This window comes from Microvirga lenta (assembly GCF_020532555.1).
Lineage (GTDB): Bacteria > Pseudomonadota > Alphaproteobacteria > Rhizobiales > Beijerinckiaceae > Microvirga > Microvirga lenta.
This window is the reverse complement of the sequence record NZ_JAJBBR010000015.1, coordinates 1-115343: the sequence shown is the minus strand read 5'-3', so window position 1 is coordinate 115343 and position 115343 is coordinate 1. Positions and strand designations below refer to the sequence as shown.

General features: G+C 65.2%; 89 protein-coding genes and 1 tRNA gene (1 of these 90 running past the window's edge). 57 read left to right on the top strand and 33 right to left on the bottom strand.

From position 1 onward, the window contains the following. The 3 genes from LGR44_RS19860 to LGR44_RS19850 form a co-directional block, all read right to left on the bottom strand. Positions 1-765: the 5' portion of an FAD binding domain-containing protein gene (locus LGR44_RS19860; RefSeq protein WP_226742454.1), read on the bottom strand. It extends 459 nt beyond the left edge of the window; the window shows 765 of its 1224 coding nt (coding positions 1-765); it begins with the start codon at positions 763-765; the stop codon falls past the left edge of the window. A gap of 57 nt (positions 766-822) precedes the next feature. Beyond that, positions 823-1515, bottom strand: coding sequence for a TetR/AcrR family transcriptional regulator (locus tag LGR44_RS19855; RefSeq protein WP_226742453.1), 693 nt, complete (start codon positions 1513-1515; stop codon positions 823-825). Between the two features lie 109 nt (positions 1516-1624). Next, on the bottom strand, positions 1625-2614 hold the full coding sequence (locus LGR44_RS19850) for a Gfo/Idh/MocA family protein (RefSeq protein WP_226742452.1): 990 nt from the start codon (positions 2612-2614) through the stop codon (positions 1625-1627). 254 nt (positions 2615-2868) lie between these two features. On the opposite strand from LGR44_RS19850, the gene LGR44_RS19845 reads away from it, so the two are divergent. Together LGR44_RS19845 and LGR44_RS19840 are read left to right on the top strand one after the other, a co-directional pair. Then, the gene (locus LGR44_RS19845) at positions 2869-3333 is read left to right on the top strand and encodes a DMT family transporter (protein WP_226742451.1); all 465 of its coding nucleotides are present in this window, start codon (positions 2869-2871) and stop codon (positions 3331-3333) included. A gap of 99 nt (positions 3334-3432) precedes the next feature. Continuing rightward, positions 3433-4065, top strand: coding sequence for a LysE family translocator (locus LGR44_RS19840; RefSeq protein WP_226742450.1), 633 nt, complete (start codon positions 3433-3435; stop codon positions 4063-4065). A gap of 36 nt (positions 4066-4101) precedes the next feature. On the opposite strand, the gene LGR44_RS19835 is transcribed toward LGR44_RS19840, so the two are convergent. Further along, on the bottom strand, positions 4102-5058 hold the full coding sequence (locus LGR44_RS19835; protein WP_226742449.1) for a cyclase family protein: 957 nt from the start codon (positions 5056-5058) through the stop codon (positions 4102-4104). A 205-nt stretch (positions 5059-5263) separates the two neighbouring features. Here LGR44_RS19835 and LGR44_RS19830 point away from each other — a divergent pair, with 205 nt between their 5' ends. Further along, the gene (locus LGR44_RS19830) at positions 5264-5950 is read left to right on the top strand and encodes a FadR/GntR family transcriptional regulator (RefSeq protein WP_226742448.1); all 687 of its coding nucleotides are present in this window, start codon (positions 5264-5266) and stop codon (positions 5948-5950) included. A 9-nt stretch (positions 5951-5959) separates the two neighbouring features. On the opposite strand, the gene LGR44_RS19825 is transcribed toward LGR44_RS19830, so the two are convergent. Beyond that, positions 5960-6889: a TRAP transporter substrate-binding protein gene (locus LGR44_RS19825; RefSeq protein WP_226742447.1), complete on the bottom strand. Its 930-nt coding sequence runs from the start codon at positions 6887-6889 to the stop codon at positions 5960-5962. A gap of 652 nt (positions 6890-7541) precedes the next feature. Here LGR44_RS19825 and LGR44_RS19820 point away from each other — a divergent pair. The 6 genes from LGR44_RS19820 to LGR44_RS19795 are packed head-to-tail and all read left to right on the top strand — an operon-like array spanning position 7542 to position 13527. After that, complete coding sequence (locus LGR44_RS19820; RefSeq protein ID WP_226742446.1) at positions 7542-8504, top strand: Bug family tripartite tricarboxylate transporter substrate binding protein; 963 nt, start codon at positions 7542-7544, stop codon at positions 8502-8504. A gap of 9 nt (positions 8505-8513) precedes the next feature. Beyond that, positions 8514-8990 carry a tripartite tricarboxylate transporter TctB family protein gene (locus tag LGR44_RS19815; RefSeq protein WP_226742445.1) on the top strand — a complete coding sequence of 159 codons (477 nt, stop codon included), beginning with the start codon at positions 8514-8516 and terminating at the stop codon, positions 8988-8990. Between the two features lie 12 nt (positions 8991-9002). Continuing rightward, on the top strand, positions 9003-10490 hold the full coding sequence (locus LGR44_RS19810; RefSeq protein ID WP_226742444.1) for a tripartite tricarboxylate transporter permease: 1488 nt from the start codon (positions 9003-9005) through the stop codon (positions 10488-10490). Positions 10491-10539: 49 nt separating this feature from the next. Then, a complete protein-coding gene (locus LGR44_RS19805; RefSeq protein WP_226742443.1) occupies positions 10540-11451 on the top strand; it encodes an NAD(P)-dependent oxidoreductase in 912 nt (303 codons plus the stop codon). Positions 11452-11506: 55 nt separating this feature from the next. After that, positions 11507-12382: an NAD(P)-dependent oxidoreductase gene (locus tag LGR44_RS19800; RefSeq protein ID WP_226742442.1), complete on the top strand. Its 876-nt coding sequence runs from the start codon at positions 11507-11509 to the stop codon at positions 12380-12382. Next, positions 12379-13527 (top strand): MFS transporter, encoded by a 1149-nt coding sequence (locus tag LGR44_RS19795; protein WP_226742441.1) that lies wholly within the window; start codon positions 12379-12381, stop codon positions 13525-13527. The genes LGR44_RS19800 and LGR44_RS19795 overlap by 4 nt, the downstream gene beginning before the upstream one ends. A gap of 27 nt (positions 13528-13554) precedes the next feature. Here LGR44_RS19795 and LGR44_RS19790 read toward each other — a convergent pair whose 3' ends face one another. From LGR44_RS19790 to LGR44_RS19775, 4 genes are all read right to left on the bottom strand, one after another. Further along, a complete protein-coding gene (locus LGR44_RS19790; RefSeq protein ID WP_226742440.1) occupies positions 13555-14232 on the bottom strand; it encodes a FadR/GntR family transcriptional regulator in 678 nt (225 codons plus the stop codon). 76 nt (positions 14233-14308) lie between these two features. Then, positions 14309-15049, bottom strand: a complete 741-nt coding sequence (locus tag LGR44_RS19785) for an SDR family NAD(P)-dependent oxidoreductase (protein ID WP_226742439.1) — start codon at positions 15047-15049, stop codon at positions 14309-14311. 26 nt (positions 15050-15075) lie between these two features. Continuing rightward, on the bottom strand, positions 15076-15846 hold the full coding sequence (locus tag LGR44_RS19780; protein ID WP_226742438.1) for an SDR family oxidoreductase: 771 nt from the start codon (positions 15844-15846) through the stop codon (positions 15076-15078). Beyond that, positions 15843-16844 (bottom strand): NAD(P)H-quinone oxidoreductase, encoded by a 1002-nt coding sequence (locus LGR44_RS19775; protein ID WP_226742437.1) that lies wholly within the window; start codon positions 16842-16844, stop codon positions 15843-15845. Before LGR44_RS19775 ends, LGR44_RS19780 begins: the two co-directional genes overlap by 4 nt. 208 nt (positions 16845-17052) lie before the next feature. Between LGR44_RS19775 and LGR44_RS19770 the strand changes: the two genes are divergently transcribed. From LGR44_RS19770 to LGR44_RS19715, 12 genes are all read left to right on the top strand, one after another. Continuing rightward, entirely contained in the window at positions 17053-18267 is a 1215-nt protein-coding gene (locus LGR44_RS19770; protein WP_226742436.1) for an ABC transporter substrate-binding protein, read from the top strand. A gap of 97 nt (positions 18268-18364) precedes the next feature. Further along, a complete protein-coding gene (locus tag LGR44_RS19765) occupies positions 18365-19237 on the top strand; it encodes a branched-chain amino acid ABC transporter permease (protein ID WP_226742435.1) in 873 nt (290 codons plus the stop codon). Between the two features lie 4 nt (positions 19238-19241). Beyond that, positions 19242-21077: a branched-chain amino acid ABC transporter ATP-binding protein/permease gene (locus LGR44_RS19760; RefSeq protein WP_226742434.1), complete on the top strand. Its 1836-nt coding sequence runs from the start codon at positions 19242-19244 to the stop codon at positions 21075-21077. Then, a complete protein-coding gene (locus tag LGR44_RS19755) occupies positions 21061-21765 on the top strand; it encodes an ABC transporter ATP-binding protein (protein WP_226742433.1) in 705 nt (234 codons plus the stop codon). Before LGR44_RS19760 ends, LGR44_RS19755 begins: the two co-directional genes overlap by 17 nt. Positions 21766-21780: 15 nt before the next feature. After that, positions 21781-23214, top strand: coding sequence for an aldehyde dehydrogenase family protein (locus tag LGR44_RS19750; RefSeq protein ID WP_226742432.1), 1434 nt, complete (start codon positions 21781-21783; stop codon positions 23212-23214). A gap of 4 nt (positions 23215-23218) precedes the next feature. Further along, entirely contained in the window at positions 23219-24016 is a 798-nt protein-coding gene (locus tag LGR44_RS19745; protein WP_226742431.1) for a shikimate dehydrogenase family protein, read from the top strand. Continuing rightward, the gene (locus LGR44_RS19740; protein ID WP_226742430.1) at positions 24013-24771 is read left to right on the top strand and encodes an SDR family NAD(P)-dependent oxidoreductase; all 759 of its coding nucleotides are present in this window, start codon (positions 24013-24015) and stop codon (positions 24769-24771) included. The genes LGR44_RS19745 and LGR44_RS19740 overlap by 4 nt, the downstream gene beginning before the upstream one ends. Positions 24772-24781: 10 nt before the next feature. Continuing rightward, positions 24782-26989, top strand: coding sequence for an alpha-ketoacid dehydrogenase subunit alpha/beta (locus LGR44_RS19735; protein ID WP_226742429.1), 2208 nt, complete (start codon positions 24782-24784; stop codon positions 26987-26989). Further along, positions 26986-28419 (top strand): FAD-binding oxidoreductase, encoded by a 1434-nt coding sequence (locus tag LGR44_RS19730; protein ID WP_226742428.1) that lies wholly within the window; start codon positions 26986-26988, stop codon positions 28417-28419. The genes LGR44_RS19735 and LGR44_RS19730 overlap by 4 nt, the downstream gene beginning before the upstream one ends. Before the next feature lie 4 nt (positions 28420-28423). Next, entirely contained in the window at positions 28424-30028 is a 1605-nt protein-coding gene (locus LGR44_RS19725) for a GMC family oxidoreductase (RefSeq protein WP_226742427.1), read from the top strand. Between the two features lie 116 nt (positions 30029-30144). After that, positions 30145-30780 (top strand): MarC family protein, encoded by a 636-nt coding sequence (locus tag LGR44_RS19720; protein WP_226742426.1) that lies wholly within the window; start codon positions 30145-30147, stop codon positions 30778-30780. Positions 30781-30952: 172 nt separating this feature from the next. After that, entirely contained in the window at positions 30953-32596 is a 1644-nt protein-coding gene (locus LGR44_RS19715) for a Na/Pi cotransporter family protein (protein WP_226742425.1), read from the top strand. A gap of 6 nt (positions 32597-32602) precedes the next feature. Here the strand turns inward: LGR44_RS19715 and LGR44_RS19710 are convergent, their stop codons facing one another. Beyond that, the gene (locus tag LGR44_RS19710) at positions 32603-32809 is read right to left on the bottom strand and encodes a hypothetical protein (protein WP_226742424.1); all 207 of its coding nucleotides are present in this window, start codon (positions 32807-32809) and stop codon (positions 32603-32605) included. Between the two features lie 131 nt (positions 32810-32940). On the opposite strand from LGR44_RS19710, the gene gcvA reads away from it, so the two are divergent. Continuing rightward, on the top strand, positions 32941-33870 hold the full coding sequence (gene gcvA / locus LGR44_RS19705) for a transcriptional regulator GcvA (RefSeq protein WP_226742423.1): 930 nt from the start codon (positions 32941-32943) through the stop codon (positions 33868-33870). Positions 33871-33875: 5 nt separating this feature from the next. Here gcvA and mdoH read toward each other — a convergent pair whose 3' ends face one another. After that, positions 33876-36068, bottom strand: a complete 2193-nt coding sequence (gene mdoH / locus LGR44_RS19700) for a glucans biosynthesis glucosyltransferase MdoH (protein WP_226742422.1) — start codon at positions 36066-36068, stop codon at positions 33876-33878. Beyond that, on the bottom strand, positions 36044-37615 hold the full coding sequence (locus tag LGR44_RS19695; RefSeq protein ID WP_226742421.1) for a glucan biosynthesis protein: 1572 nt from the start codon (positions 37613-37615) through the stop codon (positions 36044-36046). The genes mdoH and LGR44_RS19695 overlap by 25 nt, the downstream gene beginning before the upstream one ends. Before the next feature lie 182 nt (positions 37616-37797). Between LGR44_RS19695 and glmU the strand changes: the two genes are divergently transcribed. Then, positions 37798-39174 carry a bifunctional UDP-N-acetylglucosamine diphosphorylase/glucosamine-1-phosphate N-acetyltransferase GlmU gene (gene glmU, locus LGR44_RS19690; protein ID WP_226742420.1) on the top strand — a complete coding sequence of 459 codons (1377 nt, stop codon included), beginning with the start codon at positions 37798-37800 and terminating at the stop codon, positions 39172-39174. A gap of 109 nt (positions 39175-39283) precedes the next feature. Continuing rightward, a complete protein-coding gene (gene glmS, locus LGR44_RS19685; RefSeq protein ID WP_226742419.1) occupies positions 39284-41110 on the top strand; it encodes a glutamine--fructose-6-phosphate transaminase (isomerizing) in 1827 nt (608 codons plus the stop codon). Between the two features lie 3 nt (positions 41111-41113). Here glmS and recG read toward each other — a convergent pair whose 3' ends face one another. Continuing rightward, positions 41114-43231 carry an ATP-dependent DNA helicase RecG gene (gene recG / locus LGR44_RS19680; protein WP_226742418.1) on the bottom strand — a complete coding sequence of 706 codons (2118 nt, stop codon included), beginning with the start codon at positions 43229-43231 and terminating at the stop codon, positions 41114-41116. Positions 43232-43320: 89 nt separating this feature from the next. Between recG and LGR44_RS19675 the strand changes: the two genes are divergently transcribed. From LGR44_RS19675 to LGR44_RS19665, 3 genes are all read left to right on the top strand, one after another. Next, the gene (locus tag LGR44_RS19675; protein ID WP_226742417.1) at positions 43321-43617 is read left to right on the top strand and encodes an FAD assembly factor SdhE; all 297 of its coding nucleotides are present in this window, start codon (positions 43321-43323) and stop codon (positions 43615-43617) included. A 76-nt stretch (positions 43618-43693) separates the two neighbouring features. Further along, positions 43694-47215: a transcription-repair coupling factor gene (gene mfd, locus LGR44_RS19670; RefSeq protein WP_226742416.1), complete on the top strand. Its 3522-nt coding sequence runs from the start codon at positions 43694-43696 to the stop codon at positions 47213-47215. A gap of 2 nt (positions 47216-47217) precedes the next feature. Beyond that, complete coding sequence (locus tag LGR44_RS19665) at positions 47218-48090, top strand: serine hydrolase domain-containing protein (RefSeq protein WP_226742415.1); 873 nt, start codon at positions 47218-47220, stop codon at positions 48088-48090. Between the two features lie 3 nt (positions 48091-48093). Here LGR44_RS19665 and LGR44_RS19660 read toward each other — a convergent pair whose 3' ends face one another. Further along, the gene (locus LGR44_RS19660) at positions 48094-48438 is read right to left on the bottom strand and encodes a hypothetical protein (RefSeq protein WP_226742414.1); all 345 of its coding nucleotides are present in this window, start codon (positions 48436-48438) and stop codon (positions 48094-48096) included. 132 nt (positions 48439-48570) lie between these two features. After that, entirely contained in the window at positions 48571-50382 is a 1812-nt protein-coding gene (locus tag LGR44_RS19655) for an extracellular solute-binding protein (RefSeq protein ID WP_226742413.1), read from the bottom strand. Positions 50383-50601: 219 nt separating this feature from the next. Between LGR44_RS19655 and LGR44_RS19650 the strand changes: the two genes are divergently transcribed. Next, positions 50602-51369, top strand: coding sequence for an invasion associated locus B family protein (locus tag LGR44_RS19650; protein ID WP_226742412.1), 768 nt, complete (start codon positions 50602-50604; stop codon positions 51367-51369). Positions 51370-51438: 69 nt separating this feature from the next. Here LGR44_RS19650 and hspQ read toward each other — a convergent pair whose 3' ends face one another. Further along, positions 51439-51771: a heat shock protein HspQ gene (gene hspQ / locus LGR44_RS19645; RefSeq protein WP_226742472.1), complete on the bottom strand. Its 333-nt coding sequence runs from the start codon at positions 51769-51771 to the stop codon at positions 51439-51441. Positions 51772-51953: 182 nt separating this feature from the next. Here hspQ and LGR44_RS19640 point away from each other — a divergent pair, with 182 nt between their 5' ends. Continuing rightward, complete coding sequence (locus LGR44_RS19640; RefSeq protein ID WP_226742411.1) at positions 51954-52922, top strand: AEC family transporter; 969 nt, start codon at positions 51954-51956, stop codon at positions 52920-52922. On the opposite strand, the gene LGR44_RS19635 is transcribed toward LGR44_RS19640, so the two are convergent. Beyond that, on the bottom strand, positions 52919-54127 hold the full coding sequence (locus LGR44_RS19635; RefSeq protein WP_226742410.1) for a UbiH/UbiF family hydroxylase: 1209 nt from the start codon (positions 54125-54127) through the stop codon (positions 52919-52921). The genes LGR44_RS19640 and LGR44_RS19635 overlap by 4 nt on opposite strands. Before the next feature lie 162 nt (positions 54128-54289). Here LGR44_RS19635 and LGR44_RS19630 point away from each other — a divergent pair, with 162 nt between their 5' ends. From LGR44_RS19630 to LGR44_RS19610, 5 genes are all read left to right on the top strand, one after another. Continuing rightward, positions 54290-55837 (top strand): ABC transporter ATP-binding protein, encoded by a 1548-nt coding sequence (locus LGR44_RS19630; protein WP_226742409.1) that lies wholly within the window; start codon positions 54290-54292, stop codon positions 55835-55837. Then, entirely contained in the window at positions 55827-56903 is a 1077-nt protein-coding gene (locus LGR44_RS19625; protein ID WP_226742408.1) for an ABC transporter permease, read from the top strand. Before LGR44_RS19630 ends, LGR44_RS19625 begins: the two co-directional genes overlap by 11 nt. Further along, on the top strand, positions 56900-57817 hold the full coding sequence (locus tag LGR44_RS19620) for an ABC transporter permease (RefSeq protein ID WP_226742407.1): 918 nt from the start codon (positions 56900-56902) through the stop codon (positions 57815-57817). Before LGR44_RS19625 ends, LGR44_RS19620 begins: the two co-directional genes overlap by 4 nt. A 91-nt stretch (positions 57818-57908) precedes the next feature. Further along, positions 57909-58991 (top strand): BMP family ABC transporter substrate-binding protein, encoded by a 1083-nt coding sequence (locus LGR44_RS19615; RefSeq protein WP_226742406.1) that lies wholly within the window; start codon positions 57909-57911, stop codon positions 58989-58991. Positions 58992-59097: 106 nt separating this feature from the next. Further along, complete coding sequence (locus tag LGR44_RS19610) at positions 59098-59748, top strand: nicotinamidase (protein WP_226742405.1); 651 nt, start codon at positions 59098-59100, stop codon at positions 59746-59748. Positions 59749-59760: 12 nt separating this feature from the next. Here LGR44_RS19610 and rimO read toward each other — a convergent pair whose 3' ends face one another. Beyond that, on the bottom strand, positions 59761-61077 hold the full coding sequence (gene rimO / locus LGR44_RS19605; RefSeq protein WP_226742404.1) for a 30S ribosomal protein S12 methylthiotransferase RimO: 1317 nt from the start codon (positions 61075-61077) through the stop codon (positions 59761-59763). A gap of 75 nt (positions 61078-61152) precedes the next feature. Beyond that, positions 61153-61242 (bottom strand) — tRNA-Ser (locus LGR44_RS19600). A gap of 552 nt (positions 61243-61794) precedes the next feature. On the opposite strand from LGR44_RS19600, the gene LGR44_RS19595 reads away from it, so the two are divergent. The 11 genes from LGR44_RS19595 (at position 61795) to arsB (ending at position 72922) form a co-directional block, all read left to right on the top strand. Further along, entirely contained in the window at positions 61795-62826 is a 1032-nt protein-coding gene (locus tag LGR44_RS19595) for a septal ring lytic transglycosylase RlpA family protein (RefSeq protein WP_319004871.1), read from the top strand. Positions 62827-62990: 164 nt separating this feature from the next. After that, positions 62991-64145: a D-alanyl-D-alanine carboxypeptidase family protein gene (locus tag LGR44_RS19590; protein WP_404809962.1), complete on the top strand. Its 1155-nt coding sequence runs from the start codon at positions 62991-62993 to the stop codon at positions 64143-64145. Further along, on the top strand, positions 64145-64819 hold the full coding sequence (gene tmk, locus LGR44_RS19585; protein ID WP_226742402.1) for a dTMP kinase: 675 nt from the start codon (positions 64145-64147) through the stop codon (positions 64817-64819). Before LGR44_RS19590 ends, tmk begins: the two co-directional genes overlap by 1 nt. Then, positions 64809-65873 (top strand): DNA polymerase III subunit delta', encoded by a 1065-nt coding sequence (locus tag LGR44_RS19580; RefSeq protein WP_226742401.1) that lies wholly within the window; start codon positions 64809-64811, stop codon positions 65871-65873. Before tmk ends, LGR44_RS19580 begins: the two co-directional genes overlap by 11 nt. Positions 65874-65931: 58 nt before the next feature. Then, on the top strand, positions 65932-67482 hold the full coding sequence (gene metG, locus LGR44_RS19575) for a methionine--tRNA ligase (protein ID WP_226742400.1): 1551 nt from the start codon (positions 65932-65934) through the stop codon (positions 67480-67482). Between the two features lie 46 nt (positions 67483-67528). Continuing rightward, positions 67529-68848, top strand: a complete 1320-nt coding sequence (locus tag LGR44_RS19570) for a family 1 glycosylhydrolase (RefSeq protein WP_226742399.1) — start codon at positions 67529-67531, stop codon at positions 68846-68848. Between the two features lie 84 nt (positions 68849-68932). After that, complete coding sequence (locus tag LGR44_RS19565; protein ID WP_226742398.1) at positions 68933-69730, top strand: TatD family hydrolase; 798 nt, start codon at positions 68933-68935, stop codon at positions 69728-69730. Beyond that, on the top strand, positions 69727-70533 hold the full coding sequence (locus tag LGR44_RS19560; protein WP_226742397.1) for an MBL fold metallo-hydrolase: 807 nt from the start codon (positions 69727-69729) through the stop codon (positions 70531-70533). The genes LGR44_RS19565 and LGR44_RS19560 overlap by 4 nt, the downstream gene beginning before the upstream one ends. Before the next feature lie 414 nt (positions 70534-70947). Then, positions 70948-71304, top strand: a complete 357-nt coding sequence (locus tag LGR44_RS19555; protein WP_226742396.1) for an ArsR/SmtB family transcription factor — start codon at positions 70948-70950, stop codon at positions 71302-71304. Continuing rightward, positions 71297-71839, top strand: coding sequence for an arsenate reductase ArsC (locus tag LGR44_RS19550; protein ID WP_226742395.1), 543 nt, complete (start codon positions 71297-71299; stop codon positions 71837-71839). The genes LGR44_RS19555 and LGR44_RS19550 overlap by 8 nt, the downstream gene beginning before the upstream one ends. 9 nt (positions 71840-71848) lie before the next feature. After that, the gene (gene arsB, locus LGR44_RS19545; RefSeq protein ID WP_226742394.1) at positions 71849-72922 is read left to right on the top strand and encodes an ACR3 family arsenite efflux transporter; all 1074 of its coding nucleotides are present in this window, start codon (positions 71849-71851) and stop codon (positions 72920-72922) included. Positions 72923-73028: 106 nt separating this feature from the next. Here arsB and LGR44_RS19540 read toward each other — a convergent pair whose 3' ends face one another. Then, positions 73029-73298, bottom strand: coding sequence for a DUF2934 domain-containing protein (locus LGR44_RS19540; RefSeq protein WP_226742393.1), 270 nt, complete (start codon positions 73296-73298; stop codon positions 73029-73031). A gap of 351 nt (positions 73299-73649) precedes the next feature. Between LGR44_RS19540 and otsA the strand changes: the two genes are divergently transcribed. From otsA to glgB, 7 genes are read left to right on the top strand one after another with little or no spacing between them, the layout of a single operon-like run. Beyond that, on the top strand, positions 73650-75170 hold the full coding sequence (gene otsA / locus LGR44_RS19535) for an alpha,alpha-trehalose-phosphate synthase (UDP-forming) (RefSeq protein WP_226742392.1): 1521 nt from the start codon (positions 73650-73652) through the stop codon (positions 75168-75170). Beyond that, the gene (glgX, locus tag LGR44_RS19530) at positions 75157-77244 is read left to right on the top strand and encodes a glycogen debranching protein GlgX (RefSeq protein ID WP_226742391.1); all 2088 of its coding nucleotides are present in this window, start codon (positions 75157-75159) and stop codon (positions 77242-77244) included. Before otsA ends, glgX (LGR44_RS19530) begins: the two co-directional genes overlap by 14 nt. 17 nt (positions 77245-77261) lie before the next feature. After that, positions 77262-79076: a malto-oligosyltrehalose trehalohydrolase gene (gene treZ / locus LGR44_RS19525; RefSeq protein WP_226742390.1), complete on the top strand. Its 1815-nt coding sequence runs from the start codon at positions 77262-77264 to the stop codon at positions 79074-79076. Further along, a complete protein-coding gene (locus LGR44_RS19520) occupies positions 79073-83974 on the top strand; it encodes a malto-oligosyltrehalose synthase (RefSeq protein ID WP_226742389.1) in 4902 nt (1633 codons plus the stop codon). The genes treZ and LGR44_RS19520 overlap by 4 nt, the downstream gene beginning before the upstream one ends. Then, positions 83971-87327: a maltotransferase domain-containing protein gene (locus LGR44_RS19515; protein ID WP_449871042.1), complete on the top strand. Its 3357-nt coding sequence runs from the start codon at positions 83971-83973 to the stop codon at positions 87325-87327. The genes LGR44_RS19520 and LGR44_RS19515 overlap by 4 nt, the downstream gene beginning before the upstream one ends. Before the next feature lie 54 nt (positions 87328-87381). Continuing rightward, positions 87382-90654, top strand: coding sequence for a maltose alpha-D-glucosyltransferase (gene treS / locus LGR44_RS19510; RefSeq protein ID WP_226742387.1), 3273 nt, complete (start codon positions 87382-87384; stop codon positions 90652-90654). Then, on the top strand, positions 90651-92936 hold the full coding sequence (gene glgB / locus LGR44_RS19505) for a 1,4-alpha-glucan branching protein GlgB (protein ID WP_404809960.1): 2286 nt from the start codon (positions 90651-90653) through the stop codon (positions 92934-92936). The genes treS and glgB overlap by 4 nt, the downstream gene beginning before the upstream one ends. Positions 92937-93012: 76 nt before the next feature. Here the strand turns inward: glgB and glgA are convergent, their stop codons facing one another. From glgA to glgX (LGR44_RS19490), 3 genes are all read right to left on the bottom strand, one after another. Beyond that, the gene (glgA, locus tag LGR44_RS19500) at positions 93013-94554 is read right to left on the bottom strand and encodes a glycogen synthase GlgA (RefSeq protein WP_404809959.1); all 1542 of its coding nucleotides are present in this window, start codon (positions 94552-94554) and stop codon (positions 93013-93015) included. A 139-nt stretch (positions 94555-94693) separates the two neighbouring features. Next, positions 94694-97213 carry a glycogen/starch/alpha-glucan phosphorylase gene (locus LGR44_RS19495; RefSeq protein ID WP_226742386.1) on the bottom strand — a complete coding sequence of 840 codons (2520 nt, stop codon included), beginning with the start codon at positions 97211-97213 and terminating at the stop codon, positions 94694-94696. A 190-nt stretch (positions 97214-97403) separates the two neighbouring features. Then, positions 97404-99734: a glycogen debranching protein GlgX gene (gene glgX, locus LGR44_RS19490; protein WP_226742385.1), complete on the bottom strand. Its 2331-nt coding sequence runs from the start codon at positions 99732-99734 to the stop codon at positions 97404-97406. 178 nt (positions 99735-99912) lie between these two features. On the opposite strand from glgX (LGR44_RS19490), the gene LGR44_RS19485 reads away from it, so the two are divergent. Further along, entirely contained in the window at positions 99913-100611 is a 699-nt protein-coding gene (locus tag LGR44_RS19485; protein ID WP_226742384.1) for an NAD-dependent deacylase, read from the top strand. Between the two features lie 78 nt (positions 100612-100689). Next, the gene (mazG, locus tag LGR44_RS19480; protein ID WP_226742383.1) at positions 100690-101535 is read left to right on the top strand and encodes a nucleoside triphosphate pyrophosphohydrolase; all 846 of its coding nucleotides are present in this window, start codon (positions 100690-100692) and stop codon (positions 101533-101535) included. On the opposite strand, the gene hflX is transcribed toward mazG, so the two are convergent. The 7 genes from hflX to dusB all read right to left on the bottom strand — a co-directional run bounded on the left by hflX (position 101530) and on the right by dusB (position 110660). Next, on the bottom strand, positions 101530-102933 hold the full coding sequence (gene hflX / locus LGR44_RS19475; RefSeq protein ID WP_226742382.1) for a GTPase HflX: 1404 nt from the start codon (positions 102931-102933) through the stop codon (positions 101530-101532). The genes mazG and hflX overlap by 6 nt on opposite strands. A 1-nt stretch (position 102934) precedes the next feature. Then, positions 102935-103189 carry an RNA chaperone Hfq gene (gene hfq / locus LGR44_RS19470; RefSeq protein WP_114188605.1) on the bottom strand — a complete coding sequence of 85 codons (255 nt, stop codon included), beginning with the start codon at positions 103187-103189 and terminating at the stop codon, positions 102935-102937. A 174-nt stretch (positions 103190-103363) separates the two neighbouring features. Continuing rightward, positions 103364-104734 carry a nitrogen assimilation response regulator NtrX gene (ntrX, locus tag LGR44_RS19465; RefSeq protein ID WP_226742381.1) on the bottom strand — a complete coding sequence of 457 codons (1371 nt, stop codon included), beginning with the start codon at positions 104732-104734 and terminating at the stop codon, positions 103364-103366. Then, positions 104731-106980, bottom strand: a complete 2250-nt coding sequence (locus LGR44_RS19460) for a sensor histidine kinase NtrY-like (protein WP_226742380.1) — start codon at positions 106978-106980, stop codon at positions 104731-104733. The genes ntrX and LGR44_RS19460 overlap by 4 nt, the downstream gene beginning before the upstream one ends. Positions 106981-107074: 94 nt before the next feature. After that, the gene (gene ntrC / locus LGR44_RS19455; RefSeq protein WP_226742379.1) at positions 107075-108532 is read right to left on the bottom strand and encodes a nitrogen regulation protein NR(I); all 1458 of its coding nucleotides are present in this window, start codon (positions 108530-108532) and stop codon (positions 107075-107077) included. Positions 108533-108543: 11 nt separating this feature from the next. Further along, positions 108544-109644 carry a two-component system sensor histidine kinase NtrB gene (locus tag LGR44_RS19450; RefSeq protein WP_226742378.1) on the bottom strand — a complete coding sequence of 367 codons (1101 nt, stop codon included), beginning with the start codon at positions 109642-109644 and terminating at the stop codon, positions 108544-108546. Continuing rightward, entirely contained in the window at positions 109641-110660 is a 1020-nt protein-coding gene (gene dusB, locus LGR44_RS19445; protein ID WP_226742377.1) for a tRNA dihydrouridine synthase DusB, read from the bottom strand. Before dusB ends, LGR44_RS19450 begins: the two co-directional genes overlap by 4 nt. Before the next feature lie 150 nt (positions 110661-110810). Between dusB and LGR44_RS19440 the strand changes: the two genes are divergently transcribed. Then, positions 110811-112004 (top strand): bifunctional 2-C-methyl-D-erythritol 4-phosphate cytidylyltransferase/2-C-methyl-D-erythritol 2,4-cyclodiphosphate synthase, encoded by a 1194-nt coding sequence (locus LGR44_RS19440; protein ID WP_226742376.1) that lies wholly within the window; start codon positions 110811-110813, stop codon positions 112002-112004. Continuing rightward, entirely contained in the window at positions 112001-112489 is a 489-nt protein-coding gene (locus LGR44_RS19435; protein WP_226742375.1) for a CinA family protein, read from the top strand. Before LGR44_RS19440 ends, LGR44_RS19435 begins: the two co-directional genes overlap by 4 nt. Here LGR44_RS19435 and LGR44_RS19430 read toward each other — a convergent pair whose 3' ends face one another. From LGR44_RS19430 to lipA, 3 genes are read right to left on the bottom strand one after another with little or no spacing between them, the layout of a single operon-like run. Further along, positions 112490-112957 carry a type II toxin-antitoxin system RatA family toxin gene (locus LGR44_RS19430; protein WP_226742374.1) on the bottom strand — a complete coding sequence of 156 codons (468 nt, stop codon included), beginning with the start codon at positions 112955-112957 and terminating at the stop codon, positions 112490-112492. It abuts the gene before it with no gap. Next, entirely contained in the window at positions 112958-113482 is a 525-nt protein-coding gene (locus tag LGR44_RS19425; RefSeq protein ID WP_226742373.1) for an AAA family ATPase, read from the bottom strand. A 13-nt stretch (positions 113483-113495) separates the two neighbouring features. Further along, complete coding sequence (gene lipA, locus LGR44_RS19420) at positions 113496-114455, bottom strand: lipoyl synthase (protein ID WP_226742372.1); 960 nt, start codon at positions 114453-114455, stop codon at positions 113496-113498. 653 nt (positions 114456-115108) lie between these two features. On the opposite strand from lipA, the gene LGR44_RS19415 reads away from it, so the two are divergent. Beyond that, the coding region (locus LGR44_RS19415; RefSeq protein ID WP_226742371.1) for a hypothetical protein at positions 115109-115343 on the top strand (235 nt) is incomplete at its 3' end.

Sequence of the window (115343 nt, the reverse complement as noted above, 5' to 3'; positions counted from 1 at the left end):
AGGTGGAATCGAGCCGGTATGCGTATGCCCGGACTCATCCGTCAGGAGACGTTTGAGTTCGGTTTCCTCGTCCGCCGGGCGATACCAGACGAAGTTGTAGCGCCGGTGCCCGGGCCGCAGGTCGTCGTTCGGACCGGCGACCGGATAGCCCAGCATCTGCTCTCCCGGTGGGAGGCAGAAGGCGAAATAGGGAAAGAGGTCGCGATGGGCGGCAGGCGTCAGCGCGCCCTCGTCCACGAGACCGCGCCATGCGACATAGCCGGCATAGACGGATTTCACGTCCGGCAGGAACTGCTGCCGCACCGTGGAGCGGATGCCGTCCGCTCCGACGATGAGTTCGGCCTCCACCGTGCTGCCATCGCTGAAACGGGCGAGGGCGCTGTCCCTGCGGATCTCACAGCCGACAAGTTCCTTGCCCAGATGGTAGCGTCCGGCCGGGAAGGCGTCCCGCAGCATCTGAAAGAGGCGGTTCCATGAGGTCGCTGTCTGAGGGCAATGGTACCGGCCGATGAGGTTGCCGCTCCTGTCGAGCGTCCGCCGCTCATCCATGAAGACCCCGAGATCCTCTCCAGGATGCAGTCCCACCAAGGCCAGAGCCGATACAAGCTCGGGATGCGTGACGATTCCCGCACCTCTCCCCGAGAGCTCCACAGACACGCGCTCGTAGACATGCACGTCCCATCCGGCCCGCAGCAGCGAGAGGGCAGCGAACAACCCTCCCATGGAGCCGCCGACGACGATGGCACGGGGCGCTTGGGTCGGCATCGTGAAACTCCGCTCTGCTGCATTTTATCATATGATAAATAAAATACGGCCGGGAGGTCAAGGAGAAGCAGGAGATGGTTCACCGACGATTGCGCCGATGGTGGCCGGAAGTCCCTTGAGAAGGCTGTCGACGCTCAGCTCCAGAAAGGCCTGGAGCGGGAGGTGAGGCGCCGCCTGGTACACGTGCCGGCGCATGCCGTAGTAGAAGATTCCGCCGTGGAACATCCAATAGAGGTCGATTTCCGCTTCCTGGATCGGCAGGACGTCGAAGCCTGGTAAGCCATAGCCGAAGCGGATCTCCTCACAGATCCGACGGAGGATCCGCTCTTCGACGAACGTGATCCACCATTGATTGATCTCCAGCCCCCGAAGGCCGGAGAACAGATAGATGCGCATCCATTCGGAGGCGAAAACGACCTCCGTGTAACGGAGATAGAAGGTCACGAGACGCTCGCGCAGGGGCAGACGGCGGTCGGATATCAATCCCTCCCACTCGGCCTGCCAGCGGCCCAGGTAGACCTCGTTGTAGACCTCGCGGATCAGATCTTCCTTGGAGGGGAAGTAGCGATAGATGAGGGGTTGGGTGACTCCGAGCTTCTTCGCCAGGGCCCGGGTGCCGCCGTCGAAGCCCACCTCCGAAAAATAGGCGATGGCGGCATCGAGAATCTGCTGCCTGCGGTCGACAGGGGAGAGCCGTCGCCTTGGGGCCTTGGCATCAGGTTCGGAAGCGTTTGAACGGGCAGGTTTCACGATCGGTCTGTCGTCCCAGGCGCTGCCGCCGTGCAGCAATATCACTAGAAGCCACGGATTGCCCCGGCAGAAAAGAGATTTCTGCCGCCAGCGACGACTGCGACTGGGCTTAAACCGGCTCTATTCGCCCGCTTGCGGCCGAGCGCGTGATCGCCTCGAAGGTTCGCACGTTCGCCTCCATCTCCTCCAGCCGGACCGGGTAGGGTGCCTTCCCCATGACGGCCTGAGCGAAGCTCTCGAGATTGTCGCGAACCGCCGGATGGGGCGGGGCGAAGACCGTCACCGGCTCCTCCCCGCGATGGATCGTGGTCACGTCCCAGCCGGTGGGGTTCTCCGGATGCGTCCGGTCCCGGATCTCCATCCAGCCCTTCGACCCGTAAACGGCGAAACGGCCGACGAAAGGCGTCGCGAGAATGGCGGACAGCAAGGCGGTCGCGCCGTTCTCGAATCCGATCGTAATCGCGAGCGTATCACCGTTCGCAAAGGAGCTGCCCCTGGTCGCGAGGCGAGCCCAGACTTCCTTCGGGCGTCCGAAGACGGCAATCGACAGGTCTACCAGATGGATGCCGGTGGCCGACAGGGGGCCGACCGGCGACTCGGTGGGGGAAAGGCGCCAGTTGTCCGGCGGCAGCGCCAGGAATTTGTCCTGGCTGAAATTGGCCTCCATCAACAGGGCCGTACCGAACTCACCCTCCTCGAACCGCTTGCGCAGATCGATCACGGAGGGTTCGAAGCGCCTTTCGTGCCCGATTCCGAGCTGAACTCCTGCCGCCTTCACGGCGGCAATCGCGCGCTCCACTTCGGCGCCGGTTGTGCAGAGCGGCTTCTCACAGAAAATGTGCTTGCCGGCTTTTGCCGCCGCCACAATCTGGTCGGCATGGAAGCGGTGAGGCGAGCAGAGAATGACCGCATCGACGCTCGGATCCTCCAGGGCGTCCTCGAACCTCGCCGAGGTCCGCAGACCGAATTCCGACGCCACCTGCCGGCCGCCCTCGAGCGGGTCGATGCCGAGAACCGGCCGGATCAGGTCGCTTTGCCTGAGGTCGCGTGCAATCGTGCGCCCCCACCAGCCCAAGCCGACGATTGCAGCATTGATCATGTCATATCCCCACAAGGTAAGCGTTTCCGATCCGGCCGGCTTCCGTCCTGGCTGTCGGCGGCGCGGCTGCATCTGCCACATTCGCAGAGATCGCCAGGAGAACATCGCATGGTGCAGATCGTCTTCACCAATCCGACCAATTCTTAAGATGGTTGACGAAGCCATCATTGACCGGAATACCAAAAACAGTGCATTTATCAATTGAAAAATAAAGCCGAACGACTTGGCTTCCTTGTTTGGCCGGGACCTGTGCGATGGTTGACGGATTGCTTGCAAAGATTCCCCTGATCCTCGTTTGCGTGGTGCTTGGAGTCTTTCTCACCTGGCAAGGTCCGGTGAACGCAGAGGCGGCGCGCCGTCTCGGCTCTCCGGCTCTCGCAGCGCTCCTGTCGATCTCGATGAGTGTCGTGCTCGTTCTTGCCTTCGCGATCTTCACCGTCCGCGAAAGGCCCGACTGGAGCCAAGTGGGCGCCGCTCCCTGGTGGACATGGATCGGAGGGATCACCGGCGCAGTCTTCGTGGTCGGCAGCCTGCTCGTCGTTCCAAAGACAGGAAGCGTTCTATTCCTTCTCTCCGTCATCCTCGGCCAGATGATCGGCGCCATCACCGCGGACGGCTTCGGGCTGTGGGGGCTGCGGGAAACCACCATCAGTCCGATGAAGATCCTGGCGATGGGGCTGGTCCTCGCAGGCGCGGTCACCTTTCATCTTGGAGAGTAGGGCGCGGGACTGCATCCCGGCCTTGCGCCTCCGTGAGAGAGGCATAAGATTTCCCACCATCTGAGGCCGCACATTGCGGTTCACCGGGGAAGTGGGTCCATGCCTGAAAGCTCCAGCCTTGTCGCATTCGCCCTGGTGGCGCTCGGCATGGTGCTGACGCCCGGCCCTAACATGATCTATCTGGTTTCTCGCTCGATCTGCCAGGGGCCCGCAGCGGGGCTGATCTCTCTCTGCGGCGTCGCCTTGGGATTCGTGTTCTACATGCTGTGTGCCGCATTCGGCATCACGGCCGTAGTCATCGCGGTTCCCTATGCCTACGACGCGCTTCGGTTGGGCGGGGCCCTCTATCTGCTGTATCTTGCCTGGCAGGCTATCCGGCCCGGCGGGCGCTCGCCCTTCGAAGTTCGGGACCTGCCGAAGGATCCCCCGGGCCGACTGCTCGCGATGGGATTCGTCACGAATCTCCTCAATCCGAAGATTGCGGTCATGTATCTGTCGCTGCTGCCGCAGTTCATCCAACCGGAGAACGGCAGCATCCTGTCTCAGTCTCTCGTGCTCGGGGGCGTACAGATCGGCATCAGCGTGTCCGTGAACGCTCTCATTGCCATCACTGCGGGCTCGCTGGCGGCGTTCCTCGCCGGCCATCCCACATGGCTCGGCATCCAACGGTGGCTCATGGCGACCGTTTTGGCCGGTTTGGCGCTCCGGATGGCGACGGAGGCGAGGCGCTGACGCCCCACCTCCAAAGACGTCTCTACCTGCCGTGGCTCACTTGATGGCCTGAGGATTGATCGGCGATCCGGCCCCTCCGGGAAGGTGGAGAGGCGGCGCCGCAAAGAAGAACTCGTAGACGCCGTCGGCCGCGCAATCCTCGGCCAGTTCCTTCACATAGAAGATCTCGCCCATCGAAATGCCGATGGCCGGAATGACGACCCAGTGCCAGGGCTGGTTCGCCTCGTTGGTTTCGTTGGGGCGAACTTCGCAGCCCCAGGTATCGGAGCAGATCGCCGCGATGTCCTTCTCGCGGATCCAGTAGCAGGTCTCGAAGGCAAGGCCGGGCGCATCGCCGCCCGCATAGCCCGACCAGTCGCCCTTGGCGAGGCAGCGTTCCTGATGGCCCGTGCGGACGATGACGAAATCTCCCTTGCGGATTTCAACGCCTTGAGCCTTGGCACACCCGTCGAGATCCGCATTCGTGATGCCGTATCCGTCATCGAGCGAGTCGACGCCCTTCCATCGGGCGACATCGAGCAGCACACCGCGCCCGACCATCTTGTCCCGCACCTGCTCGATTCCGAGCTTGCGGGCTCCGCGCGCATCGACGAGCTTTGCGTCGTAGCCGTTGTACATCTTGTCATCGAGGAAGATGTGGCACAGGGCATCCCACTGGGTCGATGCCTGGCAGGGCATGCTGATCGCATCGTCGGCGTAGCGCAGATAGGGGAATGGCTCGTCCTGGTTTCCGGCCTCCGCATCCGTGCCCGTGGCAAGCATGGTGTGGATCGGGTTCCAGCGCCCTCCGAAGAGGCCGGACTGGATGGGCTCCTTGAGCGACAGGCCCAGGGCAAAGGTCTTGCCCTTGCGGATCAGCTTCGCGGCGGCCACCACGTCCTCCGGCGAGACGTTGTTCAAGGTCCCGATCTGGTCGTCCTCGCCCCAGCGCCCCCAGTTCGAGAGTTTTTCGGTAGCCTCGTAAATGGCAGCCCTGTTCACAGGCTTCGTCATATGCATCCTCCCGCAGACTTCTAATTATCGATTGAAAAACTAAAGCGGAGAGCTGTCAACGAGACAGTACGGTCAGGATTGCTCCGTTCACGGAGATCTCCACACCGGCCTTTTTGAAAGGGTCCCATTCGATCGAGCAGCAAACTGGTATCTCTGCCTCGGAATTGGTTGACCAATTTGACCGCTATCCCTAGTCTCGTCCGGAATGGAGTGTTTGAGACAGATGCGAGCGGACGAAACGACCCTTGGGCAACTCCGAGCCTGGCTCTCGGATGCGCAGTTGCCCGAAGACGGCAGGCTGCCGCCCGAGCGGGAACTCGCCGACCGGTTCGGCGTGAAGCGTGCGGAACTGCGCAAGGCTCTCGCTGTGATGGAGGGGGAGGGGCGCTTGCGGCGGCATGTCGGCAAGGGAACCTTCCTCGCGAAAGAAGATCCGGCCGATGTTCCCACGGACGCAGCCATCATCGCTCACCGCACGAGTCCGCCCGAGGCGATGCAGGCGAGAATCATCGTGGAGCCGGAAATCGCGCGCCTCGCCGCGCTGAAGGCGACATCTGCGCAGATCGGAGAGATGAAGGAACTCTGTCTCCAGATGCGCCATGCAAAAACCTGGGGCGAGTATGAGCACCTCGACTGGCGCTTTCACAACCTGCTGGCGGAGGCCAGCGGCAACAATCTGCTTCTCGAGATTCAGCGTCTCGTCAACGGAGTGCGCAGAGCCGTCGTCTGGGGGCACTTGGCCAAGCGACCGATAGGCCCCTCACCGGACTATCATTCCTTCGATGAGCATGATGCCATCGTCGAGGCGATCGCCAGCCGCGACCGCAGAGGGGCCGCCGACGCGATGCGACGCCATCTCAACAGTACGGCATCGACCATGCTGGACGATTAACGGCACCCGTCACTCCGGAACCGAAAGGACCCGGCTCTCGCCCAGATAGGCAAGAGCAAGATGTTCGTCGATGGTTGCCAGAACGTTGGATATGAGCGGCGCAGCCGCTGCCTCGAAGCTCCGCATGTCGAGGTCCTGTCGCTCGACCACCTGCACGCCCTGGGCCCGCAGGCGGCTGAGCGCCGTCTGGTCTTCCTCGATGGCAAACCCCCGTTGTGCCAGAGTGGCGGCCCGGGCTGCGGAGGTCAGAGCGCTCGCCTCCTGATCGGGCAGGCTCCGAAACCAACTGGCGCGGCAAATGAGAAGCGCGACCCCGAAGATGTGCCCGGTCATGCTGAGGAAACGATGGTGTTCATGCAGCCCGAAATTGAGCGTGTTCGTCAGAGGATTTTCCTGAGCATCCACAGCACCGCTCGCGACGGCCTTTACGAGGTCGCGGACATCAGTGACGACAGGTTTGAACCCGAAAGCAGCCAGCGTATTCTGGTACAGTTGATTGTCGAGAGTACGGATGACAAGGCCTGAGCAATCCTCTACCGACCGTATCGGCCGCGATCTGTTCGAGATATGGCGCATGCCGTTGTCCCAGAACCCGAGAACGTGGAGGCCGGTCATTCGCTCCACGTCTTCGGCAAGGAGGCGCCCGGCCTCTTCATCGAGCGCCCGATGAGCCCTCAACCTGTCGCTCACCGTCAGAGGCAGATCGAGAACCGCGAGCGACGGAACGCGCGTGGTCAGGTAACCCGAAGCCATGTAGCAGATATGGGCCTCTTCCTGCTCCACATGCTCGAACAAGGCCTTCGCCGTGGCCCCTGATGCAGTGACATCCTCGACGATCTCGACCTCCGATCCGGCCGCCGAGAGGCGTCTCGCGAGATGATGAAGGCCTCTCGTGTGAACCGACGAGGCGCCTTGGTAGCCTGAAAGACGAAGATGCATGGCTCTTTCCCTGGCTTTGGCAAGAGGAATAGGACCAATTTTCAACCAGTTTAAGCTCTTGGTCCTGCGCGGCGAGAATCTCGGCCCCTCATTATAGGCCGAGCGATCCCCCGAACCTGGCCGCATGGATTTAGCAGCCATTATTATTGCGATTGACGGCCATACGAAATTTTAATTGCGACACTCGACGCTTTCGACAGAGGCCGCACAGATCTTCCTCACAAGTCTTTGTTTATAAGCAAATAATCCGGAGCCGCGGTTCGCGCGGCTGGTTGTCACCCTCATGCATTCTCGGATTGAGGGTGAGTGTCGTGCCAAGACATCAAGGTCGCCCCTCAGGCCGAACTCTTTCAACCAATTGACAACCGGTAAAAGCGCGGCGCAATCTTTCCTTAGGTCAGTTGCAGCCGCAGGCAACGACAGGAGCCCGCCTTGCGAGCCCTGAAAGCGCCTCCGGCCGCGGCTGAGCGGCCTGGACGGCTTCGCGAGAAGTGGAGGACGGTCACAAAAAGAGCGAGGATCGAAAGCAGAGGGTCGATCACTCCGCCGCAAAAACTTTCCTCCCACCAAGACGCCAATTGGCAATCGAGCCTCCATGCAGACCACGGAGAAGGGGTTCCCCCTAACGAAGAACGACAGAGGAGGAAGTACGATGACCATGCGAAGCGCGCGAACCGTCGCCCTTACCTGTGCCCTTGCGGGCATCCTCGGCTTTGGGGCAGCACAGGCCCAGGAATTCCCCACGAAACCCATAACCCTGATCATCCCGGCCGGCGCCGGCGGGTCCCATGACATGACCGCGCGAGCCGTGACCAGCGTCGCGAGCGAGTATCTCGGGCAGCCGATCATCATCCAGCTCAAGCCGGGCGGAGGCGGGGCGATCGGATCGGATCAGGTCGCCAGGGCTCCGGCGGATGGCTACACCCTCCTGTTCGGCGGCCCCAACTGGAGCACGACGCTCCCAGCAGTCGAAGGCCGTTCCAAGGGACCGGACGATCTCGACCCCATCTGCCGCATCAACTACAGCCCGGTCATGGTGGCGACGAAACCTGATGCCCCCTACAAGACCTTCAAGGAAATGATCGCCTGGGCCAAGGAGAATCCGGGCAAGCTCGTCTTCGGCAATGCAGGTCCGTGGAGCCAGGCGGATCTGACCTGGAAGCAGATTTCCCAGATTACCGGCATCGAGAGCCGAAACGTTCCCCATGACGGCGGCGGTCCGTCGACCCTGGCGCTCCTGGGCGGACACGTGGACGTGGCGATCAATCCCACGACCACTTTCATGAGCTACATCCAGTCCGGCAAGCTCCGTCCCCTCGCGGTTCTGGACGACGAGCGCGACCCGAACCTCCCGGACGTTCCCACGGCCAAGGAGGAGGGGGTCGATGTCGTCTACTACCTGTGGCGCGGGATGCTCGCTCCGAAGGGAACGCCGCGTCCGATCATCGAGAAGCTTGCGGATGCCTGCAAGAAGATGACGGAGGACAAGACGGTCCAGGCCATGATCAAGTCCTTCGGCGACCGCATCCAGTATCTGGGTCCGGACGAATTCGGGAAGGTGTGGCGGACCGAGTTCAATCTTCACAAGGAGCTCGGCTCCTCGCTGAAGAAGTAAGGGATGGCCATGGCTGAGGCTCGTCGCGGTCTGAAGTCCGGCGACTTGGTGGCGGGAGGATTCTTCCTCCTGCTGGGCGTGGGGGCAATCGCCGGCGCAATCAGGCTTGAGATCGGCACACCGAGCGAGCCGCAGCCCGGGTTCTTTCCCTTCCTGGGCGGACTGGGTCTCACGATCCTGTCCGCCCTGCTCATTCTTCAGGATTTCCGGGGACGCAGCTCGGGCGGGGAGCCTTTCGTCGAGACGAGGCGTCCTGTTCTGGCCATCCTGGGCTTCGTTGCGTTCGTGGCTCTCCTCGACCCGTTGGGCTACGTGCTTGCCACGGCATTGCTCGCCGCCGTCCTGCTCCTGATCCTTGGGGTGAGGCTCGGATGGGGATCTATCCTGACGGTCGTCGTCCTGGCGGCGGGCAGCTATCTCCTGTTCGACCGGGTCCTGGACGTTCCTCTGCCCGAGGGAATCCTGGGCGCTGTTTTCGGCCCATAGGAACCTCGGACAATGTTGGAAAACCTCGCCAGCGGATTTGCCGTCGCCCTTTCTCCCTGGAACCTGGCTTATGCCGGTTTCGGTGCCGTTCTCGGAACGGCAATCGGCGTATTGCCGGGGCTCGGGCCGCCTGCCACCATCGCCATGCTGCTGCCGCTGACCTATGGAATGGAGCCCGTATCGGCGGTCATCATGTTGGCCGGCATCTTCTATGGAGCCATGTACGGCGGCTCCACCACGTCGATTCTCCTGAACATCCCGGGTGAGGCGGGATCGGTCGTCACGTGCCTCGACGGATACCGGATGACCCGCAGCGGACGGGCCGGCGCTGCACTCGGGATCGCGGCGATCGGATCCTTCATCGCCGGTACGCTTGGCGTCATTGGCCTGTCCCTGATCAGCCCCATCCTGGCCGAGTTCGCCCTTCGGTTCGGACCTGCTGAATACTTCTCCCTGGTGCTCCTGGGCCTTACCATGGCGGTCTATCTGTCAGGTGGGTCGGCGCTCAAAGGCCTGATGATGGGAGTTCTGGGCCTGCTCCTCGGGACCGTCGGCCTCGATCCGGTCCTGGGAGCCGAGCGCTTCACGTTCGGTCTGCCGAACCTCACGGATGGACTGGATTTCGTCGTCGTCGCGATGGGTCTGTTCGGCATCGCCGAGGTACTGAGCAATCTGGAGGCGCCCGAGCAGCCCGCCGCCCTCAAGACCGGCATCAAGAACATCCTGCCGACGCGCGAGGATTGGAAGCGGAGCTGGGCGCCGATTGCCCGGGGATCGCTCTTCGGTTTCTTCATCGGCGTCCTTCCAGGCGGGGGAGCGATCATCAGCTCCTTCGTGTCCTATGCGGTGGAGAAGAAGATCTCTAAACACCCCGAGCAGTTCGGCCATGGCGCCATCGAGGGCGTGGCCGCTCCCGAGTCGGCGAACAACGCTGCTTCCGTATCGTCCTTCATCCCGCTCCTGACACTGGGGATTCCCGGCAACGCCTCCATTGCGATGATCCTGGTCGCGCTCATGATCCACGGCATCAGGCCGGGACCGCAGCTCATTCAGGAACATCCGGACATTTTCTGGGGGGCGATTGCGTCCATGTATCTGGGCAACTTCATGCTTCTGGCCCTCAACCTTCCGTTGGTCGGCCTGTGGGTGAAGCTGCTTCGGGTACCCTACAGCATTCTCTCGCTGGTCGTGGTGGTGATCTGCATCGTGGGCGCATACAGCGTCAACAATTCCACGTTCGATGTCGGCGTCATGATCGTCTTCGGGGTCTTCGGCTATCTCCTGCGCAAGGGCGGCTTCCCGGCAGCTCCGTTGATCCTGGCGATGATCCTGGGTCCCATCCTCGAACGTTCGCTCCAACAGGCGATGATCAGTTCGGCGGGCGACCCGCTGATCTTCATCGAGAAGCCTCTCTCGGCCGGTCTCCTTGCCGTCGCGGCTCTCGTCGCCCTGACGCCGCTGCTCGGCCTTGTGCGCGGCGGAACGACGAAACCCGCATGAACACAGCCAAAGAGCCATCCATCGTGCCCCTGAATCGCAAGGACCGCTCATGACCTCGGAACGGAACGTCGGCGTCATCGGTCTGGGACGAATGGGCACCGGAATCGCAAAGCGCCTCGACGAGGCAGGGCGGCTCGGCGGCGCCTGGGATGTAAGCGAGACTGCGCGGGGAAGAGCGGGGCTCTCCGACGATGTCGCGATTGCTCCTCCCGCCCAGATTGCACAAAGGTGCACGTTCATATTGTTCGTGCTTCCAGGCAGTGCCGAGATCGAGGAGTGCCTGAGCGGCTCCGAGGGCATTCTCGCCGTCGACGGACCCGGTCAGGTGCTCGTCGACCTCACCACCTCGCGCCCGGGAGAGACCAAGAAGCTGGCGGGTCTCGTGGCCGGTCGCGGCAGGGCCTATCTCGATGCAGGCATGACGGGCGGCGCTCAGGCGGCGGATGCAGGTCGCCTGACATTGATGGTCGGCGGGCCGGATGAGCCGCTTGCCCATGTGCGTCCGGTGCTGGACCGCATCGCCACGCGGATCTTTCATCTCGGCCCTACCGGCGCCGGCCATACGATGAAGCTCGTTCACAACATGATCTGCCACACCATCTTCCTGGCAACGAGTGAAGGCTGTCGCGTGGCCGAAGCCGCAGGGATCGAACTGGCGGACGCCGTGGCCGTCATCAACGCCGGAAACGCCCGGAGCTTCATCAGCGAGGCGCGGTTCCCCAACCATATCCTCTCGGGCACCTTCGACGGCCGCTCGGCCGTTACGAATCTCGCCAAGGATCTGGCGATGGCGGTGGAGTTGGAGCGGGAAGTCGGTCTGCCGGCGGCCTATGGCCCGCTCACCGCGCGTCTCCTGGCGCGAGCCCTGGAGCACGGTATGGGAGATCAGGATTTCACCACGCTCTACAGGGCTCTCGACAGCCTCCTCGTGGAGGAGAGCGGCACGGAACCCGTGGCGTGATGGCTCGTCTCCGGCGGGCCCCATGGCCACTGCTTTTTGACGGAAGGGGTGTGCGATGGCGCGAAAGGTTGGCCTGATCGGTCTCGGCCTCATGGGCAGCGCTCTTGCCCAGCGCCTGATCGGTGCAGGTCTCGACGTTCTGGGTTTCGATCTCGACCGGTCGAAATGCGATGAATTGGAAAAGAAGGGCGGACGCACCGCGGCATCCGTCGCCGATGTGGGGCACTCATGCGATGTCGTGCTCATCGCCGTACTGACGGTCGATCAGGTCGAGCAGGTCGTGGAGGGCGAGAATGGTCTCGCCGGAGCAGAACGGCCGCCGACCGTCCTTTGCACCGCAACCTGCGACCCTGAACGGATTGCTTCGCTCGCCTCCCGCTGCGCCTCGCGGGGAATGGTTTTTCTCGACACTCCCGTGTCGGGAAGCAGCGGACAGGTTGCCAAGGGCGAGGGCCTCGGATTGGTCGCCGGAGACCGGGACGAGGCTGCAAGATGCGCGGACGTCATCGAGGCGATCTATCCCCGCCACGTCTATGTCGGGCCTGCGGGCGATGCGAGCCGGGCCAAGCTCGCGATCAACCTCGCCCTGGGGCTGAATCGGGCCGCGCTCGCGGAGTCGCTGGTCTTCGCGGAGCGGATCGGACTCGATCCCGCCGCCTTCCTCGCCATTGCGAAGCAATCCGCCGCCTACTCCCAGATCATGGACGTCAAGGGCGCGAAGATGATCGAGGGCGATTTCGCGCCGCAGGGGCGGATCGTCCAGAGCCGCAAGGATTTCGGCCTGATCCTCTCCGAAGCCGGGCGCGTGGGCCAGCGTCTACCCATGGCCGAGATTCTCATGGGCCTTCTGGAGGGCTGCATCGAGAACGGGGAGGGGGATTGGGACAATTCCGCCGTCATCCAGGAAGTGCGCAGGCGTCACGCACGATGAAAGGGCTCGCGCCGGTTCTGGGAGCATGTGCCTTCGCCAGCGGCTTCGGCATCAGGATCGTGGACCCGATGGTCCCGCTCCTGTCCGCAGAGTTCGCGGTCTCCCTCGGTGCGACCTCCCTGCTCGTGACGGCCTTTGCCTTCTCCTACGCTCTCGGCCAGCCGATCCTCGGCCCTCTCGCCGATGCCATCGGCAAGACACGGCTGATCGTCCTGTGCGGAGCGATCGTATCGGTTCTCTTTCTCGCCTGCGCCCTGGCTCCGGCATTCCCGTTCCTTGCCGTCGTGCGAGGCATCTCGGGTCTTGCCGCGGGCGGCATCATTCCCGTCGCCATCGCCGCCCTGAGCGACAGCGTCAGCGTCGCGGAACGCCAGGTGGCGCTCGGCCGCTTCCTCGTTGCTTCGATTCTCGGTCAGATGCTCGGGGCTGCCGTATCCGGCGTGGTGTCGGAACTCTTCGGCTGGCGAGCCGTGTTTCTGCTGACGAGCGCGCTCATGGCGGCGGCAATCACGGTCGCCTTCCTGGTCCTCCCGCAGAGCCCGCGGGTCGGGGAGGGCCTCTCGCGAGGCTCCATCTTCCGTCAGCACGGAAAGATCCTTTCGAGCCGGAGAGCCGTCTTCCTGTTCTGCCTGGTGATCCTCGGCGCCGTCGCGGCTTACGGGCTCTTCCCGTTCGTTGCCGCCATCCTCCTCGAACGCTTCGGCACGGGCACCTATGAGGCAGGACTTGTGCTGGGAGGGTTCGGGTTGGGCGGAGTGCTCTATGCGCTCACGGTGCGGAGGGTCATCGGCCTGCTCGGGCCTCGGTGGATGAGCTGGGCCGGGGGACTCGGCAGCGGTGCGGCGCTCATCGCCTTCGCGTTTCCGCTACCCTGGACCTGGAACATCGCGTCGTTCACGCTGCTGGGGTTCGCCTATTTCATGCTCCACAACAAGTTCCAGACCCATGCGGCCGAGCTGGCGCCGGGAGCGAGCGGCTCGGCGATCTCCCTGTTCGCCTTCTGCATATTCGCGGCCCAGGGAATCGGGCCTCTCGTGGTCGGCGGGGCTCTTTCGGTTCTCCCGATTCCCGTCGTCCTGACGCTCATGGGCGCTCTGGTCACCGGCGTCGGCGTTCTCGCCCCCTGGATCCTCTCCAAGGAATGAGTGGCCTGCCGGGAGGCGGCGAACCCCCTAGGGCTTCAGATAAAGCGCAAGCCGGCCCGCCGCGTTCTTCAGGTGTGTCTCGGCGGCCAGCCGGGCGCCAGATGCATCCTGACGCGCAATGGCGTCGGAGATCGCCTGATGCTCGGCCTGCACGGCTTGGGTCAGCCCTTCGAGCCGGGCTGTGTTGGCACGCGCGGTGCGAATGAAGGTGCGGACGCGGCGGTCGAGAAAATCGGACAGATCGCGGAAGAAGGGATTTCCGGTGGCCTCGATGATCGACCGGTGGAAGGCGAGATCTTCCTCGACCCCCGGCTCTCCCCGGTCGATTGCGGCCTGCATTGCGTCGAGCTGCGCCTGGATGTTGCGCAGATCCTTGTCGGATCTGCGGGCGGCGGCGTGCTCCGTGGCGCTGGCTTCGATGGCCATCAGGAGTTCGACGATGTTCCGGATCTCCTCCTTGTCGGTGAAATCCGCAACGTCGAGCCGGAACACGGAAACCGCCCCCGGATCGGCCACGAAGGCTCCCGCCCCCTGGCGCGTCACGACGAGCCCGTCATGCTTGAGGCGCCCGATCGCCTCACGGACGGTCGGGCGGCTGACGCCGTAGGTCTCGGAAATCTGCTGCTCGGTGGCGAGCCGTTCGCCGGGACGCAATCGCCCCGATACGATCTCGTCCCTCAGGCGCAGGGCAAGGGTATCTGCCAAGGAGGGGGCTCGGCCAAGGATGTCGCGTGAATGTTGTGCCATGGGAGATTGTCCTTGGTTGGCTGTCCTGGCGGCGTCAGCTGGCTATGTAGAGGCCGCCATTGACGTGCACCGTTTCACCCGTGATGAAGCTGGCCCAGTCGGAGCAGAGGAACGTGACGAGGCGCGCCACCTCCTCCGGGGTGCCGAGGCGCTTGAGCGGCGTCTGTGCCATCAGCTCGGGCCCGCGCGCGTCGAGCAGCGGCTGCACCATCGGACCTTCGATGAGACCGGGCGAGACCGCATTGACCCGGATGCGAGGGGCGAGCTCGAGGGCGAGCGACCGGGAGAAGGTGAGCACTCCGCCCTTCGCTGCCGCGTAATGCGCGTGCTTGTAGCTGCCCCTGTGGCCGGCCATGGAGGCAATGTTCACGATGGCTCCGCCGTCCGCGAGAACCGGGATGGCGGCGCGACACGTATAGAAGACGCCGCTCAGATTGATGTCGATCGACTGGCGCCACTGCTCGTCCGTCATGTCCGCGATCATCTGATCGCGGTAGAGGCCTGCTCCGGTCACGACGAAGTCGACCTTGCCGAAACGGTCCCTGGCGAGAGCCACGGCGTTTTCAGCATCTGCCGAGCTGGCTGCATCCTGCCGCAGACCGAGGGCGCGCTCGCCCGAAGGGTCGAGCTCGTTCGCGAAGGTCTGGATTCCGGCCTCGTCCAGATCGGTCAGGACGCAATTGGCGCCCAGGCCGAAAAAGATCCTCGCAATGGCACGGCTGATGCTGCCATTGGCTCCGGTGAGGAACAGGGTCTTTTGCGAGAAGTCGAACATCGTTCCGCTTCGGTCCAATCCGCTTGTCACGTCAACAGCCAGCCGCCTGCCACGTCGCAGACCTGGCCCGTCACGAAGGCGGCGCCGTCCGACGTCAGGAAGAGGCACATGCTTGCCACGTCCTCCGGGCTTCCGAGCCGCCGCAGAGGGGTCGCAAGACGCGCCGCCTCATTGGCCTCCGGAGCGGAGCCGCGCATCAGCGGCGTGTCGATCCGGCCTGGAGCGATGGCGTTGATGGTGATCCCGTCGGGACCGAGTTCTCCGGCCAGATGCTTGGTGAAGCCGATCAGGGCTGCCTTGGACGCGGCATAGTGAACCCCGACGATGTCGCAATAGGTCCGGCCTGCAACCGACGAGATGTTGACGATGCGTCCACGACCGAGTTCCCGCATCCCGGGCACCACAGCCCGCACGCAGTTGAAGCCGCCGGTCAGATTGACGTCGATGACCCGGCGCCACTCGTCGGGCTGCATGTCCCAGACCGGGGAGCGTTTTCCGTCGCCCCCCGACTTGGGTGAGATGCCGGCATTGTTGACGAGGATCTCGATGGGGCCGAGGGTCTCGGAAACCCGGCGGCACGCCTCTGCCACCGCCTGATCGTCCGCCACGTCGGCCGACAGCGCCATGGCCTCGCAGCCGCGCTGCTTGGCGGCCGCCGCCGCCTCTTCCGCGAGAGCGGGATCGTGGTCGAGATAGGCCACCTTGGCCCCGGCGGCAGAATGGGCGTCCGCCATGGCCCGCCCGATGCCGCGTCCGGCTCCGGTCACCAGAGCGACGCGGCCAGCATGGGAACTCATCGGCGGATCTCCAGCATGATCTTACCCTGATGGGCGCTCGATTCCATCAACTCGTGCGCGGCGCGCGCCTCCTCGAGGGGGAAGGTAGCATGCAGGACCGGCCTGACAGCTCCCTTTTCAAGGAGTGGCCAGACGTTCCGGCGCAGCGCCTCGGCAATCGCGGCCTTCAACTCGACCGAACGCGGACGCAGGGTCGAGCCGGTAATGGTGAGGCGGCGGATCATGACGGGTGTGAAGTCGATCTCGGCCTTGCTCGACTGCAGGAAGGCGATCTGAACCAACCTGCCTTCGAGAGCCAGAATAGAGAAATTACGGGCGATGTAAGGGGCGCCGACCATGTCGAGAACCACGTCCACGCCCCGCTTGTCGGTGAGATTGCGAACCTCCTCGACGAAATCCTGATTGCGGTAGTTGATGGCCGCATCCGCACCGAGCGACCGGCAGAAATCGCACTTTTCCTGCGAGCCTGCCGTGGCATAGACGGTCGCTCCGGCCTGCTTGGCGAGCTGGATGGCCGTCGAGCCGATTCCGCTGGACCCGCCATGGACCAGGAGCGTCTCGCCCGCCTTGAGCCGGCCACGGGTGAACACGTTGTCGTAAACCGTGAAATACGTCTCCGGGATTCCGCCCGCTTCGAGCAAGGAGAGGGGACCGGGAATCGGGAGACAGAGCGGTTCGTCAGCGACGCAGTACTCCGCATAGCCGCCGCTGGCGACGAGCGCGCAGACCTCCTCGCCGACCTGCAGCCTCTCGACGCCGTCGCCGAGGGCGACGATTCGACCCGAGACTTCGAGGCCGGGAATGTCGGTTGCGCCAGGCGGGGGAGGGTAGCCGCCCGCCCGCTGGAGACAATCGGGCCGGTTCACCCCGGCTGCAGCCACTTCGATCAGGACCTGGCCCTTGCCGGGACGGGGAACCGGGGCATTCTCCAGCCGGATGACCTCAGGGCCGCCAGCCCCTTCGAAGCGGACCTGCCGCATTGTCTCGGGAATTGCCATCGTGAGTCGTTCCTCCTGCACCAGTTGCCTTCGCGGCGGTCGGTTGTGCCCGACCATCTTCCTACTTTCAAACGGGTAGCAATTTTCCACTTGTCAGGCAACTTGGTTATCTGCAGTATCGCGGGTGCCGGGAACGTGCCGGCCGGTGCGCCGTGCCGCGCCCGTTCGACAGAAGCCCTGCCCGACAGAGGCTTCAGGGAGGAAACCGATGAAACTCTTTGCAAAGGTGGCGCTCGCCACCACCCTGGCGCTGTCCGCCGCGCCGGCCCTCGCGCAGGAAACCGTCAAGATCGGTGCGCTCTATCCCTTCTCCGGCGGCCTGGCGCTGCTCGGCGACGAGAGCTTCCGCGGCCTCGAGCTCGCGGTCGAGGAGCGCAACGCCAAGGGCGGCCTCAACGGCAAGCCGATCCAGATGATCCGCGGCGACGCGGTCGATCCGAACCAGGCCGTGGGCGAGGCGCGACGCCTCACCTCGGTCGACAAAGTCAACGCCATTTTCGGCACCTATTCGTCCTCTTTGGCCATTGCGGCGACGCAGGTGGCGGAGCTGGCGGGGGTGCCGTATTTCGAGCTCGGCGCGATCTCGGACCCGATCACCGAACGCGGCTTCCAGTACACCTTCCGCACCAACCCCACCTCCAAGGACTTCGCCAACCGCATGGTCGATGCGATCTCGGACGCGGTGGCGCCGGCGCTGGGGGTGGACCCGAAGAGCCTGAAGGTCGGCATCATCCATGAGGACTCGCTCTACGGCCAGACCGTGGCCGGGTTCCAGCAGAAGCGGGCACAGGAGAAGGGGCTCAACCTGGTCGAGACGCTGCCGTACTCGGCCAAGTCGGTGGACTTGACGCCGGTGATCCTGCGGCTGAAGTCGGCCGGTGTCGACGTGGTGCTGCAGACCTCGTACCAGAACGACACGGTGCTGTTCTTCCGCCAGATGAAGGACCAGGGCTTCAAGCCCAAGGCGGTTATCGGTGCCGGTGGCGGTTATTCCCTCCGCGACACGGTCCAGGCGGTGGGCCCCGAGAACATGGAAGGGGCGCTGAACGTGGACTTCACCCAGTACCGCACCAATCCGGCGGCGGCCCCGGGGATCGACGCGTTCGAGAAGAAGTACCAGGCCAAGTACGGCACGCCGCCGCGCTCCGGCCACAGCCTGGCGAACTACATGGGCGCGAACGTGTTCCTGGACGCCATGGCTTCGGCCAAGGACCTGTCGGCGGATGCGATCCGCGAGGCGGTGATGAAGGTGGACGTGCCGGAAGGGACAACGCCGACCGGCTGGGGCGCCAAGTTCAACGAGCAGGGCCAGAACACGCGGGTGAGCCCGTTCCTGATGCAGTGGCAGGGGGGCGAGCTTGTGACGGTGTTCCCGGAGAAGGCGGCCGTGGCCAAGCTGAAGACGGGCGTGGGCGCGAACTGATCCCGTCCTGACCTCTGCCGGCCTCCGCCGCGCATCGCCGCGGAGGCCGCTCTCAATCACAAAAAGTGTTTCACGCCAGCGTCCCGGAGGCCTGACGATGGACGTCTTCGTACAGCTTATCCTCAACGGCATTCTGCTCGGCAGCATGTATGCCATCATCAGCGTCGGGTTGACGCTCATTTTCGGTATCGTCCGCGTCGTCAACTTCGCGCATGGCGAATTCCTGATGGTCGGCATGTATGCCGTGTATCTTCTCGCCGCGAATCTCGGGTTTCACCCCTATGTGTCCGCGGTTCCCATCGTCATCCTGCTCTTTGCCATGGGTGCCCTGGTGCAGCGGTTCATCATCCAGCCGCTCCTGGGAGCCGACGAGCATATCCAGATCTTCGCGATGGTCGGTCTGTCGACCGCTCTCGTGAACCTCGCCCTGCTGATCTTCGGCGCCGACCTCTACTCGGTGAACACCCCGAGCGTGCGTCAGTCCATCGCCTTCGGCGGCTATACGCTCCTGATCGGCCAGCTGGTGATGTTCTTCTGCGCCCTCGCACTGGTCGCCGGGCTTCACTTCTTCATGCAGACGACCCCGCTCGGCCGCGCCATCCGCGCCACGGCGCAGAACCGGAACGCGGCGCTCCTCATGGGCGTCAGGGTCAATCGCATCTACATCTTCTCCTTCGGCCTCGGCGCCGCCTGCGTGGGCCTGGCCAGTGCCCTTCTGATGCCGCTCTACCCGGTGACCCCGACCATCGGCACGTACTTCGTTCTCACTGCCTTCGTGGTCGTGGTGCTTGGAGGCATGCGGAGCATGTACGGCGCGTTCGCCGGTGCGATGATCATCGGCATCGTGGACAGTCTTTCCGGCTACTACATCGCGCCGGACCTCAAGGAAGTGGTCTATTTCGCGATCTTCATCCTCATCCTGATCTTCAAGCCGACGGGCCTGTTCGGGCTCGGCCGCGGGACGGAGTGAACCCATGACCGCCAAAGCTCTTGCGACCCCGGCCGCAGCCCGTCGAAAGTCGGGCCTGCTGAGCCGCCTGACGGATCCGCGAGTCTACTGCTCGCTCCTGGCACTCTCGCTGCTCCTCATCATTCCGGTCGCCATCGACTCCCCGTTCATCGTGCACGTCTTCGTCACGATCTGCGTCTTCGCGGCCCTGTCCACGGCCTGGAACATCGTGGGCGGCTATGCCGGGCAGCTCTCGCTCGGCCACATGGTGTTCTACGGTATCGGCGGCTATACGACGGCGCTGTTGATCCAGCACTTCAGTCTGTCTCCCTGGATCGGTATGTGGGCCGGCGCGGCGCTCTCGGTGCTGGTCGGCATCGGGATCGGATACCCATGTTTCCGCCTGCGCGGACCGTTCTTCTCCCTCGCCACCATCGCGTTCCTGGAAGTGGTGCGTCTGCTCGCGATCCACTTCCATGGGGTCACGGGCGGCGCAGCCGGCTTGATCGTTCCCCTCAAGCTCGGATGGCAGTGGATGATCTTCCGGGAGAAGATCAACTATCTCTACATCGCGTTCGGACTGCTCCTCTTCGCGATGGCCGTGTCGTGGGCGATCCGCAATTCCAAGCTCGGCTTCTATCTGACCGCCGTGCGCGAGCGCGAGGACGCGGCCCTCGCGGCGGGCGTTTCCAATACGCGGGTCAAGTTGAAGGCCGTGATGATCTCCGCGGGTCTGACCTCCCTGGTCGGCTCCTTCCACGCCATGTACATCACCTTCCTCGAGCCGGCGACGATGTTCTCTCTCGCCACATCGATCGAGATCGCCATGTTCTCGCTGATCGGGGGCCTCGGCACGGTGGCGGGACCGCTCCTCGGGACGGTGCTGGTGGTGCCGCTCGCGGAGCTTGCCCGCGGCTGGCTGGGGGCTTCGGCCAACGGCCTGCACGGCTTCGTCTACGGAACGGTCCTCGTCCTCATCACGCTCACGCTGCCCGGCGGTCTCGCCGGAACGTTCGGACCATGGGTCGTGCGCTGGATCGACCGTCTGCCGGGCGGCGGCACGCGCCGGGAGGAGTACGAAGCCCCCGAAGCGCGCCCGATCACCGGCACGCCGGGAGAGCCGATCCTGACGGCGGAGAACCTCGTCATGAAGTTCGGCGGCCTGACGGCGACGGACAACGTCTCCATCACCCTCCACCGCGGCGAGATTCTCGGCATCATCGGCCCCAATGGCGCAGGCAAGACGACGATCTTCAATCAGATCTCGGGCTTCCTGAAGCCGACCTCCGGTAGCATCTCGGTCGTCGGACCCGATGGAGCCACGAGGACGCCGGTTTCCGCCGACGAGTTCGCTCGCCTGGGCGTGGGCCGCACGTTCCAGATCGTGCAGCCCTTCGGGAAGCTGACCGTGCTCGAGAACATCATGGTGGGGGCGTTCATGCGCCATGCGAAGGTGGACGACGCCCGCGCCGCCGCCCTGCGGGTCGCACGCCTGGTCGGTCTCGAGGACATCAAGGACGTGGAGGCGCGCAATCTGCCGATCGGCGGCCTGAAGCGCCTGGAAGTCGCCCGCACCCTCGCAACGGAGCCCTCGATCCTGCTCCTGGACGAGGTCATGGCGGGCCAGAGCCAGTCCGACACGCAGCGCATGGTCCAGCTGATCCGGACCATTCGCGACAGCGGCGTCACGGTCATCGCCATCGAGCACAACATGCAGGCGATCATGAGCCTGTCCGATCGGATCGTCGTGGTGGATTCCGGGCGCGTGATCGCCCAGGGCGACCCACAGGAGGTCGTGAAGGACCGGCGCGTGATCGAGGCCTATCTCGGAGAGGATTTCGTCCATGCTCAAGGTATCTAACGTCACGGCGGGCTATGGTCGGACCGTCATTCTCCAGGATCTCTCCATCGAGGTCGGTCGGGGCGAGGTGGTCACGATCATCGGCTCCAACGGCGCCGGCAAGACGACGCTGCTGCGGACGATTTCCGGTCTCGTGAAACCCACCCGCGGCGAGATCGTCTTCGACGGAGAAAGGATCGACGGGCAGGAGCCTGCCGACATCGTCGGGCGCGGTCTCGTGATGGTTCCCGAGGCGCGCCAGCTCTTTCCGGTCATGACCGTCCGCGATAACGTCATGATGGGCTGCTACCACCCCAACGTCCGCGAGGGCGCGTCCCGGCGGTTCGAGGAGGTTCTCGACATCTTCCCGAGGGTGAGGGAGCGCCTCGATCAGCTGGCGGGCTCTCTCTCCGGCGGCGAGCAGCAGATGGTCGCCATCGCTCGCGGCCTGATGGCCTCCCCGAAGCTCCTGATGCTCGACGAGCCGTCGCTTGGGCTGGCTCCCCTGATCGTGCAGCAGATGTTCGGAATCGTGGAGCGCATCTGCTCCATGGGCACTACGGTCCTTCTCGTGGAGCAGAAGGCGTTTCACGCCCTCAAGATCGCAGACCGTGCCTACGTCATTGAGAACGGCCGCATCGCCATGCAGAACACCGGGGCCGGTCTCCTGGCCGATCCTCACATCAAGACTGCGTATCTCGGAATCTAACGGACCAAAGCGGACATGCTGCATCGGAACTACATCGGCGGAGAATGGCTCGAAGGCGCCTCCGTCAACGTCAACATCAATCCCTCCAATCTCGACGACGTCGTCGGGGAATACGCGTCGGCGGATGCCGCGCAGACCGAGCAGGCCATCGAGGCCGCCCACGCGGCCTTTCCCGCTTGGGCCATGTCGAGCCCCGAGGTGCGCTCCGACGCGCTGGATAGGATCGGCACCGAGCTTCTCGCCCGGAAGGACGAACTCGGCGCTCTCCTGTCCCGCGAGGAGGGCAAGACGCTTCCCGAGGGGATCGGCGAGGTCGTCCGCGCCGGCCGCGTCTTCAAGTTCTTTGCCGGGGAGGCCCTGCGCCTGACTGGCGACCGTCTGCCTTCGGTGAGGGCAGGGGTGGACGTGGAGATCGTTCGCGAGCCGGAAGGCGTCGTGGGTCTGATCACGCCCTGGAACTTTCCCATTGCGATTCCGGCCTGGAAGATTGCCCCGGCGCTGGCCTACGGCAACACGGTGGTGTTCAAGCCGGCGGATCTCGTGCCTGGCTCCGGCTGGGCCTTGGCCGAGATCATCTCCCGGGCGGGCCTTCCGGCGGGGGTGTTCAACCTTGTGATGGGGCCGGGATCCCAGGTCGGCAACGCCATCGTGAAATCCCCGAAGGTTCGGGCGGTGAGCTTCACCGGCTCGGTGCCGGTCGGTCGCCGGCTGGCCGGAGACCTCGTGGCGCGCGGGGCCAAGATCCAGCTGGAGATGGGCGGCAAGAACCCCCTGATCGTTCTCGACGACGCCGACCTCAAGGTGGCGGTGGAATGCGCCGCCAACGGCGCCTTCTTCTCCACCGGGCAGCGTTGCACGGCTTCCTCGCGTCTCATCGTGCAGGAGGGCATCCACGACCGTTTCGTGGCGGCGCTTCGGGAGCGCATGGCGGGACTGAAGGTGGACGATGCCCTCAAGGCGGGCACGGATATCGGGCCGGTCGTGAGCCGTAACCAGCTGGAGCAGAATCTCGGCTATGTGAAGGTGGGCCAGGACGACGGAGCCAAAGTGGAAGCCGGCGGCGAAGTGCTCGAGCGCGGCACCCCGGGATATTACATGGCTCCGGCTCTCCTCACGGAGACCACCAACGAGATGCGGGTCAACCGCGAGGAAATCTTCGGGCCGGTCGCCACCGTGATCCGGGTGCGCGACTACGAGGAGGCCGTGTCGGTCGCCAACGACACGGAATTCGGTCTGTCCTCTGGTATCTGCACCACATCCCTCAAATATGCGAGCGACTTCAAGAAGCGGTCGAGCGCCGGGATGGTCATGGTCAACCTGCCGACGGCGGGCGTCGACTATCACACCCCGTTCGGCGGGCGGAAAGGCTCGTCCTACGGCCCGCGTGAGCAGGGCGCCTATGCCCGCGAGTTCTACACGGCGGTGAAAGTCGCCTACACGCTGGGGTGATGCGATGACGGAAATTACCGGACACACCAGGGTCTGGGCGATCCTGGCGGACCCGATCCACCACGTGAAGACGCCCCAGGCTCTGAACGCCCTCATGCGCAAGCGGGGTGTCGATGGTGTGCTCATCCCCATCCATGTCGGGGCGGACGATCTTTCAGGCCTCGTTTCCGGCCTCAGGACCATGCGCAACCTCGGCGGCCTCATCGTCACCGTGCCGCACAAGACGGCCATGGTGGCGCTCTGCGACGAGGTCAGCCCAGCGGCACGGGCCATCGGCGCGGTCAACACGGTTCGCCGCGAGGCGGACGGCAGGCTGGTCGGGGAGATGCTCGACGGCGCCGGTTTCGTTGCGGGCCTGCGCCAGGCGGGAATCGAGCCGAAAGGCCGCAGCGCCTATCTCGCCGGTGCGGGCGGCGCGGCCAATGCGATTGCCTTCGCTCTTGCGGAAGCAGGCGTGTCCCGCCTGACGGTCGCCAACCGCACCCGGAGCAAGTGCGAGGATCTCGCGCAGCGGCTCGCAGAGGCCTATCCCGGCTTTGCGGTGGAGATCGGGTCTCCCGACCCGTCCGGACACGAGATCGTCGTCAATGCGACGTCGCTCGGCCTGCGCGAGAACGATCCGCTGCCGCTCGATGCCGACCGCCTCACGCCGGATCAGATCGTCGCCGAGATCATCATGCAGCCGGAGACGACGGCGCTGCTCGCCGCGGCGAAGGAGCGTGGATGCCGGACGCATCCGGGCGGGCCCATGCTGGCCTGCCAGCTCGAACTCATGGCGGACTTCACGGAGATGCGCCCGTGAACGGCGCGGGCAGCCTCCAGGGACGTTGTGCGCTGATTACGGGCGGCGCCTCCGGCATCGGCCTCGAAATCACGCGCGCGTTCAGGGCCCAGGGCGCCAGGATCGTTGTTTTCGACCGTGACCCCGCAGCCGGCGAGGCTCTGCGCGATTTCGACGATGTCCTGGTCGTTCAAGGCGACGTGACCGAACCGTCGGATCTCAAGGGGGCTTTCGATGCCGCCGAGGAGCGGTTCGGCGCCGTGGATGTGGCGGTGGCGAATGCCGGCGTGTCCCAGAACAGCCCGACGCTGGATCTGGACCTCGCCGCATGGCGCCGGGTGATGAGCATCAATCTCGACGGCGTCTTCCTCACCGCTCAGGAGGCCGGGCGGCGAATGATCCCGCGCGGACAGGGGCGCATCCTGCTCATGGCGTCCATGTACGGTGTCGTCGCCGCGCCCGAACGGCTCGGGTACTGCGTTTCGAAGAGCGGCGTCGTCATGATGGCGAAGGCTTTGGCCGTCGAATGGGCCCGCCACGGAATCCGCGTGAACGCGATTGCACCCGGCTACGTGCGCACACCTTTCCTGGACGACCTCATCGCCCGTGGCCGCCTCGATTTGGAGAAGCTCCAGGAGCGCACGCCCATCGGACGCCTGATCGAAAGCCGCGAGGTGGCAGATATGGCGACCTTCCTCGCTTCCGACGCCTGCGGCGCCGTGACCGGGCAGGTGCTGGGCGTCGACGGCGGCTGGACCGCCTACGGATACATCTAGGAGGATCGCAATGCCGGAGCGGATCAAGCTTACCGCCGCAGCTCCCTGGATCGAGCTGAAGACCACCCGCAAGGACTGGCGCAGCGCCGATCCGGCGCTCCTCGGCGAAATGCTGACGCAGATGCATCTCATCCGCGCCTTCGAGGAAACGGTGCTCGATCTCGCCGGCGAAGGCCTGGTGCATGGCCCGGCGCACTCCTCCATCGGTCAGGAAGGCGGCGCAGTCGGCTCCATCGTCGGGTTGCGCGACAGCGATCAGATCAATGGCTCCCATCGTGGGCACCACCAGTTCCTCGCCAAGGCTCTGTCCTATGCAGCCCGGGGCCTCGACCCGAAGACCGCCTTTCCTTCGGAGGTCGAGCCGGTCCTCCACCGGACGCTTGCGGAAATCCTGGGGCTGGAGCCCGGCTTCGGGCATGGCCGCGGCGGCTCCATGCATCTGCGCTGGGCGGAAGCGGGGGCCCTCGGCACCAACGCCATCGTGGGTGGCGGCGTGCCTCTCGCGGCCGGGGCCGCCATGGCCCACAAGCTTGCCGGAACGGGAGATGTGGCGGTCACCTATTTCGGGGACGGCGCCGTGAACATCGGCACGGCCCTGGAGACCATGAACCTCGCAGCGGCATGGTCCCTGCCGATGCTGTTCTTCATCGAGAACAATTTCTACGCTGTCGCGACAAGGGTCGAGGAGGTCACGCGCGAGGCCCGTCTGTCCGGACGCGGCTGCGGATTCGGGATCCCGTCCTGGCGGGTCGACGGGATGGACCCGCTGGCGGTTCACCTCGCCACCACGGAGGCCCTCCAGCTTCTACGCGAGGGGAAGGGGCCTGCGCTCATCGAGGTCGAGGTCTATCGCTTCTTCCACCAGAACGGACCGCTGCCGGGTTCCGCGTTCGGCTATCGCAGCAAGGACGAGGAGGCGGCCTGGCGCGCCCGCGATCCGCTCACCCGCGCGGCGACCGAAATGGTGGCGCGCGGTCTCCTGGAGGAGGCTGACGTGGCCGATCTTCGGGACCGGTCCAAGGCGCTCATGTCCGGCATCGCCGAGAAGCTCGTGGAGCCCCACCGCAATTCCCGCCGCGTCAGGCCGGAGCTGTGGCCGGACACGGCCTTCGTCGATGTCGGCATTCGCGGCGACCTCCCCGACTTGCAGGATGCGAGGGTCGTGGAGGCGGACAGCCATGGCGGGACGACCCAGGAGCGCAAGTTCGTCGATGTCATCGCGGATGTCCTGCACCGGCGCTTCGAGACGGATTCGTCGCTGATCCTCATGGGCGAGGACATCCACCGTCTGAAAGGCGGCACCAACGGCGCCACGCGCGGGTTGGCCGCGGCCTTCCCGGGACGCGTGCTCGGAACCCCGATCAGCGAAGCCGCCTTTACGGGCTTAGCGGGCGGGCTGGCGATGGATGGCCGTTATCGGCCCATCATCGAGTTCATGTATCCCGACTTCATGTGGGTTGCCGCCGACCAGGTCTTCAACCAGATCGGCAAGGCCCGTCACATGTTCGGCGGCGATACCGACGTGCCTCTCGTGCTCCGCACCAAGATCGCCATGGGAACCGGCTACGGCTCGCAGCACTCCCTCGACCCCGCGGGTGTTTTCGCCACCTCGCCGGGCTGGCGCATCATTGCCCCGTCCACGCCCTTTGACTACGTGGGCCTGATGAATGCGGCCCTCCGGTGCCGGGATCCGATTCTGGTGATCGAGCATGTCGATCTCTACCAGAGCATGGGCAGCGTACCGGCGGACGATCTCGATTATGTGATACCCCTGGGGCGGGCGCGGGTCGTTCGGCCCGGCCGGCACCTCACGGTACTGACCTATTCCGCGATGGTCGCCAAAACCCTCGAAACGGTGGAGAAGCTCGGTCTCGATGCGGAGGTGATCGACCTTCGCAGCCTCGACCGCGCCTCCCTCGACTGGGACACCATCGGCGAGAGCATTCGCCGGACCAACAACGTGGTCATCGTCGAGCAGGGCTCCCTCGGCACCTCCTACGGCACGATGCTTGCGGACGAAATCCAGCGCCGCTATCTCGACTGGCTCGATCAACCGGTGCAGCGCGTCCACGGCCGGGAGGCTTCGCCCACCATTTCCAAGGTGTTGGAGCGCGCCGCCTTCGCGGGGCATCAGGAGGTGGCCCGGGGCCTCGCATCCGCCATGGCCGCGAAGGGCATGCCCCTGGACCGTGCGGTTTTGGACGAGGCTTTCCGATGAGTGTTCCTGCCCCTGTTCTCGAACGTCTGCAGGGCATCCTCGGCCCTGCAGGCCTCATCACCGAGGGGCCCGATCTCGAGCCCTTCGCCATCGACTGGCGCCGACTCTTTCCGGGCGTCCCGGCCTGTGTCGCGCGTCCCGCAACGACCGAACAGGTCGCGGCGATCGTCCGGGCCTGCCACGAAGCTGGAATCCCCATCGTTCCCCAGGGGGGAAACACGGGGCTGGCGGGTGGCGCTGTTCCGGACGCATCCGGCAGGCAGGTCGTTCTCTCCCTGACGCGCATGGCGGCGATCCGCGAGGTCGACCCGGTCGGGATGACCATCGAGGCGGAGGCCGGGTGCATCCTGAAGGTCGCACAGGATGCGGCCCTGAGGGAAAATCGCGTCCTGCCGATCAGCCTGGCGGCGGAAGGCTCCGCCACCATCGGCGGTGTCGTCGCGGCCAATGCGGGCGGCGTCAACGTTCTGCGCTACGGCATGACCCGCAGCCTCGTGCTCGGCCTCGAGGTGGTTCTGCCCGACGGCACGGTGGTGAACGGATTGCGACGTCTTCGCAAGGACAATGCCGGCTATGACTGGAAGCAGCTCTTCATCGGCAGCGAGGGCACCCTCGGAATCGTGACGGCGGCGGTCCTGCGGCTGCTGCCCAAGCCGCAGCACTCGGTCACGGCTCTCATGTCCGTGCCGGATCCGAATGCGGCGCTGCAGCTCCTGGAGCTGTCGCAGAACGAACTCGGCGACACGATCTCGGCTTTCGAGCTGATCTCGCGGACCTCCCTCCAGCTCGTGGAGAAGCACGCGGGGCTGAAGCCGCCCATCGGCGAGGGCGAGTGGTTCGTGCTGATCGAGGCCGCCTCCAGCCTGTCGGGCATGCGCGAGGCCGCGGAGACCGTGCTGGGAACGGCGCTGGAAAACGAACTGGCGCTCGATGGCGTGGTGGCGGAGTCCGGCAGCCAGGCCGCGCAGCTCTGGGCCCTGCGCGAGCACGTGACCGAGTCGGAGGCGCGGGAGGGCAAGAGCGTCAAGCACGACGTGTCGGTCCCCTTATCCGCGGTTCCGCAGTTCCTCGACGAGGCCGGAACGGCGCTCGCCGCAGGCGCACCCGGCACCCGGGTGAATGCCTTCGGGCACTTGGGCGACGGCAACATCCACTACAACGTGCTGGTAGGGACTGAGCACGACGCGACGTCGGTGAACAGGATCGTGCACGATGTGGTGGCGCGGTTCGGCGGCAGCATTTCGGCCGAGCATGGCATCGGCCAGTACCGCGTCGGCGAACTCGCCCGGTACCGCTCCACGGCGGAAATGGATTTGGCGGCACGCCTCAAGCGGACCCTCGATCCCGAGGGGCTGCTCAATCCCGGCAAGGTGCTTGCGTCTTCAACCGGTTCCTTCGGGCGGTCCTCGGCGCCCGACCATAACGAGTAACGTCATGGATTCCTTTGATTATGTCATTGTGGGTGGCGGCACGGCGGGTTGCGTGCTGGCAAACCGGTTGAGCGCATCCCCGCAGACCAGGGTGCTCGTGCTCGAGGCCGGAGGGCCCGATAGCGGCTTCTGGATTCCCATTCCCGCAGGCTTCAGCAAGCTCCTCACCAACGCCAAATACAATTGGCGTTTCCAGACCGAGCCCGAGGAGAACGTCCATAACCGGACGATCGTCGTGCCTCGCGGCAAGGGGCTCGGCGGGTCGACCCTGATCAACGGCATGATCTTCGTGCGCGGCCAGCCCCAGGACTACGACACCTGGGCACAGCTCGGCGCCACCGGCTGGAGCTTCGAGGACGTGCTGCCCTACTTCAAGAAGCTGGAGAACTTCGAGGACGGAGCGAGCGACCTGCGGGGGCAGGGCGGTCCCGTCAACGTCGTGCGCGTGTCCGAGCGTCCCGAGCTTTCCGAAGCCTTCATCGCGGCGGCGCAACAGGCAGGACTCCCTGCCAACCCGGATTATAACGGCGCCAGCCAGGAGGGCTTCGGCTATTATCAGGTCAACCAGCGGAAGGGCCGGCGCTGGAGCGCGGCGGATGCCTATCTGCGCCCGGCCATGTCCCGTCCGAACTTGACGGTGCAGACCAACGCCCACGTGACCCGGATCGATTTCGAGGGCCGCCGGGCCGTTGGCGTGACCTACAAGATCGGGAACGAGGAGCGGACCGTCAGGGCGCGCGCCGAAGTGATCCTTACGGCAGGAGCCGTCCAGACGCCGCACCTGTTGGAATTGTCGGGTGTCGGCCAGCCGGAGGTGCTTGCAGCGGCCGGGATTCCCGTCCGGCACGCACTGCCCGGCGTCGGCAACAACTACATCGACCATTTCGCCACCCGGATGAACTGGCGGGTCAAGAAGCCGATCACGCTCAACGAGAAAACGCGTGGGTGGCGTCTCGGCATGGCCGTCGCCCAGTACTACCTGACCCGCAAGGGCATTCTCACCCTCGGCACAGGTCTCGCCCACGGTTTCGTCAAGACCAGGCCGGAACTCGAAACGCCGGACGTCCAGTACTTCTTCGTTCATGCGAGCTACGCCAATGCGGGCGAGCGAAAGCTGGATCGCCTGCCCGGCATGACCATAGGCGTGACGCAGCTGCGCCCCGAGTCGCGGGGCACGATCCACATCAAGAATCCCGACCCGCTCACGCCTCCGGCGATCCGGCCGAACTTCCTGGCGGTCCGGACGGATCAGGAAGCGCTCATCGAGGGTATGCGGATCGCCCGTCACATCATCGAGCAGCCGGCCATGGACCCGTACCGCGCCTATGAGATGAGCCCGGGCGTCGAGGTCAACACCGACGAGGAGTGGCTGGACTTCGCAAGGCGCAACGGTCAGACCATCTATCACGCCATCGGGACCTGCAGCATGGGCAGGGGTCCCATGGCGGTGGTCGACGAGAGGCTGAGGGTCCGCGGACTCGACGGACTGAGGGTCGTCGACGCGTCCATCATGCCCACGATGGTTTCGGCCAACACCATGGCGGCCGTGCTGATGATCGCCGAGAAGGGGGCGGACCTCATCAAGGCCGATGCCCGGGTGGCCGCCTGATCGGCGCCGGTTTCCCGACATTCCGCTCGGCGATGGGACGTGCGATAAGCCCCGCAGCCCACCGTCACGCAAGCTTCCGGACTTAAACGGTGCGCAGACACCGGGGAAGTCGCGACATGCTGGATGATCAAAATCTGGTGCTGAACCAGTTCTTCACGCTCTGGGCCATGCTGGATCCGTTGGGCCATCTGCCGCTCTTTCTCGGAGCGACCTCGGAACTCGATCGCAAGGAACGGCGGCGTGCCGCCATGCTGGCGGTCTTTTTCGCATTCTGCATTCTCCTCTTCTTCGGAATCGCGGGGCAGTTCCTGCTCCACGCCATGGGGATCTCCCTCATTTCCTTCCAGATCGCTGGAGGCATCATCCTTCTGCTCTTCGCCATCTCGATGGTGTTGGGGGAGGGGCATTCGGCCGCGAAATCCGTCGACGAGCCCGCCGGGAACACCTTGAGCGTGGCCGTCTACCCCCTGGCGACACCCATTATCGCCGGGCCGGGCGCCATGCTGGCCATCATCATCCTGACCGACAACAACCGCTTCACCCTGACCGAACAGGTCGAAACCTTCGGCGTTCTGGCCGTCGTTTTGAGCGCGATGCTCGTGATTTTCACGCTGGGGGACTTCATCAGCAACATCATCGGCAAGGGCGGTACCAACATCCTGCGGCGGGTCATGGGGGTCATCCTGGCCGCCCTCTCGGTGAATCTGATCGTCAATGCCCTGGTGGAGTGGCTCCACCTGCCAGCCCTCTAAGGCAGCTCGGGCAGGAAAACCCCGGGAGCGAGGCTCGGAAAGGGCTGCCGCTCCCGTAATGGGTAGAGGATTTCTCTCCGTGGTCGCATAATTAGCCGGCAACCTGATTGCAGGATCGCCGATGGAGGACTAAGCAGAGCGATTGAGCCTTTCGCACGATCCAGAGGAATGAATGTCCGCCACCTCCGTCTTGATCCATCTCCTCGGTGAGATCGCCCTGCTGCTGTGGGGCATCAACATGGTCAATAGCGGGGTTCAACGGGCCTTCGGCAGCGATCTGCGCTGGATCCTCGGGGTCGGCCTGAGAACCCGCCTTCGGGCGTTCCTGGCCGGCGTCGGCGTGACCACGGTCCTTCAGAGCAGCACAGCCACAGCCCTGATGGTGGCCTCCTTCACGGCAGGCGGCGCGGTCGACGTCATTCCCGCCCTGGCCGTGATGCTCGGGGCGAATGTCGGCACCACGCTGATCGTCCAGGTTCTGTCCTTCGACATCACGCTGATCTTTCCGTTCCTGATCTTCGGCGGCTACATGGCCTACCGGCGCGGAACGTCCAGCAGGACCAAGGACTTGGGGCGGGTGACCATCGGCCTCGGCCTGATGCTCCTGTCGCTGCATCTCCTGTCGGAGACGATCCACCCGATCGAATCGTCGGACGTGCTCAAGAGCCTTCTGGCCGCGATCGCGCCGGACCCGCTCATTCTGGTCCTGTTGGCGGCCATTCTGGCCTGGGCGGCCCATTCCAGCGTCGCAGCGCTTCTGTTCATCATGTCCCTCGCCAGCGCCGGGGTCATCGATCCCCATTCGGCCCTCGCGATGGTTCTCGGCGCCAATCTCGGCAGCTCGCTGAACCCGCTGCTCGAGGGCACCGGAGGCGACCCGGTGAAGCTGCGCGTGCCGTTCGGGAACCTGGCGATGCGGGTGATCGGGTGCGCCCTCGCTCTGCCGCTGATCGGCCTGTTGCTGCCGAATCTGACCATGCTGGACCCCAACCCGGCCAGGATGTCGGCCAACTTCCATACGATCTTCAACCTCGCGGTGGCTGCGATCTTCATTCTGCCCCTGCCTTGGATTGCCCGCCTGCTGCTCAGGATGTTCCCGGAGCGGATTCGGGCCTCGGACCCGGGCGTGCCGCAATATCTCGACGTGGATGCGCTGGATACGCCGTCGGTCGCGCTCTCCAACGCGGCGCGCGAGGTGCTGCGCATGGCGGACACGGTCGAGACCATGCTGCGCGGCTCCCAGGATCTCTTCCATCAGGACGATATCAGCCGCGTGAGCGCGATTAGCCAGACCGACGACGTGGTGGATCGACTCTACACGGCGATCCGGCGCTATCTGAGCTCCATCAACCACGAGGCCCTTAGCGCAGCCGAGGCGAGGCGTCTTTCCGACATTCTCGCCTTCGCCATCAATCTGGAGCACGTCGGCGACATCATCGACAAGAACCTGATGGAACTGGCCGCCAAGCGCATCAGGAACCATCTGCGGCTCCCGAAGGACAGCCTTGCCGACATCGACAGCATGCATGCCAAGCTCCTGGAGCACCTCCAGCTGGCGGCATCGGTCCTGATGTTCCAAGATCTCGGCTCCGCTCGCAGGTTGGTGGCGGAGAAGGAGCGCTTCCGCGAGATCGAGCGGACGATCACCCAGCGAAACCTCGAGCAGCTCCGCTCCGGCAAGTCGACGGGCGACACGAGCGCCTTGCAGCTCGATATCATCCGCGACCTGAAGCGGATCGAGGCCCACATTGCGGCGACAGGCCACTCGCTTCTGGAACAGAGCGGCGAGCTGAAACCCAGCCGCCTGACCTCCTGACGCGGATCAGCGCCAGCCATTCGCCCTGAGGGACTGCCAGTCCACGTAACGAACCTCCTCCGGCAGACCGATGTCCCGTCGGTCATGCTCGTTCAGGTGGCTCAGATCCGTGATCATGGGCTTGTCCTTGCGGGGAGCTGGGCGGAGCCAGAGCTTCAGGCGCAGCCAAACGCTATCCACACCGCGAAGGCGGCGGACATCTTCGTGTTTCATGACAGCCTACCGATTTTCACCTTTGTCGGGGCGCGTCGGCCTCGACGATGCAGCCTCAAGGTGCGCCTCCAGACGCGACTTGACAAAGCGAAAGCGGGAGGGCTGCCATAAGGCAGCCTTATGGATCAGCCATGTCTAAACTTCCTCCCATGAGCGCGATTCGCGCCTTCGAAGCGGCAGCCCGCCACCAGAGCTTTACCCGTGCCGCTCAGGAGCTCGGCATGACTCAGGCCGCCGTGAGCTATCAGATCAGAATGCTGGAGGACCGGATCGGCGCGCCCCTGTTCGTGCGCCTGCCGCGCCATGTCGAGCTGACCGCCAGGGGCCGCCAGCTCGCGCCGGCAGTGACGGAGGCTTTCGAAGCGCTGAGGGTGGCTTTCGCCGGGGTCGAGAACGCCGTCCAGACGGTGCTTTCGATCACGACCCTCACGACATTCGCGTCCAACTGGCTCGTGACGAGGCTGGGGCGCTTTCAGCAGCTTCACCCCAACATCGCGGTTCAGATCTCCGCCTCGTCGCAGATCGTGGACTTCGCGCAGAACGATTTCGACATCGGCATCCGCAGCGGGACCGGAGATTGGCCCGGGCTCGAGGCGCATCTTCTTTTCCCGAACCAGTTCACTCCTGTCTGCAGTCCGGACCTCCTGCGCCAGGTCGAACTGCGGGAACCGGCGGATCTGCTGAAGCTCCCCATCCTCACGCCCAGCGATCCGTGGTGGAAGGACTGGTTCACCGCCGCAGGTCTGCCTGACGTGGATCTGTCCAACCGCCCCGACAACTCCCTCGGCGCACAGCAATTCGAGGGCATGGCGGCCATGGCGGGGCAGGGGGTCGCGATGATCAATCCCTACTTCTTCCCCAACGATCTTGCCGCCGGCCGGCTGGTCCAGCCGTTCGACCTCCTGGTCCAGGCCGACCGGAGCTACTGGCTGGTCTACCCGAAGGCGCGCAGGCGGTCGGCCAAGATCCTGGCCTTCCGCGACTGGGTGCTCAGCGAGATCGCCGGAGACATGGAGAAGGCGGGGGCACAGATGGCCGGGCAGGGGAGCGCCGGTTCCTGACGCCCCTATTCGGCGGCCTGGGCTTCCGGCGCCTTGTCCTTCAGGCGCACGAGCATGTCCAGGAGCGCGCGGTCGTGGAGCACGACCATCCGCTCCTTCTGCTTCAGCCAATGAAGGGCGTCGTCGATGGTTTCGGCATCGGCCAGCTTGGCCTCTGCGAGAGCCCTGTCCGCCTCGATCTCACCCCTCTTTCGGGGCGCGACCGGCGGAAGCATCTCCACGTGCCGATCCCTCAGATTCGGGTCGGCGTAGATTGCGCGAAGAGCGTCCTCGTCGTCGAATCCGAGGGTGGCGTTGCGAGCCTGCAATTCGTTGGCCCGCACAGCGATGGCAGGCGGCCGGTGCTCCTCCGGCGTCAGGAGCAGCCCCATGCGCTTCAGGGCAAGACCTGCTCCGAGCTGGCCGCTGAGCCAAGAGAGGGGGATCGCCAGAAGAAGGCCGAGGATCGTCGGTGACATCCAGAGGAACAGGGAGGTGGCGATCATGAAGGCCGAGATGCCCGCAAGGGCCCCCAGAACCGTGTGCGCCCGGTGGCGGCGCACGATGTCCCGCATGGGGATCGAGCCGTCGTCGCGCCGCTGGGGCTGCCAGCCGGTGTCGCGCCCGAGGAGGATCTGGAAGACCGAACCGGACTGGATCAGCATCATGATCGGCGCCAGGAGGGCCGAGAGAACGATCTCGATGACGGAAGAGACGATCAGCCGGAAGCCGCCTCCGGATTCCCGGCGGTCCTTGCCCCTCAGGAGCATCAGCAGCAGCCCGAAGAGCTTCGGTGCCAGCAGGATTCCCATGGTGAGCGCAAAGAGGGCCAAGGCGCGCTCGGGGTCGAATCGCGGCCAGATGGGATAGAGCCTGAAATCCCGGGCGAAATATTCCGGGCGGATGTAGGTGGTCTGGAGGACCAGCGCGATACCGACGATGAGCTGGAACAGCCAGAACGGCGAGGCCAGATAGGACATGATGCCGGTGGCGAAGTGCTGGCGCGTCGCAAGCTTGAGCCCTTTTGCGGTGATCACCCGCATGTGCTGAAGGTTGCCCTGGCACCAGCGCCGGTCGCGGGCCGACAGGTCGATCAGGGAGGGTGGGCTCTCCTCGTAGGAGCCGCCGAGATCCGGCAGCATGTAGATGTCCCAGCCGGCGCGCCGCAACAGGGCCGCCTCGACGAAGTCATGGCTCAGGATGTGCCCTCCGAGCGGAGGTTTGCCGCGCAGGTCCGGCAGGCCGCCATGGGCGGCAAAGGCCTTGGTGCGGATGATCGCGTTGTGGCCCCAGTAATTGCCGTCGCGCCCCATCCAGACCGACAGTCCCATGGCGATGACCGGGCCTGTGACCCGCGCAGCGAATTGCTGCAGACGGGCGAAGAGGGTGTTCCGGTTGATGATCAGGGGCAGCGACTGAATGATGCCGGCGTCGGGGTCGGCTTCCATCGCCGCCGCGAGCCGCACGATGCACTCGCCTGTCATCAGGCTGTCCGCATCGAGCACGAGCATGTGCTCGTAGTGCCCGCCCCAGCGCGAGACGAAGTCGGCGATGTTGCCCGCCTTGCGGTGATAGTTCTTGGGCCGGTGCCGGTAGAAGAAGCGGGCACCGCCCTCTCCGAGGCGCTTGCGCAGGGCGAGGAAGGCCCGCTCCTCCGCGACCCACGCATCCGGCTGCGTGGTGTCGGAAAGGATGAAATAGTCGAAATGGGAGCCGAGCCCCGTGCGCTCGACCTCCTCGTAGATGGCTTCGAGGGCCGCATAGGTCCGGGATGTCTGCTCGTTGTACACGGGCATGACGATGGCGGTGCGGTGGGCGAGCGCCGAGGGCAGGGCCGGCCCCTGGCGCGGCTTCTTCAAGAGCGCGAAGAAGCCCAGGAGCGAGCTCGTGAATGCGATCGCGATCCAGGAGAAATTGACGGTGAAGAGCGCGACCAGGGCCCACTGGAGAATCGTGGTCCGGCTGACCGACACCACCTGGTACATCTCGTAGGTGCCGTAGGCGGTCAGCAGCAGGCCGCCGCCGAACACGAAGAGCCGCGCCAGCCATGTTCCCATCATGGGATGACGGTGGAGAGGACGCCGCTCCTGAGCCGCCGACCACCGCCGAAGGTGCTGCGTCGGCATCTCCAGGTGCTTTTCAGGCGGCATCACAGGGGCGGGCCCTTCACGGCCCGCCGCATTCGAATCGGGACCTATGGTGTCCAACGATAAAGCCATGTCTCGCTAATCGGTTTCCCGCCTGCTTCAAGGATGAGGCGCATCTCACACGCGTTTTCGTTCCCGGGGTCAAGCTCGAATGCGACGCGTACCGTGTTCCGCTCCGGATAGACCCAGTTTTTGAGATCCTGGAACGTCCCGGGACTGACTGTCAGGACGGATCTAAGGTCTGCAGGCAGGTTTTCACCCAGGGTTTCGGTAGAGAAGTCCACGGCGAACCGCTGCCGGCGCCCCGCAGAGCCCCGCCCGACCCTGGTCGACGTGACCGTGGCAAGGGGAGGACGCTCCGGAGGGGTCCAACACCAGTACTGGCGGTAGGCGAAGGAGACCTCCGAGCCCGCAGCCATGGGAACTTTAGGGCGCCAATAGGTCAGAATGTTGTCGTTGATTTCCGCATCCGTCGGGATCTCGAGCAGTTGGACGCTCCCCTGTCCCCAGTCGCCGAGCGGCTCGATCCAGAGACTCGGCCGGAGTTCGAAGCGCTGGTTGTCGTCCTGGAAGGCCTCGTAGCTGCGATCCCGCTGCAGGAGCCCGAAGCCCCGGGGCGAGTTGTCGACGAAAGCGGAAATCTGGAGCGTCTCGGGATTGTGAAGGGGGCGCCAGAGCCACTCGCCTTGGCCGTTATGCATCTGAAGACCGGCGGATTCGTAGGCAGCCACCCGGATGTCGTCGGCGCTGCGGCGGTCGTTCGGCCCGTAGAAATACGTCGATCCGATCCCGCCGAGGCCCACATGCTCGAGATTGACACGGGGAAAGAGGGTCGTCTCCACGTCCACGATCGTCATGTCGCCGGGCCGGAACGTCATTCGGACGGCACCGGTGGTCGATTCTGAATCGACGACGGCATGAGCCGTGATGCTGTTGCTTCCGACTGCTGGCCTCTCGAGCCAGAAGGCCCGGAAGATCGGAAATTCCTCTCCCTTCGGATCGGCAGGCTTCAGGGTCAGCGCCCGCGCAATGGCTCCGAAGTTCTGCCCCCTGGCGCGGGCGCGGAAGAAGGTTGCGCCTTGAACCAGAGCGAAGTCGAAGGGCGTTCCGTCACCCGAGGTGGCGACGAGCCGGAAGCCAGAGAAGCCGATATCCCCGAGATTGTTCGGCGGGTTGGGCTGGCCGTAATCGAACTGCGACGGATCGTAGCCGACCCTGCGGACCGCCCCGTCCTCGACGAGGTAGAGGTCGACCGCGTTGGTGAAGACGAATCCCCGATGCAGCGGCTCGACGGCGATTCCCCGCGCCTCGTTGCCCCAGATCGGCGGCTGCCGCGACTTGATCGCGATATACTGTTCATAGGTCAGGTTCGAGAAGAAATCCGGCAGGTCGTTCGGCGGCTGCACGAATGGCTTTTTCGCCAGCTGCCGCGCCAGATCGACGACCGCCGCAGGATCGAAGCGCTGATTGTCCCCCATTCTTGCAAAGATCGTAGCCTGCGGCGTCTGCGCGCGCAGGTTAGGCGAAAAGCCAAGGGCGGCGACCGACACGCCGATATAGGCCAGCATGTCGCGCCGGCGGGGATGGGACGGGGAGGATGCCCCCAGCAGAACCGGCACAGCGAAACTCTTGTGTGAACGAGGCTGATAAAGCCAAACAATAGGAACCCGTATACATATCTGCAATCATGAGCGCGAAGTAAACGAGCAGAGGGCGCAATCTGCCCCTGCCCAGATGAACGATTGCCGAATTACCCACTCTGAGCTAGCTGCTCTCGAAACCGCCACCGGACCGATACACTATGACCTCTTCTCCCACGTCCCAGACGGCTTCCCCCCGTAGCTGCCTCGCCATCGTCCTGGCGGCAGGCGAAGGCACGCGGATGAAATCCGACAAGCCGAAGGTCCTGCATGAGATCGCCAATCGGACTCTGGTGAGTCACGTGGTCGCTACCGTCGTGGCGGCCGGCGCCACCGAGGTCGCCGTGGTAGTCGGCCCCGACAGGGACGATGTCGCAAGGGAAGCGCAAAAGATCATGCCGGCGGCCGGAATCTTCGTGCAGCGCGAGCGGCTCGGAACGGGCCATGCGGTGCTGAGCGCTAGGCCGGCGCTGGAAAAGAAGCCGGACGACATCATCGTGGTCTATGCGGATACGCCCCTCGTCAGCGTCGAGACGCTCGAGCGGCTGCGGAGCCCCCTCGCATCCGGAGCGTCGGTGGTGGCTCTCGGGTTCGAGGCGAAGGATCCGACCGGCTATGGCCGCTTCATCATGGCGGGCGATCAGATCCTCGACATCCGCGAGCACAAGGATGCCACCGAGGCGGAGCGGGCGATCTCCCTCTGCAACGGCGGGCTGATGGCCATCCGCGGCGATGTGGCGCTGACCCTTCTCGAAAGGGTCGGCAACAGCAATGCAAAGGGCGAATACTATCTCACGGATATCGTCGCCATCGCTCGCGAGCTCGGACATGCGACGGCTGCCGTCGTTGTCGCGGAGGAGGAGGTGCACGGGGTGAACGACCGCGCCCAGCTCGCGGCCGCCGAACGCATGATCCAGGACCGGCTGCGCCAGGCCGCCATGGCCTCGGGGGTGACCCTGATCGCTCCGGAGACCGTCTTCCTGAGCCACGATACCAAGCTCGGACGGGACGTGGTCGTCGAACCGCATGTGGTCTTCGGCCCCGGAGTCGTGGTGGAGGACCGCGTCGTGATCCACAGCTTCAGCCATCTGGAGGGAGCCCGCATCGCCTCGGGCGCCGCCGTCGGCCCCTATGCGCGCCTCCGTCCGGGCGCTTCCCTCGGCCCCAAGGCCAAGGTCGGCAACTTCGTCGAGATCAAGAACACCGAGCTCGGGGCAGGCGCCAAGGTCAGCCACCTGACCTATCTCGGCGACGCCAGTGTGGGGGCGGAGGTCAATATCGGCGCCGGCACAATCACCTGCAACTACGATGGCTTCGGCAAGTACAGGACCGAGATCGGGGAGGGAGCCTTCGTGGGGTCGAATTCCTCCCTCGTGGCGCCCATCCGGATCGGAAAGGGCGCCTTCGTGGGGTCGGGCTCCGTCATCACGGAGGACGTGCCCGACGATGCTCTCGGCCTCGGCCGCGGGCGTCAGGTCGTGAAGGAAGAGTGGGCAAGCGCCTTCCGCGAAAAAGCCCTGGCGGCGAAACAGAAGTGATACGAGGTGTCACAATTGGTCACGCAAGTTGATTTGAGAGGCCGTTGAAGCCTCGCTAGCAGAGCCACAAGCTTAACGTTCAGCAGTTGTAAGAAGGGCGCCTCGCAGGATGTGCGGAATCGTTGGAATCGTCGGCAAGACCCCCGTCGCGGCACAGATCGTCGAAGCGCTCAGGAGGCTGGAGTACCGGGGTTACGATTCCGCGGGCGTCGCGACCCTCGAGGACGGACGGCTCGACCGGCGGAGGGCCGAAGGGAAGCTGCGCAACCTCGAGGTCAAGCTCTCCCAGGCGCCGCTCTCCGGCATCATCGGGATCGGGCATACCCGTTGGGCGACCCACGGCAAGCCGAACGAGACCAACGCCCACCCTCATGCGACGGACAAGCTGGCCGTCGTCCACAACGGCATCATCGAGAACTTCCGCGAGCTGAAGACCGGGCTGGAGGCCAAGGGCGTCCGGTTCGAGACCGAAACGGATACCGAGGTCGTGGCCCAGCTGGTCACCTACGAAATGCGCCAGGGACGTCCGCCCGTCGAGGCGGTTGCGGTGACGCTTCCGCGCCTGCGCGGCGCCTTCGCCCTGGGCTTCCTGTTCTCTGGCGAGGACGACCTCCTGATCGGCGCCCGTCACGGCGCGCCGCTTGCCCTGGGCTACGGCAACGGAGAGATGTATCTCGGTTCGGATGCGCTGGCTCTGGCGCCCTTCACCGACGAAATCACCTACCTGGAGGACGGGGATTGGGCGATCCTGCACCGGACGGGAGCCGATATCCGCGATGAGAGCGGGCAGAGGGTGCAAAGGCCGCGCCACAGGATCCCTACCGGCTCCTTCATGGCCGACAAGGGCAATCACCGCCACTTCATGGTCAAGGAAATCCACGAGCAGCCGGAAGTCGTCGGCCGGACCCTCGCTCACTACGTGGATTTCAGCGCCGGACGCGTCGCTCTGCCCTTCGACCTGCCCTTCGACTTCAAGGACCTGAAGCGCCTGTCGATTTCCGCCTGCGGCACGGCCTATCTGGCGGGGCTGATCTCGAAATACTGGTTCGAGCGCCTGGCGCGCATTCCCGTCGAAATCGACGTGGCGTCCGAGTTCCGCTACCGCGAGGCCCCTCTCGAGCCGGGCAGCCTGGCGCTTTTCGTGTCCCAGTCCGGCGAGACGGCCGATACGCTGGCTTCGCTGCGCTATGCCTCCGCCGAGAAGCAGCACACGCTCTCCGTCGTCAACGTACCGACCTCCACCATGGCCCGCGAGAGCGCCGTAGTGGCGCCGACGCTGGCGGGCGTCGAGGTCGGCGTCGCCTCCACCAAGGCCTTCACCTGTCAGCTCTCCGTGCTCCTGTCCCTCGCCATCGCAGCGGGACGGGCGCGCGGCACCCTGAGCGCAGAGGAGGAAAAGGAACTCGTCGATGCCCTGATCGGCGTGCCGGGGCTCATGAGTGAGGCCATGAAGCGCGAACACCAGATCGAGCTTCTGTCCCGCGAGCTCTCGAAGGCCAAGGACGTTCTCTATCTCGGCCGCGGCACGTCCTATCCCCTCGCCCTGGAAGGGGCGCTGAAGCTCAAGGAAATCTCCTATATCCACGCCGAAGGCTATGCGGCCGGCGAGCTGAAGCACGGCCCCATCGCTCTCATCGACGAGACGATGCCGGTCATCGTCATCGCGCCTCACGACGCGATCTTCGAGAAGACCGTCTCCAACATGCAGGAGGTCGCCGCTCGCGGCGGGCGCATCATCTTGATCACCGACGAGAAGGGTGCCCTGGAGACCGATCTCGACACCATGGCGACCATCGTGATGCCCTCGGCTCACCCGATCGTCGCGCCGATCGTCCACTCGGTTCCGATCCAGCTGCTGGCCTACCACACGGCGGTCTTCATGGGCAAAGACGTGGACCAGCCGCGCAACCTGGCGAAGTCGGTGACCGTGGAGTGAGGATCAGCCCGCCCGCAACAGCCTGATCGCCGAGTCCCGCTCGAACAGGTAGAGCAGGACGCGCAAAGCCTTGCCCCGGTCGCTGACGAGATCGGGGTCGCGGTCGACGATGAGGCGCGCATCGTCGCGTGCCGCCCCCAGGAGGTCGCCGTCGGCTTCCAGGCGGGCGAGCTTGAAGCCCGGCGCGCCCGACTGGCGGGTGCCGAGCACCTCGCCTTCGCCGCGCAGGCGCAGGTCCTCCTCGGCGATCCGGAAGCCGTCCTCGGTCTGGCGCATCATTTCGAGGCGCGCCTGCGCCACCTGTCCGAGCGGCCCCTTGTAGATCAGGAGGCAGGTGGAGGACCGTGAGCCGCGTCCCACGCGCCCGCGCAGCTGATGCAGCTGGGCGAGGCCGAACCTCTCGGCGTGTTCGATCACCATGATGGTCGCGTTCGGCACGTCCACCCCGACCTCGATCACGGTGGTCGAGACGAGGATCTTCGTTTCCCCACGCGAGAAACGCTCCATCGCGGCATCCTTGTCCCGCCCGGCCATCTTGCCGTGCACGAGGCCGACCTCGTCCCCGAAGACCGACCGCAGCTGCTCGTGACGCTCCTCGGCGGCAGCCAGATCGACCGTTTCGGATTCGCCCACGAGGGGGCAGACCCAGTACACCTGATCGCCGTTGGCGATGGCGCGCCCCATGGCGCCGATCACCTCGTCCAGGCGCTCGATGGAGATCAGCTTGGTGGCGATGGGCTTGCGCCCTGCCGGCTTCTCGCTGAGCACCGAGACGTCCATGTCGCCGAAATAGGTCAGGGCCAGGGTTCGGGGGATCGGGGTTGCGGTCATGACGAGGATGTCGACGGCCTCGCCCTTGGAGCCGAGGGCCAGGCGCTGATGCACGCCGAAGCGGTGCTGTTCGTCGACGACGGCGATGCCGAGATCGTTGAAGGCGACGCCCTCCTGGAACAGGGCATGGGTGCCGACCGCGATATCGATGCTGCCATCCGCCAGCCCCGCGAGAACCGCCTTGCGGGCCGAGCCCTTCTCGCGCCCGGTCAGCAGGGCCATCGTGAGGCCCGCCTCCTGCGCCAGGGGAGCGATCCGCTCATAATGCTGGCGCGCCAGAATCTCGGTCGGGGCCATGAGAGCCGCCTGCCGCCCGGCCTCGATGGCACTCGCCATGGCGAGAAGGCCGACCACCGTCTTGCCGGAGCCGACATCCCCCTGGAGCAGGCGCAGCATCTTCTTGTCGGCCACCAGATCGCGGCGGATGTCCTCGACGGCGCTCGCCTGGGAGGCGGTGAGGCCGAAGGGCAGGGAGCGCTTGATCTTCTCGACGAGACGGCCGTCGCCCGCATTCACCCGGCCCGGCAGGCGGCGCATCCGGCTGCGCACGAGGGCGAGGGCGAGTTGGGATGCAAGGAGTTCGTCATAGGCCAGACGCCGACGGGCGGGAGACTTGGCAAGGGCCTCCTCGGAGACCTGCGCGGCGCTGCCGGGTCTGTGAATGGCGTGGAGGGCAGCGGAGAAATCGGGAAGCCCGTTGCGGTCGAGCCAGGCCGGGTCCTGCCACTCGGGCAGATGAGGCACTCTTTCGAGCGCCGCCCCGACATAGCGCGCGACCATGCGCGAGGAGAGCCCCTCGGTCAGCCCGTAGACGGCTTCGACCGCTGGCAGATCCGCAATTCCCTTTTCGTCCAGGATGCGGTCCGGATGCACCATCTGGCGCATGGATTCCCAGAGTTCGATCCTGCCCGAGACGTAGCGGCGCTCGCCGACAGGCAGCAGCTTTTCGAGCCGAGCCTTCTGGCCGTTGAAGAACACGAGGGTCACGTCGCCGGTCTCGTCCTCGACCAGGATCCGATACGGCGCCCGGCGGCCGGGAGGAGGGGGGCGATGCGCGACGACGGTCACGGAAAGCGTCACCGGTTCCCCGACGGGGGCATCCGCGATGGAGCCCTTCATCTCGCGTGAGACGCCGCCGCTGGGCAAGTGAAAGAGAAGATCCATCACCCGCGTCGGACGTCCCTGCTCCCCGAGCAGGCGGTCGAGCAGGGGCGCGATCTTGGGTCCGACCCCGGGAAGGGTGTTCGCCGGGGCAAAGAGCGGGTCGAGAATGGAAGGGCGCAAAGACATTCTAATGGGTGGCAAGACGGTTGGAGATGGTTATATAGCGGCCAAGCCGCCTTGAGGCGACGCCATTCATGAACAAATGGAGAATCTTCATGAGCGGAACCACGCGCACGAGCGCCGACCTCGATGTCCGCCGGCGGCAGATCCTGTACCGCGCCTGGCATCGCGGGATGCGGGAGATGGACCTGATCATGGGCCGCTTCGCCGACGCGGAGATCGGAACCCTGACCGACGATGAGCTCACCGAGTTCGAACGGCTGATCGAGGTGCCCGACCGCGACCTGCTCGGCTGGATCACGGGCGAGATTCCGACGCCCGAGAACTACGATACGCCTCTCTTCCGGCGTCTGAAGGGGTTCCACACCCACACCTCGCCGATCCACGTCTGATCCGACCGACCGTTCACGCCGACTGAACCGGGCCGAACGGCCCGCGTTTCCTTTCATCGATTCGACGATTTCCATCATGAAGCCTGCATTGATCCGTGCCTTGGACGCCCTGAAGAAGGGCCAGAGCCTGACGCTTTCCAGCGCGCCGGACGGGTTCGACGCACTCGCGGTCGCCGATCTGGCGCGCGGGCTGTCGGGCCATGTGGAAGGGCCTGCGGTTCTGGTCCATGTGGCGCGGGACGGCCAGCGGCAGCAGAACTTCGCCAACGCTCTCGGCTTCATCGCACCGGAAATCGAGATCCTTCCCTTCCCGGCCTGGGACTGCCAGCCCTACGACCGGGTGTCGCCGAACACCGCCGTCACGGCGCAGCGGATGACCACCCTGGCGCGGCTCGCCCGCTCCAAGACCTCCGAGGAAAAGCCGCGCATCCTCTCGACGACGGTCAACGCTCTCGTCCAGCGCGTGCCGCCCCGGGCGAGAATCGCAGCGGAGACCTTTTCGGCCGCGCCCGGCAACGTGGTCGACACCACCCTGCTGGTGAACTGGCTTGAGACCAACGGCTTCCTGCGGACCGGCACCGTCCGGGATACGGGCGAATACGCCGTGCGCGGCGGCATCATCGATCTCTATCCGGCCGGCCTGCCGAACCCCGTCCGCCTCGACTTCTTCGGCGACGCCCTGGAATCGATCCGGTCCTTCGATCCGGAAACCCAGCGCACCGTCGGCACCCTCCGGTCCCTCGACCTCGTGCCCATGAGCGAGGTCCAACTCACCACGGAAACGATCAAGCGCTTCCGCCAGGCCTATGTGGCGGCCTTCGGCGCCCCTCGTCGGGACGACCGGCTCTACGAGGCGATCAGCGAAGGGCGGCGCTATCCGGGTCTGGAGCACTGGCTGCCTCTGTTCCACGATCACCTCGACACGCTGCTCGACTACGTGCCGGGCATTCCGGTGGTCTTCGACGCCCTCGCGGACGACGCGGCGGCCGAACGGCTGGCGCAGGTGAAGGATTACTACGACGCCCGTCAGGAGGGCATGGGCCAGAACCAGCCCGGCGTCGCGCCGTATCGCCCCCTGCCGCCGGACGCGCTCTATTTCGCCCCCGGAGAATGGGCGGAACGCACGGCTTCCGTGCCGCTCGCCCGGCTGACGCCATTTGCGCAGCCCGAGTCGGAAAGCCGCCTCGTGATCGACTGCGAGGCGCGGCGAGGGCGCAACTTCATCGCCGAGCGGGCCGACGAGAACGCCAATGTCTTCGAGGCCGTGGTTCGCCATATCCGCGACCTTCAGGGTTCGGGACGCCGCGTGATCCTCGGGGCCTGGTCGGAAGGCTCGCGGGAACGGCTCTGCCATGTCCTGCAGGACCACGATCTGCGGCAGACCCGGCCGATCTCGCGTCTCTCCGAGGCCATGGCCTATCCGCGCAACGAGACGCCCGTCGGCATCTGGCCCCTGGAAGCCGGCTTCGAGACCGGCGATCTCGCGGTCATCAGCGAACAGGACGTTCTCGGCGACCGGCTCGTGCGCCAGAAGCGCAAGTCCAAGCGCCCGCAGGACTTCCTGACCGAAGTCGCGGCCCTGACCCCAGGCGATCTGGTGGTCCACGTGGATCACGGCATCGGCCGCTTCGAAGGCCTGAAGACCATCGAGGCCGCGGGGGCACCGCATGACTGCCTGGAACTCCACTATGCCGGGGGCGACCGCCTGTTCCTGCCTGTCGAGAACATCGAGCTCCTGACCCGCTACGGATCGGAAGAGACCGAGGTCCAGCTCGACAAGCTCGGCGGCGGCGCCTGGCAGGCGCGCAAGGCGCGTATGAAGCAGCGCATCCGCGAGATGGCGGGCGCCCTGATGAAGATCGCCGCCGCGCGCATCCTGAAGGATGCGCCGCGCCTCGTGCCGCCGGAAGGGCTCTACGACGAGTTCGCGGCCCGCTTCCCCTATGACGAGACCGAGGACCAGCAGAACGCCATCGACGCGGTTCTCGACGATCTCGGCACCGGCCGCCCCATGGACCGGCTCGTCTGCGGCGACGTGGGCTTCGGCAAGACCGAGGTGGCCCTGCGCGCCGCCTTCGTGGCGGCCATGAGCGGCAAGCAGGTTGCGGTCGTCGTGCCGACCACGCTCCTGTCGCGCCAGCACTACAAGACCTTCACGGAACGCTTCCGCGGCCTGCCGCTCAACGTGGCGCAGGCTTCCCGCTTCGTGCCCGCGGCCGAAATGAAGAAGGTGAAGGAAGGGCTGGCGGACGGCTCCGTCGACATCGTCGTCGGCACGCACGCGCTGCTCGGCAAGACGATCAAGTTCAAGGATCTCGGCCTCATCATCATCGACGAGGAGCAGCATTTCGGCGTCAGCCACAAGGAGCGCCTGAAGGAGCTTCGTGCCGAGGTCCATGTGCTGACCCTCTCCGCGACCCCGATCCCGCGCACCCTGCAGCTGGCGCTGACCGGCGTGCGCGAACTCTCGCTCATCACGACCCCGCCGGTGGACCGCCTCGCGGTCCGAACCTTCATCACGCCCTTCGACCCGCTTCTCATCCGCGAGGCGCTGCTGCGCGAGCGCTACAGGGGCGGGCAGGCGTTCTATGTCGTGCCCCGCCTCGACGATCTCGGCGAAGTGAAAGCCTTCCTCGACAAGGAGGTGCCGGAGGCGAAGGTGGCCGTGGCCCATGGACAGATGGCCGCCGGCCAGCTCGAGGACATCATGACCGCCTTCTACGAGGGCAAGTACGACGTTCTCCTCTCCACCACGATCGTGGAATCCGGCCTCGACATCCCGACCGCGAACACCCTCATCGTCCACAGGGCCGACATGTTCGGCCTGTCCCAGCTCTACCAGCTGCGCGGACGGGTCGGTCGCTCCAAAACCCGCGCCTACGCCCTGTTCTCGGTGCCGGCCAACAAGCCCCTGACCGTGCAGGCGGAACGGCGTCTCAAGGTCCTCCAGACCCTCGACACGCTCGGAGCGGGCTTTCAGCTCGCATCCCACGACCTCGACATCCGCGGCGCCGGCAACCTGCTGGGCGAGGAGCAGTCGGGGCACATCAAGGAAGTCGGCTACGAGCTCTATCAGCAGATGCTGGAAGAGGCCGTAGCCCAGCTCAAGGCGGGCATCGAGGAGCCCGCCGAGGACCAGTGGTCGCCCACGATCCAGGTAGGCGCGCCGGTGATGATCCCGGAGAGCTATGTCTCCGACCTCCAGCTCCGCCTCGGCCTCTATCGCCGTCTCTCCACCCTTGAGACCGACGCGGAGATCGACGCTTTCGGAGCCGAAATGATCGACCGGTTCGGGCCGCTCCCGTCCGAAGTCGACCAGCTTCTCAAGATCATGGCGATCAAGGTGCTCTGCCGCCGCGCCAACGTGGAGAAGGTCGATGGCGGACCGAAGGGCATCATCGTCTCGTTCCGCGACAACGCCTTCGCCAACCCGAACGGGCTCGTCGCCTACGTGGCCGAACAGGCCTCCTTCGCCAAGGTCCGCCCGGATATGAAGATCGTCTTCATCCGCGACGTGGAAACGCCGGACGAGCGCATCAAGGCCACCACCGCCATCCTGCGCAACCTGGTCCGGATCGCGGAAAAGAAGGCCGCCTGACGGTGGAGGCCTGGGCCGTCGTCGAGAACGGCGTCGTGACCGGAAGCCACGACGCCGGGCAGATGGTTCCCTGGTGGAGCTTCACGAAGATGGTTCTTGCCGCCGGAGCGCTCGTCCTCGTCCGCGACGGCCTCGCCTCCCTGGACGAGCCTTTGCCCGGTAAGCCCTACACCCTCCGGCAACTCCTCCAGCACCGGTCCGGCCTGGGGAACTACGGTGGGGTCGCGGCCTATCATGACGCCGTCGCCAAGGGGGAAGAGCCCTGGCCCGTGACGATGCTGCTGGACCGGGTCGAAGCCGAACGACTGCGTTATCGTCCTGGGGAGGGGTGGGAATACTCGAATATCGGCTACCTCTTCGTGCGCCGGTTCATCGAGACCCTCGGCGGGGAGGACATGGACGGCACCCTGCGCCGCCTCGTCCTTCGGCCGCTCGGAATCGAGCGCGCAAGGGTGGCGCGAGACCGGTCGGACCTCGCCGGTGTCGCCATGGGAGATGCGCACAGCTACCACCCGGGTTGGGTCTATCACGGATTGCTGGTCGGGCCGGCGGAGGAGGCGGCTATCCTGCTCGACGGCCTTCTGAGGGGCGAATTGCTGCCGCCCGACCTGCTGGCCGAGATGTTGCGGGTGTTTCCGCTCCAGGGGCCCATACCGGGACGGCCATGGCAGATTCCCGGCTACGGGCTTGGTCTCATGAGTGGCGAGACCACTTCGGGGGGAAGGGTCGCGGGGCATACCGGAGGCGGTCCCGGCAGCACGATTGCCGTCTATGGCGACCTGTCGGCGCGCCCTCTCCGGACGGCAGCCTTCTTTGCGACGGATGAGGATCAGGCGAAGACGGAGGCCGGGGCCTTCCGTCTTCTCGGGGTGTGAAGGCTAGAGATCGGGCGCCGCGACGGCGCGGGTTCCGAGCTGGTTCTGGAGCATCGTCGTGGCTCCGCTGATGCCGCCGGCGACGATGATGGGGATCTTGTCCGAGTCGATGGATTTCCGGAGACGGTTGGCAAGTTCCAGGAAGCGGCGGCGCTCCGCCCAGTCCGCATCGCGGGGCATCTGCAGAACGACCGCGACCGGGCTCGGCATCATGGCCAGAACCTCTTCCGTGGCCTCGAGGGGGGCGGTCACGCTGGCATAACCCATCCCCGCCAATTCGGCCGAAAGAGCACTGTCGGGAGCGCGTTCGCCGTTGTCGACGACGAGCACCTGCTGAAAACTTGTCATAGCGATACCTTACGGGAAGGCGGTACGGCATAGATTGAGGTCATGCTCGACAACGCCTTCGGCAGGTATTTGTTTCATCCTGCACCTGAATGGAAGCTCAACGGTTTCCGTTAGGACCTTTCGCGCGCCACTTCAATGGGGTGCGCGCCACCAGGTGTCGATGGAGGCCCCGAAGAGGGGGATCGTGGCGGGCCTCTTCAGGCTGCTGTCATAGGCAAGCCATTGCTCTCCAACGTAAAACAGCGGAACCACGTAGAAGCCCGACAGCAGGAGGCGGTCGAGCGCCCGCACCGTGGAGACGAAGTCCTCACGGCTTCTCGCCTCGAGAAGAGCCTCGATCATGCGGTCGATGGCCGGTGACGCGGCCCCGGCATAGTTCAGGGAACCGCTCCTTTCGGCCGCGCCGGAACTCCAGCGGTTACGCTGCTCGTTGCCGGGGGAGGCGGAGGCCGGCCAGACCCACTGCACCATGTCGAAATCGAACTGGGCCAGCCGGCGCCAGTACTGCACGTCGTCCACCAGCCGCACCCGTGCCCGGATTCCGACGCGGCCGAGGGACTGGGAGAAGTTCAGGGCAAGGCGCTCCTGCTGACGGGAATTGACCAGCATCTCGAACGCAAAGGGCTCGCCGGTGGCCTGTTTGCGCAGCACGCCGCCGTCGAGCGTCCATCCCGCCTCGCCGAGGAGGGCGAGCGCGTGGCGCGCCGTGTCGCGGTCGCGTCCCGAGCCGTCGGAGGAGGGCGGAGCCCACCGTCCCTCCAGGATGTCCTCGCGGACGGCGCCGGGATAAGGCGCGAGAAGCTCCCTCTCCCGCTCGCCCGCCGGACGCCCGGCCGAGGATAGGTCGGACCCCGCGAAGTAGCTGTCGGACCGCGTGAGCAAGCTGAAATACAGGTTGCGGTTCACCCACTCGAAATCGAACAGGTAACCGAGCGCCTCCCGGACCTTCGGATCGCTGAAATGCGGCCTGCGGGTATTGAAGACGAAGCCGTTCATGCCCTTGGGCAGGCGGATGGGCACGCCCTCGCGGGCGATGCGGCCGGACCGGACCGCGGGGATGTCGTAGCCTGTAGCCCAGCGGCTGGCGTCTCCCTCGATCCGGAAATCATAAAGTCCCGCTTTGAAAGCCTCGAACAAGCTGTTGGCATCGCGATAGAAATCGTAGCGGATCTCGTCGAAGTTGTAGAGGCCGCGCGTGACGGGCAGGTCGTTGCCCCAGTAATCGGCCCGGCGTTTGAGGACGACCCGCTCACCGGGTCTCACCTCGGAAATGGCGTAGGGCCCCGACCCGACCGGGGGCGTGAGGGTCGTCCTGTCGAACGTCTCCGGATCGGTCGCATGGGCGGCGAAGATCGGCATCATCGCGATGATCAGGGGCAGTTCCCGGTCGTTGGAACCGGAGAGATCGAACCGGATCCGCTGGGGGCTCTCGATATCCACCGCCTTCACCTGGCCGAAGCTCGAGCGATGGAACGGCTTCCCATGCTTCTTCAGGAGCTCGAAGGTGAAGCGCACGTCCTCCGCCGTCAGAGGATGGCCGTCGGAAAACCGGGCCCTGGGATCGAGATTGAAGGTGATCGAGCTGCGGTCGTCCGGCATCTCCGCCGAGCGGGCGACCAGCCCGTAGAGGGTGAACGGCTCGTTCTGAGAGCGAATCATCAGGCTCTGGAGCACGTAGCGGGGAACCACGTCCGGCGCGACGCCGAGGACGATGAGGGGATTGAGGCTGTCGAAGGTGCCCTGGAGCGCCAGCACGATTCGCCCGCCCTTCGGAGCATCCGGGTCGGCATAGGGCAGGTGAGGGAAGTCCGGTTCGAGGGCGGGTTCCCCATGCATGGCGATACCATGCCGCAGCGCCTCGGCCGCTGCAGCCGGGCACAGCCCCAGGCCCACCCCTGCAGCGAGCGCGAGAATCCGAAGGAAATGTCTCAGTTTGCGGCCCATGGCGCCCCTGGCAGAACACAGCGCTTTCCGGGACTGGATATTATAAAGAAAGTTGCCCCGGGCGACTGGAAACATACCTCATGAAAGGTTAAAGGAGCGCCACACGTCATGTCTTCGCCTTAATCGGCAAAGATTCAACCGTTCCAAGATGGTGACGAACAAAGCCGGGTTAAACGGCTGTTTCATGACCCGACCTTTCGACTGAAGAGGATCAACGACATGTCAATCGCGACCCGCCTCGCGAGCCTGGGGGGCACCCGCGGTCTGGCGACAGCCATGGCCCTTCTCCTGGCTGCACCCGCTCTCGCGCAAACCGCTCCGGCGCAGCGCCCGGCCGCTCCGGCCCAGCAGGGCCAGCAGGCTCCTCAGGCACAGCAGGCCCAGCAAACCGGCCCGATGGTCGTTCAGGTGAAGGCCGAGCCTTCCCAGCCGGAATGGACCAAGGTTTGCGGCAAGGATCAGGCCAACAACGCCGAGATCTGCTACACCACCCGCGACTTCGTGTCGGATCAGGGTCAGCCGGTGCTCGCCATGGCGCTCTATGACGTCAAGGGCGCGCAGCCGCAGAAGATCGTCCGTTTCGTGATGCCGCTCGGCCTGCTCCTGCAGCCCGGCCTCCGCTTCACGGTCGACCAGGGTCAGCCGACCCCGGGCCGGTACGTGATGTGCCTTCCGAACGGCTGCTTCGCCGAAGCCCAGGTCAAGGACGACTTCGTCGCCGCCCTCAAGAAGGGTGCCAACCTGAACGTCAGCGTCCAGAACCAGATGGGCCGCGAGATCACCTTCGCTGTTCCGGCTGCCGGCTTCGCCAAGGCTTTCGACGGCCCGCCGATCGACCCGAAGGTTCTCCAGGAGCAGCAGAAGAAGCTCCAGGAAGAGCTCGAGAAGCGCTCCGAGGAGCTCCGCAAGCAGCTCAGCAGCGGCGCCGGCGCTGGTGCCGCTCCGGCTGCCGGAGCCCCGGCTGCGCCGGCCACTCCGAAGCCGTAAGCAATCGCCTCAAGAGGCAAAAAAAACGCCGGGCTTCTCGCCCGGCGTTTTCGTTTGTTCCTGCCGTCTTCAGTTCGCAAGGGTCGGATGCGCCCGATAGATGCCGTTCTTGTCCCGGACGAACATCTCCTTGATGAGAGGATTGCGCAGCGGTTCGTCGGAATGGTCGGGAAGCAGATTCTGCTCTGAAACGTAGGCGATGTATTCGGTTTCCGCGTTCTCGGCGAAGAGGTGATAGAATGGCTGGTCCTTGTGAGGCCTGATTTCCTCCGGGATCGAAAGCCACCATTCCTCGGTGTTGTCGAATTCCGGATCCACATCGAAGATCAGCCCCCTGAACTCGAAGTGTCGATGCCGCACCACCTGGCCGATCGCGAATTTTGCTGAACTCGCTTTCATGATCGTAACTCCTTGATCGGAATATAGAGACGGCGGCTGGAAACTCCAAACGCGGCCCTCGTCACGATCAGGAGAGCCGGCTGAGGGATGCGTTGCGGGACTGCCGGGCTTCCCGCAGGCGGGATTGCCGCGCGGGTCGAAGCTTGTCAGAAGGGGCCTCCTGTGACTGCCGCCCGGAGGCCGCGATGTCCGACCTGATCGGGCTCTTCAACCTGCTCGCCCCTTTCTTCGGGCTGATCGGCCTCGGCTTCTATTGCGGCAAGTTCGTCAAGCAGCCGGAATCCGGGCTCGCCTGGATGCAGTTCTTCGTCATCTACATCGCTCTGCCGTGCCTGTTCTTCCGGCTCATCGCCGACAAGCCGCTGGACCAGCTGACGAACTGGCCTTTCATAGCGGCCACGACCCTGGCCACCCTTTGCGTCTTCGCGCTCTCGTTCGCCACCGGCTGGCGGCACACGAAGGACCTGCCGCAATCGGTCATGCAGGGGGTCGCCGGGTCCTATTCCAACATCGGCTATATGGGGCCGCCCCTGGTTCTTGCGGCCATCGGCCAGGCGGCCAGCGCGCCGGTCGTCCTCATCTTCGTGTTCGACAACCTGCTGCTGTTCTCCCTCATTCCGCTGCTGATGTCCGTGGCCGGCGTCGAGAAGCTCAGCCTGGGAGCCACGATCCGCCGGATCGTCTGGCGCATCCTCACCCATCCCTTCAACGTGGCGACGGCCCTCGGCGTGGCGGCGAGCTACCTCCATCTCACCCTGCCGGGGCCGGTGAACCAGATCGTCACCTGGCTCTCCGGGGCGGCCGCTCCCTGTGCCTTGTTCATCCTCGGGGTCACCGTCGCGATGCGGCCGCTGCTGCGCATTCCCGGCGAGGTGCCGATCCTCGTCCTGATCAAGCTGGTCCTGCACCCGATCCTGGTCTGGGTCCTGCTCTCCGCCGTGGGCGATTTCGGCGCGACCTGGACCTATGCCGCGCTGACCATGGCGGCGCTTCCGCCCGCCCTGAACATCTTCGTGATCTCGACCCAGTACAATGTGGGCGTCGAGCGCGCCTCGGCCTGCGTCCTGATCGGCACGCTCGTCTCGATGGTGACGCTGACCGGGCTGCTCTACCTCGTCAGCACCGGCATTCTGCCCTACGACCTCCTCCCTTAACCCGCCGGTTCGGCCTGCATCAGGCGTGGAGCTCCGACCCGGGGAAGCACGCCTTCGCGCATCACGGCCCGCCGCAAGGGGCCGATGTTGCTGAGCGCCAGCAATCCCGCGCCCCTGAGGAAGTCGGCCGGGATGAGGCCCGTCAGCAGCGTCCGGTTGAGGCTGTCGACGGCCGCCGTGCGCAGGCGGACATCCAGGTCGCGGCCGCGCTGGTAGCGCCGCAGGGTCTCGTCCGCCCCGGGATCGTGCCCTTCGTCGCCGGCATCCACCACCGCATCGCGCAGGGCGGCCACGTCGCGGAAGCCCAGGTTGAGCCCCTGGGCGCCAATGGGCGGGAACACGTGCGCGGCCTCGCCCACAAGGGCCAGCCGGGCGGAATAGTAGCGCGAGACCGAAAGACCGCTCATCGGCACGAGGCCGCGCGGCCCGTCGATCCGCATGGCCCCGAGGAGCGACTGGGCCTGCGCCTCGATCCGACGCGCCAGCGCCGCATCGTCGAGCGCGGCCAGGCGCTGAGCCTCCTCGGAGCGGGTGACCCAGACCAGGCTCGAACGGCGGCCGGGGAGGGGAACCAGGGTGAAGGGACCGTGGCGGGTGTGGAACTCGGTCGAGGCTTCCCGGTGGTCCCTGTCATGAGAGAGGATCGCCGTCACGGCCGATTGAGGATAGGACCAGGTCCTGACCTCGATCCCGGCGATCTGTCGGAGCTTGGAGTTCCTCCCGTCGCCGGCCACCACGAGGCGCGCCTTCACCTCCCCGCCGTCCTGCAGCGACACGACGGCGTAGTCGGCGGCGGCCCGGAAGCCATCGGCGTGGCGGGGGATCATCGTCAGCGGCTCGTGTCGCCCCGCGACCGCGGCGAGCCTCTCCACGAGAGTGGCGTTCTCGACATTCCAGCCGAAGGCATCGAGCCCGATCTCCCCGGACGTGAAGGAGACCGGCGGCGGCCGGAACAGGCTGCCGGTATCGTCGACGATCCGCATGGTCTCGAGCGGCGCGGCCTCGCGTCTGAGCTCCGGCCAGGCGCCCAGGGCGTCCAGAAACCGGATCGACCCGTTGAGGAGCGCCACCGTACGGCCGTCCCTGCGGGTGTCCAGGCTTCCGATCAGGGCCGTCCGATAGCCGTCCCGGGCGAAGGCGAGGGCGGCGCTCAGGCCGACGGCCCCAGCGCCGACGATGGCGATGTCATGGATCTCTTCGCTCAAGACGTCCCTCACGACCAAATGTTGCCGACCGGTTGCAGACTCACAATAAACGATGCATTCGCCATTGCCGACCGGTGCGGCCCGTCCCTATGATCGTTCCGCACAGGCAGTCATCAACGGATCTGTCGCTTCCGCCAACCCTTCAAGTCAGAGTCGCAGTGCGTGCAGGCAGACGTTTCACCCACGGGACCTCCCCTCGTCGAGCTGAGAGGGATCAGCAAGCGCTACGGCGAACTTCTGGCCAATGACGGGATCGATCTGAGGATCGAGCCGGGGGAGATCCACGCGCTCCTGGGCGAGAACGGCGCCGGCAAGTCCACCCTGGTCAAGATCCTCTATGGGGTGATCGAGCCGACCGCGGGCGAAATCCTCTGGGAAGGCCGCCCCGTTTCCATCGCCTCGCCGGTCGAGGCGAGGGCGCTCGGCATCGGGATGGTGTTTCAGCACTTCTCCCTTTTCGACGAGCTGACGGTTGCCGAGAACATCGCGGTCGCGCTTTCCAGCGATTGGAGCCTCGCCACCGTCAGGAGCAGGCTCGGCGACATCAGCCGGGCCTACGGCCTCGCCCTCGAGCCGGACCGGGCGGTGTGGACCCTCTCGGCGGGCGAGCGGCAGCGCATCGAGATCGTGCGGTGCCTCTTGCAGAATCCGCGCCTTCTCATCCTCGACGAGCCGACTTCGGTGCTCACGCCGCAGGAGGCCGAGCACCTCTTCGTCACCCTGGACAAGCTCTCCGCCGACGGCTGCTCCATCCTCTACATCTCCCATAAGCTGGAGGAGGTGCGCCGCCTTTGCCGGCGGGCCACCATCCTGAGGGGCGGCCGTGTCGTGGGAGCCATCGACCCTCGCGAGCGCAGCGCCCGCGAGATCGCGGCTCTCATGGTCGGGAACGAGGTCGGGGAGGTCCGCACCGGCACGGCCCATGCGCCCAAGGGGGAGATGCTGCGCGTCACGAACCTGACCCTGCCTCCGGCAGGTCTCCACGGTCAGGCGCTGCACGGCATCGATCTGGTGGCCCATGCGGGCGAAATCGTCGGCATTGCCGGTGTCGCCGGCAACGGCCAGAGCGAGCTTTTCGCGGCGCTGTCCGGAGAGCGCCCGACCGAGAGTGCGGACACCATCGCCATCGACGGAAGGCCCTGCGGCACCGCCGGCGTCGATGCCCGTCGCCGCCTGGGCGCAGCCTTCGTGCCGGAAGAGCGGCTCGGCCATGCAGCGGCCCCCACCCACCGCCTGAGCGAGAATACGCTGATTTCGCACGCGGCGGCGGAGGTGAGCCGCTCGGGCTTCATCCTCGTGAACGCCGCCAGGCGCCTGGCCGGGGCCATCGTCAAGAGCTTCGACGTCCGCACGCCCGAAGGCGACCCGCAGGCGCGCAAGCTGTCGGGCGGCAACCTCCAGAAGTTCGTCATCGGCCGAGAGATCATCCGGCGCCCACGCCTCCTGATCGTCGACCAGCCGACCTGGGGCGTGGATGCGGGCGCCGCCCGCCTCATCCGTCAGGCGCTGGTGGACCTCGCCCGGGAGGGTAGCGCGGTCGTGGTCATCAGCCAGGATCTCGACGAGTTGTTCGAGGTGGCGGACCGCATGGCCGTCATCCATCACGGGCGGCTGAGCGCCCTGAGACCCATCAGCGAATGGACGAAGGAAGCCGTAGGCCTCGAAATGCTTGGAGTATCCCAGTCCCAGGGGGCGGCTCATGCGGTTTGAGCTGACGCCCCGGACGAGCGTATCCCCCGTCCTCAGGGCGCTTGCGCCTGTTGCGGCCTTCATCACCGCGTTCCTGATCGCAGGTTTCGTCATCTGGCTGATGGGCCGCTCGCCCGTCGCCGCCTTCGAGGTCTACGTCACCCAGCCTCTGAGCGATTCCTGGGCTTTGCAGGAACTGCTCGTGAAGGCGACGCCTCTAGCCCTCATCGCCATCGGTCTCGCCTATTGCTTCCGCGCCAATTTCTGGAACATCGGGGCCGAAGGCCAGTACGTCATGGGAGCCGTGCTCGGAAGCTGGCTCGCGCTCACGACCCACGGCACGGAGGCGGGATTCTGGGTGCTCCCCGCGATGCTCGCGCTCGGCATGGTCGGCGGCGCCGCCTACGGGCTGATCCCCGCCTTCCTGAAGACCCGCTTCGGCGTCAGCGAGATTCTGACCAGTCTCATGCTGGTCTACGTGGCGCAGCTGACCCTCGACTACCTGGTGCGCGGTCCCTGGCGCGACCCGCAGGGCTTCAATTTCCCGCAATCGGTCACGTTCGATCCGGCCGCGACCCTGCCGCCGGTGATGGAGGCCAGCCGGGTGCATTACGGGACGGTCTTCGCGGTCATCGCCATCCTCGTCACCGCGGTCGTGCTGGGGCGCACGCTGTTCGGCTATCGCCTCCGGCTCACCGGCGATGCTCCGCGCGCGGCCCATTTCGCCGGCTTCAGTGCCCGGACGACGACCATGGCGGTCTTCGCCATCTCGGGCGGTCTCGCGGGTCTGGCCGGAATCGGCGAGGTGTCGGGGCAGATCGGCCAGCTCCAGCCGTCGATCTCCCCCGGATACGGCTTCACCGCCATCACCGTGGCCTTCCTCGGGAGGCTCAATCCCATCGGAATCCTGGTCGCCGCGCTGGTCGTGGCGCTGACCTTCATCGGCGGGGAGAGCGCGCAGATCATGCTGAAGCTGCCGCTGGACCTGACCCAAGCCTTCCAGGGCATCCTGCTCCTATGCGTGCTCGCAGCCGATGCGCTCGTCAGCTACCGCGTCCGTCTCGTCACCCGGGGAGGGGGCAAATGACCACCTTCGAAGCCATTCTGCTGACGATCGTCACCGCCTCGACACCTCTCCTCATCGCCGCTCTGGGAGAGCTGGTGACGGAGCGCTCCGGCGTCCTCAACCTCGGGGTCGAGGGCATGATGGCCATGGGGGCCGCCTGCAGCTTCGCCGCGGCCGTCACTTTCGACTCCACGCTCCTGGGCGTTGCGGCGGGCATCCTGGCCGGCGCCCTCATGGCGGCTCTCTTTGCCCTCGTGGTCCTGGGCTTCGCCGCGAACCAAGTCGGCTCGGGGCTTGCCTTGACCATTCTCGGGCTGGGTCTGGCCGGCCTCATCGGCGCCCCCTTCGTGGGCGCACGTCGCGACCCGGTGCCTCCTGTGGACATTCCGGTTCTTAGCGATCTGCCCGTGGTCGGCCGCCTCTTTTTTGAGCAGGATCTGTTCGTCTACGCGTCCATCGCCCTCACGATTTTCGTGGCCTACTACCTGAACAGGACCCGCTCCGGCCTGATGCTCCGCTCCATCGGCGAGAACCACGGCTCCGCCCACGGTCTCGGCCTTCCGGTCTGGCGGGTGCGCTTCCTGGCGATCCTGTTCGGCGGCGCCTGCTCGGGTCTCGCGGGGGCGTATCTCGCCCTCGTCTATACCCGCTTCTGGTCTCCGGGAATGACCGCAGGCCGCGGCTGGATCGCCCTGGCGCTCGTCGTCTTCGCCGCCTGGAGGCCCGGCTGGGCGCTGATCGGCGCCTACATCTTCGGGGCTGCGACCGTGCTTCAGCTGCACGCCCAGGCCGCCCAGTTCGGCGTCCCTTCGCAGGTGCTGTCGGCGGTGCCCTACGTGGCTACGATCCTTGCCCTGCTGCTCCTGTCCATCCGGCGCGGCCGGGCTATCGGAGCGCCCGGATCCCTGGGCTTGCCATTCGTGCCTGACCGGTAATCAATGTGATGATATTGTGAGCATCCGGATACTTGCCAGGAATGCCTGGACCTGCAACGGATGATCGGAACCTAACCCTAGGGGAGTAAATATGTTTTCACGGAGTCTCATCGGCATCGCGGTCGGGGCGGCAGCCCTGGCGGTGGTCTCGGGCGGCGCGGTTGCGCAGCCGAAGGACAAGATCAAGGTCGGCTTCATCTATGTCGGTCCGGTGGGCGACCACGGCTGGAGCTATCAGCACGATGTGGGTCGCCAGGCCATCGAGAAGGCCCTGGGCGACAAGGTCGAAACCACCTTTGTGGAAAGCGTGCCGGAGGCCGATTCCGAGCGCGCCATCGAGCAGCTCGCCCGTACCGGCCACGACCTGGTCTTCACGACCTCGTTCGGCTTCATGGAGCCGACCCTGAAGGTCGCCAAGCGTTATCCCAAGGTCAAGTTCGAGCACGCGACCGGCTTCAAGCGCGCCCCGAACGTGTCCACCTACGCCGCCAAGTTCCACGAGGGCCGCTACATCATCGGTCAGATCGCGGGCAAGATGTCCAAGACCGGCACCATCGGCTATGTGGGCGCCTTCCCGATCCCCGAGGTGGTGGCGGGCATCAACGCCTATTTCCTCGGCGCTCAGTCCGTGAACCCGAACATCAAGCTCAAGGTGGTCTGGGCGAATTCCTGGTACGATCCCGCCAAGGAGGCCGACGCGGCCAAGGCGCTCCTCGACCAGGGCGTGGACGTGATCGCCCAGCACACGGACAGCCCGGCCCCTCTGCAGGCGGCTGAGGCGCGCGGCAAGCTGGGCTTCGGTCAGGCTTCCGACATGGAGCGCTTCGCCCCGAAGGCGCAGCTCACCGCCATCATCGACGACTGGTCGAAGTACTATGTGGACCGCGCCAAGGCGGTTCTCGACGGGACCTGGAAGTCTCAGGACACCTGGGGCGGCCTGGATGCCGGCATGGTCGTCATGGCTCCCTACAAGAACATGCCCGACGACGTGAAGAAGATGGCCGAGGAGACCGAGGCCGCGATCAAGTCCGGCAAGCTCAACCCGTTCAAGTGCCCCATCGTGAAGCAGGACGGCACAGAGGTGGAGTGCAAGGGCAACGGCGCCCTTTCGGACGAGCAGATTCTCGGCATGAACTTCTACGTGATGGGCATCGACGACACGCTGCCGCAATAAGCGTCGGTTCCGCGCATACAGGAGGCGGCCGAGTGATCGGCCGCCTTTTTTCTTGTCCCGAATCCGGCCATCCTGGCGCCGCAACCGCAGACCGGCAGAAGGTGAGATGATCAGCGAGACGACGTTGACGCCGACCGAGACCGACATCCTCATCGTGACCGACGTTCAGTACGATTTCCTGCCGGGCGGCGCTCTCGCCGTTCCGGACGGGGACGCGGTGATCGCTCCCATCAACCGGCTGGCGCAGGCATTCCGCCATGTTCTGCCGACGCAGGACTGGCACCCTCCGGGCCACACATCCTTCGCGTCAAGCCATCCGGGCAGGACGCCCTTCGAGGTGATCGAGCTGGATTACGGCCCGCAGGTTCTCTGGCCGGATCACTGTATCCAGGCCACGCCGGGCGCCGAGATTTCACGGGATCTCCATATCCCGCACGCCCAGCTCGTCATCCGGAAAGGCTACGATCCGAAGATCGACAGCTATTCGGGCTTCATCGAGGCCGACCGGAAGACCTCGACGGGATTGGCCGGCTATCTGAAGGAGAGGGGCTTCCGGCGCGTCTTCTGCACGGGCCTCGCCCTCGATTTCTGCGTTCACTGGACGGCGCTGGACGCGAAGGCCGCCGGTTTCGACACCTACGTGATCGAGGACGCCTCGCGGGCCATCGACACGAACGGGTCCCTGGCCCGCGCCCGGGACGACCTGAGAACTGCCGAGGTCCACACCATACGGAGCTCCCAGATCGTCACGGTATGACGAGGGCGGCGGTCAGACGGCCGTTCCGTGCAGGTCGTACTCGTCCGAGCGCTCGATCCTGACGTCCACGATCTCGCCGGCTTTCAGCGGCCGGCTGGCCGCCACGTAGACCACGCCGTCGATCTCGGGCGCGTCGTACTTGGTCCGCCCGGTGGCGACCGTCGCCCCCGGCTCGTCGATGATGACCGGCAGGGTCTTGCCGACGCGGCCCTTGAGCAGCTTGGCGCTGACCTTCTGCTGGGTCTGCATGAAGCGGTGCCAGCGCTCCTCCTTCACCTCCGGGGGAACCGGATTGGCGATGTCGTTGGCGGGTGCGCCCTGGACCGGCTCGTACTGGAAGCAGCCGGCGCGGTCGATCTTCGCGTCCTTCAGCCATTGCATCAGGAAATTCACGTCCTCTTCCGTCTCGCCGGGGAAGCCGACGATGAAGGTGGAGCGGATCGCGAGGTCCGGGCAGATCTCGCGCCATTTCCTAATGCGCTCCAGGGTCTTCTCCTGGTTGCCGGGGCGGCGCATGGATTTCAGAACACTCGGCGAGGCGTGCTGGAAGGGAATGTCGAGGTAGGGCAGGATCTTGCCCTCCGCCATGAGCGGGATGACCTCGTCCACATGCGGGTAGGGATAGACGTAGTGCATCCGGACCCACATGCCGAGGTCGCCCAGTTCCTTGGCGAGTTCATAGAACCGGGTGCGGACCTCGCGGTCCTTCCACAGGCTCGGCTGGTACTTGATGTCGAGGCCGTAGGCGCTGGTATCCTGCGAAATGACCAGGAGTTCCTTGACGCCCGCCCGGGCCAGCTTCTCCGCCTCGCGCAGCACGTCGCCGATGGGGCGGCTGACGAGATCGCCGCGCAGCTTGGGAATGATGCAGAAGGTGCAGCGGTTGTTGCAGCCTTCGGAGATCTTCAAGTAAGCGTAGTGGCGCGGCGTGAGCTTCACGCCCTGGGGCGGCACCAGATCGACGAACGGGTCGTGCGCGGGCGGGGCGGCCTTGTGCACCGCCGTGACCACGGACTCGTAGGCCTGAGGACCGGTGATTGCGAGGACGTTGGGGAATTGGTCGCGGATCTGCTCCGGTTCGGCCCCCATGCAGCCGGTCACGATGACCTTGCCGTTCTCGGCCATGGCCTCGCCGATCGCCTCGAGCGACTCGGCCTTGGCGCTGTCCAGGAAGCCGCAGGTGTTGACGATGACCACATCGGCCCCGTCGTGTTTCTTGGTCAGCTCGTAGCCCTGGGCACGCAACTGGGTGATGATGCGCTCGGAATCGACAAGGGCCTTCGGGCAGCCCAGGGACACGAACGAGACTTTCGGCGCGGGAGCATTCATCCGCCAAATCCACTCTAAAAAGCTTGTACTGAGATCCGCAAGGCGCCCGCCTAAGGCCGCATCGGCGCGAAATCATGGCGGAGAGGGTGGGATTCGAACCCACGGTAGGCTTGCACCTACGGCGGTTTTCAAGACCGCTGCCTTAAACCACTCGGCCACCTCTCCGGAGATGATGTGGCCTGCTCGCGCAGGCCTTCGCTCTCATGGTTGGAGGCTGTCTAAGGCCGCAGGCCCAGTCCCGTCAACTCACAGCATCTTCATCCCGTGGCGGACGAGGCGAACGGCCCGGGTCGCAGTGGCCGGAGCCAAATTGCCGCGCCGGCGGAAGACGTGGTTAAGGCAGCCCTCATGGAGGAGCGCCACAGCTCAACGCCGAGCTGCAACGGTTCTCGTCAAACCTCTGATTCGACGAAACAATTCGCCCACGGCTGCCGCATGAGCCGGAAACAGGAAGTGCGAGGGAATCCGGCCCATGTCGTCAACCGACCTGGCCGTAACGCAGGGACGTTTCCTCAGGCGATAAATCAACGGATACGAACAAGCCACGGATTAACCGTGACAATAACGGATTTGAAACAAAATATCGCTTTCCTAAGCGTGACCATTGACAAGCGCTGCCGTTTAACTTCTTTTTAAGCACCAGAAAGCACTCTGGCGGGAAGTTTCGGACAGACTCCGGGCCGCCGCAGAAGTGCGGGTGAGGGGATGCAAGACGACATGCATTGGAATCGCACCGGTTCGACGGAGCTGATGGCGCGCGCCGCCTCGTTCAATCATTTGGCTCTTCTTCGTATCGCAGGCGTTACCGCCATTGCGCTGACCGTGGCCAATTGCTCCTCCAACGTCCGTGGTGGAATCGATCCCAAATACGGCGTCGCCCCGAGCCCGAAGGTCGTTGCTGACGGAAAGCCCGTTCCGAAGGGCGGCGGACGCCGGATGGTGGGCAAGCCCTATACCGTGGCGGGCCGCACCTATATGCCCAAGGAAAATCCCGAATATGAGCGGGAAGGACTGGCGTCTTGGTACGGCCCGAACTTCCATGGCCGCATGACCGCCAATGGCGAGATCTTCGACCGCGATTCGATTGCCGCCGCCCATACGACGATGCCGCTGCCGAGCTATGCCCGCGTGACGAACATGCAGAACGGTCACTCGATGATCGTCCGCGTGAACGACCGCGGCCCCTTCCACGGCAACCGCATCATCGACGTCTCCGAACGGGCGGCGATGGCCCTCGGCTTCAAACGCCAGGGCACCGCACGGGTGAAAGTAGAGTATGTCGGCCGCGCCTCGACCAACGGCAGCGACGACCGGATTCTCCTGGCGAGCCTCCGGACCGACGGCATGCCGGCGACGCTGACCAACACGGCCCCGACCATGATCGCCGAGGCGACCCCGCGGCCGAACGCCCCCCGGCAGACCATTCCTCTGCGCAGCTACGAGCCCGCCGATGGGGCGGACGAAACGCCCCGCGCTCCGTCCGCGGCACCGCAGACCCTCGCCTCCGCCGGCGCGGCCCGGGCCCCGATGGCAGGTTCGGTCCCGCTTCCGCCGGAGCGGCCCTTCGATCTGGGGACGATCCCCAGCGCCGCCACGCCGGTCCCCGTGGCCAGCCTCGGCTCGCAGGCGCTGCCGCCTTCGCGCCCGGTCCTGGCCGGCCTCTACTACACGGCGCCGGCAGCCTCGAAGCCCGGTTTCCAGAAGAGCAACGGCTTCAGCACGCTCGATCAATCGCGGTTCGTGCGCTGACACACGGAGGAGGGCGTCCACAGGGCATCCTCCGCTCCGGCGTTGATTTGTGCTTGACGCGCCACAGATTCCCTCTCTCCTAACGGAAGAGCTTGGAATTCTTTACGATGCGTCAATTTCATATCCGTCAGATAGCGATCACCTTCGGTCTTCTGTTCAGCGCGATGACCCTGGCGGCCGGTTTGCCGCAGGCCGCGCGGGCTCAGAACTTCCAGACGCTTGCACCGACCGCCATCCTGATCGATGCGGATTCGGAGGCCGTGCTGTTCGAGAAGAACGCGGACGAGCCGGTGGCGCCCGCGAGCATGGCCAAGATCATGACGGTCGAGATCGTCTTCAACGAGTTGAAGAACGGCCGGCTGACCATGGACACCGAGTTCACCGTCTCGGAGAACGCTTGGCGCACCGGCGGGGCGGCCTCGGGCGGGTCCGCCATGTTCGCCAAGGTCAACAGCAGTGTTCGGGTAGAAGACCTTCTGCGCGGAATCATCGTGCAGTCCGGTAACGATGCCGCGATCGCCATCGCCGAGGGACTTTCGGGGACGGAGGAGAACTTCGCCCGCCGCATGAACCAGAGGGCGAAGGAACTGGGCCTGACCCAATCGACCTTCCGCAACGCTACCGGCTATGGGCACCCCGAACAGAAGGTGACGGTCAGGGAGTTGGCGAAGCTCGCGCTTCACATCATCGAGACCTATCCCGACCTCTACCAGATCTTCGCGGAACGCGAGTTCACCTGGAACAAGATCCGCCAGCAGAACCGCAATCCTCTGCTCGCCATGGATATCGGCGCGGACGGCCTCAAGACCGGCCACATCAACGAATCCGGCTACGGCCTCGTCGCCTCCGCCGTTCAGAACGGGCAGCGCCTCATCCTCGCGGTCAACGGCCTCAAGAGCTCCAAGGATCGTGCCAACGAGACCCGCAAGCTCCTGGAATGGGGCTTCCGCGCCTTCGAGTCGCGTCAGCTCTTCGACAAGGGCCAGGTGGTTGGGGAAATTCCCGTTTACGGCGGCGACCGGCGCTCGCTGCCGCTTGTCGCTAAGAAGCCGGTTCGGGTACTCGTCAATCGCGGTGAAGAGGAGCGGGTCACCGCCCGAATCGTCTATACGGGACCGTTGAAGGCTCCGATCCAGAAGGGAACCGAAGTGGCCCGTATCCAGGTCGACCGCGGCGACACCAGGGCTCTCGAGATGCCCCTCTATGCCGATGCCGACGTCCAGGTGGGCACCCTCAGCCAGCGCGCGCTGGACGGGCTCCTGGAGATGAGCACGGGCTGGGTCCGCCGCGCGTTTTCGAGTGTTGTCGATAATATTTGATGGCCGGCTATTTCATCACATTCGAAGGCGGGGAGGGGGCCGGAAAGTCGACGCAGATCGAGCGGCTCCGCCGCCGGCTGGAACAGCTCTCCCACCCCGTCGTCGTCACCCGCGAGCCGGGGGGCTCCGCCTATGCCGAGCAGATCCGCTCCTTCATCCTGAGCGGTCAGGCCAAGCGGCTCGGCCCCTTCGCGGAAGCCCTGCTTTTCGCAGCTGCCCGCATCGACCACCTCGACAAGACCATCGAGCCCGCCCTCAAGAGCGGAACCCATGTGCTGTGCGACCGCTTCGCCGATTCCACGCGCGCCTATCAGGGCGCCCTCGGCGATCTCGATTCCGGCCTGATCGACAGCCTGGAGAGAGTCACCCTGAAAGGGGTCAGCCCCAATCTCACCTTCATTCTGGACGTGCCGGCCGAGGTCGGCCTGTCCCGGGCCAGCGCCAGGCGTGCCGGCAAAGGGGAGGGCGCGGACCGCTTCGAGGAGGAGGACCTCTCGTTCCATCAGGCGCTCCGGCAGGCTTTCCTCACCATCGCCCGAGCCTACCCGGACCGCTGTGTCGTGATCCACGCGGACCGCCCCGCCGACGAGGTCGAGGAGATCATCTGGTCGAGCGTGAGCGAGCGCCTCCCGAAGCTCGCCAGGAACATCACGAGGCCGCTCGATGTCGCGTGACGATGCCGAGGCCGTCGAGCCCGATCAGCTCGAAGGCGCTCCCCATCCGAGGGAGCAGTTCGCCTTCTACGGGCACCGCGAAGGCGAGGGGGCATTCATCGAGGGCCTCCGCAGCGGACGTCTGCATCATGCGTGGCTGATCGGCGGCCCCCAGGGAATCGGCAAGGCGACCCTCGCCTACCGGGTGGCCCGCACCGTCCTCGATCCGGGCCGGAGCGGCAATCCGAACCTCGCAAGCCTGGACGTGGCGCGCGATACGGGAGTCTCGCGCCAGGTCGCGGCCATGTCGCACCCCAATCTGGCGGTGCTTCGCCGGGCTCCTGCAACGGACAAGAAGGCTGCCTCCGCGACCATTCCCGTGGATGCGGTGCGCCGGGCGCTGAACATGTTCGGCTCGACTGCCGCCGATGGCGGCTACCGGGTCTGCATCGTCGACAGTGCCGAGGACCTGACGATCTCGAGCGCCAACGCCCTGCTCAAGATGATCGAGGAGCCTCCGCCGCGCTCCCTGTTCCTGATCGTCAGCCACGCCCCTCAGCGCGTGCTTCCCACCATCCGCTCGCGCTGCCGCCGCCTCCTGCTGCGCCCGCTGGAGGACGGCGACATCCGGTCCGTCATCGCCTCCCTCGGATCCCCCTGGACCGAGGTCCCCGGAGAGGTGGTCGATCAGGCCCTGCGGTACGGGGAGGGCTCCGTCCGCCGGACGCTCGAATTGCTGGATGCCGACAAGGTGTCCTTCATCGACCAGATCCAGAGGCTCCTCGCCGGTCTGCCCAGGACCGACACCAGGCAGGTCCATGCCCTTGCCGAAGCTCTCTCGAAGCGGGATGCGGAAGACAGCTACGAGCTCACCCTGGAAACCGTCCAGCGTTGGGTGACCGACAGGCTGCGCGAGAATGCGGGGCTCGGCGCCGCGCGCCTTGCGCCTTTGGTGGAGGTGTGTGAGAAGATCGCCCGCATGGCGCGCGAGATCGACGTGTTCAACCTCGATCGCCGGCCTTTCATTCTTTCGCTGTTCGACGATCTTGCCGACGCGGTTCGGCGAACGGCGTAAGCCGCAGCAGCAGGCGGGTACAGGCGCGCTTCAAGGGTAACGACTTTAGGGTTTCCACATGGCCGACAAGCAGAAATTCTACATCACCACGGCCATCTCCTATCCGAACGGGGCTCCCCATATCGGACATGCCTACGAGATCGTCGCGTCCGACGCGATCGCCCGCTTCAAGCGCATCGACGGGTTCGACGTGTTCTTCATGACCGGCACCGACGAGCACGGCCTGAAGATCCAGCAGACCGCCGACCGGAACGGGACGACCCCGAAGGCCTTCGTCGACGAGATGGCCGCCAAGTTCAAGGCCATGGCCGACCGGCTCAACTGCTCCTACGACCGGTTCATCCGCACGACCGATCCCGACCATCTGCCGTCGACCCACGAGCTGTGGCGGCGCATGGAGGAGTCCGGGGATATCTATCTGTCGAAATATTCCGGCTGGTACTCCGTGCGGGACGAGGCCTATTACGACGAGAGCGAGCTGACCAAGCAGCCCGATGGAAGTTGGCGCGCCCCGACCGGCACGCCTGTCGAATGGATCGAGGAGGAGAGCTATTTCTTCCGCCTCTCCGCCTATCAGGACCGGCTGCTCGAACACTACAAGGCCAACCCGGATTTCATCGGGCCCGATACCCGTCGCAACGAGATCGTCAGCTTCGTGCGCTCCGGCCTGCAGGATCTTTCGATCAGCCGCACGACCTTCAACTGGGGCCTGCCGGTCCCCGGCGCCCCGAAGCACGTCATGTACGTCTGGGTGGATGCCCTCAACAACTACGTGACCGGTTGCGGCTTCCCGGACGAGAGCAATCCGCGCTGGCACTACTGGCCGGCGGACGTGCACATCATCGGCAAGGACATCGTCCGCTTCCACACGGTCTACTGGCCCGCCTTCCTCATGTCCGCGGGCCTGCCCCTGCCCAAGCGCGTCTTCGGGCACGGCTTCCTGTTCAACCGCGGGGAGAAGATGTCCAAGTCCGTCGGCAACGTGATCGATCCGTTCGAGCTTGCCGACACCTACGGCGTCGATCAGCTTCGCTATTTCTTCATGCGCGAGGTGCCCTTCGGGCAGGACGGAAACTACTCGCATGAGGCCATCGTCAACCGCATCAATGCGGATCTGGCGAACGACCTCGGCAACCTGGCGCAGCGCTCGCTTTCGATGATCGCCAAGAACTGCGAAGCGTCCGTGCCGAGCCCGGGCGAGTTCACCCAGGCCGACCGCGACATGCTCTGGCTCGCGGACGGGCTGCCGGGGAAGGCGAGGGCGGCCATGAAGGACTTCGCCGTCCACTCGGCCCTGTCGGAAATCTGGGCGGTCGTTGCGGAGGCCAACCGGTACTTCGCCTCCCAGGAGCCCTGGGTCCTGCGCAAGAGCGACCCCGCCCGCATGGCGACGGTGCTGTACGTCACGGCCGAGGTTCTGCGAGCCGTCGGCATCCTGGCCCAGCCCTTCGTGCCCGAGGCCGCGGCCAAGCTGCTCGATCTGCTGGCGGTGGCGCCGGAGGACAGGGTCGTCGCCATGGTCGGGCCGGACAACCGGCTGGCCGCCGGAACGGCGCTCCCGCAACCTGCGCCGATCTTTCCGCGTTACATCGAGGCGGAGGCGTCCTGAATGCTTCCGCTTTGACGGACCTTCGGGTCTTCGGCGGAAGCGGAATATGTTCACCACCTTCATGTTCGCGACCGGGATCGAGAACAGCATCCCGACCATCAACAACGGCCGCACGCGCATCGACCAGATGGAGAAGTGCGGCCACTACGAGCACTGGAGGACCGATTTCGAGCTCCTCAAGGAGCTCGATCTGGAGGTCCTGCGCTATGGTCCGCCCCTCCACACCACCTTCGTGGGCCCCGGCCGCTACGACTGGTCCTTCGCGGACATGACGTTCGGCGAGATCGGGCGCCGCAACATCATTCCCATCGTCGACCTCTGCCATTTCGGCGTTCCCGACTGGATCGGCAACTTCCAGAACCCTGACTTTCCGGAGCTTTTCGCCGCCTACGCGGAGGATTTCGCCCGCCGGTTCCCCTGGGTGCAGCTCTACACCCCCATCAACGAGATGTTCATCTGCGCCACGTTCTCGGCGGCCTATGGCTGGTGGAACGAGCAGATGCGGAGTGACCGGGCTTTCGTCACGGCCCTCAAGCACCTGGTCAAGGGCAATGTCCTGGCCATGGAACGCATCCTGAAGGTCCGGCCGGACGCCATCTTCATCCAGAGCGAATCGACCGAGTACTTCCACGCCGAGAACCCGGCGGCCATCAAGCCGGCGGAGATCATGAACGCGAGGCGTTTCCTGTCGCTCGACCTCAATTACGGCCGCCGCGTCGATTCCGAGATGTACGAGTTCCTCATGGACAACGGCATGACCCGGGACGAGTACCATTTCTTCCTGACGCGCTCGTCCCTGCGCCACCACTGCATCATGGGAAACGACTACTACGTCACAAACGAGCATCGGGTGAAGGCGGACGGCACGGCCACCGCCTCCGGCGACGTCTTCGGTTACGACGAAATCACCCGGCAGTACTACGACCGCTACAAGCTGCCGGTCATGCACACCGAGACGAACCTCATGGAGGGTCCTCGCGGCGACGAGGCGGTGAACTGGCTTTGGAAGCAATGGGCCAACGTCCTGCGGGTCCGCAATACCGGCGTGCCCATCGTCGGGTTCACCTGGTACTCGCTGACGGACCAGATGGACTGGGACGTGGCCCTGCGGGAGGAAAACAACCGGGTCACGCCGGTCGGGCTTTACGATCTCGATCGCAACATCCGCCCTGTGGGCCGCTGCTACAAGCAGCTGATTGAGGATTGGTGCGACGTCCTTCCGGCGCAGAGCGTCTGCCTCACGGTGCCCGTGGCGCGGCCTCAGGATTACGACGAGCCGCCCATCCGCCGCCACCAGGAGAGAATGCGCCGGATGCGGCAGCACGAAGCCAAGGACGATTCTCAACAGGCATCCGCCATCGGATGAGACCCTCGGTAGACGAGGGGACCCGAACGGCTTTATGGGTGGATTTCCTCTACAAGGCGTCGGAAGAGGAGGGCGCCTTCCATCATGTTGATCGACAGCCACTGCCATCTCGACTTCCCTGACCTCCAGACCCGCCTCCCCGATGTGCTCGCCGCCGCCGCGGACGCGGGCATCGGCCGGATGGTGTCGATCTCGACCCATGTCTCGCGGTTCGAGACCTACCGGGATCTTTCGGAAGCGCATACGAGCGTCTTCTTCACGGTCGGAACGCATCCCCACAACGCCGCCCTTGAGCCGGACGTGCCGGCGGAACGGCTGGTGGAACTCTCGGCCCATTCCCGCTGCGTCGCCATCGGAGAGGCCGGTCTCGACTACTATTACGACAAGAGCCCGCGGGAGGTGCAGCAGCAGGTTTTCCGCACGCATATCGCTGCGTCCCGGCAAACGGGACTGCCGCTTGTCATCCACGCACGGGACGCCGACGAGGACATGATCCGGATCGTCTCCGAGGAGATGGGGCGAGGGCGCTTCACAGCCGTGCTCCACTGCTTCTCGTCAGGTGCGAAACTGGCCGAGGTCGGGGTCGAACTCGGGCTCTACGTGTCCTTCTCGGGCATTCTGACCTTCAAGAACTCGGAGGAAATCCGCCGCATCGCCGCCTCGGTGCCCAAGGACCGGCTGCTTGTCGAGACCGACGCGCCCTACCTCGCGCCGGTGCCGTTCCGGGGCAAGACCAACGAGCCCGCCTATGTGGCTCATACGGCCCGGGTGCTGGCGGAGGTCGTGGGCACAACGGAGGCCGAGATCGCCGACATCACCACCGCCAATTTCTACCGGCTCTTCTCCAAGGCGGCCGAGGCAGACAGGCAAGCGGCGGCATGACCTTGCGACTGACGATCCTCGGCTGCGGATCTTCCGGCGGCGTGCCCCGCGTCGGCGCCGGCTGGGGCGCCTGCGACCCGACGAACCCGAAGAACCGGCGCCGGCGCTGCTCGGTTCTCGTCGAGCGGATCGGTCAAGACGGCACGACGAGCGTTCTGGTGGATACGTCGCCAGACCTCCGGGAACAGCTCCTGGATGCGGACGTGAAGCGCCTGGATGCGGTGCTGTTCACGCACGAACATGCCGATCATGTGCACGGCATCGACGATCTCCGCCCGCTGGTCATCGCCATGCGCCGGAGGATGCCGATCTACGCCGGCCGCATGACGAGCGAGCTGATGATGATGCGGTTCGGCTACTGCTTCGAGACGCCGCCGGGAAGCGGCTATCCGCCCATTCTCGAAGCCCATCGTCTCGACGAGGATGTCGAGACGGTGATCTCCGGCCCAGGCGGACGGGTCCATGCCGTGCCGTTCAGGATGATCCACGGCGACATCGGCGTCTTCGGCTTCCGTTTCGGGAACATCGCCTATGCCCCGGACGTGAGCGAGATGCCCGAGGCCAGCATGCGCCATCTGGAGGGCCTCGACGTACTGATCCTGGACGCACTGCGCTACACGCCGCATCCAACGCACTTTTCCGTCTCGGAGGCGCTCAGCCTCATCGAGCAGGTCAAGCCGAAGCGGGCCATCCTGACGAACCTGCACACGGATCTGGACTACGAGACGCTCCGCAGCGAACTGCCGCCGCACATCGAGCCGGCCTATGACGGCCTGGAGGTGGAAGTGGATTCGTGCAGATAGGCCGGGATGTTCCGGCGGACGCACCGGGCTCCTGAAACCGGGGACCGCCTTCATGAAAGGCCGGATCTGGACAAGTCCTTCCTGCCGCACATCAATTTTAGTTCCATAATATATCTTATGCGAATTACGTATAGAGGCGCGGGCACCTCTGCCCCGGAAGCCCGAGCGCTCCGGCATCCCGCATCGCAAGCCACCTGACCACGACGAACTGCGGATCCGTTCCCGCCAATCGAACCGACCTGCCCTTCGCTGCAGATGAGCTTGCACGCGACCAAGGCGAATTCGCTGGCGTTGAGCTGAGAACCGATCCCGGCGCTCACATGGCCTGACGCCAACGGCGCCGGTCCGCTGGGCTTGCTCCCGCTCCGCACATGGAACTTGCCGAGCGCGCGATATGTCGATAAGTCTCGACATATGGAATCAGAAGCAGTCATCCTGTCCCTTGCCGCCCTGGCCCAGTCCACGCGCCTCGAAGTTTTCCGGCTCCTCGTGAAGCACGAGCCCGGTGGGCTTCAGGCCGGCGACATTGCCCGCCAGCTCGCCGTTCCGCACAACACGATGTCGTCTCATCTAGGAATATTATCCAGGGCGGGGCTCGTCCGCTCACTGCGCCAGGGCCGCTCGATCATCTACCGGGCCGATCTGGCTCGTTTCCGGGAAGTGGCGACCTTTCTCCTCAAGGATTGCTGTGGCGGACATCCCGCAGTGTGCGCCCCGCTGATGGAAGACCTCATACCCTGCTGCCCTCCGAAGGAGCCTGCCGATGGCTGATCGCGTCTACAACGTCCTTTTCCTCTGCACGGCCAATTCGGCCCGTTCCGTTCTCGCGGAGGCTATTCTGAACCAGTTGGGCGAAGGACGTTTTCGCGCCTACAGCGCCGGCAGCCAGCCGCGCGGAACGGTCAATCCGTACGCCATCAACCTCCTGCGCAATCTCGGGCATGATGTTTCGGCTTTGCGCTCGAAGAGCTGGGACGAGTTCGCCGAGCCGGGCGCCTCGGTCATGGATTTCGTGTTCACCGTCTGCGACAGCGCTGCCAATGAAGCCTGCCCGGTGTGGCCAGGCCGCCCGGCCACCGCCCATTGGGGCATTCCCGACCCAGCCGCGGTTACAGGGTCGGAGGCTCAGATCGCCCTCGCCTTCGACGAGGCCTATCGCATGCTCCGGCGACGGATCGAGCTGTTCCTGGCGCTTCCCATCAGCTCCATCGACCATCTCGCGCTTCAGGAGAAACTGCGGGAGATCGGAAAGTCCGGCGCGGGTGCGGATAACGGCGCGCCCGCGGACATCGCGGCGAATGGGTGAGGGAGAGCCATGTCCGTTTTCGAACGATATCTGACCCTCTGGGTCGCCCTCTGCATCGTCGCCGGCATTGCACTCGGCCATGCGTTCCCAGACCTGTTCCAAGCCGTCGGCGGGCTGGAGATCGCCCGGGTCAATCTCCCTGTCGCGGCTCTGATCTGGCTCATGATCGTGCCGATGCTGATCAAGATCGACTTCGCCTCGTTGGGACGGGTCCGAGAGCACTGGCGCGGGATCGGCGTCACCCTCTTCATCAACTGGGCCGTGAAGCCGTTCTCGATGGCCGCACTGGCATGGCTCTTCGTCGGCTATCTGTTCAGGCCCTATCTGCCTGCGGACCAGATCAATTCCTACATCGCCGGGCTGATCATCCTGGCGGCGGCGCCATGTACGGCCATGGTGTTCGTGTGGAGCCATTTGGCCAGGGGCGAGCCGCACTTCACCCTGAGTCAGGTGGCCTTGAACGATGTGGTGATGGTCGTCGCCTTCGCGCCGATCGTCGGCCTCCTGCTCGGCCTGTCCGCCATCACCGTTCCGTGGGACACGCTCGTCCTCTCGGTGGTGCTGTACATCGTCATTCCCGTGGTGCTGGCGCAGTTCCTGAGAGGGCGCCTCCTGGCGAGGGGCGGTGAAGCCGCCCTCGCCGGCCTGCTCCGCGTTCTGCAGCCGCTGTCGCTCGTCGCCCTTCTTGCGACCCTGGTGCTGCTCTTCGGCTTCCAGGGCGAGCAGATCCTGGCCCAGCCGATCGTCATCGCATTGCTGGCCGTGCCGATCCTGATCCAGGTCTATTTCAATTCGGGTCTCGCCTACCTGCTGAACCGCATCGCGGGCGAGCAGCACTGCGTCGCGGGCCCCTCTGCGCTGATCGGCGCGAGCAACTTCTTCGAGCTTGCGGTTGCGGCGGCGATCAGCCTGTTCGGCTTCAACTCGGGGGCCGCCCTCGCAACGGTGGTAGGGGTTCTGATCGAGGTCCCGGTCATGCTCTCGGTCGTATGGATCGTGAACCGCAGCCAGGGCTGGTACGAGCGCGGCCATGCTCACGCGAGCACTCTGCGAAGCGCCGATCCTGCCCGCGACACCGCATGAAAAACCCGGCGCAAGGGACCTGCGCCGGGTCACGACCAATATCAGCACCGAGGGCAGGGCATCGTGAGCAATGCGCCCTGCCCTTCGATGCCGTCAGGCACGGAGCTTACTGCAGCGTCGCCGCAGCACGACGGCGGCGCGGCGCAGGCGCGGCAGCGGCTGCCGGCACAGCGGCAACGGCCTTCGGCTTCGCCGTGCGGCCCTTCTTCTTTGCCGGCTCGGCAGCCACTTCAAGCGCCGCAGCCGGGGTCTCGTCGAGGCTTGCCAGCTCGAGCTTGGCCATCTGCCAATGCTCTTCGGCGCGACCGTCGACACGGCCCTCCTGCTCCCAAATGTGATAAGCCCGCTCGCGGATCTTCTGCTCTAGATCGATCATCGTTGTGTCCTCGCTGGTCTCTGGCCTGACGTGTGATAGGTCGAAGCTCGGAATCGTCAGAAATTGCTTCGGCCTTTCTGTCAATTGGGAAAGCAGTGACTGATCCTGTCAAGCTTCTGCTTTATCGCGCGAATGTGACCTTTCTTCCGCAGCATCCGAATATAATTTCCTGATGCCTCCATAAAATCCTAGCGGCATCACTGCTACGCTTTTTTTATCGTTGCGGAACACCTGCGGCGGCTGGCGGTTGTAACTTGACCAATCTCCCACATGGTCGATTTGCGAATGAACAACCCAATGGGCAGCCGGTTTGAGCCTTCAGGCACTCCCCCGCAACGCCGGCCAAGCTCCATGAAGTCCTCCACCAAGGCTCGAGCCGCGGAGAATGAAAGGCTCGATCGGGTGGAACTCGCCCGAGGCAATCCGTCGGGCAGGCTGGTCGTGGTGTCGAACCGGGTCCCGCTTCCCACGAAGGACGGAACCTCCAGTGCCGGCGGCCTGGCGGTCGCCCTGGAGGGCGCTCTCAAGCAGCAGGGCGGATTGTGGTTCGGCTGGTCGGGCAGGACGGTCGACCGGGCAGAGAACATGCCTCACATCGTCGAGGCAGGAAACATCACCTTCGCCGTGCTGGACGTGCTGAAGAAGGATTTCGACCTTTTCTACACCGGCTTTGCCAACCGGGTTCTCTGGCCGATCTGCCACTACCGCCTCGATCTCCTGCAGATCGACCGCAGCCAGACCGAAGGCTATTTCCGGGTGAATCGGACCTTTGCCGAGGCCTTGGCGCCCCTCCTGAACGCAGACGATACGATCTGGATTCACGACTATCACTTCATCCCACTGGCAGCGGAACTCCGCCGGCTCGGGTGCCGCAACCGCATCGGGTTCTTTCTCCACATCCCCTGGCCGCCATCTGACGTCGCGAGCGCCCTGCCCTCGTACGAGCGGCTGTTGAACGGCCTCGCTTCCTACGATGTCGTCGGGTTCCACACTCCGCAGGACGCCGAGAACTTCCGGCAGTGCCTGATGCGCGAGAGGATCGGGTTTCCGGTCGGGAACGGCGAGTATCAGGTGGATTCCCACCGGTTCAAGATCGGCTCCTTCCCGGTCGGGATCGAGACGGATGCCTTCGCCCAGACCGCAGCGAGCGCCGAGCGGAACCCGGTGGTGCGGCGCATGCGCGCCAGCATGGGCAACCGCGACCTGATCATCGGCGTCGATCGTCTCGACTATTCCAAAGGCATCAAGCAGCGGATCGAGGCCTTCGCGTGCTGCGTTCGCTCGAATCCCGAACTGCGCAACCGCGTCGTCTACCTCCAGGTCACGCCGAAATCCCGTTCGGACGTGCCCGAATACAAGAAGATGCAGCACGAGATCGCCGAGCAGGCCGGCTGGACCAACGGCAATCTCGGCGAAGTGGATTGGACGCCGATCCGCTACCTGAACAAGACCATCGGCCACACCCAACTGGCGGGCCTCTACCGCATGGCCCGGGTCGGCCTCGTCACCCCGCTTCGTGACGGCATGAACCTCGTGGCCAAGGAATTCGTCGCGTCTCAGGATCCGGACGATCCCGGCGTGCTCGTTCTGTCTCGCTTCGCCGGGGCCATGCATGAGCTCGATGCCGCGCTCCTCGTGAATCCCTACGACACCGAAGCAACCGCCGCAGCCATCGCGCGGGCGGTCGAGATGCCGCTCGAGGAACGCAAGGAGCGCTGGAACGCCCTGATGATCCGGCTGCGCTCGAACGGAATCGACAACTGGTGCCGAAGCTTCCTGACTGCCCTTTGCGACGACCTGCCCGCTGCACCGGAAGGCGACAGGGGCGGCAGCGGCCGGCCTCGCAACCGGGTCGCCCATGCTCCGGGTTGACGACGGATCGCCACTTCCGCTCGGGGCCACATGGGATGGAAAGGGCGTCAACTTCTCGCTCTTCTCTGCCCATGCCACTGCTGTGGAGCTCTGTCTCTACGACCCGACCGGGCGGCATGAGACGGCAAGAATCCAGCTTCCCCAGAGGACCGACCAGATCTGGCACGGCTATCTGGAAGGCATCAAGCCCGGGCAGCTCTACGGCTATCGGGTGCACGGCCCCTACGAGCCGCGGCACGGCCACCGCTTCAATCCTCACAAGCTCCTGATCGACCCTTATGCGAGGCAGCTCCACGGCCGGATCCGGTGGCACGATGCCCTGTTCGGCTACCGCTCAGGCGCCCATCGCAGCGATCTGACGCCCGACCGGCGCGACAGCGCCCCGATGATGCCGAAATGCGTGGTCGAGGACCCGTTCTATCCCTGGGGCGACGACCGCCCGCTGCGCCGTCCCTGGACCGATACGGTCATCTACGAAGCGCACGTGAAGGGGCTGACTGCGCTGCACCCGGACATCCCGGAACCCGTCCGAGGCTCCTACGCGGCCCTGGGACATCCTGCGGTCGTCGAGCATCTGGTCAAGCTCGGCGTCACGGCCATCGAGCTGATGCCGATCCATGGCTTCGCGGACGACCGGTTTCTCGTCGAGAAGGGTCTTCGCAACTATTGGGGCTATTCCACCCTCGCGTTTTTCGCGCCCGAGCCTCGCTATCTCGGCGAAGACGGCATCCTCGGCTTCAAGAGCGCCATTCGGACTCTGCACGAAGCAGGGATCGAAGTGCTCCTCGACGTGGTCTACAACCACACCGCCGAAGGCAATCACCTCGGCCCTACCCTGTCCTTCCGGGGCATCGACAATGCGAGCTACTACAAGCTCTCACCCGATCCCCGCTTCTACTGGGACACGACCGGCACCGGCAATACGGTCAACCTGGACCACCCGCGCGTGCTGCAGATGGTGCTCGATTCCCTGCGCCACTGGGTCGAGACCTACCACATCGACGGCTTCCGCTTCGATCTGGCGACGAGCCTCGCGCGCGAGCCGTACGACTTCTCCCATCGGGCCGGCTTCCTTCGGGCGGTCGGACAGGACCCGGTGCTGAGCCGCGTCAAGCTCATCGCCGAACCGTGGGACCTGGGCGGAGGCGGATACAGGGTCGGCGGCTTCCCGATGGGCTGGAGCGAGTGGAACGACCAGTTCCGGGACACGGTAAGGGCCTTCTGGCGCGGCGATCCGGAGCAGCTTCCGAAACTCACGCGGGTCATGACCGGCTCGCGCGAGATCTATGGGTGGTCCGGGCGGGCACCCTATGCTTCCATCAACTTCGTATGCTCGCACGACGGTTTCACCCTGCAGGACCTCGTCAGCTATAACGAGCGCCACAACGAGGCGAATGGCGAGGGGAACAAGGACGGCCACGGCCATAACCTGTCTTCGAACTGGGGTGTGGAAGGGCCGACGGAAGACCCGAAGATCCTGTCCCTTCGGGCGCAGATGAAACGAAATCTGCTGGCCACGGTCTTCTTCTCGCAGGGCGTTCCCATGCTTCTGATGGGGGATGAATTCTCCCGCAGCCAGAAGGGCAACAACAACGCCTACGCTCAGGACAACGAGACAAGCTGGCTGGACTGGCTGGCGGCCAGCTCAACGGACCCGAATCTCCTCGACTTCGTGCGCAACCTCATCGCGCTCCGCCGCCGTTACATGGCTTTCAGGCGCAACTCCTTTCTCAGCGGCGCACCGGTGTCGGAGGACGGGCTGAAGGATGTGCACTGGCTTGCGCCGGAGGGGCGCGAAATGGGCGACAGGGACTGGGCGGACGGCGAAAGGCGCACCTTCGGCATGCAGCTCGGCAACGACGCGCCCGACGGCCACCGACTGCTGCTTCTGATCAACGCCGCGCCTCAACGGATCAAGTTCCAGCTGCCCAAGGACATCCCGAACGGCCGCTGGATCCAGGTGTTCGACACCAGCCTGCCCGAAGGGCTCGTACGCGAAAATTCTTTTATTGTCCGGCCCGGAGGCATGTTCCCGATCAAGCCCCGGTCCCTAGTTCTCTTTCAACACGATTAGCAGGTGGGGGAACCGCGATGCGGCGGGTTCATGAGATGCCCTTTGGGGCGACGATCACTGATGATGGCGTGCGTTTTGCATTGTGGGCCCCGACCGCGCAGGAGGTTGCCCTGGTGCTCGACGGGGCCGAGCGCCCCCTCACCCAGGAGGATGGCGGCTGGCACCGCCTGACCGTGCCCGAGGCGCGGGCCGGAAGCCGCTACGCGTTCCGGATCGATGGCGGCCTTGTGGTCCCCGATCCGGCGTCCCGCTTCCAGCCCGACGATGTCCACCGCGAAAGCGTCGTCGTCGATCCGGCGGCCTATACGTGGTCCGACGGAAGCTGGACCGGTCGCCCCTGGGAGGAAACGGTTCTCTCCGAGCTGCACGTGGGAACGGCAACGCCGGAGGGCACCTATGCCGGCCTCATGGGCAAGCTCGAAGACCTGCGCGACGCGGGCATCACGGCCATCGAACTCCTGCCGCTCGCGGAATTCCCGGGAAGCCGCAACTGGGGCTATGACGGTGTCCTGCATTATGCGCCCGATGCCGCCTATGGCACACCGGACGATCTGAAGCGCCTCGTGGATCGTGCCCATGCACTGGGCCTCATGGTGTTCATCGACGTGGTCTACAACCACTTCGGACCATCGGGAAACTACCTCCACGCCTATGCGAAATCGTTCTTTACCGAACGACACCAGACCCCATGGGGCGCCGGCATCAACTTCGACGGCTCGGATGCGACGGCGGTTCGCGACTTCTTCGTTCACAACGCCATCTACTGGCTCGAAGAGTACCATGCGGACGGCCTGCGCTTCGACGCGGTCCATGCCATTCTCGACGACAGCGAGAAGCATATCCTGGCCGAGATCGCCGAGCGGGCCCGTGCCGCGCTCCCCAACCGGGAGGTGCACCTCGTGCTCGAGAACGATGCGAACGAGGCTCGCTGGCTTGGGCGCGATGGCGGCCGTCCACGCCTGCACACCGCCCAATGGGACGACGATCTGCACCACAGCTGGCACACGCTCCTCACCGGGGAGGCGGACGGATACTACGTCGACTACGCAGACCGGCCCGTCGAGCGCCTCGGGCGCTGCCTTGCCGAGGGCTTCGCCTATCAGGGAGAACCATCGGCCCACCGGGATGGAGAGCCGCGCGGAGAACCGTCCGCCCATCTGCCGCCGTCCGCCTTCGTCGGCTTCCTTCAGAACCACGACCAGATCGGCAATCGCGCCTTCGGCGAGCGCATTGGGGATCTCGCCTCGCCCGAACGGCTCGCCCTGGCCCGCGCGGGGCTCCTGCTCTCGCCCCAAATTCCCCTTCTCTACATGGGAGAGGAGTGGGCGGCCTCGACACCGTTCCTCTACTTCGTCGACTTCGCAGAAGACGAGGCCCTGTCGAACGCCGTCAGAGAGGGACGCCGTCGCGAGTTTGCCAACTTCAAGTCTTTCGCGGAAGGCGGGCATGACCAGATCCCGGATCCGACTCTGGAGGAAACCTTCACCCGCTCGAAACTCGACTGGCAGGAGCGATCCAAGTCTCCCCATGCCGAGGTTTTGGCTGAAACGCGCCGGTTGCTGGAACTGCGCCAGGCCGAGGTCGTCCCGCTGACCAAGACGCGTTTCATCGAAGCTCGCAGCTCCCAGCCGAAGCCGGGACTCCTCGATGTCGTCTGGCGCTATGAAGGCGGCACGCTGCGCTTCGTGGCCAATTTCGGCGAGAGCCCCGCCGAGGTGGAGGTTGGGAGCACGGGCTCCGCCATCTGGAGCAGTTCCAACGTGGAACATGAAGGCGGGCGCGCACGTCTGCCATCCTGGACTGGGATGTTCATCAAGGATTCTGCCCGATGAGCGGACATGACGAGATCATCCGCCGGATCGCCGCATTGGTCGGCGTCGCCGACCGGTATCGGGACCAGGAGGGGAAGACGATCGAGACCCCTCTCGAGTCGAAGAGAGCCGCTCTCGCAGGGCTCGGACTGGAAATCGAAAGCGAGGCCGAGGCGCGCGATACGCTGGGCCGTGTCGAAGCCCTGAAGAATGGTCTCGTGCCCGCATTGATACCGGCCGAATCCGGGCGCCAGTTTACCGTTCCCGTTCGCGGAGTGACGAGCGGCTCCGTCGTCTGGCGCCTGCAGGAAGAGGGTGGCGCCACACGGGAAGGCCGGGCGAAGGTGACGAATGGCGCCGAGGGCGCCACGATCATGCTGGCCCCGCTTCCCTTGGGCTATCACCGTCTCCAGGTTCAGGCCGAGGGCCGGACGGCGCAGGCGACGATCATCGCGGCTCCACGCCGGTGCTGGGAACCGCGCGCCATGCGCGAGGGCGGCCGCCTGTGGGGCACCACGACCCAAATCTATTCCCTTCGCTCGGCCCGCAATCAGGGAATCGGCGACTATACCGACGTCGCCGATCTTGCGGCCGGTACGGGCGAGTTCGGGGCCTCGTTCCTCGGCCTCAGCCCGGTTCACGCCCTTTTCTCCGCCGACCGCACCAAGATCTCCCCCTACTCCCCCTCCTCCCGCCTCTTCCTCGAAACGATCTTCATCAACCCCGTCGCCGTGGCAGGCTTCTCGGAAAGCCGCGCCGCCAGGCTCCTCGACGATTCCGGCATGCAGGAACGGCTTGCGGCGCTGCGCGATGCACCGCTCGTCGATCATGCGGCGGTGTGGGACCTGAAGCGTTCGCTTCTCGATGCCCTCTGGGAGGATTTCCAGAACGGCGGCGATCACGCCGCCTTCGAAACGTTCCGCCGCAAGGGCGGAGAGGCGCTGCAGGCCCATGCCACGTTCGAAGCCCTCTCGGAGCATTTCCGGAGGGAGGAGCGCTGGTGGCTCGGCGACTGGCCCGAGCCCTACCGGAACGCCCGTTCGCGCGAGGTCCGGGCCTTCGAGCGCGACAGCGCGGACCTGGTGGCATTCCACGCATGGCTGCAATGGCTGGCGGATCTTCAACTCGGCGAGGCGTCCGATCGGGCGCGCTCGGCCGGAATGAACATCGGGCTCTATCGCGACCTCGCCGTCGGGGCCGATGCAGGCGGTTCCGAGATCTGGTCCAATCCCGAGCGCTTCGCGCCGGGCCTGTCGATCGGCTCGCCGCCCGATCCCTTCGGCCCCACCGGCCAGAACTGGGGTCTGCCCCCCTTCAACCCTCTCACGCTGGAGGAGCAGGGCCTGGCGGCGTTCCGCGCACTCGTCGCCTCCAACATGCGCCATGCCGGTGCGATCCGGATCGACCATGCCTTCCAGATTCAGCGCCTGTTCCTGATTCCGTCCGGCATGTCGGCCGCGCAGGGTGCCTACGTCTCCTATCCCTTCGAGGCGATGCTGGCGGTGCTGCGCCTCGAGAGCAACCGGGCGCGCAGCGTGGTCATTGCGGAGGATCTCGGCACAGGGCCGGAAGGCTTCTCCGACGCGATCATGGCCTCGGGCATCCTGAGTTACCGGGTTCTCTGGTTCGAACGAGAGGATGGCGGAGCCTTCAAGCGGCCCGAGAGCTATCCCCGCTCCGCCCTGGCGGTGTTCACGACGCACGACCTGCCGACCTTCCGTGGCTGGTGGCGCGGTCTCGACACCGATTTGCGGCAGACCCTCGGAGTCTACGATAACGATACGGCCGAAAGGGAGAGGGGAGGCCGCAGGAACGATCTCCGGCTCTTCCACGAGGCCTTGTCCGAACGAGGGCTCCTGCACGGCCACGAGGCTCCCGAGGAGCCTCCGCTGGAACCGATGATGCGCTATCTGGCGCGGACGCCCTCCTCCCTCGTCGGTCTGCAGATCGAGGACGCATCCGGCGAACTGAACCAAGCCAACCTTCCGGGGCAGGACCAGAGCCATCCGAACTGGAAGCGCCGGCTCGGGACCGATCTCGACGCCATCATCGCGCCGGGCAGCGAGCTTGCGAAGCTCGCCGCCGCCCTGGCCGAGGAAGGACGTGGAATCCAGCCGCGCACGAGCACGCTCGCCTCTCCCCCTCCCCGCGCGACCTATCGGCTGCAGTTTCACAAGGACTTCACCTTCGACGATGCGGTCCGCATCGTTCCTTATCTGGCGAAGCTCGGCATCAGCCATGTCTACTCGTCGCCCATCCACACGGCGCGCCCCGGATCGGTTCACGGCTACGACATCGTCGATCACTCCCGCATCAATCCCGAACTGGGCGGGGAAGAGGGCTTCAGGCGCCTGACGGATGCGTTGAAGGAGCATGGGCTCGGCCTGGTGCTCGACATCGTCCCCAACCACATGGGCGTCGGCGGTGCCGACAACGCGTGGTGGCTGTCCGTGCTCGAATGGGGCGAGCTCTCGCCCTTCGGGCGTGCCTTCGACATCGACTGGGAGCGCCTCGGCGCCAACCACAAGCTGATCGTCCCATTCCTCGGCGACCGCTACGGCGAGGCCCTCGAGAAGGGCGACCTGAAGCTCACCTACGATGCGGAGGAGGGCAGTTTCAGCGTCTGGCACTGGGAGCATCGTTTCCCCGTATGCCCCCTCACCTATCCGATCATTCTCGACAGGGCCTTGGCGGCCCTTCCGGCAGGACCAAGTGGCGGCAGTGCGGAGATGCTGGCGATCAGCGAGCGCCTCCGGACCATGAACGACGAGACCATTCCGGAAAGACGCGCGGCCTTTCCCGAGGAATGCGAAACGCTCAAGGGTCGTTTGGCTCAGGCCGTCGCCGGCACGCCCGAGCTCCAGCAGGCGATCGACCACGCGGTCACCTTCATCAACGGTTCGGTCGGGCTGCCGGAAAGCTTCGGCACGCTTCACCGCATTCTCGAGGCGCAGGCCTACCGGCTCGCCCATTGGCGGGTCGCCGCGAGCGACATCAACTACCGGCGCTTCTTCGACATCAATGCCCTGGCGGGCCTGCGCGTCGAAGATACGGACGTGTTCGAACGCAGCCATGCCATGGTCTTCCGGCTGGTGCGCGAGGGCTTGATCCAGGGCTTGCGGATCGACCACGTGGACGGGCTCGCCGATCCCGAGGGTTATCTGCGCGCCCTGCAGGCCGCCGTGGGCCCCGGCTTCTACATCGTGATCGAGAAGATCCTGGAGCCTGGTGAGCCTCTGCGCCCCTGGCCCGTTGCCGGCACGACCGGCTACGACGTGCTCAATCTCCTCGACGGCGTGTTCGTCGATTCGACGGCAGCCGAGAAAATGGAGCAGCTCTATCGTTCGATGAGCGGCCTCGAAGGGCGCTACGGAGCCCTGCTGCGCGAGGCGAAGGTCGAGGTGCTCGAAACCAGTTTCGCCAGTGAGCTTGAGGTGCTCACCTCCGATCTCAAGCGGCTGGCGGATTCGGACCGGCGGACGCGGGATTACACCGTCTACGCCCTCCGCAGGGCCTTGTCGGAGATCATCGCGCGCTTCCCTGTCTACCGCACCTATCTGGGAGAGGCTGAAGCGGTCCCTGAGGACCGCGCCCTTCTGGAGGAAACGATCGAAGCCTCGAAGCGGCACAGCGTGCTGCCGGACAGGACCGTGCACGACTTCATCGCGGCCTCCCTTCTCACGGATCACGCCGACGCACCCGCCGTGGGACCGGACACCGAACTCGTGCGCCGGTTCCGTCGCCGGTTCCAGCAGCTTACCGGACCGGTCATGGCGAAGAGCCTGGAGGACACCTTCTTCTACCGCTATGTGCGCCTCCTCTCCCTGAACGAGGTGGGCGGCGACCCGCACCATTTCGGGGTGCCCGCCGAGGAGTTCCACCGGATCAACCAGGATCGGGCGCGCTCCTGGCCCCATGCCATGATCGCGACGGCAACCCACGACACGAAGCGCGGAGAGGATGCGAGGGCGCGCCTCAACGTCCTTTCCGAGGTACCGGACCTCTGGGCAGAAGCCCTCCGCCGGTGGCAGGAAACCGTCTTCTCTCATGCCAAGGGCGACGGCGAGGCCCGGCCCGACGCCAACGACCAGTACCTCATCCTCCAGGCGATCCTCGGGGCGTGGCCCGTCGAGCTCCTCGACGAAGGAGCGGAGGCGAATGCCGTCGCCGCCTTCCGCGAGCGGATCGAAGGCTTCGTGACCAAGGCTCTCAGGGAGGCGAAGCGGCATACGAGCTGGGTTCATGTGAATGAAGCCTATGAGGCCGCCACCCTTGGCCTCGTGCGGGAACTCCTCGATCCCGAAGCCTCGTTCCTGAGCGACTTCCGCCCCCTCGCCCGGCGTCTGGCCTTCTCCGGCATGCTGGCCGGCTTGGCGCGCACGATCCTCAAGGTGACCCTGCCCGGCGTGCCGGACATCTATCAAGGCACGGAGATGTGGGACCTCTCCCTCGTCGACCCCGACAACCGGCGGCCGGTTGACTACGATCTCCGGACGGCGGCGCTCGACGCCAACGCGCCGGCTGCCTCGCTGATGCCGCACTGGCAGGATGGGCGCATCAAGCAGCGGGTTCTCGCCGCCCTTCTCGCGGATCGCGCCGAGTGCCCGGGACTCTATGCCTCCAGCGACTACCAGGTCGTGCGACCGCATGGTTCCCTGAGCCGGAACGTTCTCGCATTCACCCGTACCAGCGGCGAGGAACGCCTCCTCGTCATCGTGCCCCGCCTCGTCACCAGGCTGATCCAGGACGAGACGCCCCCTCTGGGGGCGGAGGTTTGGGGCGACACCAGCGTGCAGGTTCCGCCGGGGAGCTGGCGCAACATCATCACGGGTGAAATCACAGAGATCGGCCAGAACACAACGCGAATCTCGGAACTCTTCACGGATCTCCCGTTTTCAGTGCTGAGGGCACAGTCATGAATATGATGGAACGGCAACGTACAGGCATGAAGAGGGAGGCTCCCTCCCCGGTCGAACTCGGCCCGCGGATCTACAATCTGTTCCCGCTTCTCGTGGGAACGGTTTCCGCGTGGACGGCGGAACTGCCGCGCATTGCGCGAATGGGATTCGACTGGGTGTACGTCAATCCGTTCCACGAAACGGGTGAATCCGGCAGCCTCTACGCGATCAGGGACCCCTATCGCCTGGATCCCCGCTTCCGCGACGAAGGCGAGGACGACGACGCGCAGATCCGTCGCTTCGTCCAGGAGGCGGACGCTCTCGGCCTGCGAGTGATGGTCGATCTGGTGATCGGACACACGGCTCCGGACGCTCGCCTGGGACAGGAAAGGCCCGACCTTTTTCACCGCAACGACGACGGCGAGTTCCGGAATCCCTTCATCCTCGAGCCGAACGGCACAACGAACGGGGCCGTGCCGGGGGACGTGGCACAGCTCGATTACGGCAGCGCCCGATCACGCGAGGCCCTGACCGAGTACTGGAACGGATACATTGCGCATCTTCAGACCCTCGGCGTGCGGGGCTTTCGTTGCGCAATGGCTTACAGGGTGCCGCCCCAGGTCTGGCGGGACCTTATCCGTGCCGCGAAGGAGCGCGATCCCCGATGCCGCTTCGTGGCCGAGACCCTCGGACGCGGCCTCGTCGAGACGAAGGCGACGGTGGATGCGGGTTTCGATTTCCTGTTCAACAGCTTCGCGTGGTGGGATCTCAAGGCGCCGTGGGCCCTCGAACAATACGAGGCATTGCGCACGTCCGCTCCCTCGATCGCCTTTCCCGAAAACCACGACACGGGCCGCCTCGCCGCGAAGGCGGACGACGATCCGGAGCAGGTCGCGCGACTGCTGAAAGCACGCTATGCCCTAGCGGCGTTCTTCTCCACGGGCGTACTGATGCCGATCGGCTACGAATGGGGTTATCGCCGCCCCTTGGATATTGCCGGGACCACGCCGGCGCACCGGGAGATGACCGGAATCGACATTTCCGAGTTCATCACGGCCGTGAACCGGCTGCGGACCGAGCTGCCCGCGGCCAACCGCGAGGGCGCCCAGTGGGCGATCAGCGGACCGGACAACTCTCTGGCAGCGCTCATTCGCTACGATGCAGGGCACTACGCTTCGGCCGGCAGCGCAGTGCTCGTGCTGGCGAACGTTACGGACACCGAGCAGAGTGTCGATCCGGAGGCACTTGTCAGCCGCAGCGGCGGCGTGTTCGAAAGCTTCCGGGACATGACGCCGGACGCCTCGCCGCTTTCCTTCACGCCCGGGTCCGCGATCGTCCTGAAGCCGCTGGAATTCCGCATCCTCTCGGCCCGGCGCGCGATGCCGATGAAGACCCGCAGGCGCTCGCGCCAGCCTACCGGCGAAGGGCGCGTGATCATCGAGAGCGTCCTGCCCGAGATCGACAACGGCCGCTCGGCGGTCAAGCGCGTGGCTGGCGACGTCATGGAGGTGACGGCCGACATCTTCACCGACGGCCATGACAAGTTCAACGCCGCCCTGCTCTACCGGATGTGTGGCGAGAGCACGTGGCACCGGGCTCCCATGGCCTTCGTCGACAACGACCGCTGGGCCGGGCGTTTCCCGCTGGAGCGGAATGCCCGCTACCAGTACACCATCGAAGCCTGGCGCGATCCCTTCGCCACCTGGCTGAACGAGGTCGAGAAGAAGCGCGGTGCGGGGCAGAACGTGCGCCTCGAAACCATCGAGGGCCTGCGTATCGTGGAGAAGGCCGCAGGTCTGGCGGAAGAGTCCGATGCGGACGCCTTGGCGGATCTGGTGAAGCGGTTGAAGGAGCACGAGGACGGCTCCGTCGCGCAGCTTGAACTGATGCTCGATGATGAGAACCGGGAACTGATCGACCGTAACGCCGAACGTCAGAACGTCTCGCGCTACGAACCCATCCTGGAGGTCGTCGCCGACCGCCTCGCCGCCCGGTTCTCGGCCTGGTACGAGATCTTTCCCCGCTCGCAATCCGGGGATCCGACCGTCCATGGCACCTTCACCGACGTGATCGGCCAGCTGCCGCGCATCAAGGATCTCGGCTTCGACGTTCTCTACTTCACGCCGATCCACCCCATCGGCAAGACCAACCGCAAGGGCCGCAACAACACCCTGACGCCAGCGCCGGATGATCCCGGAAGCGTCTACGCCATCGGCTCGGAGGAAGGCGGACACAAGGCGGTCCACCCGGAACTCGGCACGCTGGAGGACTTCCGGAACCTCCTTGCGGCGGCGCATGATTACGGCCTTGAGATTGCCCTCGACTTCGCGATCCAGTGCTCGCCCGACCATCCCTGGATCAAGGAGCATCCGGAATGGTTCGACTGGCGTCCGGACGGCAGCATCCGCTTTGCCGAGAACCCGCCGAAAAAGTACGAGGACATCGTCAATGTCCACTTCTATGGGGAGGCCCTGCCGTCCCTCTGGCTGGAGCTCCGGGACGTGGTGCTGTTCTGGGTCGAACAGGGCGTCAAGATCTTCCGGGTCGACAACCCCCACACCAAGCCGATTCCGTTCTGGGAATGGATGATCGCGGACGTGAACAGCCAGCATCCGGACGTGATCTTCCTGGCAGAGGCCTTCACGCGGCCGAAGATGATGAAGAAGCTGGCGAAAGCGGGCTTCCAGCAATCGTATACCTACTTCACCTGGCGCAACACGAAGCAGGAGCTGATCGAGTACATGACCGAGCTCGCCCACACCTCGATGGGCGAGTACTACCGGCCGAACTTCTTCGCGAACACCCCGGACATCAACCCCTATTTCCTGCAGACGAGCGGCCCGCCCGGCTTCGTCATCCGCGGCACGCTGGCGGCGACCCTGTCCAGCGTCTACGGCATCTACAACGGGTTCGAGCTCTGCGAGGGGACCCCGGTTCGCGGCAAGGAGGAATATCTCGATTCGGAGAAGTACGAGCTGAAGACCTGGGATTGCGATCGGCCCGGGAACATCTCGGACCACATCCGGCGCCTCAACCAGATCCGGCGCGAAAACCCGGCGCTCTGGGACTTCCGGAACATCAGCTTCGCGAATGCCTGGAACGACCAGATCCTCGCCTATGTCCGGACCACCCGCGAGAAGGACAACTGCGTCTTCGTCCTGGTCAATCTCGACCCGCGGAACCGGCAGGAATGCACCTACGAGATACCCCTGTGGGAATTCGGCCTGCCGGATCACGCCGCGATCGAGGTCGAGGATCTTCTGAATGGAGGGCGCTTCACTCTGCATGGCAAGAGCCACCGCATCGCCCTAGATCCGGGGGAACGGCCCGTCGTCATCTGGCGCCTCATCCCGCCCGATAGCCGGTCCCGGTGAGCGGCCGCGCATGTTCACCCCGGAGTTCCCGTTTTCGAAGCAAAGAAGTGAGCCATGATCGACCGCAGCGACACCGACTGGTACCGCGACGCCATCATCTACCAACTGCACGTAAAATCGTTCTTCGACTCGAACGACGATGGCATCGGCGATTTCGAAGGGGTGACGCGCAAGCTCGATTACATCAAGGATCTCGGCGTCACCGCCATCTGGGTGATGCCCTTCTACCCCTCCCCGCTGCGCGACGACGGCTACGACATCTCGGATTACCGCGGGATCAATCCCGGCTACGGCACGATGCGTGACTTCCGGCGCTTCGTGAAGGAAGCTCATGATCGCGGTCTGAGGGTCATCACGGAACTCGTCATCAACCACACCTCGGAGCAGCATCCGTGGTTCCAGAAGGCCCGCCGCGCCAAGCCCGGCTCCGCCGCGCGGGACTTCTACGTCTGGTCCGATACGGACCAGAAATATCAGGACACCCGCATCATCTTTCTCGACACCGAGCCCTCGAACTGGTCCTGGGACCCGGTGGCGCAGGCGTATTACTGGCACCGTTTCTATGCTCACCAGCCGGACCTCAACTTCGACAACCCCCGCGTTCTCGACGCCGTCCTGGACGTCATGCGCTACTGGCTCGACATGGGAGTCGACGGGCTCCGCCTCGACGCGATCCCGTATCTGATCGAGCGTGAAGGCACGAACTGCGAGAATCTTCCCGAGACCCACGACGTCATCAAGAAGATTCGGGCGGCCCTCGATGCCGCCTATCCCGACAGGATGCTTCTCGCCGAGGCCAACCAATGGCCCGAGGAGACGGCGCCCTATTTCGGCGACGGCGACGAGTGCCACATGGCGTTCCATTTCCCGCTGATGCCGCGGATGTACATGGCGCTCGCCCAGGAGGACCGGCACCCGATCACCGATATCATGCGCCAGACCCCGGAGGTGCCGGAAGGCTGCCAATGGGCCATCTTTCTGCGCAACCACGACGAGCTCACCCTCGAAATGGTGACCGACAAGGAGCGCGACTATCTCTGGTCCTTCTATGCCAACGAGCGCCGCGCCCGCATCAATTTGGGCATCCGCCGGCGCCTTGCGCCTCTCCTCGACAACGACCGGCGCAAGATCGAGCTCCTGAATTCGCTGCTCCTCTCCATGCCAGGCACGCCGGTCCTCTACTACGGCGACGAGATCGGCATGGGCGACAACATCTATCTCGGCGACCGCGACGGCGTCCGCACGCCGATGCAGTGGTCTCCCGACCGCAACGGCGGATTCAGCCGGTCCGATCCGGCGCGCCTGTTCCTGCCCGCCATCCAGGACCCGATCTACGGTTTCAATGCCGTCAACGTGGAAGCCCAGCTCCGCAGCTCGGGAAGCCTCCTCAACTGGATGCGCCGCCTGATCGCGATTCGACGCAACCACGACGTCTTCGGACGGGGAGGCCTGCGCTTCCTCTATCCCTCCAACCGCAAGGTTCTCGCCTATATCCGGGAGACGGAGGAAGAGAGCATCCTGTGCGTCGTCAACGTGTCGCGCTCGCCCCAGGCGGTGGAGCTCGACCTGTCGGAGCACAAGGGTTGCACGCCGACGGAGCTGACGGGCGGCAGCGCCTTTCCGCCGATCGGCGATCTCCCTTACCTGCTCACGCTCCCCGCCTATGGCTTCTACTGGTTCCAGCTCACGGCCGCACCGGCCGACAGGCCTCAGGTGCCCATGACAACCTCTCCGGAGCTGTTTACCCTCGTGCTGACCGGCGGGACCGAGACCATCTTCAAAGGGCGCGAACGGGCTGCGTTCGAGCGCACGATGGCCCCGCGCTTCATCACCTCCCAGCGGTGGTTCGCGGGCAAGGGCAAGAAGGTCAGGGGCGCGAAGCTGATCGATTTCGCCACGATGAAGAGCCGGTCCGGCCGCGACGAGATTCTCCTGCCGCTCGTCACGATCGAGCTGGAAGGCGGAGAGCAGCAGGCCTACTCGATTCCCCTTGCTCTCGACGAAGGCCAGGAGGACGAACACCTCCTTCCCTACGCGGTGGCGCGGGTCCGGCGCGGGCCGCGGGTCGGCCTTCTCTATGGCGCAGGCTCGTCGGACAATTTCGCCATCTCCCTGCTCGATGCGCTCCATCGCAGCGATGAGATTCCAACCCAGGAAGGTGGCCGGATCCATTTCACGCCCACGGCGGCCCTCGCGGATCTCAAGGATGCCGAGATCGACGAGATCAAGCGGCTATCCGCCGAACAGAGCAACACGTCGATCCAGATCGGCGAGCACATGATCCTGAAGCTCTACCGGCGGCTCCAGCCGGGCACCCACCCGGAGGTCGAAGTCGGGCGCTTCCTCACCGATGTCGCCGGTTTCACGAACACGCCGGCCCTGCTCGGCTCGGTCGAGCACGTCTCGGCGGACGGCACCTCGACCGCCATTGCGATCCTCCAGCGTTTCATCCGCAATCAGGGAGATGCCTGGTCCTGGTCGATCGACACGCTCAAGCGGGAGCTCGATACGGCCGCTCTCGTTACGGATCAGGAGGAGACGAGCCTGGAGAACGTTCTCGCGAACTATCTTCAGACCGTTCGGACCCTGGGGCAGCGCACGGCTGAAATGCACCTGGCCTTCGCCACGCCCACCGACGACCCGGCCTTTGCGGCTGAGGAGATGACGGAGGACGATGTCCGCATCGCCGCCGCCGATGCCAAGGCTCAGGGCGAGCGTGCCTTCGCGGCCATCCGCCGTCTTTCGGGCAGCGCGTCGGAGACGACCCGCGAAGCCATGGAGGCACTGGCGGCGAGACGCGACGAATGCTGGACGCTGATCCAGCGTCTGTCGAAGCCGCCCGTCGGGGCGATCAAGACCCGGGTTCACGGCGACTATCACCTCGGACAGGTGCTGATCGCCCAAAGGGACGTGATCATCGTCGATTTCGAGGGCGAACCCGCACGGCCCGCCGAGGAGCGGCGGCAGAAGGGCTCTCCTCTTCGCGACGTGGCTGGAATGCTGCGGTCCTTCGCCTATGTGGCGGATACGGCGGCCCGCAACGTGGAGCAGCGCGTGGTGGCCGACGAGACCCATCGCATCACCGAACTTGCCGAGGGATGCCGCAGGCTCGTGGAGGCGGCTTTCATCGAAGCGTACGATGACGCCGCCCGCGGAACGCCGATCTGGGTGGAGGACGACGCCACGAGGCGGAACCTTCTCCAGCTCCACATGCTGGCCAAGGCTCTCTACGAGATCAATTACGAGGCCGACCACCGGCCAGAATGGATCGAAACGCCCATACGGGGTGTGCTCTCGATCCTCGACCAGGCGGGAGACCAACCATGACCTCTGAAGTCGAGATTGCCGCAAAGACCGCGGGAGACCGGACCGACAAGGGCCGCATGACGGCCAGCCGCCTCAGCGGAGACGCGATCGATGCCGTGGTGAATGCGCGCCACCCGGATCCCTTTGCGGTTCTCGGGCCGCATGAGGTCGCCCCCGGCCAGTGGGAAATCCGCGCGATGATCCCGACGGCGCGAAGCATCGAGGTTCTCCCGTGGGAGGGAGACGCCGTGCTTTCCACCATGGAGCGGCGCCACGAGGCAGGGTTCTTCGTCGGACGGCTGGAGGCGAGCCGGCGCCCCGGCTATCGGCTGCGCGTCGAGACCGGGGACGGCGTGGCCGTGCGGTACGATCCCTATTCCTACGGTCCGATCATGAGCGACCAGGATCTCGTGCAGATCCGCGACGTGGGCAGCGACGCGCATTATCGCCTGCTCGGCGCCCACTCCATCACAGTGGGCGGGATAGAGGGCTTCCTCTTCACCGTGTGGGCTCCCACGGCCCAGCGCGTGAGCGTCGTGGGCGATTTCAACGAGTGGGACGGGCGCGCCCATCCCATGCGCCTGCGCCACCATGCGGGCGTCTGGGAACTGTTCATTCCCGAACTGCAGCCGGGCCGGCGCTACAAGTTCGAGCTGAAGGGGCCCGACGGGCGCCTTCTCCCGCAAAGGGCCGATCCGCTTGCCTTCGCGTCGGAGAAGCCGCCGGCGACGGCCTCCGTCCTGCGCAAATCCACCGATTACCAGTGGAAGGACCGCGCCTGGATGGCGGAGCGCACGGCGCAGGATCCGCGCAAGGCTCCGATGTCGGTCTACGAGTGCCATCTCGGCTCATGGGCGCGGGTTCCCGAGGAGGGAAACCGCTACCTCACCTATCGCGAACTTGCCGAGCGCCTGATCCCTTATGTCAAGGAACTCGGCTTCACGCATATCGAAATGCTCCCGATCACCGAATATCCGTTCGACGGATCGTGGGGCTATCAGCCGGTGTCTATCTATGCTCCCACGAGCCGTTTCGGCACACCGGAGGATTTCGCCGCCTTCGTCGAAGCCGCCCACGAGGCCAAGATCGGCCTCATCCTCGATTGGGTGCCGGGGCACTTCCCCAACGATCCTCACGGTCTGGGTTACTTCGACGGCACGCATCTCTACGAACATGCCGACCCGCGGCAGGGCTACCACCAGGATTGGGGCACCTACATCTACAATTACGGGCGGCAGGAAGTGGCCGCCTTCCTGGTCGCGAATGCCCGCTTCTGGCTGGAGCGGTACCACCTCGACGGGCTGCGTGTGGATGCGGTGGCATCCATGCTGTACCTCGACTACTCCCGCCGTGCCGGCGAATGGGTGCCGAACCGCTATGGCGGGAACGAGAACATCGAGGCCATCGATTTCCTGCGGCGCATGAACGAGACGGTTTACGCCAATGCTCCCGGCGCCGTCACGATCGCCGAGGAATCGACCGCCTGGCCGGGGGTCTCCCACCCGACCTATACGGGCGGCCTGGGCTTCGGCTTCAAGTGGAACATGGGCTGGATGCACGACACCCTGCGGTTCATCAGCAAGGATCCGATCCACCGCCGCTACCACCATCACGACCTGACCTTCGGCCTCCTCTATGCCTTCACGGAGAACTTCATTCTCCCGTTGAGCCACGACGAGGTCGTACACGGGAAGGGATCGCTGCTCGGGAAGATGCCCGGCGACCGCTGGCAACGCTTCGCCAACCTGCGCGCCTATTACGGCTTCATGTGGGGGCATCCCGGCAAGAAGCTCCTGTTCATGGGCGGCGAGATCGCGCAGGAGCGCGAGTGGAATCATGACATCAGCCTGGACTGGCACCTGCTCGACGACCCCTATCATCGCGGGATGCATTCGCTGATCCGCGACCTCAACAAGGTCTATCGCGAGTATCCGGCCCTCCACGAGCGGGATACCGAGGCGTCGGGCTTCCAGTGGCTCGTTTCGGACGACGCGGACAACAGCGTCATCGCCTGGGCGCGGCGCGGGGACGACGAAAACCAGATCGTGCTCGTGGTTTCGAACTTCACGCCGGTGCCACGGGAAGGATACCGGCTCGGAGTTCCCCTCCCCGGCTTCTACAGGGAAATCCTGAACACCGACGCCGGGCTCTATGGGGGCGGCAATGTCGGCAATCTCGGCGGCGTCGTCACCGAGGACACCGAGAGCCACGGTCACCCGTGCTCTCTCACGCTGACCATTCCCCCCTTGGGAACGATCATGCTGGCGCTCTCGCCGAACGACGTCCCCGTGCAGAGTGCGTGACTGGGAGCGCCTTGCACGAAGAATTCCGTGCCGGGGAGCATTCCCCGGCACGGATGTTTCTCGGATGTGTGTTTCCTCAGCCCGGAACGGCCGTCTGGATCACGCGCGAATAGACGTCGCGATACTTGTTCGCGGACAGGTGCCACCCCTGCGGCCGGCTCATCGCAGCCTTTCTCATGGCAGTCATCTGCGGCTGCGAGCGGAAGGTCTCCAGACCGCGCTTGATCGCTTCTACGAAGCTCGTCAGCGACAGCTCCCGGAACAGGAACCCGGTCACGCCGTCCTCGATGGTGTCCGCCAGTCCGCCGGTGCGATGCGCGATCGGGAGGGACCCGAACCGCTGCGCATACATCTGGCTCAACCCGCACGGTTCGAAGCGGGACGGCATGAGGAGGAAGTCGCTGCCCGCATACATCCGGCGCGCCTCGGCCTCGTCGAAGCCGATGCGCACGCCGACCGAGCCGGGATGGCGGGCCGCCAGCGCACGAACGGCCGCCTCGAAGCGAGCTTCGCCCCGCCCCGTGACGACGATCTGGCCGCCGTTACTGACGATCTCCTCGGCGGCCGAAATCGCCAGGTCGACGCCCTTCTGGTGCACCAGCCGGGAGATGACGGCGAAGAGCGGACCTCGCGAAACGGCGAGACCGAAGGTCTTGCGAACCTCGCTCGCGTTCTTGTCCTTTCCGCGCCAATCGTCGGGTGCGAAGGCGCTCGCGAGATAGGGATCCGTGGCCGGGTCCCAGCTCTCGTCGATGCCGTTCACGATGCCGTCGAGCCTCCCCTCCTCCGCGCGGGTCTTCAACAACCCGTCGAGGCCGCAGCCGAATTCCGGCGTCGTGATCTCCTCCGCATAGGTCGAGCTTACCGTGGTGATGTGCGAGGCATAGAAGATGCCGGCTTTGAGGAACGAGAGCTTTCCGTAGAACTCGACCCCGTCCATCTGGAACGCGCCATCCGGAATGCCGAGATGCGACAGCCGCTCACGCTCGAACAGCCCCTGATAGGCGAGATTGTGGATCGTCAGGATGCTCGGCACATGGTGCTCGCGCCAAGTGAGGTAGGCAGGCGCCAAGCTCGACGGCCAGTCGTTCAGATGCAGGAGATCCGGACGCCAGGTCGGATCGCCGACCCCGCAGGCGATGTCGGCTGCGGCAAGGCCCAGCCGCGCGAAGCGGACATCGTTGTCGCTCCAGTCCACCCCGTTGGCATCGCCATAAGGTGTTCCCTCCCGGTCATAGAGCTCCGGGCTCAGGAGGACATAGATCGTGAGGCCGTCCTTGGTCTCGGTCCGCCCGAGGTCGCAGGCGGGAATACCGCAGGTACCTTCGAGGCGTCCCACGATCTCCAGGGGACCGACATCCGCCAGGACGGAGCGGTAGCCCGGGATCAGCACGCGGACGTCGTAGAGCCCCCGCAGAGCGCGCGGCAAAGCCGCCGAGACATCACCAAGGCCGCCGGCTTTCACGAAGTCCGAAATCTCGGACGTGACATAGAGGATCGTTTCATAGGAGCGGCCCGAGAATCTCGGACCGGAAGTCGTCGGGGGAGGAGCGCTTTCGGGCCCCTGGCTTTCGCGCACGTCTAACGTTTCGGAAGTCTCGTCCGCATCCTCGGGCATTGCTATGTCGAATAGGAGCGCGACCTCCCGTCAAGCCTGTCGCACTCATAGGGAGAGGCGGCATCCCAACGCGCAGGACGTTGAAAGGTTCCATCCCAAATCGACAGACTTGACGAGTCAGTTTGACGCAGCCGGAGGATTAGCCTTCGGCAGGCACGTTCCAGATCTCCCGAGCATATTCGCGGATGGTCCGATCCGACGAGAACCAGCCCATCCTGGCGGTGTTCAGGATGCTCCTGCGCCACCACTCGCCCGGTTCGCACCAGAGGCGGTCGACATCGCGCTGCGCAGCCCAATACGCTTCGAAATCCGCCGCGATCATGTAGGGATCGTAGCCCTTGAGCGACTCCACGAGCCCGCGATAGCGGTCCCGGTCGTCCGGCGAGAACTGCCCGGAGGCGATTCCCTCGAGCGCACCGCTCAGGCGTGGGCTGGCAGCGATCACGTCGTGGGCATCGAGGCCCCTGCGACGCCGCTCCTCGACCTGGTCGGCGGTCATGCCGAAGATGAAGAGGTTTTCCAGCCCCACCTGCTCGCTGATCTCGACATTGGCGCCGTCCAGGGTGCCGATGGTCAGGGCGCCGTTGAGCGCGAACTTCATGTTGCCGGTTCCCGAAGCCTCCAGCCCGGCAGTGGAGATCTGCTCGGACAGGTCGGCCGCCGGAATGATGCTCTCGGCAAGGCTCACATTATAGTTCGGCAGGAACGCCACCTTCAGCCTGTCGCCGACGACCGGATCCGAATTCACGACCCGCGCCACGTCGTTGGCCAGCTTGATGATCAGCTTGGCCTTGGTGTAGCTCGGCGCCGCCTTGCCGGCAAAGACCTTGACCCTGGAAATCCAGTTCCGGTTCGGCTCCGCCTTGATCGCCTGGTAGAGCGCAACCGTCTCGATGACGTTCAGGAGCTGGCGCTTGTATTCGTGAATGCGCTTCACCTGCACGTCGAACAAGGCATCGGGATCGACCGAGAGATCGAGCCGCGAGCGGATGATCTGCGCCAGCGACAGCTTGTTCTGATGCCGTTCGGCGGCGAAACGCTGCTGGAATGCCCCATCCTCCGCGTAGCGTTCCAGCCCGGCGAGCACCGTGATGTCGTCGAGAACCCGGTCGCCCACGGCCGACACCGCAAGCCGCCGGAGTCCCGGATTGGCCTGATGGAACCAGCGCCGGACGGTGATGCCGTTGGTCTTGTTGACGATGCGGTTCGGATAAAGCGCGTGCAGGTCCCGGAAGACCGTCTTGCGCAAGAGGTCCGTGTGAAGCGCGGAGACGCCGTTGACCTTGTGCGAACCGATGAAGGCAAGGTGGCCCATGCGGACGAGGCGGCCGTTCTGCTCGTCGATCAACGAGATCGAGGCGAGGCTCGCAGGGTCGAGCCGGCCGTCCCGGGTCACGGATTCGATGTGCAGCCAGTTGATCAGGTAGATGATCTGCATGTGCCGCGGCAGCACGCGCTCGAGAACCGAGACGGGCCACGTCTCCAGCGCTTCCGGCATGAGCGTGTGGTTGGTGTAGCTCAGGGTGCCGGTGGTGATCCGCCAGGCCTCGTCCCAGCCGAAATCGTGCTCGTCGACGAGAAGACGCATCAGTTCGGCGACGGCAATCGCCGGGTGGGTGTCGTTGAGCTGGATTGCGGCGTGGTCCGGCAGCGATGCAAGGGTGCCGTGCTCCTGCAGATGGCCGTGGAGCAGATCCTGCAGCGAGGCGGAGGTGAAGAAGAATTCCTGACGCAGGCGCAACTCGTGCCCCTCAGGCGTGGCATCGCTGGGGTAGAGAACCCGCGAGATCGCCTCCGCCCGGGCCTGGTTGGCCTGCGCACCCACGTGGTCGCCGGCATTGAAGACATCGAGCTTCAACGGATGCTCCGCGCGAGCCGCCCAGAGTCTCAGCGTATTGACACGCTTGCCGCGCCATCCCGCCACCGGCGTATCGTGCGCCACGGCGAGAACGGTCTCGCCCGCGTTCCAGGTGTGATAGGTCTTGCCGCTGCTGTCGCTGCGGCTTTCGACGAAGCCGCCGAAGCGAACCGGGTAGACGATGTGCGACCGCTCGAACTCCCAGGGATTTCCGCCCGCCATCCAATCGTCAGGTGCCTCCTGCTGCCATCCGGCCCGGAAGGACTGCTTGAACAGACCGTAATCGTAGCGGATCCCGTAGCCGACGGCGCGGACGTCGGTCGTTGCCATGCTCTCCATGAAGCAGGCGGCCAGGCGGCCCAGGCCACCGTTGCCGAGCGCGGCGTCGGTCTCGATGCCGCGCAGCGTGTCCAGGCTGATCCCCAGATCGGCGAGCGCCTCCCGCACGGCCGAGGTCAGGCCGAGATTGCCCATCATCTCGGAGAGCAGGCGCCCGATGAGGAATTCCATCGAGAGATAGCAGACCTTCTTGTGCTGCTCCTCGGCTTCCTTCGGACGGTTCCAAGCGTCGACGACCCTGTCGCGAACGGCCAAGGCCGTGGCCATGAACCAGTCCTGGTCGGTTGCGGTCTCGGGCGTCTGGCCGACCTGATAGGTCAGCTTGCCGAGGATTGCGGCACGCAGCGCGGCCGCGTCGTTCTCTGAAACGGATTCATACTGTTGATCGAGTACAATGGCTGTCGCGTCGTCCGAGCGCTCGGTCTGTGTCCTGCCATTGGCGCTTCTGTCTAGATCGAACATGCGCCTGCCCCCATTTTTGCTACATTGTTTCTGCGTTTCCTAATCCCGGCGGCAACCGTGATGGAACGTTACTTTCTTGCTTGCGCAGCCGAGATCGAAACGCCATGCGTCTTGTTACCGCTGGTCTGATCTTAGTCTGCAACCTGTTGTGAATTGGTAACAGAGCGACATGAACCTCAGGTGATCGGAATCAGGCAGGACTTGGCCTGACGTCCGGGGCTTGGGAATCGGAATCCGGGAGGCTACCCGGCTCAGGCAACGGCAAAGGTTCCGACGAGGCATCCTCGAACGCCTGAAGGACATGGAGATAGGATCTCTCCGCATCCGTGGCCTGCCCTTTCGTCCTCGTCGGCTCGAGAATGAAGAGGAGAAGCGAGCGGCCCGTCACCGTATATGCGTGCCCGAACGCGAACTTCTCGACCTCGGCGATCGCTCCCTGGTTGGTGTCGATCAGGCGCACCCACCGGCTGCCGCCGACCGCCTCCGGCAGGTGGAAGGGGACGACATCGTCGTGGGCGTTGAGGATCAGCAACAGGGTCGAGTCCGATCCGATGCGGCGAATGCCGGTTTCCTGGGCTCGTCCGTCCAGCAGGACTCCGAGGCAGCGGCCGTTCGGATCCATCCAGTGTTCCGGCGTCATCTCGTCCCCGGTCGGAGTGAGCCAGTTCACGTCCTTGACGCCGAGTTCCTGATCGAACTCTCCGGTGAGGAAGCGCCCCCGGCGCAGCATGGGCAACGACTGGCGGATCACGATCAGCTTCTGCACGAACTCGGCCAGGGAGCGGTGGTCCTCGCCGATATTCTCCCAATCCATCCAGGAGATCTCGTTGTCCTGGCAATAGGCATTGTTATTGCCTTGCTGGGTGCGGGCGAACTCGTCGCCGGCCAGCAGCATCGGTGTCCCTCGGGAGAGGAGAAGCGTCGCGAGCATGTTGCGCATCTGGCGGAAACGGACCTCCCGGATGCCCGGATCGTCCGTTGCGCCCTCGGCGCCGTAGTTGTTCGACAGATTGTGGGAATGACCGTCGCGATTGTTCTCGCCGTTCGCCTCGTTGTGCTTGTCGTTGTAGGACACGAGGTCGTTCAGAGTGAAGCCGTCATGGGCGGTGATGAAGTTGACCGAGGCCCAGGGCTTGCGCCCGCGCTTGTTGAACAGGTCAGCGGAGGCCGTCAGCCGCGAGGCCAGTTCCGGCAGCTTGCCCTCGTCTCCTCGCCAGAACGCGCGGACGGTATCCCGATAGCGGTCGTTCCACTCGGCCCATCCCGGCGAGAAGCGCCCGACCTGGTAGCCGCCCGGACCGCAATCCCAGGGCTCCGCGATCAGCTTGACCTGACTGAGCACCGGATCCTGCCGGCATGCATCGAGGAAGCGGCCGTCCTCGTCGAAACCGTGCGGCTCGCGGGCCAGGATCGTCGCCAGGTCGAAGCGGAAACCGTCGACATGCATCTCCTGCACCCAATACCGGAGGCTGTCCGTCACCAACTGCAGGACGCGCGAGTGACTCAGGTTGACGGTGTTCCCCGTGCCGGTGTCGTTGATGTAGTAGCGCCGGTCCGGAGCCAGGCGGTAATACGAAGCATTGTCGATGCCCTTGAACGAAAGGGTCGGACCGAGCTCGTTGCCTTCCGCCGTGTGGTTGTAGACCACGTCCAGGATCACCTCGATGCCGTGATCGTGGAGATGGGCCACCATCTCCTTGAACTCGGCGAAAGCGAAATCGGGATTGGCGGCGTAGCGGCGCGTGGGCGCGAAGAACCCGAGGGAATTGTAGCCCCAGTAATTCCTGAGACCTTTTTCCGTCAGGTAGGAATCGTCGATGAAGGTGTGCACCGGCAGCAGTTCGACGGCCGTGATGCCGAGCGAGGACAGGTAGTCGGTCACGTCCGTGCTGGCGAGGCCGGCATAGGTGCCGCGGAATGCCTTCGGCACTCCGGGATGGCGCATGGTCATCCCACGCACGTGGGTTTCGTAGATGATGGTCTTTTCCCATGCTCTCTGGGGCAGGCGCTCGCGGCCCCAGGTGAAGGCCGGATCGATGACCCGGCTCTTCAGCATGAAGGGCGCGCTGTCACGCTCGTCGAAAGTCAGATCGTTCGTCGTCTCCATCTGGTACCCGAACAGGGCGGGGTTCCAGATGAGCTGTCCGACGGTCTGCTTGGCATAGGGGTCGAGCAGCAGCTTGTTGGGATTGAACCGATGCCCGGCCGTGGGCTCATAGGGGCCATGGACGCGATAGCCGTAGATCGTTCCCGGCCGCGCATCCGGGATGTACCCGTGCCAAACCTCATCCGTGTATTCGGGCAGATCAATCCGCTCGATCTCCCGCTGCCCGTCCTGATCGAAGATGCAGAGCTCCACCCTCGTGGCGTGGGCGGAAAACAATGCGAAGTTGACGCCGAGGCCGTCCCAGGTGGCGCCGAGAGGATAAGGACGCCCTTCGCGAATGCGGGCCCGGTTGACGGGAGGCGGAGCCGAGGGTCGAGTTGCCGCCGTCTTGCTCTTTCTGACTTCGAAATTCATGGAAATGCCTCGGACAGGGGATCAATGAACCTGCATGGTCACAACGTTCAGCTTGGCGGAAGGTGCCGTTGAGACAGGCACTCTTTGCGGAAGCTCGGTTTGCAAGCCGCGCAAGCTCCGCTCCTTGACTTGGCGGCCTGCTGCTCCCGAGTATCGCCAAGAGCTGGAGGATCGGCCGATGAAGGTCTTTATTCTGACGGGGGCCGGCATTTCGGCGGAGAGCGGCCTGGGGACCTTCCGGGACAAGGAAGGATTGTGGGCCCGTTTCGACCCGATGAAGCTCGCGACCCCGGAGGCCTTCGAGCGCGATCCGGAAAAGGTTCTCGCCTTCTACAACATGCGTCGACAGAATCTCCTGGCGGCATCGCCCAATGCCGCGCATCGGGCTCTCGCGCGCCTCGAAGCCGGCCTGAAGGAACGTGGCGGCAGTCTGTTCCTCTGCACCCAGAACATCGACGACCTTCACGAGCGCGCAGGCTCGCAGGAGGTCACCCACATGCACGGCGAACTGCTCAAGGTACGCTGCATCGCCTGCGAGGCGGTGACGTCGTGGCAAGACGACGTTGATGTCGACACCCCCTGCCCGTCCTGTCGTCGCACAGGGGTATTACGGCCTCACGTGGTCTGGTTCGGAGAGATGCCGCTCTTCATGGAGGCGATCTACGACGCCCTTCTCGAGGCGGACCTCTTCGTCGCCATCGGCACTTCAGGTTCGGTCTATCCCGCAGCCGGATTCGTGGCGGAGGCGCGGGCGGCCGGCATCCGCACCTGTGAAATCAATCTGGAACCATCCGACAACGCCCGCCTCTTCGACGAGGGCCGGTTCGGCCCTGCCAGCGTGACCGTGCCCGAGTGGGTCGAGCGGCTGCTCGCCTAGAGCTCGAACTGGATTGTCGCCTCGACTGAGGCTAAGGCTTGCGCCTGCGCAACGGCCGCCAACCATCAGGATCTCCGGATGAAGCCCTCCTCCGACATCTCCCGCCTTCTGGACATCATGGCGGCGCTTCGCACACCGGGCACGGGCTGTCCATGGGACTTGGAGCAGACCTTCGCGTCCATCACCCCCTACACCATCGAGGAAGCCTACGAGGTGGTGGACGCCATCGAGCGCGGCGATCTGGCGGATCTGAAGGAGGAACTGGGCGACCTGCTTCTGCAGGTGGTGTTTCATGCCCGCATGGCCGAGGAGCAAGGCGCGTTCGCCTTCCCCGATGTGGTCGAAGCCATCACGAAGAAGCTCATCCGGCGCCATCCGCACGTCTTCGGCGACGGGAAGGATCTCTCGCCGGAAGAGGTTAAGACCCTCTGGGACGCGATCAAACGCGAGGAAAAGGCCGAGCGCCGGGCTGCGCGGGAGTCAATGGGGGCTCCTGTGGAAGGCCATGAGGCGGGCTTCCTTGGCGGCATTCCTTCGGTCCTGCCGGCGCTGACCCGGGCACAGAAGCTCACCGCGAAGGCGGCCAAGGTCGGTTTCGACTGGCCCGATCCCGCGCAGGTGATCGACAAGATCCACGAGGAACTCGACGAGGTGAAGGAAGCCGCCTCATCCGGCAGCAGGGACAAGATCGAGGACGAAATCGGCGACCTGCTCTTCGCCGTCACCAATCTCGCCCGTCATTTCGACATCGACCCGGAAACGGCCCTGCGGCGGACCAACGCGAAATTCGAGCGCCGCTTCAGGGCGATCGAGCGGGCGCTCGATCAACGGAACAGGTCGCTCGAAGACGCGTCGCTCGACGAGATGGAGGAGCTTTGGGTCGAGGCGAAGGCTGCCGAGCGCGGAGCCGGCTCGCCCTCATAGGACGCGGGCGTTCGGAAAACGGTTCAGGAAGCGCGGCTCCTTGCCGGACCCGAGCCTCACCTGAAGGATCGTATGCCCGTTCTCCAGGGTCCGGCGATCGAGGATCTCCGTGTTCTCGTGAAGCCAGGCCAGCCCCTGCCCGTCCTCGGGTGCGACATCCACCTCGTAGCTAAGGCGGCCCATGGCCAGGTGCTCCTGGATGGTCGAGAGAAGCTCCGGGATGCCTTCGCCCGTCAGCGCGGAAATCAGGATCGGGCGCCGCTCGTCGTCCGTGCGGCTCGACGTGACCGCCAGCCTCTCGCGATCCTCGGGTGAGAGAAGGTCCGCCTTGTTCCAGACTTCGATGATGCGCCTCGTGTCGTCGGGATCGATCCCGAGCTCGCGAAGCACGACTGCCACATCCCCGGCTTGAGCCTCCGTCTCCCCGTGGGAGACGTCCCGCACGTGAAGAAGCACGTCCGCCTCGACCACGTCCTCCAGGGTCGCGCGGAACGCGGCGACCAGCATCGTCGGCAGATCGGAGATGAAGCCCACCGTGTCGGACAGGATCGCCTTCTCCCCATGCGGGAGGTCGATGGCGCGGGAGGTGGGATCGAGGGTGGCGAACAGCATGTTCTCGGCCAGAACCTCGGCCTCGGTCATGCGGTTGAACAGGGTGGACTTGCCGGCATTGGTGTATCCCACCAGCGCCACGATCGGATAAGGCACCCTGCGCCGGCTGGCCCGATGCAGGGAGCGCGTCTTGACGACCGTCTCCAGTTCCCGCTCGATCCGGGTCATCCGGTCCTGGATCAGGCGCCGGTCGGCCTCGATCTGCGTCTCGCCGGGGCCGCCGAGGAAGCCGAAGCCGCCGCGCTGGCGTTCCAGGTGGGTCCAGGAGCGCACGAGACGCCCCTTCTGATAGGACAGATGCGCCAGTTCGACCTGGAGCGTGCCCTCCTTGGTCCGTGCGCGACGTCCGAAGATTTCGAGGATCAGGCCGGTGCGGTCGATGACCTTCGCTCCCCAGGCCTTTTCCAGGTTGCGCTGCTGGACCGGGCTGAGCGCGCAGTCCATGACCACGAGCCCGATCTCCTCCGCCCGGATCAGGGCCGCCAGCTCGTCCACCTTGCCGCTGCCGATATAGGTGGCGGGGCGGGCCGCCGCGAGCGGCGTGATCAGGGAGCGCACAACGGTCAGATCGATGGCCGCCGCCAGACCGGCGGCTTCGTCGAGGCGCGCCTCCGGCGGACGCGGATTGCTCTCCTCGGCTCCGCCATCCCCCGAACCCGCGGACGAACGCCGCCGGCGGGTCATGTAAGGCCCGATCACAAGCGTCCTTGTGCCCGCCGCAACCTCTTTCTCAGGTTCGGCCAGCTGGACGAGACGATGTTCCCCCGGAGTGCGCGGTTCCGTCACCTCAGGCCTTCTCGCCTGCCTCGTCAATCTGATCGAACAGTTGAACGGGCTGTCCTGGCATAATGGTAGAAATAGCATGCTTGTAGACGAGCTGGGAGTGCCCGTCTCGACGCAAGAGCACACAGAAATTGTCGAACCACGTGACGACGCCCTGAAGCTTCACGCCGTTCACGAGGAAGATCGTCAAGGGAATTTTGTTCTTCCGGACGTAGTTGAGAAAGGTGTCCTGGAGATTCTGCGCGCGATCGCCCGCCATTGAAGTTGCCTCGCCAGCCCATCGCCGCCGGTCTTGGCTATGGGGCCGCCTATATGGTTGTCCGCATACGTGCGGTCGGTGACCGGCACACTTATTACAGGGCGAACATTACCGTTACGCAAGGGGGATCGTAGCCGATCTACCCCATTAGAGCATATTTTCCGTGGATATGGCCTAGCCGCCGATGCCCAGCGATTTCAACTTCCGATGGAGAGCAGACCTCTCCATCCCGATAAACTCGGCGGTTCTCGAGATATTTCCGCTGAATCGGGCGATTTGGGCCAGAAGATACTCACGTTCGAAGATCTCTCGCGCCTCACGCAGCGGCAGGCTCATGAGCTTCTCGCCGCCCGACCCTCCGGGCGTCGTCGGAACCAGGGTGCCGATTTCCGAGGGCAGCATTTCGGCCGTGATCGCCGCTTCCGGGTCGCCGGAACCGAGAATCAGCAGACGCTCGACGTTGTTGCGCAGCTGGCGGACGTTGCCGGGCCAGTCGTGCGACTGGAGCACCGCCATGGCGTCGTCCGCGATCTTTCGCTTCGGCAGGCCTGTGGCGGCGGAGATCTGGTCCATGAAGAACTCGATCAGCTCGGGCACGTCCTCCCGCCGCTCGGCGAGCGACGGCACGCGAATCGGCACCACGCCGAGCCTGTGGAAAAGATCCTCGCGGAACCGCCCTGCGGATATCTCGGCCGGAAGGTCGCGACTGGAGGAGGAGATGATGCGGACGTCCACATGGACGCGGGTCGTGCCGCCGACCCGCTGGAAGTTCTGATCCACCAGCACGCGCAGGATGCGGTTCTGGGTCTCGCGCGGCATGTCGGCGATCTCGTCGAGATAGAGGGTACCGCCATGAGCCTCCTCGAGGGCTCCGACTCGGCGCCCCCTGCCCTCCTCGCCTTCCATGCCGAAGAGCTCGGCCTCCATGTTCTCCGGCGTGATGGTGGCGGCCGAGAGAACGATGAACGGTCCGTTGGCCCTTGTGGAAAGGCTGTGGATGGTTCGTGCCGTGAGCTCCTTGCCGGAGCCCGGGGCACCGGTGATCATGATCCGTGCATTGGTCGGCGCGGCCCGCTCCACCGCCTGGCGGAGCTGGTTGATCACGATCGACCGGCCCGCGATGCGGCTCGCCTGGACGGAGCGTGCCTTGAGGTCGCGGACCTCTCGCTTGAGGCGGGAAGCTTCGAGCGCCCGTTCGGCCACCAGCACGAGCCGGTCCGCCTTGAACGGCTTCTCGATGAAGTCGTAGGCCCCCGACTTGATGGCGGAGACCGCGGTCTCGATGTTGCCATGCCCGGAGATCATCACCACCGGCAGGTCCGGGTGCTGCGCCTTGATGAGGTCGAGCACCTGCAGCCCGTCGAGCCGGCTCCCCTGAAGCCAGATGTCGAGAAACACGAGGTGGGGACGTCGCGCCTCGATGGAGGCCAGAGCCTCGTCGGACGTGCCGGCCGTGCGGGTGCGATGCCCCTCGTCCTCGAGGATGCCCGCTACAAGCTCGCGGATGTCGGTTTCGTCGTCGACGACGAGAATATCAGCACTCATTGGCGCGCCCCGCGAGAGTCGGTCCGGGCGGCGGCGACCGGTGTCTCTTCCTCTGCAACATGCTTCGTCTTTGGTATCCACATACGGACTTGTCCACCCCTGCCGGCAGGGTTGTCGACAAGCTCCATGCCCCCGCCATGCTCTTCCAGAATCTTGCTCACGATAGGCAGGCCCAGCCCCGTGCCGCCCTCGCGTGTGGTCATGTAGGGCTCGAGGAGCCGTTGCCGGCCCTCTACCGGAAAGCCCTTGCCGTTATCGGTCACCGCCAGGATCAGATACTCGGGATGGGTATCGTCCAGGACCACGGAGATCCTTCCCTGGCCTCGCTCTTCCTCGGGCACGGCCTCGATGGCCTCGGTCGCGTTCTTGACAATGTTCGTGAAGGCCTGGGAGAGAAGGCGGCGGTCGAAGGGCGCGACGACCGGCCCGGCCGGCACGTCATCCGTGAATTCGATCTCCGGATGCGCGATCCGCATCATGAAGACCACCTGACGGATTGTCTCAACCAGATCCTCGTTCCCGATGGTCGGCTTCGGCATCCGTGCGAAGGACGAGAACTCGTCGACCATGCGCTTGATGTCGTCCACCTGCCTGACGATGGTGTCCGTGCACTGGTCGAAGACATCGCGGTCGGTGGTGATGACCTTGCCGTACTTCCGGCGGATGCGCTCGGCCGAGAGCTGGATCGGGGTGAGCGGGTTCTTGATTTCGTGCGCGATGCGGCGGGCCACGTCGGCCCAGGCGGATGTCCGCTGCGCCGAAACGAGGTCCGTGATGTCGTCGAGGGTGATGACGAGCTCCCGCACGTCGCTGCGTGCCTGCTCGGAGGTGACGCGGACGTTGATGGTCCGCTCCTTGCCGCGTCTCGTGATCTGGATCTGGCGCTGCATCAGGCGCTGGCGTCCGTGGCTCATCTCCTCCACCAGATCCGCCACCTCCGGCAGAACCAGGGTGATCGAGCGCCCCAGCAGCTCGTCCCGGCCGATGCCGAGAAGCGCCTCCGTGGAGGGGTTGACGATGGTGATCGTCCCGCCGGCATCGACGCCGATGACGCCGGCCGAGACGCCGGCGAGGACCGCTTCCGTGAAGCGGCGGCGGCGGTCGATCAGATCGCTGGCGGCGGTGAGGCGGTCGTGCTGGTGGCGCAGTTCCGACGTCATCTTGTTGAACGTCTCGCCCAGATGCGCGAGGTCGCCCTCGCCGCGCCGCACCGGCACCTGAACGTAGAAGTTCCCGGTCGCCACCTGATCGGTGGCATGGATCAGCCGCCGGATCGGCGAGACGAGACGGTTCGCGAAGGTGAGGCCGAACCAGATCGCGGAGAGCAGCACGATCAATGCGATCAGCGTGAACATGGAGGCGAAGGCGATCTGGATGCCGGCCTTCTTCTGGTCGAGAGCGTCGTAGAAGGCCATGCCCGCCTCTGCGACCGGCGGAAACTCGACCGCGCGAGGATCGACCTCTCGGGCCACGTAAAGAACGCGACCGCCATGGGCCTCCAGGGTCAGCATGGATCGGAAGATGTTGCCGTCCCGTGGGAAGATGCAGAGGGCGTCGCTGCTGTTGGAATCGTCGAGATCGGCGGCGCTCGGCTGCGGCACGCCCTCAAGGGGCTTCACCTCGATCCTTTCGACGACGGTGCCGTTGGGCTCCAGGATCATCGCCAGGGGGAATCCGAGGAAGACGGCACGGGACTGCATGAAATCCTTGAAGACCGCCCGGTCGGCGTCATAGAGGACCTTGGCGCGGTTGAGGTCCGCCGCCATGAGCTGGGTCTCGCGCGCCAGCGTGCGGCACTGCATCTCCCGGTAGGACTTGGCGATCTCCACCGTGTTCGTCATCAGCTCGCGGATCGAGCTGGTGAACCAGGGATCGAGCCCCCGCTCCAGCGTCACGGTCGCCACGATGGCCACCAGAATGGCCGGCAGTACTGCGACGAGGCTGAACAGGCTGACGATCCTGACATGGAGCCCTGCCGCAGCGGCACCCGCGCGGCGCTCCCGCATCAGTCTCTTGGTCTGCCACGCCACGATCCCGATCAGGAGGACGATCAGGCTTCCGTTCAGGATGAAGACCCATACGACCACGTCGTGGGTCGGCAGGATCGGTGTCGCGCCCGAAAGGACGAGGAATGTCGTGAGCGCCGAGCCCAGCGCCGTCAGGACGGCGACGGGCCCCAGCAGGCCGAAGCTCCGCTGAGAGCTGTCCGCCACATGGCGCTGTGCATTGAGGTCTTGGCTGGTCAAGACGGGCCCCGCAAATCAGGCGCCGTCGTCCGGCGCCTCCTTATGGGTGATGCACCAACACAACAGTGTGGTCAAATTATTACAGCTTGGACGACTACCGGGCCGAGCGCACCACGGACAGTTCCAGGTCCCGCACTTTCTTGCGCAGGGTGTTGCGGTTGACCCCCAGAAGCTCCGCGGCCCGGATCTGGTTGCCCCGGGTGGCGGCCAGGGCGGCACCGATCAGCGGCCCCTCGATCTCCCGCAGGATGCGGTGATAGAGGCCGGGCGGCGGAAGCGTGTCCCGGAACCCGGAGAAGTATTCCGCAAGGTGGCGTTCCACCGCGTCGGACAGGCCCTCCGATTCGTGCTGCCTCTCGGCCGCCTTCCCGGCCGTGACGGGCAGCGGCATGGGCCGGGCGTCCAGTTCCGCGTCGATGATCGCGCCGGTGATCGTATCCTGCGGATAGAGCGCGGCGAGGCGCCGGACGAGGTTTTCGAGCTCGCGCACGTTGCCCGGCCAGCGGTAGCGCTTCAGCCGGTCCATGGCCTCGACGTCCACCTGCTTGCGGGACAGCCCCTCCTTCTCCACCAGGACGAAGAAGTGGCGCACCAGGTCCGGAATGTCCTCGATCCTCTCGCGCAGGGGCGGCAGGCGCAGGGGGACCACGTTGAGCCGGAAGAACAGGTCTTCCCGGAACAGGCCCTGCTGAATGAGGACGCGCAGATCCTTGTTCGTCGCGGCGACGATGCGGACATTGGTCTTGATCGGCACCCGCCCACCCACGGTGGTGTATTCGCCCTGCTGGAGCACCCGCAGGAGACGGGTCTGCGCCTCCATGGGCATGTCGCCGATCTCGTCCAGGAACAGGGTGCCGCCCTCGGCCTGCTCGAACCGGCCGGTGCTGCGTGCGGTCGCTCCCGTGAACGCGCCCTTCTCATGGCCGAAAAGCTCGGACTCGATCAGCTCCCGCGGGATCGCCGCCATGTTGACGGCGACGAACGGCCCCTGACGCCTCTTGCCGTAATCGTGCAGAGCCCTTGCCACGAGCTCCTTTCCGGTGCCGGATTCGCCGGTGATCATCACGGTCAGGTCCGTCGGCATCAGCCGGGCCAGGGCCCGGTAGATCTCCTGCATGGCATGCGAGCGCCCGACGAGGGGAATGTCCTCGTTCTCCACGGCCGGGTTCGGATTGGACAGGGCCCGGGGCCGCGCCAGCGCCCGGCCCACCACGGCCACGAGTTCCTTCAGGTCGAAGGGCTTGGGCAGGTACTCGTAGGCGCCCCGCTCGGAGGCCTTGATCGCCGTCATGAAGGTGTTCTGCGCGCTCATGACGATGATCGGCAGTTCCGGCCTCAGCTTCTTGATGCGGGGCAGGAGGTCGAAGGCGTTCTCGTCCGGCATCATCACGTCGGTGATGACGAGGTCGCCCTCCCCTTGGGCCACCCAGCGCCAGAGGGTCGCGGCGTTGCTGGTGGACCGGACCTCGTACCCCGCCCGCGACAGGGCCTGGTTCAGGACGGTTCGGATCGCAGCATCGTCATCGGCAAGGAGAATCTGTCCACTCGGCATAGGCTTCAGCCTCACAAATCGGCCGCGCGACCGTCATTGGCGCGGTGCATCGGCAAGAGAATTCGGAAAGTCGTGCGTCTGGGCGCCGGATCGCATTCGACGATGCCGCCGTGGTCGCCCACGATCTTCGCGACCAGGGCCAGCCCCAGCCCGCTGCCCTGCACCTTGGTGGTGACGAAAGGCTCGAACAGATCGGTCGCCAGTTCGGGCGGAATGCCCGGGCCGTTGTCGCTGATGCTCAGCTCGATCGGCAGGCTCAGGCGCTCCTGCGAACCCGGCACGTGAAGCCGCACGCCGGTGCGAAACGCCGTGCTCAGTGAGATCTCCCCCTCGGAGGCGTCGATACCGATGGCCTCGGCCGCGTTCTTCACGAGGTTCAGCACCACCTGGATGAGCTGGTCCCGGTTGCCGAGTACCGGCGGCAGGGACGGATCGTAGTTCTCGACGAAGCGGATGTGCCGGGCGAAGCCCGATTGAGCGAGGCGCTTCACATGGTCGAGCACGCCGTGGACGTTGACCGGCCCGCGCTCCACGGGCCGGTCCTCGCCGAACAGCTCCATGCGCTCGACGAGCTTCACGATGCGGTCCGTCTCGTCGCAGATGAGGCGCGTGAGGACCCGGTCGTCCTCGGGGGCGGATTGTTCGAGGAGCTGGGCGGCTCCGCGGATCCCCGAAAGCGGATTCTTGATTTCGTGGGCCAACATCGCCCCCAGCGCCGTGATCGAGCGCGCCGCGCCGCGATGGGTGAGCTGCCGGTCCATCTTATCCGCGATGGTCCGCTCCTGGAGCATGACCACGACGCTGTCGCTGTCGTCGCCCAACGGCGTCGCGAAGACGTCGACGATCCGCTCCGCGCCGAGTCGGGGACTGCCGATGTCGATCCGGTGCTCGCTGACGCTGGAGCCGCGCTGCCGCACGTCCTCCACCAGGGCCATCACGGGAGAGCCGAAGGGCAGGAAATCGCCGAGGGTCTGGCGCTGCATCATCCGCAGGCTCATCTCGAAGAAGGATTCGGCCGCCGCGTTGGCATGCAGCACCCGCTGCTCCGGCCCGATGGTCAGCACCGGAAGCGGCAGCGCGTTCATGATCAGGTCGTTCATGGCGATCGTCATGCGGCCTCCCGATCCATATCCGTGTAGAGGCTGCGCAGGAGAGACACGACGGTCCTCGGCTCCTCGGACGTGACGAGTGCCGTTCTGACCGCCTGCGGAACCCTCACCCCCGCGGCGATGGCCGCATCCGCGTAGGCCGCAAGGTGCTTGCGCGCATGGCGGATGCCGACCTGCTCCCCATAAAGCGAGAGCAGACCCTCGTAATGCTCGACGGCGATCTCGGCCTTGGCCTCGGAAGACGGCTCGGGAAGACTCCTGCCCTGCAGCGCGGAACCGATCTGCCCGACCAGCCACGGACGGCCGACTGCGGAGCGGCCAATCATCACGGCGGCAGCGCCCGAAGCGGCCAAACAGGCGCGGGCGCCCTCCAGGGTGCCGATATCCCCATTGGCGATGACCGGAATTCCGACGGCCTGGACCACAGGCGCGATGGCGGTCCAGTCGGCCCGCCCCTTATAGAATTGCTGCCGTGTCCGCCCGTGGACGGTGACCGCCTTCGCGCCCAGCGCCTCCGCCCGGCGGGCGAGTTCGGGGGCGTTGATGCTCCTGTCGTCCCACCCGAGACGCATCTTGACCGTGACCGGAACGCCGGCCGCCTTCACCGTCGCCTCGATGAGGCGGCAGGCATGGTCCAGATCCCGCATCAGGGCCGATCCGGCATAGCCGCCGATCACCCGCTTGGCGGGGCAGCCCATGTTGATGTCGATGATCCGTGCCCCGGCGTCTTCGGCCACCCGGACGGCGCGGGCCATCCAGGCCGGGTCGCAGCCGGCGAGCTGAACCACATGAGGCTCGATTCCCGCGCCCTCCGCCCGCAGCTGCGCCTCGTCCGAGCCCTTTACGAGCTCGTCCGACGCGACCATTTCCGACACGACGAGGCCCGCTCCCAAACGCTTCGCAATGCGCCGGAAGGCCACGTCCGTGACCCCGGACAGGGGCGCCAGCACGGTCGCCGGGTCGACCCTGACCGGACCGACGTCGAAACCCGTTGCGCCTAATTTTTGATCACTTCTCATTCTGCCTAATCAATAGCCAAAAGTGCGACGAGCACAAGTCCCTGCGGAAACCTGTCCCACCCGGCGAAGCCACACGTTTTCGGGAGTTCCGGGTTTGCCTTCTCAGGCTCCGGTGCGTAGGAGTGCGCAGGTCACGGAGAACCTCCCTGCATGTCAGTCGTCGCCCTCATCGTTGCCGCCGGACGGGGATCCAGAGCCGGTGAAGGGGCTCCCAAGCAATACCGCCCCCTCGCCGGACAGCCTGTCCTCACGCGGACGCTGCGGGCCTTCCTCGCTCATCCCGAGATCGACCATACGGCCGTGGTGATACATCCCGATGACGAGGATCTCTACCGGGCAAGCATCGAAAGGCTGGAGCCGGACCTGACCGGCCGCCTGCTCCCGGTCGCCTATGGCGGCGAAACCCGGCAAGATTCGGTCAGGAACGGCCTCGAAGCCCTGGCGACCACCGGAGCCGAGACCGTCCTCATTCACGATGCGGCCCGCCCCTTCGTCAGTGCGGGTCTGATCGGCAGGGCCATCGAAGCCGGCCGCTCCGGCGCGAGCGTTCCGGGCGTTCCGGTTACCGACACGATCAAGGTCACCGGACCGCGCGGCGAGGTCGTTTCCACCCCGGATCGCTCGACGCTGCGGGCGGTCCAGACGCCCCAGGCCTTCCCGCTCGACCTCGTCCTCGGGATCCATCGCAAGGCCGCCGCCGCAAACCTCCACGCCTTCACCGACGACGGAGCCCTCGCGGAATGGGCTGGGCTTGCCGTTCAGGTGTTCGACGGGGACCGGGACAATGTCAAAATCACCCATCCGGCCGATTTCACCGAGGCCGAGAGGCGCCTGAAAGGCCACAGCATGACTTACGTAACCCGCCTCGGCACCGGCTTCGATGTCCATGCCTTCGCCGAGGGCGACCATGTCTGGCTCGGGGGAATCCGGGTGCCGCACGATCGCGGCGTGCTGGCCCATTCCGATGGCGACGTGGTTCTGCACGCCCTCACCGATGCGGTGCTCGGGGCTCTCGCCGACGGCGATATCGGCACCCACTTCCCGCCGAGCGACCCGCAATGGAAAGGCGCGTCCTCCGACCGTTTCCTGGCCCACGCGGCGGGGCTGGTCAGGGCGCGCGGCGGATTGATCGACCACCTCGACACGACCCTCCTGTGCGAAAAGCCCCGCCTCGGCCCCCATCGCGAGGCGATGCGCCAGCGGATCGCGGAGATCGCGGGTCTGCGCCTCGATCAGGTCTCCCTCAAGGCGACGACCACCGAGAAGCTCGGCTTCACCGGCCGCAGCGAGGGCATCGCGGCGCAGGCCGCCGCCACCATCCGCCTGCCGGAGGTTGAATCATGATACCCGACCTGAAGATGCGCGCTGCCGCTCTGCTGAAGTCGTATCAGGCCCAGGGATTAAAGATCGCGACGGCGGAGTCCTGCACCGGCGGCCTCGTCGCCGCCCTGCTGACCGAGATCGCCGGCTCGTCGGCGGTGGTCGAACGCGGTTTCGTCACCTATTCCAACGAGGCCAAGACGGAGCTGATCGGCGTTCCGGCCGACCTCATCGCCGCCAACGGGGCGGTGAGCGGTCCCGTGGCGCGGGCCATGGCCGAGGGTGCCCTGGCACATTCCCGGGCGGACGTGGCCGTGGCGATCACCGGAATTGCCGGTCCCGGCGGAGGCAGCGCAGCGAAGCCGGTCGGCCTCGTCCACTTTGCTGTGACCCGCAAGGGCGCCGCGACGATCCATCTGGAGCGGCGCTACGGCGATCTCGGGCGGGAAAAGGTTCGGGCGCGCGCCGTCGAGGAGGCTCTCGGCCTCCTGGAGCAGGCCCTCGGCTGATCAGGCGCGGGCGGGGGACGGTTCGCCGTAGACGACTTCCGCCCTTTCTTCAAAGGCTTCCGCGAATTTCCTGAACGCCTTGTCGAAGACCGAGCCCATCAGAAGCCCGAGAGCGAAGCTCTTGAACTCGTAATTAATGTAGAATTCGACGTCGCAGCCGGTCGGGGTCTGCCGGAAGGTCCAGCGGTTTTCGAGATATTTGAACGGTCCGTCCACATACTCGACCGCGATCTTCAGGCGCGGATGATCGAGGGTTACCCGGCTGGTGAAACTCTCGCGAATGGCCTTGTAGCCCACGGTCATGGAGGCGACGAGCGTCTCGATCCCATCCCCGCTCTGAGCCTTGCGCAGAACGCGCAGGTCTTCGCAGAGCGGCAGGAACTCGGGATAGCGCTCCACGTCGGCCACGAGGGCGAACATCTGATCCGGGCTGTGCCTCACGGGTCGTGTGGTGCGAAAGGTCGGCATTCAGGCGGCCCCTCGGTAAGAAACAAGTTCGGCCTCTAGGGCCGGGATTTCGGTGCGCGAGCGCAGGATATAAACGCGCTGCCGGGCTCTTAGTCGCTCCAGGAGACGCGCCGTCTTGCCGCGCATCCGGTCGGGATAGGACCAGACCCAGCGCATGAAGGACCAGTCGAAGCGCTCCACGCAGCCTGGGCCCAGGTCGCTCCGGACACGGCCGTAATTCTTCGCCACGCGCCACGCAACGCCGGTCAGGCAGCGCCACCGGGGAATGTCGAGCCATACGATGTCGGTGGCGCGAGGCACCCGGATATCGAAGGTGCTGGAATAGTTCCCGTCCATGACCCAGGCAGGACGGGACGCGAGCTGCGCGACCTTCTCCCGCCACTCCGCCCGGGACGGCATGATCCAATCGGGACCGAAATATTCCCGGTCCAGATGGATCAGGGGCAGGTCGAGCCGCTCGGCGATACGCCGGGCCAGGGTGCTCTTGCCCGCGCCGGGACTGCCGATGACGAGGATGCGCCGCATCGTCACCCGTCGATCAGGCGAGCTTGGCGAGACGCGCCGCCTTCAGCTTGGCGAAATCCTCGCCCGCATGGTGAGAAGAGCGCGTCAGCGGGGTCGAGGAGACCAGCAGGAAGCCCTTGGCGTAGGCCGTGGTTTCGAAGGCCTTGAACTCGTCCGGCGTGACGAAGCGGATCACCGGGTGGTGCTTGCGGGTCGGCTGCAGGTATTGGCCGATGGTCATGAAGTCCACATCCGCCGAGCGCAGGTCGTCCATCAGCTGGAGCACCTCGTTCCGCTCCTCACCCAGGCCGACCATGATGCCGGACTTGGTGAAGATGGTGGGATCGAGCTCCTTCACCTGCTGGAGCAGGCGGATCGAGTGGAAGTAGCGGGCCCCCGGCCGCACCTTCAGGTACTTGGACGGCACGGTTTCGAGGTTGTGGTTGAACACGTCGGGCTTGGCCGCGACGACCACTTCCAGCGCGCCGGGCTTGCGCAGGAAGTCCGGCGTCAGGATCTCGATGGTGGTCTTCGGGGAGCGGGCGCGGATGGCGTGGATCACGTCGGCGAAGTGCTGGGCGCCGCCGTCGGCGAGGTCGTCCCGGTCCACGGAGGTGATGACCACGTGCTCCAGGCCAAGCTTCTCCACGGCCTTCGCCACGTTCTCAGGCTCGAGCGGATCCAGGGCCTGGGGCATGCCGGTCTTCACGTTGCAGAAGGCGCAGGCCCTCGTGCAGGTGTCGCCCATGATCATGAAGGTCGCGTGCTTCTTCTCCCAGCACTCGCCGATATTGGGGCAGCCCGCCTCCTCGCAGACGGTGACGAGCTTGTTCTCGCGCACGATCTTGTTGGTCTCGGCCCATTTGGGCGAGCCCGGCGCCTTCACGCGGATCCAGTCGGGCTTACGCTGCTGGACGGGCTGGTCCGGCCGGTGCGCCTTTTCCGGATGGCGGGGACGGCTGTCCCGGTTGAGGATATCGAGAACGACGGCCATGAAGCTTGACCCTTGCGGCGAGGCGACGACGCCTCCTGTCTGTTGGGCATGACTTAAGGGTTTTGGCGCCGCTTCGCAAACCCTGCGGCGATCACGAGATGGATTTGCCTTAACGCTCCATCGCCTATCGCCCGAGGGGGCGACGGGCGGAAGGGAGGTGGGCCGGCATCTCGCCACGGGGTCGGACGAGGCCGGAATCCGGCCGAGCCGCTCCAGCGCGCCTCGGACACGGACCTTCGGCGGAGCTGGGGCAGTCCTATGGACGGACTTTAGTCTGATTCTGCATTCTCGGCAGCTAATCTTGCCCCGGACGGACGGCTCTACCCACGAATAGGTAGGAATTTCGCAAGCACACCAAATATACGACACAATTACTTTTGTTTTGCGCCAAGTTTTGAACACAAGCTCTGCAGTCACGAACTCGATGGCCTGAATAAGCAATCATCTGTCCGCCATTAGCAAGACACGGCACCTTCGCCGTTTGTATCAAATTCACGTTCCTTGGCGCTCAGCCAATAGAACTCCCCGCCAGCCCGGCCCGCCAAGAGTAATTTATAGTACAGTTCCAAAGCGTGGGCCGAACCAGCAGAATTCTCTGCGGCTATACTTCAAGCAAACTCCCTAGCAATTAGGGAGAACGAAGGGGCATGCCCATGACCTTCTCCGCTTCTCAATGGCGTCCGACCAGCTATGACAACGACACGTTCGTCATGGACAACTACGCTTTCATGGTCAGCGCCGAGCGCGACTACAGCTTCAGGTACAACCCCACCAGCGACATCTACCGCTTCGAAGTGCGCAAGGGCGACCAGTTCTCCTCGTCGCGCTTCACCGACGTGGCCGGCTCGGAGCGCTCCGAGATCAGCCAGTCCCTGCGCCAGTCCATCG

Coding starts and splice junctions, on each gene's coding strand:
- LGR44_RS19850 (WP_226742452.1), bottom strand. CDS start 2,614: ATGATCAATGCTGCAATCGTCGGCTTGGGCTGGTGGGGGCGCACGATT.
- LGR44_RS19845 (WP_226742451.1), top strand. CDS start 2,869: ATGGTTGACGGATTGCTTGCAAAGATTCCCCTGATCCTCGTTTGCGTG.
- LGR44_RS19840 (WP_226742450.1), top strand. CDS start 3,433: ATGCCTGAAAGCTCCAGCCTTGTCGCATTCGCCCTGGTGGCGCTCGGC.
- LGR44_RS19835 (WP_226742449.1), bottom strand. CDS start 5,058: ATGACGAAGCCTGTGAACAGGGCTGCCATTTACGAGGCTACCGAAAAA.
- LGR44_RS19830 (WP_226742448.1), top strand. CDS start 5,264: ATGGAGTGTTTGAGACAGATGCGAGCGGACGAAACGACCCTTGGGCAA.
- LGR44_RS19825 (WP_226742447.1), bottom strand. CDS start 6,889: ATGCATCTTCGTCTTTCAGGCTACCAAGGCGCCTCGTCGGTTCACACG.
- LGR44_RS19820 (WP_226742446.1), top strand. CDS start 7,542: ATGACCATGCGAAGCGCGCGAACCGTCGCCCTTACCTGTGCCCTTGCG.
- LGR44_RS19815 (WP_226742445.1), top strand. CDS start 8,514: ATGGCTGAGGCTCGTCGCGGTCTGAAGTCCGGCGACTTGGTGGCGGGA.
- LGR44_RS19810 (WP_226742444.1), top strand. CDS start 9,003: ATGTTGGAAAACCTCGCCAGCGGATTTGCCGTCGCCCTTTCTCCCTGG.
- LGR44_RS19805 (WP_226742443.1), top strand. CDS start 10,540: ATGACCTCGGAACGGAACGTCGGCGTCATCGGTCTGGGACGAATGGGC.
- LGR44_RS19800 (WP_226742442.1), top strand. CDS start 11,507: ATGGCGCGAAAGGTTGGCCTGATCGGTCTCGGCCTCATGGGCAGCGCT.
- LGR44_RS19795 (WP_226742441.1), top strand. CDS start 12,379: ATGAAAGGGCTCGCGCCGGTTCTGGGAGCATGTGCCTTCGCCAGCGGC.
- LGR44_RS19785 (WP_226742439.1), bottom strand. CDS start 15,049: ATGTTCGACTTCTCGCAAAAGACCCTGTTCCTCACCGGAGCCAATGGC.
- LGR44_RS19780 (WP_226742438.1), bottom strand. CDS start 15,846: ATGAGTTCCCATGCTGGCCGCGTCGCTCTGGTGACCGGAGCCGGACGC.
- LGR44_RS19775 (WP_226742437.1), bottom strand. CDS start 16,844: ATGGCAATTCCCGAGACAATGCGGCAGGTCCGCTTCGAAGGGGCTGGC.
- LGR44_RS19770 (WP_226742436.1), top strand. CDS start 17,053: ATGAAACTCTTTGCAAAGGTGGCGCTCGCCACCACCCTGGCGCTGTCC.
- LGR44_RS19765 (WP_226742435.1), top strand. CDS start 18,365: ATGGACGTCTTCGTACAGCTTATCCTCAACGGCATTCTGCTCGGCAGC.
- LGR44_RS19760 (WP_226742434.1), top strand. CDS start 19,242: ATGACCGCCAAAGCTCTTGCGACCCCGGCCGCAGCCCGTCGAAAGTCG.
- LGR44_RS19755 (WP_226742433.1), top strand. CDS start 21,061: ATGCTCAAGGTATCTAACGTCACGGCGGGCTATGGTCGGACCGTCATT.
- LGR44_RS19750 (WP_226742432.1), top strand. CDS start 21,781: ATGCTGCATCGGAACTACATCGGCGGAGAATGGCTCGAAGGCGCCTCC.
- LGR44_RS19745 (WP_226742431.1), top strand. CDS start 23,219: ATGACGGAAATTACCGGACACACCAGGGTCTGGGCGATCCTGGCGGAC.
- LGR44_RS19735 (WP_226742429.1), top strand. CDS start 24,782: ATGCCGGAGCGGATCAAGCTTACCGCCGCAGCTCCCTGGATCGAGCTG.
- LGR44_RS19730 (WP_226742428.1), top strand. CDS start 26,986: ATGAGTGTTCCTGCCCCTGTTCTCGAACGTCTGCAGGGCATCCTCGGC.
- LGR44_RS19725 (WP_226742427.1), top strand. CDS start 28,424: ATGGATTCCTTTGATTATGTCATTGTGGGTGGCGGCACGGCGGGTTGC.
- LGR44_RS19720 (WP_226742426.1), top strand. CDS start 30,145: ATGCTGGATGATCAAAATCTGGTGCTGAACCAGTTCTTCACGCTCTGG.
- LGR44_RS19715 (WP_226742425.1), top strand. CDS start 30,953: ATGTCCGCCACCTCCGTCTTGATCCATCTCCTCGGTGAGATCGCCCTG.
- LGR44_RS19710 (WP_226742424.1), bottom strand. CDS start 32,809: ATGAAACACGAAGATGTCCGCCGCCTTCGCGGTGTGGATAGCGTTTGG.
- gcvA (WP_226742423.1), top strand. CDS start 32,941: ATGTCTAAACTTCCTCCCATGAGCGCGATTCGCGCCTTCGAAGCGGCA.
- mdoH (WP_226742422.1), bottom strand. CDS start 36,068: ATGGCTTTATCGTTGGACACCATAGGTCCCGATTCGAATGCGGCGGGC.
- glmU (WP_226742420.1), top strand. CDS start 37,798: ATGACCTCTTCTCCCACGTCCCAGACGGCTTCCCCCCGTAGCTGCCTC.
- glmS (WP_226742419.1), top strand. CDS start 39,284: ATGTGCGGAATCGTTGGAATCGTCGGCAAGACCCCCGTCGCGGCACAG.
- recG (WP_226742418.1), bottom strand. CDS start 43,231: ATGTCTTTGCGCCCTTCCATTCTCGACCCGCTCTTTGCCCCGGCGAAC.
- LGR44_RS19675 (WP_226742417.1), top strand. CDS start 43,321: ATGAGCGGAACCACGCGCACGAGCGCCGACCTCGATGTCCGCCGGCGG.
- mfd (WP_226742416.1), top strand. CDS start 43,694: ATGAAGCCTGCATTGATCCGTGCCTTGGACGCCCTGAAGAAGGGCCAG.
- LGR44_RS19660 (WP_226742414.1), bottom strand. CDS start 48,438: ATGACAAGTTTTCAGCAGGTGCTCGTCGTCGACAACGGCGAACGCGCT.
- LGR44_RS19655 (WP_226742413.1), bottom strand. CDS start 50,382: ATGGGCCGCAAACTGAGACATTTCCTTCGGATTCTCGCGCTCGCTGCA.
- LGR44_RS19650 (WP_226742412.1), top strand. CDS start 50,602: ATGTCAATCGCGACCCGCCTCGCGAGCCTGGGGGGCACCCGCGGTCTG.
- LGR44_RS19640 (WP_226742411.1), top strand. CDS start 51,954: ATGTCCGACCTGATCGGGCTCTTCAACCTGCTCGCCCCTTTCTTCGGG.
- LGR44_RS19625 (WP_226742408.1), top strand. CDS start 55,827: ATGCGGTTTGAGCTGACGCCCCGGACGAGCGTATCCCCCGTCCTCAGG.
- LGR44_RS19620 (WP_226742407.1), top strand. CDS start 56,900: ATGACCACCTTCGAAGCCATTCTGCTGACGATCGTCACCGCCTCGACA.
- LGR44_RS19615 (WP_226742406.1), top strand. CDS start 57,909: ATGTTTTCACGGAGTCTCATCGGCATCGCGGTCGGGGCGGCAGCCCTG.
- LGR44_RS19610 (WP_226742405.1), top strand. CDS start 59,098: ATGATCAGCGAGACGACGTTGACGCCGACCGAGACCGACATCCTCATC.
- rimO (WP_226742404.1), bottom strand. CDS start 61,077: ATGAATGCTCCCGCGCCGAAAGTCTCGTTCGTGTCCCTGGGCTGCCCG.
- LGR44_RS19595 (WP_319004871.1), top strand. CDS start 61,795: ATGCATTGGAATCGCACCGGTTCGACGGAGCTGATGGCGCGCGCCGCC.
- LGR44_RS19590 (WP_404809962.1), top strand. CDS start 62,991: ATGACCCTGGCGGCCGGTTTGCCGCAGGCCGCGCGGGCTCAGAACTTC.
- tmk (WP_226742402.1), top strand. CDS start 64,145: ATGGCCGGCTATTTCATCACATTCGAAGGCGGGGAGGGGGCCGGAAAG.
- LGR44_RS19580 (WP_226742401.1), top strand. CDS start 64,809: ATGTCGCGTGACGATGCCGAGGCCGTCGAGCCCGATCAGCTCGAAGGC.
- metG (WP_226742400.1), top strand. CDS start 65,932: ATGGCCGACAAGCAGAAATTCTACATCACCACGGCCATCTCCTATCCG.
- LGR44_RS19570 (WP_226742399.1), top strand. CDS start 67,529: ATGTTCACCACCTTCATGTTCGCGACCGGGATCGAGAACAGCATCCCG.
- LGR44_RS19565 (WP_226742398.1), top strand. CDS start 68,933: ATGTTGATCGACAGCCACTGCCATCTCGACTTCCCTGACCTCCAGACC.
- LGR44_RS19560 (WP_226742397.1), top strand. CDS start 69,727: ATGACCTTGCGACTGACGATCCTCGGCTGCGGATCTTCCGGCGGCGTG.
- LGR44_RS19555 (WP_226742396.1), top strand. CDS start 70,948: ATGGAATCAGAAGCAGTCATCCTGTCCCTTGCCGCCCTGGCCCAGTCC.
- LGR44_RS19550 (WP_226742395.1), top strand. CDS start 71,297: ATGGCTGATCGCGTCTACAACGTCCTTTTCCTCTGCACGGCCAATTCG.
- arsB (WP_226742394.1), top strand. CDS start 71,849: ATGTCCGTTTTCGAACGATATCTGACCCTCTGGGTCGCCCTCTGCATC.
- LGR44_RS19540 (WP_226742393.1), bottom strand. CDS start 73,298: ATGATCGATCTAGAGCAGAAGATCCGCGAGCGGGCTTATCACATTTGG.
- otsA (WP_226742392.1), top strand. CDS start 73,650: ATGAAGTCCTCCACCAAGGCTCGAGCCGCGGAGAATGAAAGGCTCGAT.
- glgX (WP_226742391.1), top strand. CDS start 75,157: ATGCTCCGGGTTGACGACGGATCGCCACTTCCGCTCGGGGCCACATGG.
- treZ (WP_226742390.1), top strand. CDS start 77,262: ATGCGGCGGGTTCATGAGATGCCCTTTGGGGCGACGATCACTGATGAT.
- LGR44_RS19520 (WP_226742389.1), top strand. CDS start 79,073: ATGAGCGGACATGACGAGATCATCCGCCGGATCGCCGCATTGGTCGGC.
- LGR44_RS19515 (WP_449871042.1), top strand. CDS start 83,971: ATGAATATGATGGAACGGCAACGTACAGGCATGAAGAGGGAGGCTCCC.
- treS (WP_226742387.1), top strand. CDS start 87,382: ATGATCGACCGCAGCGACACCGACTGGTACCGCGACGCCATCATCTAC.
- glgB (WP_404809960.1), top strand. CDS start 90,651: ATGACCTCTGAAGTCGAGATTGCCGCAAAGACCGCGGGAGACCGGACC.
- glgA (WP_404809959.1), bottom strand. CDS start 94,554: ATGCCCGAGGATGCGGACGAGACTTCCGAAACGTTAGACGTGCGCGAA.
- LGR44_RS19495 (WP_226742386.1), bottom strand. CDS start 97,213: ATGTTCGATCTAGACAGAAGCGCCAATGGCAGGACACAGACCGAGCGC.
- glgX (WP_226742385.1), bottom strand. CDS start 99,734: ATGAATTTCGAAGTCAGAAAGAGCAAGACGGCGGCAACTCGACCCTCG.
- LGR44_RS19485 (WP_226742384.1), top strand. CDS start 99,913: ATGAAGGTCTTTATTCTGACGGGGGCCGGCATTTCGGCGGAGAGCGGC.
- mazG (WP_226742383.1), top strand. CDS start 100,690: ATGAAGCCCTCCTCCGACATCTCCCGCCTTCTGGACATCATGGCGGCG.
- hfq (WP_114188605.1), bottom strand. CDS start 103,189: ATGGCGGGCGATCGCGCGCAGAATCTCCAGGACACCTTTCTCAACTAC.
- ntrX (WP_226742381.1), bottom strand. CDS start 104,734: ATGAGTGCTGATATTCTCGTCGTCGACGACGAAACCGACATCCGCGAG.
- ntrC (WP_226742379.1), bottom strand. CDS start 108,532: ATGCCGAGTGGACAGATTCTCCTTGCCGATGACGATGCTGCGATCCGA.
- LGR44_RS19450 (WP_226742378.1), bottom strand. CDS start 109,644: ATGACGATCGCCATGAACGACCTGATCATGAACGCGCTGCCGCTTCCG.
- dusB (WP_226742377.1), bottom strand. CDS start 110,660: ATGAGAAGTGATCAAAAATTAGGCGCAACGGGTTTCGACGTCGGTCCG.
- LGR44_RS19440 (WP_226742376.1), top strand. CDS start 110,811: ATGTCAGTCGTCGCCCTCATCGTTGCCGCCGGACGGGGATCCAGAGCC.
- LGR44_RS19435 (WP_226742375.1), top strand. CDS start 112,001: ATGATACCCGACCTGAAGATGCGCGCTGCCGCTCTGCTGAAGTCGTAT.
- LGR44_RS19430 (WP_226742374.1), bottom strand. CDS start 112,957: ATGCCGACCTTTCGCACCACACGACCCGTGAGGCACAGCCCGGATCAG.
- LGR44_RS19425 (WP_226742373.1), bottom strand. CDS start 113,482: ATGCGGCGCATCCTCGTCATCGGCAGTCCCGGCGCGGGCAAGAGCACC.
- lipA (WP_226742372.1), bottom strand. CDS start 114,455: ATGGCCGTCGTTCTCGATATCCTCAACCGGGACAGCCGTCCCCGCCAT.